This is a genomic window from Undibacterium sp. Jales W-56, assembly GCF_025548535.1.
GTDB lineage: Bacteria > Pseudomonadota > Gammaproteobacteria > Burkholderiales > Burkholderiaceae_D > Undibacterium.
The window spans coordinates 57,672-173,014 of record NZ_JAJLQW010000007.1 but is presented as its reverse complement, the minus strand read 5'-3'; the positions used below and the strand labels follow the sequence as shown (position 1 = coordinate 173,014).

106 protein-coding genes (2 of these 106 cut by a window edge) are annotated in these 115,343 nt (G+C 51.7%); 68 read left to right on the top strand and 38 right to left on the bottom strand.

Going from position 1 to position 115,343, the window contains the following annotated elements; genetic code table 11:
- Both LPB67_RS17720 and LPB67_RS17715 read right to left on the bottom strand, forming a co-directional pair.
- Window positions 1-1,481: the 5' portion of a retron Ec67 family RNA-directed DNA polymerase/endonuclease gene (locus tag LPB67_RS17720; RefSeq protein WP_262838634.1), read on the bottom strand. 367 nt of this gene lie to the left of the window's left edge; the window shows 1,481 of its 1,848 coding nt (coding positions 1-1,481); it begins with the start codon at window positions 1,479-1,481; its stop codon lies off the left edge, out of view.
- Window positions 1,482-1,713: 232 nt separating this feature from the next.
- On the bottom strand, window positions 1,714-3,510 hold the full coding sequence (locus LPB67_RS17715; RefSeq protein WP_262838686.1) for a glutamine--tRNA ligase/YqeY domain fusion protein: 1,797 nt from the start codon (window positions 3,508-3,510) through the stop codon (window positions 1,714-1,716).
- 295 nt (window positions 3,511-3,805) lie between these two features.
- Between LPB67_RS17715 and LPB67_RS17710 the strand changes: the two genes are divergently transcribed.
- Window positions 3,806-4,918 carry a DUF2157 domain-containing protein gene (locus tag LPB67_RS17710; RefSeq protein ID WP_262838633.1) on the top strand — a complete coding sequence of 371 codons (1,113 nt, stop codon included), beginning with the start codon at window positions 3,806-3,808 and terminating at the stop codon, window positions 4,916-4,918.
- 60 nt (window positions 4,919-4,978) lie between these two features.
- Window positions 4,979-5,758: a DUF1223 domain-containing protein gene (locus LPB67_RS17705; protein WP_262838632.1), complete on the top strand. Its 780-nt coding sequence runs from the start codon at window positions 4,979-4,981 to the stop codon at window positions 5,756-5,758.
- A gap of 53 nt (window positions 5,759-5,811) precedes the next feature.
- Here LPB67_RS17705 and LPB67_RS17700 read toward each other — a convergent pair whose 3' ends face one another.
- The 4 genes from LPB67_RS17700 to LPB67_RS17685 all read right to left on the bottom strand — a co-directional run bounded on the left by LPB67_RS17700 (window position 5,812) and on the right by LPB67_RS17685 (window position 9,088).
- On the bottom strand, window positions 5,812-6,339 hold the full coding sequence (locus tag LPB67_RS17700) for a hypothetical protein (RefSeq protein WP_262838631.1): 528 nt from the start codon (window positions 6,337-6,339) through the stop codon (window positions 5,812-5,814).
- A gap of 284 nt (window positions 6,340-6,623) precedes the next feature.
- Window positions 6,624-7,109: a GNAT family N-acetyltransferase gene (locus tag LPB67_RS17695; RefSeq protein WP_262838630.1), complete on the bottom strand. Its 486-nt coding sequence runs from the start codon at window positions 7,107-7,109 to the stop codon at window positions 6,624-6,626.
- 17 nt (window positions 7,110-7,126) lie between these two features.
- Window positions 7,127-7,981, bottom strand: coding sequence for a LytR/AlgR family response regulator transcription factor (locus tag LPB67_RS17690; RefSeq protein ID WP_262838629.1), 855 nt, complete (start codon window positions 7,979-7,981; stop codon window positions 7,127-7,129).
- A gap of 18 nt (window positions 7,982-7,999) precedes the next feature.
- Window positions 8,000-9,088 carry a sensor histidine kinase gene (locus LPB67_RS17685; protein ID WP_262838628.1) on the bottom strand — a complete coding sequence of 363 codons (1,089 nt, stop codon included), beginning with the start codon at window positions 9,086-9,088 and terminating at the stop codon, window positions 8,000-8,002.
- A gap of 344 nt (window positions 9,089-9,432) precedes the next feature.
- On the opposite strand from LPB67_RS17685, the gene LPB67_RS17680 reads away from it, so the two are divergent.
- Window positions 9,433-11,265: a M2 family metallopeptidase gene (locus LPB67_RS17680; RefSeq protein WP_262838626.1), complete on the top strand. Its 1,833-nt coding sequence runs from the start codon at window positions 9,433-9,435 to the stop codon at window positions 11,263-11,265.
- A 292-nt stretch (window positions 11,266-11,557) separates the two neighbouring features.
- Here LPB67_RS17680 and LPB67_RS17675 read toward each other — a convergent pair whose 3' ends face one another.
- Window positions 11,558-12,115: a glycine zipper 2TM domain-containing protein gene (locus tag LPB67_RS17675; RefSeq protein WP_262838625.1), complete on the bottom strand. Its 558-nt coding sequence runs from the start codon at window positions 12,113-12,115 to the stop codon at window positions 11,558-11,560.
- Window positions 12,116-12,211: 96 nt separating this feature from the next.
- Window positions 12,212-13,468 carry a CaiB/BaiF CoA transferase family protein gene (locus LPB67_RS17670; RefSeq protein ID WP_262838624.1) on the bottom strand — a complete coding sequence of 419 codons (1,257 nt, stop codon included), beginning with the start codon at window positions 13,466-13,468 and terminating at the stop codon, window positions 12,212-12,214.
- A 54-nt stretch (window positions 13,469-13,522) separates the two neighbouring features.
- On the opposite strand from LPB67_RS17670, the gene ugpQ reads away from it, so the two are divergent.
- From ugpQ to LPB67_RS17630, 8 genes are all read left to right on the top strand, one after another.
- Window positions 13,523-14,254 carry a glycerophosphodiester phosphodiesterase gene (gene ugpQ / locus LPB67_RS17665; protein WP_262838623.1) on the top strand — a complete coding sequence of 244 codons (732 nt, stop codon included), beginning with the start codon at window positions 13,523-13,525 and terminating at the stop codon, window positions 14,252-14,254.
- Between the two features lie 228 nt (window positions 14,255-14,482).
- The gene (alaS, locus tag LPB67_RS17660) at window positions 14,483-17,095 is read left to right on the top strand and encodes an alanine--tRNA ligase (protein WP_262838622.1); all 2,613 of its coding nucleotides are present in this window, start codon (window positions 14,483-14,485) and stop codon (window positions 17,093-17,095) included.
- Entirely contained in the window at window positions 17,092-17,610 is a 519-nt protein-coding gene (locus tag LPB67_RS17655) for a GNAT family N-acetyltransferase (protein ID WP_262838621.1), read from the top strand. Before alaS ends, LPB67_RS17655 begins: the two co-directional genes overlap by 4 nt.
- Window positions 17,610-18,128: an NUDIX domain-containing protein gene (locus LPB67_RS17650; RefSeq protein ID WP_262838620.1), complete on the top strand. Its 519-nt coding sequence runs from the start codon at window positions 17,610-17,612 to the stop codon at window positions 18,126-18,128. Before LPB67_RS17655 ends, LPB67_RS17650 begins: the two co-directional genes overlap by 1 nt.
- Window positions 18,129-18,306: 178 nt before the next feature.
- Window positions 18,307-18,534 carry a sulfurtransferase TusA family protein gene (locus tag LPB67_RS17645; RefSeq protein WP_262838619.1) on the top strand — a complete coding sequence of 76 codons (228 nt, stop codon included), beginning with the start codon at window positions 18,307-18,309 and terminating at the stop codon, window positions 18,532-18,534.
- Between the two features lie 310 nt (window positions 18,535-18,844).
- Entirely contained in the window at window positions 18,845-19,597 is a 753-nt protein-coding gene (locus LPB67_RS17640) for an electron transfer flavoprotein subunit beta/FixA family protein (RefSeq protein ID WP_262838618.1), read from the top strand.
- Window positions 19,598-19,662: 65 nt separating this feature from the next.
- Window positions 19,663-20,592 carry an electron transfer flavoprotein subunit alpha/FixB family protein gene (locus tag LPB67_RS17635; protein ID WP_262838617.1) on the top strand — a complete coding sequence of 310 codons (930 nt, stop codon included), beginning with the start codon at window positions 19,663-19,665 and terminating at the stop codon, window positions 20,590-20,592.
- A 157-nt stretch (window positions 20,593-20,749) separates the two neighbouring features.
- Window positions 20,750-22,540: an acyl-CoA dehydrogenase gene (locus LPB67_RS17630; protein WP_262838616.1), complete on the top strand. Its 1,791-nt coding sequence runs from the start codon at window positions 20,750-20,752 to the stop codon at window positions 22,538-22,540.
- Between the two features lie 72 nt (window positions 22,541-22,612).
- On the opposite strand, the gene LPB67_RS17625 is transcribed toward LPB67_RS17630, so the two are convergent.
- A complete protein-coding gene (locus tag LPB67_RS17625) occupies window positions 22,613-23,029 on the bottom strand; it encodes an NINE protein (RefSeq protein ID WP_262838615.1) in 417 nt (138 codons plus the stop codon).
- A gap of 197 nt (window positions 23,030-23,226) precedes the next feature.
- Here LPB67_RS17625 and rpsP point away from each other — a divergent pair, with 197 nt between their 5' ends.
- The 6 genes from rpsP (at window position 23,227) to LPB67_RS17595 (ending at window position 27,208) form a co-directional block, all read left to right on the top strand.
- Window positions 23,227-23,478, top strand: coding sequence for a 30S ribosomal protein S16 (rpsP, locus tag LPB67_RS17620; protein ID WP_262838614.1), 252 nt, complete (start codon window positions 23,227-23,229; stop codon window positions 23,476-23,478).
- Window positions 23,479-23,502: 24 nt separating this feature from the next.
- The gene (rimM, locus tag LPB67_RS17615) at window positions 23,503-24,057 is read left to right on the top strand and encodes a ribosome maturation factor RimM (protein WP_262838612.1); all 555 of its coding nucleotides are present in this window, start codon (window positions 23,503-23,505) and stop codon (window positions 24,055-24,057) included.
- Between the two features lie 47 nt (window positions 24,058-24,104).
- Complete coding sequence (trmD, locus tag LPB67_RS17610) at window positions 24,105-24,854, top strand: tRNA (guanosine(37)-N1)-methyltransferase TrmD (protein ID WP_262838611.1); 750 nt, start codon at window positions 24,105-24,107, stop codon at window positions 24,852-24,854.
- Window positions 24,855-24,970: 116 nt separating this feature from the next.
- Window positions 24,971-25,354, top strand: a complete 384-nt coding sequence (gene rplS, locus LPB67_RS17605; RefSeq protein ID WP_262838610.1) for a 50S ribosomal protein L19 — start codon at window positions 24,971-24,973, stop codon at window positions 25,352-25,354.
- A 121-nt stretch (window positions 25,355-25,475) separates the two neighbouring features.
- Complete coding sequence (locus tag LPB67_RS17600) at window positions 25,476-26,141, top strand: CoA pyrophosphatase (RefSeq protein WP_262838609.1); 666 nt, start codon at window positions 25,476-25,478, stop codon at window positions 26,139-26,141.
- Window positions 26,142-26,257: 116 nt separating this feature from the next.
- Window positions 26,258-27,208 carry a CobD/CbiB family protein gene (locus LPB67_RS17595; RefSeq protein WP_262838608.1) on the top strand — a complete coding sequence of 317 codons (951 nt, stop codon included), beginning with the start codon at window positions 26,258-26,260 and terminating at the stop codon, window positions 27,206-27,208.
- A gap of 42 nt (window positions 27,209-27,250) precedes the next feature.
- On the opposite strand, the gene LPB67_RS17590 is transcribed toward LPB67_RS17595, so the two are convergent.
- Window positions 27,251-27,550: a hypothetical protein gene (locus tag LPB67_RS17590; RefSeq protein WP_262838606.1), complete on the bottom strand. Its 300-nt coding sequence runs from the start codon at window positions 27,548-27,550 to the stop codon at window positions 27,251-27,253.
- A gap of 157 nt (window positions 27,551-27,707) precedes the next feature.
- Here LPB67_RS17590 and LPB67_RS17585 point away from each other — a divergent pair, with 157 nt between their 5' ends.
- The gene (locus LPB67_RS17585) at window positions 27,708-28,046 is read left to right on the top strand and encodes a DUF3579 domain-containing protein (RefSeq protein ID WP_262838605.1); all 339 of its coding nucleotides are present in this window, start codon (window positions 27,708-27,710) and stop codon (window positions 28,044-28,046) included.
- A gap of 468 nt (window positions 28,047-28,514) precedes the next feature.
- On the top strand, window positions 28,515-29,213 hold the full coding sequence (locus tag LPB67_RS17580; RefSeq protein WP_262838603.1) for a hypothetical protein: 699 nt from the start codon (window positions 28,515-28,517) through the stop codon (window positions 29,211-29,213).
- Window positions 29,214-29,364: 151 nt separating this feature from the next.
- Here the strand turns inward: LPB67_RS17580 and LPB67_RS17575 are convergent, their stop codons facing one another.
- Window positions 29,365-30,276, bottom strand: a complete 912-nt coding sequence (locus tag LPB67_RS17575; RefSeq protein ID WP_262838602.1) for a LysR family transcriptional regulator — start codon at window positions 30,274-30,276, stop codon at window positions 29,365-29,367.
- Window positions 30,277-30,369: 93 nt separating this feature from the next.
- Between LPB67_RS17575 and LPB67_RS17570 the strand changes: the two genes are divergently transcribed.
- From LPB67_RS17570 to LPB67_RS17550, 5 genes are all read left to right on the top strand, one after another.
- Window positions 30,370-31,104, top strand: a complete 735-nt coding sequence (locus LPB67_RS17570) for a histidine phosphatase family protein (RefSeq protein ID WP_262838601.1) — start codon at window positions 30,370-30,372, stop codon at window positions 31,102-31,104.
- 10 nt (window positions 31,105-31,114) lie between these two features.
- Window positions 31,115-31,888, top strand: coding sequence for an SDR family oxidoreductase (locus tag LPB67_RS17565; RefSeq protein WP_262838600.1), 774 nt, complete (start codon window positions 31,115-31,117; stop codon window positions 31,886-31,888).
- Window positions 31,889-31,934: 46 nt separating this feature from the next.
- Window positions 31,935-33,164, top strand: coding sequence for an acyl-CoA dehydrogenase family protein (locus LPB67_RS17560; RefSeq protein ID WP_262838599.1), 1,230 nt, complete (start codon window positions 31,935-31,937; stop codon window positions 33,162-33,164).
- 105 nt (window positions 33,165-33,269) lie between these two features.
- Window positions 33,270-34,034, top strand: a complete 765-nt coding sequence (locus LPB67_RS17555; protein WP_262838598.1) for an SDR family oxidoreductase — start codon at window positions 33,270-33,272, stop codon at window positions 34,032-34,034.
- Between the two features lie 150 nt (window positions 34,035-34,184).
- Window positions 34,185-35,882 (top strand): long-chain-fatty-acid--CoA ligase, encoded by a 1,698-nt coding sequence (locus tag LPB67_RS17550; RefSeq protein ID WP_262838597.1) that lies wholly within the window; start codon window positions 34,185-34,187, stop codon window positions 35,880-35,882.
- A 472-nt stretch (window positions 35,883-36,354) separates the two neighbouring features.
- Here the strand turns inward: LPB67_RS17550 and LPB67_RS17545 are convergent, their stop codons facing one another.
- The 4 genes from LPB67_RS17545 to LPB67_RS17530 form a co-directional block, all read right to left on the bottom strand.
- Complete coding sequence (locus LPB67_RS17545; RefSeq protein WP_262838596.1) at window positions 36,355-36,864, bottom strand: GAF domain-containing protein; 510 nt, start codon at window positions 36,862-36,864, stop codon at window positions 36,355-36,357.
- Between the two features lie 346 nt (window positions 36,865-37,210).
- The gene (gene sppA, locus LPB67_RS17540) at window positions 37,211-39,067 is read right to left on the bottom strand and encodes a signal peptide peptidase SppA (RefSeq protein WP_262838595.1); all 1,857 of its coding nucleotides are present in this window, start codon (window positions 39,065-39,067) and stop codon (window positions 37,211-37,213) included.
- 134 nt (window positions 39,068-39,201) lie between these two features.
- Window positions 39,202-40,215, bottom strand: coding sequence for a S1/P1 nuclease (locus LPB67_RS17535; protein WP_262838594.1), 1,014 nt, complete (start codon window positions 40,213-40,215; stop codon window positions 39,202-39,204).
- A 232-nt stretch (window positions 40,216-40,447) separates the two neighbouring features.
- On the bottom strand, window positions 40,448-41,161 hold the full coding sequence (locus tag LPB67_RS17530; RefSeq protein WP_262838593.1) for a PEP-CTERM/exosortase system-associated acyltransferase: 714 nt from the start codon (window positions 41,159-41,161) through the stop codon (window positions 40,448-40,450).
- 433 nt (window positions 41,162-41,594) lie between these two features.
- Between LPB67_RS17530 and LPB67_RS17525 the strand changes: the two genes are divergently transcribed.
- Entirely contained in the window at window positions 41,595-42,011 is a 417-nt protein-coding gene (locus LPB67_RS17525; protein WP_262838592.1) for a hypothetical protein, read from the top strand.
- 216 nt (window positions 42,012-42,227) lie between these two features.
- Window positions 42,228-43,859, top strand: a complete 1,632-nt coding sequence (locus LPB67_RS17520) for a peptide chain release factor 3 (protein ID WP_262838685.1) — start codon at window positions 42,228-42,230, stop codon at window positions 43,857-43,859.
- 77 nt (window positions 43,860-43,936) lie between these two features.
- Here LPB67_RS17520 and LPB67_RS17515 read toward each other — a convergent pair whose 3' ends face one another.
- Window positions 43,937-44,665 (bottom strand): YoaK family protein, encoded by a 729-nt coding sequence (locus LPB67_RS17515; protein ID WP_262838591.1) that lies wholly within the window; start codon window positions 44,663-44,665, stop codon window positions 43,937-43,939.
- Between the two features lie 122 nt (window positions 44,666-44,787).
- On the opposite strand from LPB67_RS17515, the gene LPB67_RS17510 reads away from it, so the two are divergent.
- Window positions 44,788-45,678: a pirin family protein gene (locus tag LPB67_RS17510; RefSeq protein ID WP_262838590.1), complete on the top strand. Its 891-nt coding sequence runs from the start codon at window positions 44,788-44,790 to the stop codon at window positions 45,676-45,678.
- A 171-nt stretch (window positions 45,679-45,849) separates the two neighbouring features.
- Complete coding sequence (locus LPB67_RS17505; RefSeq protein ID WP_262838589.1) at window positions 45,850-46,536, top strand: glutathione S-transferase family protein; 687 nt, start codon at window positions 45,850-45,852, stop codon at window positions 46,534-46,536.
- 239 nt (window positions 46,537-46,775) lie between these two features.
- Here the strand turns inward: LPB67_RS17505 and LPB67_RS17500 are convergent, their stop codons facing one another.
- Window positions 46,776-49,445 (bottom strand): TonB-dependent receptor, encoded by a 2,670-nt coding sequence (locus LPB67_RS17500; RefSeq protein WP_262838588.1) that lies wholly within the window; start codon window positions 49,443-49,445, stop codon window positions 46,776-46,778.
- Between the two features lie 1,359 nt (window positions 49,446-50,804).
- Between LPB67_RS17500 and LPB67_RS17495 the strand changes: the two genes are divergently transcribed.
- The 9 genes from LPB67_RS17495 (at window position 50,805) to LPB67_RS17455 (ending at window position 60,613) form a co-directional block, all read left to right on the top strand.
- On the top strand, window positions 50,805-51,710 hold the full coding sequence (locus tag LPB67_RS17495) for a BadF/BadG/BcrA/BcrD ATPase family protein (RefSeq protein ID WP_262838587.1): 906 nt from the start codon (window positions 50,805-50,807) through the stop codon (window positions 51,708-51,710).
- A 10-nt stretch (window positions 51,711-51,720) separates the two neighbouring features.
- Entirely contained in the window at window positions 51,721-52,455 is a 735-nt protein-coding gene (locus tag LPB67_RS17490) for a GntR family transcriptional regulator (RefSeq protein ID WP_262838585.1), read from the top strand.
- Window positions 52,452-53,564: an N-acetylglucosamine-6-phosphate deacetylase gene (gene nagA, locus LPB67_RS17485; RefSeq protein WP_262838584.1), complete on the top strand. Its 1,113-nt coding sequence runs from the start codon at window positions 52,452-52,454 to the stop codon at window positions 53,562-53,564. The genes LPB67_RS17490 and nagA overlap by 4 nt, the downstream gene beginning before the upstream one ends.
- Window positions 53,557-54,567, top strand: a complete 1,011-nt coding sequence (locus LPB67_RS17480) for an SIS domain-containing protein (RefSeq protein ID WP_262838684.1) — start codon at window positions 53,557-53,559, stop codon at window positions 54,565-54,567. Before nagA ends, LPB67_RS17480 begins: the two co-directional genes overlap by 8 nt.
- Window positions 54,568-54,892: 325 nt before the next feature.
- On the top strand, window positions 54,893-56,158 hold the full coding sequence (locus LPB67_RS17475; RefSeq protein WP_262838583.1) for an ABC transporter substrate-binding protein: 1,266 nt from the start codon (window positions 54,893-54,895) through the stop codon (window positions 56,156-56,158).
- Window positions 56,159-56,160: 2 nt separating this feature from the next.
- Complete coding sequence (locus LPB67_RS17470) at window positions 56,161-57,030, top strand: carbohydrate ABC transporter permease (protein ID WP_262838582.1); 870 nt, start codon at window positions 56,161-56,163, stop codon at window positions 57,028-57,030.
- Complete coding sequence (locus tag LPB67_RS17465; RefSeq protein WP_262838581.1) at window positions 57,027-57,857, top strand: carbohydrate ABC transporter permease; 831 nt, start codon at window positions 57,027-57,029, stop codon at window positions 57,855-57,857. The genes LPB67_RS17470 and LPB67_RS17465 overlap by 4 nt, the downstream gene beginning before the upstream one ends.
- The gene (locus LPB67_RS17460) at window positions 57,854-59,404 is read left to right on the top strand and encodes a glycoside hydrolase family 3 protein (RefSeq protein WP_262838580.1); all 1,551 of its coding nucleotides are present in this window, start codon (window positions 57,854-57,856) and stop codon (window positions 59,402-59,404) included. Before LPB67_RS17465 ends, LPB67_RS17460 begins: the two co-directional genes overlap by 4 nt.
- An 81-nt stretch (window positions 59,405-59,485) precedes the next feature.
- Window positions 59,486-60,613 carry an ABC transporter ATP-binding protein gene (locus tag LPB67_RS17455; RefSeq protein ID WP_262838579.1) on the top strand — a complete coding sequence of 376 codons (1,128 nt, stop codon included), beginning with the start codon at window positions 59,486-59,488 and terminating at the stop codon, window positions 60,611-60,613.
- 90 nt (window positions 60,614-60,703) lie between these two features.
- On the opposite strand, the gene LPB67_RS17450 is transcribed toward LPB67_RS17455, so the two are convergent.
- The 5 genes from LPB67_RS17450 to xseA all read right to left on the bottom strand — a co-directional run bounded on the left by LPB67_RS17450 (window position 60,704) and on the right by xseA (window position 65,931).
- Entirely contained in the window at window positions 60,704-61,984 is a 1,281-nt protein-coding gene (locus tag LPB67_RS17450) for an MFS transporter (RefSeq protein ID WP_262838578.1), read from the bottom strand.
- Between the two features lie 154 nt (window positions 61,985-62,138).
- Window positions 62,139-62,516 (bottom strand): hypothetical protein, encoded by a 378-nt coding sequence (locus LPB67_RS17445; RefSeq protein WP_262838577.1) that lies wholly within the window; start codon window positions 62,514-62,516, stop codon window positions 62,139-62,141.
- A gap of 248 nt (window positions 62,517-62,764) precedes the next feature.
- Window positions 62,765-63,640, bottom strand: coding sequence for a DMT family transporter (locus LPB67_RS17440; protein WP_262838576.1), 876 nt, complete (start codon window positions 63,638-63,640; stop codon window positions 62,765-62,767).
- 201 nt (window positions 63,641-63,841) lie between these two features.
- Window positions 63,842-64,420, bottom strand: coding sequence for a superoxide dismutase [Fe] (sodB, locus tag LPB67_RS17435; protein ID WP_262838575.1), 579 nt, complete (start codon window positions 64,418-64,420; stop codon window positions 63,842-63,844).
- 149 nt (window positions 64,421-64,569) lie between these two features.
- Window positions 64,570-65,931, bottom strand: a complete 1,362-nt coding sequence (gene xseA / locus LPB67_RS17430) for an exodeoxyribonuclease VII large subunit (RefSeq protein WP_262838574.1) — start codon at window positions 65,929-65,931, stop codon at window positions 64,570-64,572.
- A gap of 1,176 nt (window positions 65,932-67,107) precedes the next feature.
- Between xseA and LPB67_RS17425 the strand changes: the two genes are divergently transcribed.
- The 15 genes from LPB67_RS17425 (at window position 67,108) to LPB67_RS17355 (ending at window position 81,934) form a co-directional block, all read left to right on the top strand.
- On the top strand, window positions 67,108-67,713 hold the full coding sequence (locus LPB67_RS17425; RefSeq protein ID WP_262838573.1) for a MotA/TolQ/ExbB proton channel family protein: 606 nt from the start codon (window positions 67,108-67,110) through the stop codon (window positions 67,711-67,713).
- Complete coding sequence (locus tag LPB67_RS17420) at window positions 67,713-68,162, top strand: ExbD/TolR family protein (protein WP_262838572.1); 450 nt, start codon at window positions 67,713-67,715, stop codon at window positions 68,160-68,162. The genes LPB67_RS17425 and LPB67_RS17420 overlap by 1 nt, the downstream gene beginning before the upstream one ends.
- Before the next feature lie 168 nt (window positions 68,163-68,330).
- The gene (gene lpxK / locus LPB67_RS17415; protein ID WP_262838571.1) at window positions 68,331-69,356 is read left to right on the top strand and encodes a tetraacyldisaccharide 4'-kinase; all 1,026 of its coding nucleotides are present in this window, start codon (window positions 68,331-68,333) and stop codon (window positions 69,354-69,356) included.
- Entirely contained in the window at window positions 69,337-69,507 is a 171-nt protein-coding gene (locus LPB67_RS17410) for a Trm112 family protein (protein WP_262838570.1), read from the top strand. The genes lpxK and LPB67_RS17410 overlap by 20 nt, the downstream gene beginning before the upstream one ends.
- A 23-nt stretch (window positions 69,508-69,530) precedes the next feature.
- Window positions 69,531-70,277: a 3-deoxy-manno-octulosonate cytidylyltransferase gene (kdsB, locus tag LPB67_RS17405; RefSeq protein ID WP_262838569.1), complete on the top strand. Its 747-nt coding sequence runs from the start codon at window positions 69,531-69,533 to the stop codon at window positions 70,275-70,277.
- 263 nt (window positions 70,278-70,540) lie between these two features.
- Window positions 70,541-71,197, top strand: a complete 657-nt coding sequence (adk, locus tag LPB67_RS17400) for an adenylate kinase (protein ID WP_262838568.1) — start codon at window positions 70,541-70,543, stop codon at window positions 71,195-71,197.
- Window positions 71,198-71,439: 242 nt separating this feature from the next.
- Window positions 71,440-73,674, top strand: coding sequence for a sodium-translocating pyrophosphatase (locus tag LPB67_RS17395; RefSeq protein ID WP_262838567.1), 2,235 nt, complete (start codon window positions 71,440-71,442; stop codon window positions 73,672-73,674).
- Between the two features lie 237 nt (window positions 73,675-73,911).
- Entirely contained in the window at window positions 73,912-74,670 is a 759-nt protein-coding gene (locus LPB67_RS17390; RefSeq protein WP_262838566.1) for a 3-hydroxyacyl-CoA dehydrogenase, read from the top strand.
- A gap of 383 nt (window positions 74,671-75,053) precedes the next feature.
- Window positions 75,054-76,244 carry a patatin-like phospholipase family protein gene (locus tag LPB67_RS17385; RefSeq protein WP_262838565.1) on the top strand — a complete coding sequence of 397 codons (1,191 nt, stop codon included), beginning with the start codon at window positions 75,054-75,056 and terminating at the stop codon, window positions 76,242-76,244.
- Window positions 76,245-76,402: 158 nt separating this feature from the next.
- A complete protein-coding gene (locus LPB67_RS17380) occupies window positions 76,403-76,735 on the top strand; it encodes a ribonuclease (RefSeq protein WP_262838564.1) in 333 nt (110 codons plus the stop codon).
- Between the two features lie 5 nt (window positions 76,736-76,740).
- Window positions 76,741-77,199 (top strand): barstar family protein, encoded by a 459-nt coding sequence (locus tag LPB67_RS17375; RefSeq protein ID WP_410482760.1) that lies wholly within the window; start codon window positions 76,741-76,743, stop codon window positions 77,197-77,199.
- A 145-nt stretch (window positions 77,200-77,344) separates the two neighbouring features.
- On the top strand, window positions 77,345-77,953 hold the full coding sequence (gene purN, locus LPB67_RS17370) for a phosphoribosylglycinamide formyltransferase (protein WP_262838562.1): 609 nt from the start codon (window positions 77,345-77,347) through the stop codon (window positions 77,951-77,953).
- Between the two features lie 84 nt (window positions 77,954-78,037).
- The gene (locus LPB67_RS17365; protein ID WP_262838561.1) at window positions 78,038-79,294 is read left to right on the top strand and encodes an RsmB/NOP family class I SAM-dependent RNA methyltransferase; all 1,257 of its coding nucleotides are present in this window, start codon (window positions 78,038-78,040) and stop codon (window positions 79,292-79,294) included.
- 29 nt (window positions 79,295-79,323) lie between these two features.
- Window positions 79,324-80,631, top strand: a complete 1,308-nt coding sequence (locus LPB67_RS17360) for a mechanosensitive ion channel family protein (RefSeq protein WP_262838560.1) — start codon at window positions 79,324-79,326, stop codon at window positions 80,629-80,631.
- Between the two features lie 100 nt (window positions 80,632-80,731).
- Window positions 80,732-81,934, top strand: coding sequence for a fatty acid desaturase (locus tag LPB67_RS17355; protein WP_262838559.1), 1,203 nt, complete (start codon window positions 80,732-80,734; stop codon window positions 81,932-81,934).
- A 152-nt stretch (window positions 81,935-82,086) separates the two neighbouring features.
- Here the strand turns inward: LPB67_RS17355 and rpmG are convergent, their stop codons facing one another.
- The 3 genes from rpmG to radC form a co-directional block, all read right to left on the bottom strand.
- Complete coding sequence (gene rpmG, locus LPB67_RS17350; RefSeq protein ID WP_110257750.1) at window positions 82,087-82,254, bottom strand: 50S ribosomal protein L33; 168 nt, start codon at window positions 82,252-82,254, stop codon at window positions 82,087-82,089.
- 26 nt (window positions 82,255-82,280) lie between these two features.
- Window positions 82,281-82,517 (bottom strand): 50S ribosomal protein L28, encoded by a 237-nt coding sequence (gene rpmB / locus LPB67_RS17345; protein ID WP_186947587.1) that lies wholly within the window; start codon window positions 82,515-82,517, stop codon window positions 82,281-82,283.
- 160 nt (window positions 82,518-82,677) lie between these two features.
- Window positions 82,678-83,352: a RadC family protein gene (radC, locus tag LPB67_RS17340; protein ID WP_262838558.1), complete on the bottom strand. Its 675-nt coding sequence runs from the start codon at window positions 83,350-83,352 to the stop codon at window positions 82,678-82,680.
- 85 nt (window positions 83,353-83,437) lie between these two features.
- Here radC and LPB67_RS17335 point away from each other — a divergent pair, with 85 nt between their 5' ends.
- From LPB67_RS17335 to LPB67_RS17310, 6 genes are all read left to right on the top strand, one after another.
- Entirely contained in the window at window positions 83,438-83,893 is a 456-nt protein-coding gene (locus tag LPB67_RS17335) for a peptidylprolyl isomerase (protein ID WP_262838557.1), read from the top strand.
- Entirely contained in the window at window positions 83,893-84,831 is a 939-nt protein-coding gene (gene ispH / locus LPB67_RS17330; RefSeq protein ID WP_262838556.1) for a 4-hydroxy-3-methylbut-2-enyl diphosphate reductase, read from the top strand. The genes LPB67_RS17335 and ispH overlap by 1 nt, the downstream gene beginning before the upstream one ends.
- A gap of 528 nt (window positions 84,832-85,359) precedes the next feature.
- Window positions 85,360-86,289, top strand: a complete 930-nt coding sequence (locus tag LPB67_RS17325; RefSeq protein ID WP_262838555.1) for a branched-chain amino acid ABC transporter permease — start codon at window positions 85,360-85,362, stop codon at window positions 86,287-86,289.
- Window positions 86,290-86,300: 11 nt separating this feature from the next.
- Window positions 86,301-87,497 (top strand): ABC transporter permease subunit, encoded by a 1,197-nt coding sequence (locus LPB67_RS17320; protein ID WP_262838554.1) that lies wholly within the window; start codon window positions 86,301-86,303, stop codon window positions 87,495-87,497.
- A gap of 11 nt (window positions 87,498-87,508) precedes the next feature.
- Window positions 87,509-88,279, top strand: coding sequence for an ABC transporter ATP-binding protein (locus tag LPB67_RS17315; protein WP_262838553.1), 771 nt, complete (start codon window positions 87,509-87,511; stop codon window positions 88,277-88,279).
- A complete protein-coding gene (locus LPB67_RS17310) occupies window positions 88,279-89,001 on the top strand; it encodes an ABC transporter ATP-binding protein (RefSeq protein WP_262838552.1) in 723 nt (240 codons plus the stop codon). Before LPB67_RS17315 ends, LPB67_RS17310 begins: the two co-directional genes overlap by 1 nt.
- 79 nt (window positions 89,002-89,080) lie before the next feature.
- Here LPB67_RS17310 and LPB67_RS17305 read toward each other — a convergent pair whose 3' ends face one another.
- Entirely contained in the window at window positions 89,081-89,644 is a 564-nt protein-coding gene (locus LPB67_RS17305; protein WP_262838551.1) for a phasin family protein, read from the bottom strand.
- A gap of 506 nt (window positions 89,645-90,150) precedes the next feature.
- Here LPB67_RS17305 and LPB67_RS17300 point away from each other — a divergent pair.
- The 3 genes from LPB67_RS17300 to pbpG all read left to right on the top strand — a co-directional run bounded on the left by LPB67_RS17300 (window position 90,151) and on the right by pbpG (window position 92,789).
- Entirely contained in the window at window positions 90,151-90,591 is a 441-nt protein-coding gene (locus LPB67_RS17300) for an acyl-CoA thioesterase (protein ID WP_262838550.1), read from the top strand.
- On the top strand, window positions 90,588-91,283 hold the full coding sequence (locus tag LPB67_RS17295) for a nitroreductase (RefSeq protein ID WP_262838549.1): 696 nt from the start codon (window positions 90,588-90,590) through the stop codon (window positions 91,281-91,283). Before LPB67_RS17300 ends, LPB67_RS17295 begins: the two co-directional genes overlap by 4 nt.
- Window positions 91,284-91,781: 498 nt before the next feature.
- Complete coding sequence (gene pbpG, locus LPB67_RS17290; protein ID WP_262838548.1) at window positions 91,782-92,789, top strand: D-alanyl-D-alanine endopeptidase; 1,008 nt, start codon at window positions 91,782-91,784, stop codon at window positions 92,787-92,789.
- Between the two features lie 62 nt (window positions 92,790-92,851).
- Here pbpG and glnE read toward each other — a convergent pair whose 3' ends face one another.
- Window positions 92,852-95,584, bottom strand: a complete 2,733-nt coding sequence (glnE, locus tag LPB67_RS17285; RefSeq protein ID WP_262838547.1) for a bifunctional [glutamate--ammonia ligase]-adenylyl-L-tyrosine phosphorylase/[glutamate--ammonia-ligase] adenylyltransferase — start codon at window positions 95,582-95,584, stop codon at window positions 92,852-92,854.
- A 361-nt stretch (window positions 95,585-95,945) separates the two neighbouring features.
- Between glnE and LPB67_RS17280 the strand changes: the two genes are divergently transcribed.
- The 3 genes from LPB67_RS17280 (at window position 95,946) to tldD (ending at window position 102,630) form a co-directional block, all read left to right on the top strand.
- Window positions 95,946-100,220 (top strand): YhdP family protein, encoded by a 4,275-nt coding sequence (locus LPB67_RS17280; RefSeq protein ID WP_262838546.1) that lies wholly within the window; start codon window positions 95,946-95,948, stop codon window positions 100,218-100,220.
- A 39-nt stretch (window positions 100,221-100,259) separates the two neighbouring features.
- On the top strand, window positions 100,260-101,057 hold the full coding sequence (locus LPB67_RS17275) for a carbon-nitrogen hydrolase family protein (RefSeq protein ID WP_262838545.1): 798 nt from the start codon (window positions 100,260-100,262) through the stop codon (window positions 101,055-101,057).
- Window positions 101,058-101,169: 112 nt separating this feature from the next.
- Window positions 101,170-102,630 (top strand): metalloprotease TldD, encoded by a 1,461-nt coding sequence (gene tldD / locus LPB67_RS17270; RefSeq protein ID WP_262838544.1) that lies wholly within the window; start codon window positions 101,170-101,172, stop codon window positions 102,628-102,630.
- Window positions 102,631-102,799: 169 nt separating this feature from the next.
- On the opposite strand, the gene LPB67_RS17265 is transcribed toward tldD, so the two are convergent.
- The gene (locus tag LPB67_RS17265) at window positions 102,800-103,024 is read right to left on the bottom strand and encodes a hypothetical protein (protein ID WP_262838543.1); all 225 of its coding nucleotides are present in this window, start codon (window positions 103,022-103,024) and stop codon (window positions 102,800-102,802) included.
- A 14-nt stretch (window positions 103,025-103,038) separates the two neighbouring features.
- Here LPB67_RS17265 and aroG point away from each other — a divergent pair, with 14 nt between their 5' ends.
- Window positions 103,039-104,100 (top strand): 3-deoxy-7-phosphoheptulonate synthase AroG, encoded by a 1,062-nt coding sequence (aroG, locus tag LPB67_RS17260; RefSeq protein WP_262838542.1) that lies wholly within the window; start codon window positions 103,039-103,041, stop codon window positions 104,098-104,100.
- Window positions 104,101-104,160: 60 nt separating this feature from the next.
- Here aroG and LPB67_RS17255 read toward each other — a convergent pair whose 3' ends face one another.
- On the bottom strand, window positions 104,161-104,805 hold the full coding sequence (locus tag LPB67_RS17255) for a TIGR02281 family clan AA aspartic protease (protein ID WP_262838541.1): 645 nt from the start codon (window positions 104,803-104,805) through the stop codon (window positions 104,161-104,163).
- 85 nt (window positions 104,806-104,890) lie between these two features.
- Complete coding sequence (locus tag LPB67_RS17250; RefSeq protein WP_262838540.1) at window positions 104,891-105,376, bottom strand: YajQ family cyclic di-GMP-binding protein; 486 nt, start codon at window positions 105,374-105,376, stop codon at window positions 104,891-104,893.
- 85 nt (window positions 105,377-105,461) lie between these two features.
- Between LPB67_RS17250 and murB the strand changes: the two genes are divergently transcribed.
- Both murB and LPB67_RS17240 read left to right on the top strand, forming a co-directional pair.
- Window positions 105,462-106,490: a UDP-N-acetylmuramate dehydrogenase gene (murB, locus tag LPB67_RS17245; protein WP_262838539.1), complete on the top strand. Its 1,029-nt coding sequence runs from the start codon at window positions 105,462-105,464 to the stop codon at window positions 106,488-106,490.
- 99 nt (window positions 106,491-106,589) lie between these two features.
- Window positions 106,590-107,057, top strand: coding sequence for a hypothetical protein (locus LPB67_RS17240; RefSeq protein WP_262838538.1), 468 nt, complete (start codon window positions 106,590-106,592; stop codon window positions 107,055-107,057).
- 124 nt (window positions 107,058-107,181) lie between these two features.
- Here the strand turns inward: LPB67_RS17240 and LPB67_RS17235 are convergent, their stop codons facing one another.
- The 8 genes from LPB67_RS17235 to LPB67_RS17200 form a co-directional block, all read right to left on the bottom strand.
- Window positions 107,182-107,496, bottom strand: a complete 315-nt coding sequence (locus tag LPB67_RS17235) for a pyrimidine/purine nucleoside phosphorylase (protein WP_262838537.1) — start codon at window positions 107,494-107,496, stop codon at window positions 107,182-107,184.
- A gap of 64 nt (window positions 107,497-107,560) precedes the next feature.
- Window positions 107,561-108,793 carry an argininosuccinate synthase gene (locus LPB67_RS17230; RefSeq protein WP_262838536.1) on the bottom strand — a complete coding sequence of 411 codons (1,233 nt, stop codon included), beginning with the start codon at window positions 108,791-108,793 and terminating at the stop codon, window positions 107,561-107,563.
- Window positions 108,794-108,830: 37 nt separating this feature from the next.
- On the bottom strand, window positions 108,831-109,754 hold the full coding sequence (gene argF / locus LPB67_RS17225; RefSeq protein WP_262838535.1) for an ornithine carbamoyltransferase: 924 nt from the start codon (window positions 109,752-109,754) through the stop codon (window positions 108,831-108,833).
- A 468-nt stretch (window positions 109,755-110,222) separates the two neighbouring features.
- The gene (locus LPB67_RS17220) at window positions 110,223-110,744 is read right to left on the bottom strand and encodes a GNAT family N-acetyltransferase (protein WP_262838534.1); all 522 of its coding nucleotides are present in this window, start codon (window positions 110,742-110,744) and stop codon (window positions 110,223-110,225) included.
- 25 nt (window positions 110,745-110,769) lie between these two features.
- The gene (phnE, locus tag LPB67_RS17215; RefSeq protein WP_262838533.1) at window positions 110,770-111,582 is read right to left on the bottom strand and encodes a phosphonate ABC transporter, permease protein PhnE; all 813 of its coding nucleotides are present in this window, start codon (window positions 111,580-111,582) and stop codon (window positions 110,770-110,772) included.
- Complete coding sequence (locus LPB67_RS17210) at window positions 111,579-112,394, bottom strand: PhnE/PtxC family ABC transporter permease (RefSeq protein ID WP_262838683.1); 816 nt, start codon at window positions 112,392-112,394, stop codon at window positions 111,579-111,581. Before LPB67_RS17210 ends, phnE begins: the two co-directional genes overlap by 4 nt.
- 37 nt (window positions 112,395-112,431) lie before the next feature.
- Complete coding sequence (locus tag LPB67_RS17205) at window positions 112,432-113,274, bottom strand: phosphonate ABC transporter ATP-binding protein (RefSeq protein ID WP_262838532.1); 843 nt, start codon at window positions 113,272-113,274, stop codon at window positions 112,432-112,434.
- A 16-nt stretch (window positions 113,275-113,290) separates the two neighbouring features.
- Complete coding sequence (locus LPB67_RS17200; RefSeq protein WP_262838531.1) at window positions 113,291-114,157, bottom strand: putative selenate ABC transporter substrate-binding protein; 867 nt, start codon at window positions 114,155-114,157, stop codon at window positions 113,291-113,293.
- 181 nt (window positions 114,158-114,338) lie between these two features.
- Here LPB67_RS17200 and LPB67_RS17195 point away from each other — a divergent pair, with 181 nt between their 5' ends.
- Window positions 114,339-115,343, top strand: partial view of an esterase/lipase family protein gene (locus tag LPB67_RS17195; protein ID WP_262838530.1) — the 5' portion only. 453 nt of this gene lie beyond the right edge of the window; the window shows 1,005 of its 1,458 coding nt (coding positions 1-1,005); it begins with the start codon at window positions 114,339-114,341; its stop codon lies beyond the right edge, outside the window.

The window sequence follows — 115,343 nt, the reverse complement described above, 5'->3', positions numbered from 1 at the left end:
AGTTCTTTTGGCCCATCATCATTATCAACAACGATAATCACAGGGTGTTGATTAGTCAGAGCTTTATACCGATCAAAATTATGTGAATAATTTTTTATAAAATCCTTTAGATAGTCAGCCCCACCATGTAACTCCAAAAGAAATTTGGTTCGTGCTGAATAGTTGAGAAACTGCACAGATAATTCATATGGAGTCTTTGCCGTTTTGGTTTTTGCTAGTTTTGGATAGTACCCAGAAAGTATGTTAATTGCTGATTTTAAATAAAGGTTATCGGTTTTACCTTCAGTTAGAATTGTCGGCTTGTCTGCAGAATAAAAAAGGCGATAAAAAATAAATTCACTATAGGTTTTTTCGCGCCCACTAAATAAATGTTTTTTCTGTTTATTTTTATTTTGGTGAGCAAGTGCATCTCGTTTCCATTGGTAGTTTGGGTCTAAGGGTGGTTTTTGACGTAATCTATTGTAATGATCTAGCTGATCGATAAAATTTAATTGTCCTGCAAGCCGATTAACATTGCCTATACTCACTTTACCGTTAGAATTTACTGTAAATGAGCCGTTCTTGAATAAGCTGTTGCATTGAGCTCTTACAGTGCGCCAATATTCTCTTTTAGTATTTGGTTTATTATTTACGATTAATCCGGTAACGTCTTGTCTGGAATCTTTAAATTGAATTCTGGTTTTTTTGTGATTAATAGAAAAGCCTGATCTTGAAATTTCGGAGCGTAATTTTTTCCCGACGACATAATTTCCACTATCTTCACGCATGATTTTTGTTGGGAATATTTTTTCACGTGATGAAAATGTAATATCGTCAGCATACCGACTATATGTGCAGGAATGAATTTCTGCCAAAGATGCAAGTCGAATGTCCAATGTATGAGTTATCAAATTCGTGATAACCGGTGAACAAGGGCTACCTTGTGGAAGTTCGTTGTTGTAGCAAGCAATCTGGGCAATAACAGTTGAGATTTTTGGGTCTAATTTGAAATTTTCATTTTTAATAAAAAACCCTCGAACTCTACCAAAATTGAAGCTACCGAAAAAATTTTCTAAATCGATGTTTAAGACGTTTTTTTTCCCCAAATGCATCAACGCATTGGTGATAATTGACCTACGTCTCTCAAAGCCATGCGATAGGCTAGGCTGCTTACTCCGAGCGCCGCCACACCTTACTTTGAGTATTTTTGAGTATTTGACAGATTGTTTAGAAAATTCCGATTTTGGATATTTTTCTTGATTAATCTCATCTAGGCAATCGAGCAATAAATTTGAAAGCGCAGATTGGATTGTTTTTAACTTCCCAGTAGGCGCATTTATTATTCTTTCACCGCCGCTTTTCTTTGGGATCTTGAATTGAATATATTGCTTTTCTGGCTTAGTTACATATAGGGCATATGTAAGAATCGAAGGTTTAACTCCAAGCAAATTCGCAAGTTCAGGTTTGGTAGAAATTTGTCTCAAGGTCTGCAGTTTTCTCATCAAACCTCACTTATTTTGGTGGTGGTTTATGGGCACTCTTACGCATTGTCAAGAGAATATAGAGACATGTTTCCATGTTCTATAAAGGGCAATCCTTGCGGACATTTTTTTCACAGATTGCGAAGCGCAATCAAAAATCTGCCCATAAACCAATAAGAATAATAGCATATAGGCCGCTAGGTAAATGCAAGTGCATAGGGTGGACGTAACCGCCCAATAATACTAGGCTTAATTAAAAACTACTCCCCCAACTATCCTTCAAAGTAGTAACCCGATTAAACACCGGTTTACCCTTCACAGAATCCACGCGATCTGCCACAAAATACCCATGACGTTCAAACTGCAAACGCGTGTCTGGCGCAACGTCTTTCATACCCGGTTCTACATAAGCTTTGACGATTTCTAATGCGTTTGGATTCAGCAGAGCCATGAAGTCTTTGCCACCGGCGTCTGGGTTCGCGTCGGTGAATAAGCGGTCGTACAGGCGCACTTCGGCTTCCAGGGCATCGGCGGCGTTGACCCAGTGGATGTTGCCTTTTACCTTGTAATTGGCGCTGCCTTCGGTGCCGGATTTGCTGTCGGCGAAGTAGTTGCAGTGGACGGCAATCACGTTACCATTTTCATCTTTATCGCAGCCTGTGCATTCAACGACGTAGCCGTAGCGCAGGCGTACCTTGTTGCCAGGGAACAGGCGGAAGTAGCCTTTGACGGGTTCTTCCATGAAGTCTTCCTGTTCTATCCACAGTTCTTTGCCGATGGTGAATTCGCGGTTGCCGCGTTCCGGCTGGTGCGGGTGCACTGGTGCGCTGCAGGTGATCATCTGACTCATGCCATCGAGCGTCGGGAAATTGTCGATGATGAGTTTCAGCGGGCGCAGCACCGCGGTGGCGCGTGCTGCTTTCGGGTCGAGGTCTTCGCGCAGGCAACCTTCTAGCGTGCTGTAGTCGATCCAGCCGTCAGAGCGCGTGACGCCTATGCGTTCGCAGAAAAGCTGGATGGATTCCGGCGTGTAGCCACGACGACGGATGCCGACGATGGTGGGCATGCGCGGGTCGTCCCAACCGCTGACGATGTTTTGTTCTACCAGTTGGCGCAGTTTGCGTTTGCTGGTGACGACATAGGTCAGATTGAGACGCGCGAATTCGTATTGGCGCGGTACTGGTTGTTTGAAGAAACCACCTTCGGTGGCGCGGGCGATGATCCAGTCGTAGAACGGACGGTGATCCTGAAACTCTAAGGTGCAGATCGAGTGCGTGATGTTTTCTATCGCGTCTTCCAGTGGATGTGCGTAGTCGTACATCGGGTAGATGCACCATTTGTCGCCGGTACGGTGATGATGTGCGTGACGGATGCGGTAGATCGCCGGGTCGCGCATATTCATGTTCGGCGATGCCATGTCGATCTTGGCGCGCAGGATGTGCTCGCCGCCCTGGAATTCGCCGGCTTTCATGCGGCGGAATAAATCCAGCGATTCGGCTGCTGTGCGGTCGCGGAAAGGCGAATTCACGCCGGGTTTGGAGAAGTCGCCGCGATTGGCGGCCATGTCGTCGGCCGACTGGCTGTCCACGTAGGCGTGGCCGGCGTTGATCAGGTATTCGGCAATCGCGTAGAAAGTGTCGAAATAATCACTGGCGTAGTAGAGATGGCTACGGGGTTGGCTACCATCACCTTGTTCAGGGCTATCGTTCCAATCGAAGCCCAGCCATTTGACGCTGTCGATGATGGTGTCGACATATTCCTGATCTTCCTTTTCCGGATTGGTGTCGTCAAAGCGCAGATGGCAACGACCGGCGTAATCGCGTGCCAGACCGAAGTTCAGGCAGATCGATTTGGCGTGGCCGATGTGCAGGTAGCCGTTAGGCTCGGGCGGGAAGCGGGTGATGACATTGGGCATGCCGTCGCGGGTGTAGATGCCGGCGGCGAGGTCGTGATCGATGATGCCGCGCAGGAAATTCGATACTGGGGCAGGGGTGTTGGCAGTTGCTTCAGATTTGGTATCGGTTTTTTTAGTATTTGCGTCGTTGCTCATGGTGCCAATCATTTCAATAAATAATGTGATGACAAGCATTTTACCGCAGCGCACCTCGATACCGCAGTGCTGACCAGCATAAATCTCGCATTGCTGGACGCGGGTGACTGCTGCCGGGTTGGCGCAAAAGATGTCGCGCAGAAACAGGTGCACAGAGTTTTCTTATTTTTAGATCAATATTCTCGACCTGAAGTATCGGCTCGCGATACTTCTTTAGTACTTTCCATCTCGCGTCCAAAAAAGATTTTAATAAGCTCTGCAGTAAAAAAAATGACGAGACTGGAGGGGCAAACAAATGGGTAAATTATGTAAGCGTGAAGCCTTGATGGAGGCGGCGGACTTGGGCTTGTTGCACTATGGGCAGGTGGATCCATTGCTGCAATTTTTGGAAGCGCGGGCGCGCAAAGCTGGTTACCGAAGCGGACACGGCGGCATGACGGGGCGCAACGCGCCGACGCGATTTAGCGGCACGACGGTCTTGTATTACCTGGGCGGCATGCTGGCGATTGCGGCGTGTTCCTTATTCAGTACCCTGGCGGTCGAGAAGTGGGGCATGCCTGTGCTGCTGGATCTGAGCCTGGTGTACCTGTTGTTTGCGGTGGCGCTGGCGAGCTGGCTGGATAAGCGCGGCTTGGGCGCGCCGGCGGGGATCTTTGCGACGCTGGCGATTGCGCTGGTGCCGCTGGCGATATTCGCGCTCCAGCATGTGCTGGGCTGGTGGGCCGATAGCGCGACGACCGGGCATTATCGCGATTTCCATCGCTGGATAGACTGGCATTGGTTGACGATGGAACTGGCGACTTTGCTGGCCGGTGCGCTGATGCTGTGGCGTTTTCAATATAGCTTTCTGGTGATGCCGATCTCGGTGACCTTGTTTTACATGGGCATGGACGTGGTGCCTGCGATCCTAATGCAAGGCGATGCGGGCCTGATCAGCGGCAACTGGCATCTGCGCCAGCAGATTTCCCTGGTGTTTGGTCTGGGCATGCTGGTGCTGGCGCTGATTGTGGATTTGCGCTCGCGTCGCGGTATCGATTACGCATTCTGGCTGTATCTGTTTGGCTTGCTGACCTTCTGGGGCGCCTTGTCGTCGATGGGCGATGGCGCCTTGTCCGGCAAGTTGATGTATCTGGCGATCAATACGGGCTTGATCTTCATCGGTGCGATCCTGGCGCGCAGAGTGTTTGCAGTGTTTGGTGGGATCGGTCTGGCAATGGTGCTGGGCGATTTGTCCTGGCATTTGTTCAAAGACAGTTTTGTCTTCGTGGCCTTGCTGACGGTGCTGGGTTTCGCGCTGATCGCGGCGGGATTGTGGTGGAGCAAGCATGAGGCGCATATCACGGCGAAGCTGTCGGCGATATTGCCGGAATCCTTACAATCAAGATTGATGCTGCGCGGTATCGCATAAGATTTTGTAAGGAAATCGACCTGTTCTGCGACTATGATGAATTAGCGTAGAGGAGGTCGTATGCATCGCATCGTTTCCGCGTTGGCGGTTTATCTGGGGGCAAGCATGGCCGTAGGTGCCAGCTTGCCAGCGACAGCGCAGACGTGCAGCAAGAGCAGTCCCATGCACACAGTCGCTCTGCTGGAGCTGTACACCTCAGAAGGCTGCGATAGCTGTCCGGCTGCCGACAAGTTCGTCAGCAATATCTATAAATCCACTGGCCTGAGCGCCGATCAATTATTGCCTCTTTCGCTGCATGTCGATTATTGGGATTACATCGGCTGGAAAGATATATTCGCCAAACCTTTATTCACGCAGCGCCAGCGCTGGCTGGCGGAGCTGGCCTCATCGCGCAGTGTGTATACGCCGGAGATGTTCGTCGCCGGGCAGGAATTGCGCAACTGGCGTGGCGGTGTGACCGAGGCGGTGAAGCGTATCAATCAGGTTCCGGCACGCGCCGATATCCGTCTCAGTCTCGATGGCTTGAACGAGCGGCAATTGACCGTGCATCTCGATAGCAAGACCGCGCATGCCGGGAAATTGTATTTTGCACTGGTCGAAAATAATCTGGTGTCGCAGGTGCAGGCAGGCGAAAACCGTGGCGTCACCTTGCAGCATGATTATGTGGTGCGTGAGTGGGGGGAGCCGGTTCGCATGAGTAGCGGCGGCATCAGTGTGACGCGACAGCTCAACATTCCGCCGCATGCGGTGCGCAAGAATCTGGCGGTTGCCGCGTTTGTGCAATCCGATAAAGGCGAGGTCTTGCAGGCTTTGTCGCTGCCGTTTTGCGCCAGTCTGTAATGTACTTGCCGCCATGCTGAAAACAGCGATGACGGCAAGCAGATTGTCAGCGATTAATGAAAAGCACCGCGCGTTGCCAGCAATCGTTGATTGACGAAGACTTGCCAGTCGATACTACCGTAACTCGCCATCAAATCGTGACCAGCGGTTCGCCAGCGCGGCGTATCGATTTCTACCCCTATCGCTGACAGGTACGGCGGCTCGACCACCACAAACTGGGTGCCGTAAGGCAGCAAGAATCGGTCTGCACGCACCTGCACAAAGGCGCGCGCGACTTCGTATTCGACAAACCAGGCGTTCATAAACACACTGCATAATTTATCGTCATACCAGAACTGCCCCATGTCGTCGCCGCTCTTCGCTTCGCCTTGCAGAACGATGCGTGCATGCTCCCAGCTACGAAAACCCACTTCGATCGCAACCAGGTTCAGGCAGAGTTGCAGGCTGTATGAAGCGGGCACGGGACGGCGCGCACGCTTCGATAGTTGTTGCACTCTGAGCATGGCTGCGGGGGTTTGCTTTTCTAATGCATTCAGCAAAATGCGGGCGCGGGTTTTGAGTTCGTCGCTGGCTTGTTTCATGCTGGTTCTCCCGTAATGCCTGAGAACGGTACAAGAGATGGATTGCTCTGAAGAGCGCTTAATGAATTGCGGGGAAGATTTTGCATGTGCTTGTTCCTTTTCGTGTATCGGCTGCCCGCTGCGCCATACGAATTGGTCAATCACATCCAGAAACGGAAGGAGTAAATAAGGGTGAGAGCCTCTTGTGCGGGAGGGCGTCCCTTAACGCCCAGCTATGCTGTTTTTTAAATTTGCAGCACACCGGATTATACAAGCAAAAGACCTAGTATTCCAATTTGATTGAATTACATGGTGCTCGCAGGACGCAGCATTTCTACATGCGGGATATCGTCTTCGAGATACACATCCGATACGGTGACGAAGCCGAAGCTGCCATAAAATTTTTCCAGATAGGCTTGCGCACCGATCCTTACCGGCTGTTGCGGATAATATTTTTCGAGATGCGCCAATCCTTGTGTGATCAGCTCTTTGCCTGCGCCGCTACCGCGAAAATCCTTGCTTGTGATGACGCGACCCAAAGATACTTCCGGAAAAGTCACGCCCGGCGGAACGATCCGCAGATAGGCTGCGACGGCATTTTTTTCGTCGCGCTTACCCCAGCCAACCAGGTGCAGGGAAATTTTGTCGACACCATCCATATCCAGAAAAACACAGTTTTGTTCGACCACGAAGACCTCGCTGCGCGCCGCGAAAATATCGTAGAGCTGGATTGCGGTCAGTGACTCGAGCGCGGCGCATTGCCATTGCAGTTCGGTAGTTTGGATGCTCATAGAACGAAGTCTGATTTTTACATTTGCTTGAAAAGATGCGCATACACGCGGCTAACCTGCAGCTTATCATTATTGCCGCGCAGTTTGAGTGTCAGCTTGCCTGCGCCATCTCTGGTCGCAGTGTGGATGTACTGTGTATTGACGACGGTGCTGCGGTGGATTTGCCAAAATTGATTGCTGTCCAGTTGTGGCAACAATTCCCGCAGACTGACGCGGATCAAGGACGAGTGTTCGGCTGTCACGACATTGATGTATTTGTCGGTGGCTTCGAAATACAACACGTCGCCAATCGGTATCATGCGGATTTGATTGCCGACTGCCGCGCGTATCAGCGTGAGTTTTTCAGTGGCGTTATTGCTGGCGGTACTGAGGTTGCTGTTACCGGCACTGCCAGGATGTCCGAGGTTCCCAACGCTCCCAACGCCGGGTATCAGATTGCGTAATTGCGCGACTACACGCTCCAGCTCGCCTGAGCGTTCCTGTCCATTGTCGAGGCGGGCTTGCAGGCGGGTGACGGTCTTGCTGAGGCGTTCTTCGCTGACTGGCTTCAGCACATAATCGGACGCGGCATGTTCGAAGGCATCGACGGCAAATTCATCGTAGGCCGTGACATAGACAATCAGCGGAAACGGTTTGCTGTCGGGCCATTCTTCGGCCAATTCTTGTGCAGCTTCGAGCCCTGTTTTGCCCGGCATTTTAATATCGAGAAAGAGGATGTCCGGCAATTGAGCGAGCGCTTCCTGTACGGCGAATACGCCGTTATCCACGACGCTGCAAATTTGCAGGTCGGGCCATAATTTTTCCAGATGTCTGAGCAGGGTCAGCGACAGGATCGGTTCATCTTCTGCAACAAGGGCGCGGAGTTGTGTCATGGTCGTAGTGTCAGTTTGTCAGTTCAGTGGAATAGTGAGATGGGCGACCACGCCTTCTGGCTGGTTGGCGCTCAGGTTGAGTCTGGCAGCCGTGCCGTACAGGGCGCGCAAGCGCTCGCGTACATTGGCGTTGCCGACGTGGCTGGCGCTGTCACCGGCTGGCGGCATTTCCCGGTAATCAAACGGTAATCCCATGCCGGTATCGCTGACTTTGACATGCAATACCGTGTCTTCCAGCGAGGCGGTAACCTGGATGTGACCGCCGGCCATCTTTGGTTCTATGCCGTGCTTGATCGCATTTTCGACCAGCGGCTGCAATAGCATGGGAGCGATTTCTATGCCTTGTAATTCTGGCGGCAAGACGATGTCGTAGCTCAGACGCTTCCCCATGCGTATCGCCAGCAATTCAAGATAGGCATGCATCAATCTGAACTCTTGCTGCAGCGTTGTTTTGTCGTTGCGGGAAGAGTTGAGGCTGGCCCGCAAATACAGTATCAGTTGTTCCAGCATGTATTGCGCCCGGTGCGGATCGATGGCGATCAAGCCTTGTAAATTGGCCAGCGTATTGAATAGCATATGCGGCTCGATTTGCGCCTGCAGCAGTTGTAATTGCGCTTGCATTGCCTGCCGCTCTATGGCGGCGTTGCGGGCTTTTTCTCGCTCCGCCTCGGCCCTTAGTTCGGCGAGCTTGTTTTGATTCCAGAAAAAGAAACAAAAAGCCAGGCTGAGAAAAATACACATGACCACCATTGCGCGCTCGCCCCGATTCGATGCCGCCACCTGAACAGAGACTGCCTGAGGAAAAATAAGTGTGCCGACATAGTGGCCGAAGTAATAGCCGATCGGCGCTGCTGTGACGCAAATTAACGCGAAGCCGATCAGATTGGGTTTCTTGAAGCGCCAGATCAACCAGCGACTGCTATCCACCAATAGCGTGATGCTGGTGCCGATGAACATGGAAAATACCCAGTTGATCTGGAACGATCCGCCTGAGCCATCGATATAGGTTAAATACAAGGCGATGACAGTATTAAGGGCAGTCAGCACCAGTACAGTGCGTGCCAAAATAAGTTTTCGATTATCGCGCGGGAAAAACAATGGAAACATGGTGGACAGATAGTAGGTTATACACATGCCTGCTCAATTTTTCTTGAGCACGCGCATCATATTGCGCGTCTTGGCTGGATACGCATCATCCCTCAATACCCTGAGACCGGCTACGGTAAAGCGATGAATCCCCACATTTTTGCCGTAAATGGCCGTGGTTTTGTCGCGAAATTACGTAAATGGTATAAAAGCAACGCAGAGCAACAAGGTTAAATAGATTGCTGATATATTAGGCGGCCTTTGATTTCAAACTGATCAAACCGATATTTCACACTGATTTTCCTCCGTAAACTTACATTCCGGTTCAGCCATTATCCATGGTGAAGAACTCGATAAAGGACTTTATGCGTTATTTCAAACAGGTCGCACCCGCATTCATGATCATGTCGCTGGCGCTTGCTTATCCAGCGAGTGGCTTTGCACAAACGACGACAAGCGCCAAAAAAACCGCGACGGTGCCGACGGTGGCCGAAGCCGAACAATTTTTACGCGACGCTGAGCTGCGTTTGCAACAGCTCTCGGTGATTGCGCAGCGTGCCGCGTGGGTGTATGAAACGCATATCACGGAAGATACGGAGGCAATGTCTGCGCAAGCGAGTGAGCAGGCCCTGACCGTCGGCAGCGAGATTGCCATTCAGGCGCGCCGCTATAACGGCCTGGCCTTGTCGGCGGATAGCAAGCGCAAGCTGAAGTTATTGCAATTGAATTTAAGTTTTAAAGATGCGGCGGATCGCGAGGCTTATACCCGTTTGGGGACCTCCTTGGCCGGTGAATACGGCAAGGCGAAATATTGTAAAAAACCAGGTGACGCAAGCACTTGCCTCGACCTAGGGCAGATGGAAGAGATCATGGCGCAGAGCCATGATCCGGCGGTGCTGAAAGATGTCTGGATGGGCTGGCATCAGCAGGCAAGCAAGTATAAAGACAGTTATGTGAATTATGTCGCGGTGTCGAACAAGGGCGCGCGCGAAATGGGTTTTGCCGATACCGGCGCTTTGTGGCGCTCGCAGTACGATATGTCGGCAGATGCATTCGAGGCCGATACCGAGCGTCTGTGGCAGCAGGTAAAACCCCTGTACGACGCGCTGCATCTATATGTCCGGCTGAAATTACGTCAGACCTATGGGCCGGACGTGGTACCTTTGACCGGCCCTGTCCCTGCGCATCTGTTCGGTAATATGTGGAGCCAGTCCTGGGAAAATTTATATCCGCTGGTGAAGCCGCAAGGCCAGGCTTCGTCGCTGGATGTCGGTGCGGTATTGAAACAAAAAAATATCGATGCCAAGGGCATGACGCAATACGCAGAAGGCTTTTATACCTCGCTGGGTATGGAGAAGTTGCCGCCGTCTTTTTGGCAAAGATCGATGCTGACCAAGCCGCGTGATCGTGAAGTGGTTTGTCACGCGTCAGCCTGGGATCTGGATAATCTGACCGATGTACGTGTCAAGATGTGCATCAACCAGACCACCGAAGACTTCATCACGATTCATCATGAACTGGGGCATATTTACTATGACCTTGCTTATCGCAAGCAGCCGCATATTTTTAAAGCCGGCGCCAATGATGGCTTCCATGAGGCGATTGGCGATACCGTGGCTTTATCGGTGACGCCAGAGTATCTGAAAAAAATCGGTTTGCTCAGCGAAGTGCCTGATGCCTCGCAGGACATCGGCGTCCTGCTGAATCGCGCGCTTGAAAAAGTGGCTTTCTTGCCGTTTGGCTATCTGGTCGATCAGTGGCGCTGGAAAGTCTATTCCGGCAAAGTTGCGCCTGCGGATTACGACAAAGTCTGGTGGGAATTGCGTGAAAAATATCAGGGCATCAAACGTCCGGCGCCGATGGAAGCGAATGGTTTCGATGCCGGGGCTAAGTACCATGTGCCCGCCGATACGCCGTATGCCCGATATTTCATTGCGCACATTTTACAGTTCCAGTTGCATCGCGGCTTATGTAAGGAAGCGGGCTATGTCGGTCCCTTGAATCGCTGCTCGATTTTTGAAGATAAAAAAGCCGGTGCGAAATATCAGGCGATGCTGGCGATGGGTGCCAGCCGTCCTTGGAACGAGGCATTGAAGGCAGTATCCGGCGAAGACAAGATGGATGCCTCCGCGATCCTCGATTATTTCGCGCCGCTGAAAGTCTGGCTGGATGCGCAAAATAAGCAATTAGCGCAATGAGATAAACAGGACTTACGCAAAAGCCAAAATCTCTCACTACAGAGATATGGAGACATGGAGAAAAAGCAAGAGAGGAAGTGGTTCCATGGTGTTTTGATATTCAAATGAACCCGCAAGCTGGGTGCGCCTGTTGGCACGAAATGTCTCTGAAAGCCGCGTCCAGCCTGCGGTTTCAATCTGAATCGTGGTAAGCCGCTTGTCGTTTTGGGTAAGCCCTGATAAAGCAACGATTGTCAAAAGAAAAAAGCTGAATCGCGCATGCGGTTCAGCTTTTTTAATGGTAAGTGCAGATTTATTGGACGATATTTAACTGTCCGTTTTGATGTATCACTTTAATGCGGTCGCCGATGCGGTAGTACGAACCTGGTTCGATTAACAGCGCGCGTTGTTCGCCGTTCGGCATGCGTAAGGTGATTTCGGTTTTCACTCTTTGCGGCGCATTATTTCGTTCCACTTCATTACCTACAATGCCGCCGGCAATCGCACCGCCCAGAGTCGCCAGATCACGCCCGTCACCTTTGCCGACCTGGTGTCCGAGCACGCCGCCGAGTACCGCGCCGACCAGGGCGCCGGCACCAGCCTGGTTGTTATTCGCCTGTCCGACTTCGCGCATGGCGACGATGGTTGCGACCTCAACATAAGCGGGCGCCTGGTATCCTTGTGAATACTGCGGATAGGACGGCTGCGCATATTGATTGGGATAAGTCTGATTCTGCACCGGGTAAGGCGTCTGATAATTTGAAGGATAAGGTGAATTGGAAGAGCCTTGGTATCCTTGATAACCCTGCGTGGCGCAAGCCGTTAGCTGGCTTGCGATCAGGACAGACATCAGAATAGCTAATTTACGCATGACAAACTCCAGAACATTGATGATATGTCCTTAACGCGGGGCGCGGCCTTACTGTTGACCTTGGTTGGCACGACAAAGTAAATAATCGTTAATTCGTCACACTGGCTTCGCGCCGATGACGCCGCTTTGTCTTAGCTGCGCAATCTTGTCGTCGTCATAATGCAGCAGATCATGCAAGACCTGATCGGTATGCTGCCCCAATAAGGGCGGCGCAAGCGGGTAGACTGCCGGCGTCGCTGACATCTTCATCGGGCTGCCGACGAGCTTGACCTTGCCTGCGCTCGGATGTGGTAAATCCATTTGCATATGGCGGGCAATGACTTGCGGATTCTCGAATACTTCATCGAGGGAATTAATCGGGCCGCACGGTACGCCTGCTGTTTCTAAAGCGTCTATCCATTCTTGTTTGGTTTTTTGTTGCACCATTGCGGCCAGCAGCGGAACCAGCGCCTCACGATTCCGTACTCGTAAAGGATTGCTGATAAAGCGGCTGTCATCGGCCAGATCCTGGCGGTCGCCGGCCTGGACGAATTTGCGGTATTGCCCGTCGTTGCCCGCCGCGACGATGATGTGGCCGTCAGAGGTGGCAAAGGTCTGGTAAGGCACGATGTTCGGATGCGCATTGCCCCAGCGTTGCGGCGCATTGCCGCTGGCCAGATAATTCGTATTCATATTGGCGAGCATCGCCACTTGCACATCGAGCAGCGCCATGTCGATGTATTGACCTTCGCCGGTACGGTCGCGATGCGTCAAGGCAGCCATGACAGCGATGGTCGAATACATGCCTGTCATCAGGTCGGCAATCGCCACCCCGGCTTTTTGCGGGCCGCCGCCGGGCAGGTCGTCGCGCTCGCCGGTGAGCGACATAAAGCCGCCCATGCCTTGCACGATAAAGTCGTAACCGGCGCGATGGGAGTAGGGCCCGGTTTGACCAAAACCGGTGATCGAGCAATACACCAGATCGGGTTTGAGTAACTTCAGGTTGTCGTAATCAAGGCCATATTTTTTAAGCTGGCCGACTTTGTAATTTTCCAGCACGACATCCGATTGCAGAGCCAGCTCGCGAATGATCTGTTGTCCTTGCGCCGTCGCAATATCGACGGTGATGGCTTGCTTGCCGCGATTGGCGGCGAGATAGTAAGCGGCTTCTGTGGTGTTGTTGCCGTCTTCATCGCGCAGATAAGGCGGCCCCCAGGTGCGGGTGTCGTCGCCTGATCCGGGTTTCTCGACTTTGATCACTTCGGCACCAAGGTCTGCCAGATTCTGCGCGCACCAGGGGCCTGCCAGTACGCGTGTCAGATCGAGCACGCGGATGTGACCCAGTGCGGTCTTGTTTTTTTCTGTGGTCTGCATATATCCTTAGGTTTTCTACTTATGTGAATTGGAAGCTCAGCATGGATATCAATTATGTGGCCTTATCCTAAAGTAATCGCTCACCGGGGCGGCGGTACTTTGGCGCCGGAAAATACCATGGCTGCGCTGCAGTGCGGCCTCAGTCATGGCTTCCGCGCGGTTGAATTCGATGTCATGTTATCAAAGGATGGAATCCCTGTGCTGATGCATGATCCTTTATTTGGCAGAACCGTGGCTGGCGAAGGCAATGTTGCCGGCACGATGGCGCAGGACTTGATGCGGATGGACGCCGGTAGCTGGTTTTCCAAAGACTTTGCCGGAGAGCCGGTTCCCAGCTATCAGCAAGTGCTGGAGTTTTGTCTTAAGCATGGCATCTGGATGAATGTTGAAATCAAGCCGGTCCCGGGTTTTGAAGACGCGACAGGTCGGGCCGTTGCGCTGATGACCCGGCAAATCAACGCGGGCGAACAGGTTTTATTGTCGTCCTTTTCTTTCGATGCCTTGATGCGCGCTAAAGAATGCGCCCCCGAAATTGCCCGCGGATTTTTGACCGATCAGCTCGAGAGCGATTGGCTGCAGCGTTTGCAAGCCTTGTCGGCAATCGCTTTGCATACCAATCACCATTATTTAAATGCGGATCTGACCGGGCAAGTCAAGGACGCGGGCTATGGCGTGTTTTGCTATACCGTGAATACGCCTGCGCGTGCGCGTGAGATAGTTGAGTGGGGTGTGGATGCGTTTTGTACAGACAGGATAGATTTGATTACGCATGACTTTATTGCCTAGGGCCTGTTGCGGCTTCCAGCGCGGCTGACAGCGTTACTGTAAAGCCAGTGCAAGTGCGCCGCAGATTAAGCACAGCGTTTTACCGTAGCCATCCACTGCCGGGCGGGTTTTGTTTTATCCACGGTCCTAGCTTTGTCGAAATGAGTTTTGACGAGAAAATGCGCGAAGTTATCACGTATAATCAAGAGCTAACCCTTAAAACCGCATCAATCTGCCCTAAAAATTACTATGAACTCGTCTGAAATCCGCGATAAATTCCTCAGCTTTTTCGAATCCAAAGGCCATACACGAGTCCGTTCGTCCAGCCTGATTCCCGGTAACGACCCTACCTTGTTGTTCACTAACTCCGGCATGGTGCAATTCAAAGATGTGTTCCTCGGCCAGGATAAACGCAATTACACCCGCGCGACCACAGCGCAACGCAGCGTGCGCGCCGGCGGCAAACATAACGATCTGGAAAACGTCGGCTACACGGCGCGTCACCACACTTTCTTTGAAATGCTGGGCAACTTCTCTTTCGGCGATTACTTCAAAAAAGATGCGATTCACTATGCCTGGGAATTGTTGACAGTGGTCTACGGTCTGCCGAAAGACAAGCTGACGGTCACGGTTTATCAGGAGGACGACGAAGCCTACGCTATCTGGAAAAACGACATCGGCGTACCGGCCGAACGCATCATCCGCATTGGCGACAACAAAGGCGCGCGCTATGCATCGGATAATTTCTGGCAAATGGCGGACACCGGCCCTTGCGGTCCTTGTTCCGAAATTTTTTATGATCACGGCCCGGACATCTGGGGCGGTCCGCCAGGGTCGCCGGATGAAAACGGCGATCGTTTTATCGAAATCTGGAATCTGGTGTTCATGCAATTCAACAAGGATGAACAAGGCGTCTTGCATCCTTTGCCGAAACCTTGCGTCGATACCGGCATGGGTCTGGAACGTATTGCGGCGGTGTTACAGCATGTGCATTCGAACTACGAGATCGACATCTTCCAACACCTGATCAAGGCGGCTGCGCGTGAAACCGGATGTACTGATCTGAATCACAATTCCTTAAAAGTGATTGCAGACCACATCCGTTGCGCAAGCTTCTTGATCGTGGACGGCATCATCCCTGGCAATGAAGGTCGCGGCTATGTCTTGCGACGCATCACCCGCCGTGCGCTGCGTCACGGGCACAAGCTGGGCCAACCGCAACCATTCTTCTACAAGCTGGTCGCCGATCTCGTGAAAGAAATGGGCGTGGCTTATCCTGAATTGGCCGAGGCTGGCGAGCGCGTTGCACAAGTCTTGAAGCAGGAAGAAGAGCGTTTTGGCGAAACGCTGGAACACGGCATGAAAATTTTGGAAGCAGCGCTTGCCAAAGACAGCAAAAATCTGGATGGCGCGACCGCTTTCACTTTGTACGACACCTATGGTTTCCCATTGGATCTGACGGCCGATATTTGCCGCGAGCGCAATGTCGTCTTGGACGAGGCTGGCTTCGATGCCGCCATGGCGCATCAGAAGCAAACCGCACGTGCCGCCGGCAAATTCAAAATGGCTGCGGCAATCGAGTACAGCGGCGACAAAACTAGGTTTGTCGGCTACGAACAGCTGAGCCACGATAGTAAAGTCATCGCCTTGTACGTTGACGGCAGCGCCGTCTCCAAATTGCAAGCCGGGCAAGCGGGTATCGTGGTGCTGGATGTGACGCCGTTCTATGCGGAATCCGGCGGCCAGTGCGGTGACTCCGGTGTCTTGAAATCCAGCGCCGGCGCACTGTTTGAGGTGGTTGATACGCAAAAAATCCAGGCCGATGTATTCGGCCATCACGGCACGCTGACCGCGGGCTCATTAGAAGTCGGACAGAGCTTGCAGGCGCAGGTGGCAACCGCAGTACGCACGCAAACTGTCCGCAATCATTCGGCCACGCATTTGATGCACAAAGCTTTGCGTGAAGTGCTGGGTGCGCATGTGTCGCAAAAAGGCTCTTTGGTTGACGCGGAAAAAACCCGTTTCGACTTCAGCCACAATGCGCCGATGACCGATGCAGAAATCCTGCAGGTTGAAACGATTGTCAATCGCGAAATCCTGTCCAACGTTGCTGCGCAAGCGCAAGTGATGTCGTATGACGATGCCATCAAGCATGGCGCGATGGCGCTGTTCGGTGAAAAATATGGCGATGAAGTGCGCGTATTGGACATCGGCACCTCGCGTGAATTGTGCGGCGGCACCCATGTGTCGCGCACCGGCGACATCGGGTTATTCAAGATTGTGTCCGAGGGTGGCGTGGCTGCCGGGATTCGCCGTGTAGAGGCTGTCACCGGCGAAGTGGCTCTGGACCTGGTGCAAACCTTGAATCAGCGCCTGAATGACATCGCTGCAGCGTTAAAAACGCAACCAGAAAAATTGACACAACGCATAGCGCAATGGCAAGATCACGTTAAATCTGTTGAAAAAGAGTTAACGGCATTGAAATCCAAGCTAGCCGCGAATCAGGGTGACGCCTTGCTGGAACAGGTGGTCGATGTCAATGGCGTCAAAGTCTTGGCGGCAGTGATGGAAGGAGCGGACGCGACAGCGTTACGCGAAACCCTGATCAAGCTGAAAGACAAAATGAAAACGGCAGCAATCGTTTTAGCCGCCGTGAATGATGGCAAGGTCAGTTTAGTCGCTGGCGTGACCGAGGATTCAACCGCTAAACTCAAGGCGGGAGAACTGGTTAATTTCGTCGCGCAACAGGTTGGCGGTAAAGGCGGCGGTCGCCCTGATATTGCTCAGGCCGGCGGCACCGATGCCAGCGGCTTGGTGAAGGCGCTGGCTGATGTACCTAACTGGATTAGAGAACGCCTATGATTTTTATACGCCGTGCCGAACCAGCAGATGCTGCGCAGATCCAAAGGGTGTATGCAAGTACCAATGCTTTTTCAAATACTTTGCAGTTACCGCACCCGACCGTGGAAATGTGGCAGCAGCGATTAACGCAATTGAATCCTGACGACACCTTTTTAATCGCGGTGTACGACGGTGTGGTGGTAGGTACGGCAGGTCTGCATGTCGAGAAAAAATTACGTCGCCGTCATGTTGCCAGTCTTGGCATGGCGGTCGCAGATTCATTCACAGGGCGCGGCGTCGGCACCGCCTTGCTGGCTGAATTGTTGAGTCTGGCAGACAACTGGCTCAATGTGCTGCGCATCGAGTTGATTGTCTATTCCGATAATGCCGCGGCAGTTCATTTGTATAATAAATTCGGTTTTGAGATCGAAGGCACAATGCATGCGCATTCCTTGCGCAATGGCGTCTTCGTTGACGCTTATTCGATGGCGCGTTTTCATCCCAAGCAGCCACAAATTCCCCGCACTGGTCGCTAATGGAAATAAAATTTTGTCCCGTATGCGCGGCATCGCTGACGCATCGCGCTGATGAGCAGGAAGCTTCAAAATTCCGTTTGGCATGTCCCGAAGGACATTGGACGCACTGGGATAATCCGCTTCCGGTACTGGCCGCTCTGGTCGAAGTCGAGGGCCAAATTCTGCTGGCTCGTAACGCTGCCTGGCCAGAAAAAACTTTTGCGCTGATCACCGGTTTTATGGAGCGCGGCGAGACGCCGGAACAAGGCATCGCCCGCGAACTGAAAGAAGAAACCAATCTCGATGCGGACCAGGTGAGTTTAATCGGCGTATATGAATTCATTAAAAAGAATGAAGTCATCCTCGCCTACCATGTCAAAGCCTCTGGCAATATTCAATTGTCCCCCGAGCTGCTGGAGTATCGCTTGATCAGTCCTGAAAAACTACGCCCATGGCGTGCCGGAACTGGTTACGCGATGGCGGACTGGATGCGGTCCCAAGGATTGGAGCCTGTATTTGCCGATTGGGCAAGCGGCTGAGTGATCAATCAACAACAGATATTCACTAAAATTGTGCAAACAATTGTCAACAAATGTGGAATATGAGATCTGCTTGTTGCGTTGCACCATCTTGATTAAATTTCCGGTAGAATTGGTGCAGATGTTTTAGTACGTATTTTGCTGTACCAATTGTTTATTCCCGCTACTGGAAAAAATCATGCAATACAATAAAGAACTGGATGCACGTGGACTGAATTGTCCGCTTCCAATTTTAAAGACCAAAAAAGCATTGGCAGATATGATCACCGGTGAAGTATTGCATGTGATTGCCACAGATCCAGGCTCAGTCAGAGACTTCAAAGCCTTCTCCAAGCAAACCGGGAATGAATTGCTGTCCCATCTGGAGCATAGCAAAGAGTACGAATATTTTATTAAGCGCAAATAAAGCGCGTCAACAATCTGTCAGCGTGAATCTGCTGACCCTTGAAATGCATAAAAAAGCTCACTTGCCGTGAGCTTTTTTTATGGAAATTCGATTCTATGTCTTTGCATGCAGCTTGTTTAGGGGTTCTGCTCTACTGTGTTTCTGGATTGAAAAGAACGATCGTGCTAAATTGTGCGATCTGGAGCATTTTAGTCTTATAATTGATGAAGTTTACGTATACGTCAATTTGCTGCACTTGCAACATCCGTTTCGTCAGAATTAATCCGTTTCACCATCTCTGTTCAAAAATTAGCTCAGTAAAGGCAGAACTATGAAAGTCCTGGTACCAGTCAAACGTGTAGTCGACTACAACGTCAAAGTACGCGTCAAATCCGATGGCACTGGCGTGGATATCGCCAACGTCAAAATGTCGATGAATCCTTTCGACGAAATCGCCGTAGAAGAGGCCATGCGCTTGAAAGAAGCGGGCGTAGTGACTGAAGTGATCGCAGTTTCTTGCGGTGTCGCACAATGTCAGGAGACTTTGCGCACGGCGATGGCGATCGGTGCAGACCGCGGTATCCTGGTGGAAAGCGACGCCGAATTGCAGCCGCTGGCCGTAGCTAAATTGCTGAAAGCCCTGGCAGATAAAGAGCAACCGCAATTGATCATCCTGGGCAAGCAGGCGATTGATGACGACTGCAATCAGACCGGTCAGATGCTGGCTGCCTTGCTGGGTTGGCCGCAAGCGACATTCGCCTCCAAAGTCGTGGTCGCTGACGGCAAAGCCACCGTGACGCGCGAAGTCGATGGCGGTCTGGAAACCTTGTCCCTGACTTTGCCTGCGATTATAACGACCGATTTGCGTTTGAACGAGCCGCGCTACGTTACTTTGCCCAACATCATGAAGGCGAAGAAAAAACAATTAGATAACCTTAAACCGGCGGACCTGGGCGTTGACGTGACATCACGCGTAAAGACGTTGAAAGTGGTTGAACCGGCTAAACGTTCCGCTGGCATCAAAGTACCTGACGTAGCGACCCTGGTTGCTAAGCTGAGGAACGAAGCCAAGGTCATCAGCTAATTTCATTCATCCTTAAGAATAATCTTTGGGCCAGATGATCTGGTTCAATCTATGTGGAAAACATCATGACTACACTCGTCATCGCTGAACACGACAATGCTTCCTTGAAAGGGAGCACCTTGAACACTGTCACCGCCGCTATTCAATGCGGTGGTGACGTGCATATCCTGGTCGCCGGACATAACGCAGCAGCGGCTGCGCAAGCGGCCGCCCAGATCGCAGGAGTCACTAAGGTATTGCACGCCGATGCGGCGCATTTTGCCGATGGACTGGCTGAAAACCTTGCTGAGCAGGCACTGGCAATCGCTTCCGCTTACAGCCACATCCTGGCGCCTGCGACAGCCTACGGTAAAAACATCTTGCCACGCGTCGCTGCCAAGCTCGACGTATCGCAAATTTCTGAAATTACCAAAGTGGATGCGCCGGATACGTTTGAGCGTCCGATTTACGCCGGTAACGCCATCGCCACGGTGCAATCCAGCGACGCCGTCAAGGTGATCACGGTGCGCAGTACCGGTTTTGATGCGGCTGCTACGGGTGGTTCTGCGGTGGTAGAGAGTATTCCAGCAGTTGCCGATTCCGGTAAGTCTGCCTTCATCTCGCGTGAAGTTGCCAAGTCGGATCGCCCAGAATTGACAGCGGCTAAAGTCATCGTTTCCGGTGGTCGCGGTATGGGTTCTGGCGACGCATTTAAGGTACTGGAGCCGCTGGCCGATCGCCTCGGCGCCGCGATGGGCGCGTCCCGTGCCGCGGTGGATGCCGGCTTTGTGCCGAATGACTGGCAAGTCGGCCAGACCGGCAAGATCGTTGCACCGCAGTTGTATATCGCGGTCGGTATTTCCGGTGCGATCCAGCATTTGGCCGGTATGAAGGATTCAAAAACCATCGTGGCAATTAACAAGGATCCGGAAGCACCCATTTTCTCCGTGGCGGACTATGGCATCGTTGGCGATCTGTTTGAAATCGTTCCGCAACTGGTTGCAGAGTTAGGCTAATCAATGCGATCACGGCAAACCGGGTTTGCCGTGTGCAGTCTTGGAATATCAACAGGACAGAACAGGGCAGGGTAAGCAGGTTAGTCGTGAAGCTGACAGGGCCATTGCTCTGGTTCTGACAGATCCTGCCCATCCTGTCCTTTTTCATGGAGTAAATATGAGCTACGTAGCGCCATTAAAAGATATGCTGTTCGTGATGAACGAATTGGCGGGTCTTGCTGAAGTGAACGCCTTGCCAGGTTGCGAAGATGCGACACCAGAAACGGTCGAAGCGGTACTGGAAGAAAATGCAAAGTTTACCGGTGAAGTGGTTGCTCCTTTAAATTGGCCGGGAGATCAGGCGCCAAGCTATTGGAAAGAGGGCGAGGTTTTTACTACCAAAGGCTTTAAAGAAGCTTTTAAGATGTTTGGTGAGGCTGGCTGGCAGGGCGTGCAGCATCCGGCTGCCTTCGGCGGCCAGGGTTTGCCAAAGCTGGTGGCGACCCCGTGTATTGAAATGCTGAACTCTGCGAGCGTTTCTTTTGCCTTGTGTCCACTGCTGACGGACGGTGCAATTGAGGCGTTGCTGACCGCCGGTAGCGATGAGCAGAAAGCGATCTATCTCGAAAACCTGATTGCCGGAAAATGGACTGGCACCATGAATTTGACCGAGCCGCAAGCCGGTTCTGATCTGGCAATGGTGCGTTCACGTGCAGTCCCGCAAGGCGATGGTACTTATAAAGTTTTTGGCACGAAAATCTTCATCACCTATGGTGAACATGACATGGCCGAAAATATCGTTCACCTGGTGCTGGCGCGTACGCCAGATGCACCTGAAGGAGTGAAAGGTATTTCGCTATTCATCGTCCCTAAATTCCTGGTGAATGCGGATGGATCCTTGGGTGCGCGCAATGATGCATACTGCGTGTCGATTGAGCACAAGCTGGGTATCAAGGCCAGTCCGACCGCAGTGCTGCAATTCGGCGATCACGGCGGCGCTATCGGCACTTTGGTTGGCGAAGAAAATCGCGGCCTCGAATACATGTTCATCATGATGAACGCCGCCCGTTTCGGTGTCGGCATGCAAGGTATCGGCATCGCCGAGCGTGCCTATCAAAAAGCCGTGAGCTACGCCAAAGACCGCGTCCAATCGCGCGATTTATCCGGCTCCGCCGGTCCTGTAAGCATCATCCATCATCCTGACGTACGCCGCATGCTGATGTCGATGCGGGCGCAGACGGAAGGCGCGCGCGCCCTGGCCTACGTCGCTGCGGCTGCCAGCGATGCAGCCCATCATCATGCCGATGAGGCTGTGCGGAAAACCAATCAGGCTTGCTACGAATATCTGGTGCCTATCGTTAAAGGATGGTCTACCGAGATGTCTCTGGATGTTGCCTCAACCGGTGTTCAAGTACATGGCGGCATGGGATTCATTGAGGAAACAGGCGCAGCCCAGCACTATCGTGATGCCAGGATCTTGACGATTTATGAAGGCACTACCGCAATTCAGGCGAATGATCTGGTTGGTCGAAAAACTGCCCGCGACGGCGGCGCTACAGCCAGGGCTTTGATTGCGCAGGTTCGTCAAACTGCATCTGAATTGGCGGTAGTTCAATCTGAGGATTTGCAGGCGATTCAGCGTCAGTTGGTGGCGGGTGCAGATGCGATGGAAGAGGTGGTTGCTTTTGTTGCTGCCAACTTTAAATCGGATATCAAAGCCGTGTTTTCAGGCAGCGTTCCTTATCTGAAACTGGCCGGTATCGTACTTGGCGGTTGGCAAATGGCGCGCGCTGCCTTGATTTCCCAGCAAAAGCTGCAGGCCGGCGAGGGCGATCTTGGTTTTTATAAAGCGAAAATTGCCACTGCGCGCTTCTTCGCCGATCACCTGCTTTCAGCAGCGCCGGGTTTGCGTGCCTCTATCGTAGCCGGCAGTGCCGGGGTAATGGCTTTGACGGAAGATCAGTTCTGACAACAGTAAGCGCGATCGATAAAAAAGCGGCTGAAGCCGCTTTTTTATCGGGTATTGCTTTGGTATTGCCAATCAGCCAAACGAGCCGCCGGTGTACAGCAGATCGAAAGCGCGTGCAATCGTAGCAATGAGAGCGAAGGCGCCAACGCCAAGGCTCAGCACCAAAATCAGCGCCAATGGCCAGGATGATTCGCTAGCCTGTCCGGATTGTGCATTGTATTTAAGATCCCATTTTTCATCTGCGGTGAGGCCGAGAACTAATGCTTCCAGCATGGCAATCAAGAATGACAAGATGAATGGACCTGCCGTAACCAGCAAGGGTAGTCCGAAAAAAAAATGGCCCAAGAGCCAGGATAGCGGCAGTGTCGAGAAATGCAGCCAGCCCCAAATGTCTTGTTTTCCTGTTAAGTAGAAGCGATGCAGGCCTGCACTGCCCAGTGTCGCGGCAAGCAGTGTGGCAAGGGTTTTGTTTTTGTGTGTTGTTTTCATAGTTATTCTGCAAAGTAATGCGTGATTCTAGAGTAAGACGATGTTCCTTGCAGGCTTATTCATCGGTAATAAGCCGAGGCGATGCCTAAGTATCGTCGGTAAAACACGACTGAATCTTGGATAGTGCTTGCGGTTTTGGCTAGAAGCAGGCTATAATTTGCGGCTTTTTCCGCGTTTAGACATTTTTTGGAAATATTATGGTCGTTATTCGTTTAGCTCGTGGTGGCGCAAAAAAGCGCCCTTTCTACAATATCGTTGCAACAGATTCACGCAATCGTCGTGATGGCCGTTTCATCGAGCGTATCGGTTTTTACAACCCGATCGCAAATGGTAATGCTGAGACAGTACGTGTTGCAGCAGACCGTCTGGCTTACTGGCAAGGCGTAGGTGCACAATTGTCACCAGCTGTTGCTCGTCTGGTAGCGCAATCTGGCAAAGCTGCAGCGTAATCGCTGCGTGATTGTCAGTAAGTGATGTCAGTTGGAGTGCCTGTTCCTGAAGATTTAGTCCTGGTGGGCTACGTCTCGGGAGCATATGGCATTCATGGTTGGGTGAGAGTGCATCCTTACTCTAATGATGCCGACGCGTTGCTCAACGCCAAAAGCTGGTGGTTGGAGAATGCAAAATTATGGCCTGAATTGCATGACGTCGATCGCATGGAGTCGAAGATTCACGGCGAGGATGTTGTTGCAAGACTGGTCGGTGTGGCTGACAGAAATGCAGCAGAGGCACTTAAAGGTACGATAGTCAAGATTCCGCGCAGTCATTTCCCCGCCTTACCGGATGGGGAGTTTTACTGGGTGGATTTGATCGGCTCGTCGGTACACAATTTGCAAGGCGAAAGCTTGGGGCAGGTCAGGGATTTAATGGACAATGGCGCCCATCCGATTTTGCGGGTGGCAGCGGCAGATGTTCCGGAAGCTGATTTGGCTAAGCATGAACGTTTGATTCCTTTCGTAGACAGCTTTGTCAAAGAAGTTGATCTGAAGAGTGCCAGAATCGTTGTCGACTGGGGCTTGGATTATTAGGCGTAAAGCAATGAGAAATGGTTTGCTGAGATCGAAAGGCATGCGATATGCAGTTTGATGTCATCACACTGTTTCCCGAAATGTTTGCTGCGCTGACGCAGTCTGGTGTAACTCGGCGGGCATTCGAACAAGGCAAGTGCGCCATCTCTTTGTGGAATCCTCGTGATTTCACGACGGATAAGCACCGCACTGTGGATGATCGGCCTTACGGCGGCGGCCCCGGCATGGTGATGCTGGCAAAGCCCTTGCAATCAGCAATCGATGCGGCAAAACAGCGTCAAACGCAGCTTGATAATGGCTTCGTGCCGAGAGTGATTTATTTATCGCCGCAGGGGCGTCCTTTGACGCATCAGCGGGTAATGGAATTGTCGCAGCTGTCAGGCATTGTTTTGCTTTGCGGTCGTTATGAAGCGGTTGATCAACGTCTGCTCGATCAGTACGTGGATGAAGAAATCAGCCTAGGCGACTTCGTGTTGTCTGGCGGAGAAATTCCCGCAATGGCTTTGATGGATTCAGTCATCAGGCAACTGCCAGGGGTGTTGCATGACGGTGACTCTGCAGTGCAAGATAGTTTCGTCAACGGTTTGCTGGATTGTCCGCATTACACAAGGCCGGACGTATTCGAAGAAATTCCAGTTCCTGCCGTTTTAATGGGAGGAAATCACGCTGACATTGAAAAATGGCGTCGTGAAAAATCTTTAGAAGCCAGTATGCACAAACGCCCTGATCTGATCGCGCAAGCGCGTGAAGCAGGCTTGTTAAGCAAGGCCGATGAAAAGTTTTTGAGTAGTTTGTAGTGCCGCCATTTCCTCGGATCTGGCATTAAGTGTGGGTCTTAGACCTGCTTGTTTAACCCCATCCTCTACTGAGCATAGCAGTCACAGCGTCAGCAAGATGGTATCAGGAGTAAAAAATGGATCTGATCCAGAAATTAGAGGCAGAAGAAATTGCGCGCCTCGGCAAAAATATCCCTGTATTCGCTCCTGGCGATACAGTCGTTGTTAACGTCAACGTAGTTGAAGGCACACGCAAACGTGCCCAGGCTTACGAAGGTGTTGTCATCTCCCGTCGTAACCGTGGCTTGAATTCCAACTTCATCGTTCGTAAAATTTCATCCGGTGAAGGCGTTGAGCGTACATTCCAATTGTATTCTCCGCTGATCGCTTCGATCGAAGTTAAGCGTCGCGGCGATGTACGTCGCGCTAAGTTGTACTACTTGCGTGAGCGTTCAGGTAAATCTGCTCGTATTAAAGAGAAATTGCCTACCCGCAAGACAGCAACTGCAAAAGCAGAGTAATATTGCCTGTCATGCGTGCAAAGAAAGGGATGCTTCGGCGTCCCTTTTTTGCATTTAGCATTCGAATAGATTGCAGTTATGTAGCAAAAATCGGGCAGTGGTTTGATCAAAGGAAGTTGTTGTGAAATTAAAGTTTAATCCTGAAGAATTGCCTATCCAATCGATTGCGGGTGAGGATGCCATACCGGAGTCGCATTTGTCTGCTGCCTGGTTGAAACAACGTTTTGCACAGCCAGGTCTCTGGACGCCAGAAACTACCGACGAACATTTGCTAGCGACGATCGAGACATTTAAACCCGCCTCGGTGTTGATGCCGCTCGTGATGCGGGAGGCCGGCCTGACGCTGCTGCTGACACACCGTGCGGTGCATTTGAATGATCATGCCGGACAGGTCAGCTTTCCCGGCGGGCGCTTCGAGGATAGCGACGGCACCGCCATTGAGACGGCCTTGCGCGAAACGGAAGAGGAAGTCGGTTTGCACCGGCGGCACGTGGATATTCTGGGCGTGTTGCCTGAATATAAGACGAGTACCGGTTATCAGGTCACGCCAGTAGTGTCATTGGTGCAGCCGCCGTTTGATCTGAAAATAGATCCGTTTGAGGTCGCCTCTTTATTCGAAGTGCCTTTGTCATTTTTAATGAACGGCCAGCATCATCAGCGCCGGGTGATCAATTTGCCCGACGGAAAAGGACAGAGAACGTTTTATGCCATGCCGTATCAGCAGCATTTTATCTGGGGCGCCACTGCCGGTATGTTACGTAATCTATTTCATTTTTTGAGGGCATGATGCAGCGGTCGTTTGCCCGGCCCTTATTCTGGACTTCATAAACCGGGTAAATCAGTTTACACTTGCCGCATTCATAAATTCATTTCAAGCTGGAAACGATTTAAACTTATCCCACCATGACATTCATTTCCATACTTTGTGCGCTCTTAATCGAACAGTTGAAACCTTTACGGGTCGATAATCCGATTTACCTGCAGGTACAAAATTTGGCAGAAAAAATAGAGTCCTGGTGCAATGCCGGTCAAGCTCAGCATGGCCGTCTCGGCTGGTGGATACTGGTGAGCGCATTGACTATACCCACGGCCTTGATCTACTGGCTATGCCTGCGGATTAATCCGTTTGCGGCACTCGCATGGAATGTCCTGATCGTTTACCTGACCCTGGGGTTCCGCCGCTATAGCCATTACTTTACCTCTATCCAGCTCGCCCTGAGTTCGGGCGATGAGGCTGCCGCCAGAGCGCATCTGGCTGAGTGGACGCATCTTGATACCTCGGGTCTGGATATATCCGAGATTTCCAGAATCGCAGTCGAGCGTTCCCTGATCGCGACTCATCGCAATGTATTCGGTGTGTTTTTCTGGTTCCTGATGCCGGTCGGTCCAGCCTGTGCCGTGATGTATCGGGTTGCCGAATATCTGTCACGCGCCTGGAATGAACCGGAACACATGAAAAATGAAGAGTTCGGGCAATATGCGACGAAAATTTTTTACTGGATCGACTGGATACCCGCCCATCTGACCGCAATTGCGTTTGCTGTTGTCGGTAATTTCGAGGATGCCGTTTACTCATGGCGTAACTACGCAGATCGCTGGTCTGATGAGCTGGTAGGAATTATTTTGTCAGCAGGCGGCGGTGCAATCGGCGTACGTCTGGGCGAACCTGAAACAAAAGCCATGGTGCTCAATGCCGAGGCGAGTGCGGTGGATGTCGATAGCCTGGATATCGAAAGCCAGCCTGGTGCGGAAGCATCTCCCCGCTCATTGCAAAGCGCGGTCGGCTTGGTCTGGCGTGCATTGTTGCTGTGGATGCTGCTACTGCTTCTCCTGTCTTTTGCTGTGTGGCTGTAAGAAATTAAGACTTACGCAAAACGACAGTCTGCTTACTGCGATTCAGATTGAAACCGCAGGCTGGATGCGGTTTTCAGCGGCTTTCAGCGCCAACAGGCGCACCCGGCTTGCGGGTTCATTTGAATGTCGAAACGCCATGAAGTAGTTCCTCTCTTGCCTTTTCTTTGTGTCTCCGCGCTTCTTTGGCAGAGGTTTGGGTTTTTGCTGTACGAAGACTTGTGGCGCTGGTTGCCACCGCAATTCCGCCCAACTCGCATGTTGAACGCTGATTCGCGAGTCTGTGATTTCCTTATCGATGCCCTTTACTAAGCCCTCAAATACTCTATAGTAAGTGGGTAGCATTGCTCTTCCTGCATCAAAACGGTTTTATCTGTGATCCGCTTTTGAATCAAGTCTTCTATAAGATATAATACTGAGGTTATTTGAAAGCTTGGCGCAAGGTTTACCGACCTACAATGGATGCCAGGTTGTCTTCTTAGGTTCAGAGCAAGCCGATCACATGGCCGATTCCATTAAAAACAGTTCAACACCGATACGCGAATTTTTCATCCAGGGAATTACCAGCGATGGAAAACAGTTTCGCCCCAGCGACTGGGCTGAGCGCCTGTGCGGTGCGATGTCCTGTTTTAGTCCAGACGGCGGGCGACATTCACATCTTCAATACTCGCGCTATGTGCGCCCGATTCTTTTAAACGGGGTACGTTCTGTCGTGGTGAACGAAGCTATCCGAGATATCGAGCCACTTGCATATCATTTTGTGGTGAATTTTGCCAAAGATAATGATTTACAGATCATCGATGCCTGCTTATTACCAGATGAGCCGAAAGCCAACAAGTAAGTTCTAATCTCCATGCATTTTCCTATAACGAGAATGCACAACCGGCCTGATTTCCTCACTTATTTTTTCTTGCCATTACATCGTGTTGGTGGATAGCCGCGTATTCACATCAATTTGCCAAGAAGTAACTGACTTTCCGATCCTCACACTTTCCCAGTCGATAGTGTGACATTACCCTCGTATCCTCTCATCATGCTTGCAAGTATGAATGCAATGCTGTCGCTTCAGTTGCTGCTAGTTTGCCCAAAGGATTTTGTTGCAAGAGGCATATTTTTTTAGTAATTTTTATACAATTGATATTGGTAATATTGTTTCTATTGTAATTAATAGTTACAATCTATTTTCTATGTATAAAAATATAACTAGATAAAATGTGCGGGTTTCTTGCAACTGGATATTGGCAACTTCATGCCCGTATTATTTAGCTTTGGCAAGGATTTCATAAGGTCGTTTTATGATTGGAGATATATGCTAAATCGCGTAATAAAAACTTTAAAAATAGTCATTTCGGCTACTTTGTTACTGAGTGCAGGATTTGCTGGCGCCACTCCACCAGAAAATGGATGGTGGTGGAACCCGGCTGAAGGTGGCCGCGGTTTTGCGATTGAAGTGCAAAACGGGTCCATGTTTATGGCAGGTTTTATGTATGACAACACCGGTGCACCAGTCTGGTACGTCTCGGGTCCAGCGCCCATGACTTCTGACATTTTGTATCAGGGGAAATGGATATCATATAGCAGTGGTCAGACCTTAAATGGTCAATATAAAAGCGCTGTGGTGACAAATGATGCAGTTGGTTCGGTGGTGATTAACTTCACCAGCACCACCACCGCTACTTTGCAATTGCCCAATGGCACAGTAATGCCGCTGGTGCGCTTTGGTTTTACGCCACAACAGCCTGGCACTATATCTGCGACATGCACCTCAGCGAACATTAATCTCGACAAATACAATCGTATTACCGTTGGTATGACAATGGCACAAGTTAACCAGACGCTTGGGTGCACTTATTTACCAGGTTCAACCAAGCGCACCGCTACATACGCGCTTAACACCTGGATGGCGTATGACAATGGCGTCAGGGGTATTTTGATTTACTTTGATACGACGAATTCTGTCGTGACTGCACCAGCAGGGAATCTGTTTAAAACCGCATCCGGATTTTAATTCCAGAGTCGTGAGATTTTCATAAATTTGTTATGTGCTACGTCACCATAGCGGGTACCGATCTACCGTTTGTACTTTGTGGTGTGTCGGCATCAGCTTTTGATGCTTTTGCTTTATGAAGGCAATCTATGGCTAAAGCAGAAAAAGTTTGTTAATACTTTCCCGACACAGATTGAATCAACAGCTCACGCAGCCAGCGATTGGCGGGATCATGCTCGACATTTTGATGCCAGTATAAATACACATCCCAGGATGGCATCGGCAAGGGAAAAGGCAGAATCTGATTGCCGAACTGCTCGTTTGCAATGCGTGCATAGCGCTCCGGCATTGTCAGCAACAAATCAGTCTGGCTGATCACGCGGCAGGCCGCAAAATAATGCTGGCAACGCAGCCGTATGCGTCTTTGCAGGCCGAGGCGGCTCAATTCAAAATCTTCCAAACCCATGCCTTTGCGCCTTGAGCTGGCGAGCACATGTTCTGCTTGCAGATAAGTGTCCAGATCCAGTCGGCCTTTTTTGATCGCTGGATGCGCTTTGCGGGCGACTACGACGGTGGTGTCCTGCACGATTTGTTGCCTGCGGATGTCATTCGGTAGCGGCAGCAGCATATCAATCGCCAGATCGATACTTCCTGCAGCGAGTTCGCTGACCAGTTCACGCCGCTCGACCTGAATGGCGGCAAGACTGATCCGTGGTGCCTGTTCAGTCATGCTTTTGAGTAAAGGCGGCAACACCGTTGATTCCAATACATCTCGCAAGGCCAGGTTGAATTGCTTATTCGCCAGAGTCGGGTCGAATTTGCCGGCATCTGCCAAGGTGACTTCCAGGCCGCGTAGCGCTTGCCGCACCGGTTCTATGATGCTGCGCGCCAGCGGTGTTGACACCATCGCATGTCCTTGCCGTATGAACAGGGGGTCCTCAAAGATCACGCGCAGACGATTCAACGCATGGCTGATTGCTGGTTGCGTCAGAAAAAGTTTTTGGCTGGCACGGGTCACGCTGCCTTCGGTATAGATCGCCTCGAACACCGTGAACAGATTCAGATCGACTTTTGATATATGCATGAAATTGATTTAACTTGATAATAACTATTCATTTGATCAATTATATCCTGAGCACTACACTGAATTCATTCTGTACATCTAAGGGCAGTTGCAATGGCGCAAATTTATCTGGTAAGGCATGGGCAGGCTTCCTTCGGCAATCAGAATTATGATCAACTATCTGAATTGGGCGTCGAGCAGGCGCAGCATCTGGGACGCTGGTGGGCGGCACGCGATCTGATCGTGTCGCGGGTAGTCACAGGCAAATTGCAGCGCCATGTGCAAACCGCTCGCGCGGCAATCGCGACGCTACAGGGCGTCGAAGAGGATAAGCTCAATGTCGCCGACTGGCAATGCGATCCGGACTTCAATGAATACAATCATCATGAAGTGCTGGCCAGGCATGTGCCTGTCTTTGACGATCCGGCTGAAGTAAAACGGTTCTTGCTGACTACGCCGAATGGCAAGCAAGCGTTTCAAGCCATTTTTGCGCAGGCGATTACGCGCTGGATGTCCGGGCAGTTCGACCATGAATATTCAGAAACCTGGCAGGCATTTCGCCAGCGCTGTGTGGCTGCCCTGGAGCGTCAGATCCAGCATCCGGAAGCGGCAAAAAATATCGTGATCTTCACCTCAGGCGGCACGATCTCGGCGTTGTGCCAGCATGTGCTGGGCTTCCCCGATGCCAAGTTCTCGGAATTGAACTGGTCGCTGGTAAACAGCGCCGTCACCCGCTTTCACCTGCAGCCGCCCGCTGATGGCAAGTCCGCCAGGCTGGCGCTGGCCTACCTGAATAATTTTTCTCATCTTGAGCAACTGAATCTTCCCAAACACATTACCTACGTATAGGAGTTGGCGCATGACGAATTCGTTTGATGTATTTGACTTGAGCGGCAAAGTCGCACTGGTCACCGGTGCCAGTCGCGGCATCGGTGAAGAAGTGGCAAAGACCCTGGCAGCGCACGGTGCCACCGTGATCGTTTCCAGCCGTAAGGCAGAAGCCTGCGAAGCCGTAGTCGCAGCGATCAAAGCCGCTGGCGGTAAAGCTGAAGCGCGCGCTTGCCACATCGGCGAGATGGCGCAGATCGATGCCTTGTTTGCCGACATCGCCGCGACGCACGGACGCCTCGACATTCTGGTCAACAATGCCGCAACCAATCCGCACTTCGGCCATATCACGGAGACCGATCTCGGGGCTTTTCAAAAAACCGTCGATGTGAATATCCGCGGTTACTTCTTCATGTCTTCCGCAGGCGTGAAATTGATGGCGAAAAATGGCGGCGGCAGCATCATCAATGTCGCCTCCGTGAACGGCGTAATCCCCGGCGCGATGCAAGGCATCTATTCGATCACCAAAGCCGCGGTGATCGCGATGACCAAATCCTTCGCGCTCGAATGCGCATCCATGGGTGTGCGCGTGAACGCCTTGCTGCCCGGAGCGACCGATACCAAGTTCGCTTCCGCGCTCTTTCACAATCCGGCGATTCTGGAAAAAGCCCTGAACCGCATCCCGATGAAACGGATTGCCGAGCCAAGCGAAATGGCCGGTACCGTCCTGTATCTGGCTTCAGCAGCAGCCAGCTACACCACCGGCGCCTGCATCAATGTCGATGGCGGCTATCTGCTCAGTTAATTTAAATTCCTCCAAACACCCTCGAATTTTTTACCCAGGATTCAACATGGATTTTCAATACAGCCCCAAAGTCAAAGCCCTGCAAGCGCGTTTAATCGCTTTCATGGATCAGCATATTTATCCGAACGAAGCGACCTTCTATGGCGAGATCGAAGCCAATCGCAAAGCCGGCAATCCCTGGATTCCGACCAGGATTGTGGAGCAGCTTAAAGTCAAGGCGCGGGAAGCGGATTTGTGGAATTTATTCTTGCCCGAATCGCGCCACGGTGCCGGCCTGAGCAATCTCGAATATGCGCCGCTGTGCGAAATCATGGGGCGCTCCGTGTGGTCCGCAGAAGTCTTCAACTGCGCGGCGCCGGACACCGGCAACATGGAAGTTTTTGCGCGTTACGGCACGCCCGAGCATCAGGAGAAATGGCTGAAGCCTTTGCTGAACGGCGAAATCCGTTCTTGCTTCGCGATGACGGAGCCTGCGGTTGCCTCCTCGGATGCCACCAATATCGAAGCATCGATCGTACGCGACGGTGATGAGTATGTCATCAACGGTCGCAAATGGTGGTCGTCCGGCGCCAATGATCCGCGCTGCAAGGTATTCATCTTCATGGGCAAGAGCGATCCGGATAATGCCGACCGCCACAAGCAGCAATCGATGATCATCGTACCGCGTGATACCAAGGGCGTCACGATTCTGCGCGCCTTGCCGGTCTTCGGTTATGACGATGCGCCGCACGGTCATGGCGAGGTCTTATTTGACAATGTCAGGGTACCGGTATCGAATATCTTGCTCGGCGAAGGACGCGGTTTTGAAATCGCCCAGGGTCGTCTTGGCCCTGGCCGTATCCATCATTGCATGCGCCTAATCGGCCTGGCCGAGCGCGCATTGGAAGATATGTGCAAACGCTCATTGCAACGCGTCGCTTTCGGCAAGCCAGTGGCAGAGCAGGGCGTCACGCTGGAGCGCATCGCGAACAGCCGCATCCTGATTGATCAGGCGCGCTTCCTGGTCTTGAACGCTGCGCAGATGATGGACACGGTGGGCAATAAAGCCGCCGCCAAAGAAATCGCGATGATCAAAGTTGCCGCACCGAATATGGCCTGCACCGTGATCGACTGGGCGATTCAGGCGCACGGCGGCGGCGGCGTCTCAAACGATTTCGGCGTTGCCTATGCGTATGCGCAGGCACGTACCTTGCGTCTGGCCGACGGTCCGGATGAAGTGCATCGCAATCAGATCGGCAAGATGGAATTGAAAAAGCATAAGGCCAGCGCACACTAGCAACAGCGCGCAATCTTAACCCCAGCCGCTTTCAACATCGTGTTGAAGGCGGCTGGGAATTTTCGCATAATAGATGGCACACATTAATTCGATAAGGACTGCCAAATGACAGACATGACGTTCAAAGAAAAATCCGTACTAGTCACGGGTGCCGCCAGCGGTATCGGGCGCGCCGCCGCACTGGCATTTGCCAAGGCTGGCGCACGCCTGACGATTGCCGACATTGACGTAGCCGGTGCGGAAGAGACACAGGCGATGATCGCGCAAGCCGGCGGCACGGTGCGTTTTGTGAAGACCGATATCGCCAAAGCCGCCGAGGTCGAGGCATTGATCGCTGGGATCGTCGATGCATATGGGCGGCTCGATTGCGCCTTCAATAACGCCGGCATAGAGATCGAGCATTTGCCGCTGGCGGGATCGGATGAGGCGACCTTCGACAAAATCATGAACGTGAATGTCAAAGGCGTCTGGCTGTGCATGAAATATGAGATTGCCCAGATGCTGAAACAAGGCGCTGGCAATATCGTGAATACGGCATCGGTTGCCGGTCTGATCGGCGCGCCTTTGCAGCCCATTTATGCGGCGAGCAAACACGCGGTGGTGGGACTGACAAAAACGGCTGCCGCCGAATATGGTCGTGCCGGTATCCGCGTCAATTCGGTCTGCCCCGGCGTGATCCGCACGCCGATGCTGACACATGCGCTGGAGCGCGAGCCGCGCCGCGAAAAAACCATCAAGAGCATTCATCCTATCGGGCGCATCGGCGAAGCCGAAGAAATCGCGAATGCCGCACTGTGGCTGTGTTCTGATTTATCATCGTTTGTGACGGGACATCAGCTGGCGGTCGATGGCGGTTTAACTGCGATATAGGCTTTCTGGGTATATGAGGTTTTATGGGGAGTATGCTTAAAAATCGGCATATTCCGCATTGTTTGATTGCGTTCTTAAAAAATACATGTGGGAGTATGGTAATTCGCTAGCCACAGTTCATTGGATTTCCAACCGAGTGAGAGAGACAAGATGAGTGATTTCCCCTGGATACAATCTTACCCTGCCGGCGTACGTTGGGATGCGGAGCTGCCCATCATGCCGGTGCCGCAATTGCTTGATGAAGCCTGCGCCAAATGGCCGGACCACATCGCGCTGGAATTCATGGGCAAGAAAACCAGCTATCGCGAATTGCATGCCTTGGTCAATCAGGCGACCAAGGGATTTCAGCAAATCGGCGTCAAACCCGGCGTGCATGTCGGTTTGTTTTTGCCGAACACGCCGCATTATGTGATCAGTTTTTTTGCGATCCTGAAAGCCGGCGGCACCGTCGTCAACTACTCGCCACTCGACGCCGAAAAAGTTCTCGAACATAAAATCGCCGATAGCGAAACCGATATGCTGGTCACGCTGGATATGGTGATGCTGTACCCGCAGATGGCGAAGCTGCTCGGGCATACGCGCCTGAAAAAACTCATCATCGGCAACATCGCCGAGATGTCGCCGTACCCCGATGCGGTGCGTGCCAATCTCGAAAAAGCCCAGCAATTATGCGCTATTCCAGCAGATGAATTGCACCTGCCATTCGCCCGGTTATTGGCGAACGACGGTCAGTTCACGGCGATCGCCGCGACCGATCCCAAAGAGACGGTCGCAGTATTGCAATATACCGGCGGCACTACCGGCTTGCCAAAAGGCGCCATGCTCACGCATGGCAATTTGACGACGGCAGTCAGTCAGATCATGGAGACCCTGAATGTCGATCCGCCGGTATTGACCGAGGGTGCAGAACGCTTGCTGGCGGTGCTGCCTTTGTTCCACATCTATGCGCTGACGGTGGATATGCTGTTCGGCATACGGCTTGGAGCCGAGATCGTTTTGCATACGCGCTTTGATGTCGATGCGGTAGTAAAGGATTTATCGGCGAAGAAGATCACGGTGTTCCCGGGCGTGCCGACCATGTACACCGCGATCATCCATTATCCCGACATCAAAAATCACGATCTGAGCTCGCTGAAATTCTGTAATTCCGGCGGAGCGCCGCTGCCCGCCGAAGTGCTGCAACAATTCCAGAGCATCACCGGCTGTACTTTGCTGGAAGGCTGGGGCATGACCGAGACCTCGCCGACCGGCACCTTCACCTCCATCAAGAGTCCGCGCAAGCCGGGATCGTGCGGATTGCCGACGCCGGGGATTCGCTTCAAATTTGCCAGCGTTGACGACGCCCGCAAATACGTCGCGTTCGGTGAGCGCGGAGAAATCTGCGTGGCAGGAGCGAATATCATGAAAGGCTATTGGAACAAGCCGGAAGCCAATGCGGAATCCTTCACTGCCGATGGATTTTTCCGCACCGGCGATGTCGGTTACATGGACGCCGAAGGCTTTGTCTACATCGTCGATCGTACCAAGGACATGATTCTATGCGGCGGCTACAACGTCTATCCGCGCAATATCGAAGAGGCGATATATGAGCATCCAGCGGTGGCCGAAGTCAGCGTGATCGGTATCCCCGATGCCTATCGCGGTCAGTCGCCGAAAGCTTTTATCAAACTCAAGGCCGGCGCCGCAGGCTTTAGCCTGGAAGAGTTAAAAGAGTTCTTGAAAGACAAACTGGGCAAGCATGAGATGCTGCAGGCCATGGAGATTCGCGCCGATTTGCCGAAAACGCCGGTCGGTAAATTATCCAAAAAAGAATTGTATGAGGAAGAGGCGAGAAAGAGCCGTGCCTGATCTAGGCTAAGGGGATTAAGCGTAAAAAAGCACTAATAGATTTTGGTATAAGATGGGATGACAAATTCAGGACGTTTATTTTTGCCATGACTTACACAAAAATCAAAACCCCTCACCACCGAGACACCGAGGCACAGAGAAAAGCAAGAGGAACTGGCTCTATGGCGCGTTGATATGAAAGGGAATTTCTAAAAACTCTTTAATCAAGATGCAGCGCTATGCGCAAAACCCAGCGATACGTCAGTATGGCGAGGTTTTGTAACGACGCGATGCGCTCGAGTATGGGGTTTTAGAAGTTCCCTCAAATGAACCCGCAAGCTGGGTGCGCCTGTTGGCGCGAAATGTCTCTGGAAGCCGCATCCAGCATGCGGTTTCAATCTGAATTGTGGTAGGCGGCTTGTCGTTTCGTAAATCCAATTTGCTCAGCGGCGGGTATATTCTGGACGTCAGCGCAGACAGATCGCCGTGCTGTTTATTTAAAATCCGTCGCAGCGACAAAGGCCGCTACCATCGCTTCCAGACCGGTCTGGTCTGTTTCATTGAATCGATTCAGGCTCGGACTATCGATATCAAATACCCCAAAAAGCTCGCCATCTTTTATCACAGGAATCACGATTTCGGCATTCGATGCCGAGTCGCAGGCGATGTGGCCCGGAAACGCATGCACGTCAGGTACCAGGATAGTACGGCGTTGGGTCGCAGAAGCGCCGCACACACCTTTACTGAATGGAATGCGCGCGCAAGCGACTTTGCCCTGAAACGGACCGACTAATAATTCTTGCTGAGCGCCATCGGTGCCGGCTCTGGCAGGTTTCACCAGATAAAAGCCAGCCCAATTCAGATCGGCAATCGTGTCATACACCAGCGCAGAGAATTGCGCGGCATTCGCAGTCAGATCGGTTTCGCCTTCGAGAATACTGGCGACTTGACGAGTGAGCAGGGCGTAATCGGGTTGTGTGCTGGCAGCGGGAGGAGTGAACATAAGCGATCTGTAAATCATGGATGTTAAGACTGGGCATTATATCGTTGTGTTCGCCAGCATGTTTAAACCCGGATTTTCCATTAGACCGCTATCGCTTCGTTGAAACGCAAGTGGCATGCGGCACTCGAAGGAATAATACCATCGCGATTTGCGTGCTGGCGCTACAGCAGCAATTGCGCATTTGCCGTAGTTCTAAGGAAAATCCGCTTAAACGCAGAGTGAGAGGAATTTGTTGGTGCTCCCTGCGTTTTTGCGGCGAACGGGATTCGCGGTTTTGCGTCAGTCTCTTTGAATAAAAAAAGCGAACCGCGCGGCTCGCTTTTTTCTTTCATTTAACAAACCATCCTCATGGAACACTGCACAGGCAATGCGTCATCACGGCATAGCCTTTACCTTCCTTGTTCAGATCGCCTAACCAGCTGAGTTCTTGGGCGATCTGCGTTGCCGCTGCCGGCGGCAGGCCAGTCGGTACCAGGGCGACTTTGAACTGGTCGCTCAATACCTGCGCGAACGATGCGCCGAACATGTTGAAGATGCGATCGAATTTGGATGGTTCACGTTCGATATAGCTGATGCGGAAATCCTTGCCGAGTTTGGCGCGGGCGGCTGCCGATTTGATCGCATCGCCGTAACTGCCTACGGTATCGATCAGGCCGCGCTCTTTGGCTTGTTGACCGGTCCAGACGCGACCTTGGGCAACCGCATCGATTTTGTCCGGCGTGGTCTTGCGCGCCTTGGCCGCCTTGGTCGTGAAGTCATCGTAAATATGATTGATGCTGGCCTGGATGACTTCGCCGAATTTCGGGTTCAGTGGACGCAGCGGATTGAAGCCGTCGCCCAGCCAGGTCGTGGTAGTGCCGCCGGTATGGACGCCGATTTTATCAAGCGCTTTTTCAGCCGTCGGCAAGATCGCAAACACGCCAATCGAGCCCGTCACGGTAGTTGCATCGGCAATCACTTCATCTGCCGACATCGAGATCCAGTAGCCGCCGGACGCCGCGACATTGCCCATAGAAACGACCACGGGTTTGCCTGCATTGCGGGTGAGTTCCAGTTCTCGACGGATCAGTTCAGAGCCAAAGGCGCTGCCGCCAGGCGAATCGACGCGCAGGACAATCGCTTTGATCTGCTCGTCTTCCCGCGCCTTGCGGATCAGGTTCGCGGTGGACAAGCCACCGATAGAACCGGCTGGTGCCATACCCTCGCTGATTTCACCCGATGCCACCACCACGCCAACGGCATCGCCCAGGAATTTTGGAATCTGGCGCGCCAGATAATCGTCAAAACCGACTTGCTTGAAGCTCTTGCTCTGATCGTCCTTGACACCTTTGCCTATCATCAGTTGACGCAATTCATCGCGGGTTTTCAGGCCATCGACCAGCTTGATATTCAGCGCCATCTTGGCAACGTCGCCGTTGGTTGCCTGCAGCAGTTCCGGCAATTGATTGATCCCTTGCATGATGCTGCCAGCAGGCAGTTTGCGGGCTTTTTCTACGTCGCCGGTATAGGTTGCCCACATCGCGTTATACAGGAAACTTTCGGCTTCCGTCGCCGCTGCCGATGGCTCGTTGGCGATATACGGTTCGGCGAAACTCTTATAGGTGCCGACCTTTAACAGATTGACGGTGATGCCGATTTTGTCGAGCGCATCGCGGTAGTAATTGCGATAGCGGCCAAAGCCGGTCAGCATGATATTACCCATAGGATGCAGATAGACTTCATTTGCATGCGACGCCAGATAGTATTGGCGCTGATCGTAGCTGGAACCCCAGGCGACGACCGTCTTGCCATTGGCTTTGAAGCGCTCAATCGCGGCGGCGACTTCACGCAGCATAGGCAAACCTGCACCTTGCATCTCGTCGAGCAGCAAGACGGCGCTGGTGATCTTCGGGTCTTTGCCCGCAGCATCAAGCACGGTCAGGATGTCGCGCAGTTGGGTCGATTTCTTGGCGGTGCCTTGCGCTTCCGCCAGTACATTGTCGCGCAGGTTGCCGGCATTCTGCTCAACCAACGTCCCCTTCAGATCCAGCAGCAGGGCAGTCTTGTCGTCGATCTTTTTGGCTGATCCGCTGAATATGCCGATCGCAATCGCGATCAACAACGCCAACAGAAGCAGATTGAGAATCAGCCGACGGCCGAAATCCAGCGTCCTCCAGACAAAAACGATGCTGTTTTTGATCCAGCGAAAAGGTGAGAAAGACATGGGCGCTCCTGAAAGGTAATGATAAATAATAGTTGTAAATAGTTATAAATAATTACAAACGGTATTGATAAATAAAGTGAAGAAAAAAAACCTGTCCGGCAGCCTAAGGGCTCGCTGGACATTGATTGCAGTGATTAGTCTGGCCAGATCGTTTGCAGCAATTGTGCCAGATGGGCACCGGCCTTGGTCAGAGAATCTTCTTTGACTTGCGCCATGGTTCTTTCATACGCTAAGGGCAAGGCGATCGACCAGTTATTCCCTTTGACGTTAGGGGTGCGCTCACTGAATTGCGCGCCTGCAAAAACGATACGTGCATTACGTATCGACTCATCTGCCCACAGCGTAACCCACTGTTCTGGCGGCAGCGTATCTTTGACGATCGCCCTGGCTTTTTTCGTCAAAAATTCATTCATCTTGCCGCGCTTGAAGTTTTGCGGCAGGTCATCCCACAAAGAATGCAGATTACCGCATGGACATTGCAAGGCATTGCCGCCTATTGTCGTCGTCGTTTTATCCAGGCCCTGCTCATCGGGATTGATGATTTTGCCGTTCGCGTCAAGAAAAATCGATCCGACGTGCAGCGGCTGGTGGAGGTCACCGACATAGTGGGTCAGCAGCATCAAGGCTTCGCGCTGGTCCTTGATATTAAATGGCGCCGGCGCTGTTTTGCCGCGCAGTACGGCAATGCTGGCTTGTATTGCATTCACGATGTCGTGATCACTGGTGCCCGCGTAACCGGTTTTGTAATGATCGTGCTGCAGGCTGATATCGGTGTAGTGATATTGCTTATGGCAGGTCTCTTCATCGGCAGCGGGATTGCAGGCCGTATTATTCCGGCGCACGAAATCGGCTAAGGCTTGAATATCCTCAGGGTTTTCAAACGGCTGACACTCTGCAAAGCGCCCCGTCACGGTATAGGCAAATTCTTTTTCCGGACTGATGCCTTTGGCGCAGTCGGCCCAGACCGAGATTTGCTCCAGCGTGCGGCTACCTAACAAGCTTTTGACTTTGCTGCCGGCTTTGCTGCCGGCCAGCATGTTATCGGCGATGGCGCCGACGGTCTGGTGGCCATCGGCACCCCAGGCAAACGCGAATTGAGGGAGCAGGGCGATACTGACTAAAACGCCAGCAAGAATTTTTTTTGTCATGCGAAATCCAGTGAAATGGAACGGAATTTTGATATCTCTTTACCAATGGAAAGATTAAACCATCTTTTGGGGCAGACTGCCATGCTTGTTTTAGAATGAACGTCTCTCCCGCTTGACAGATTGTAGTCCGGCCAGATTGATTCGACCCTTAATACACTCCGATTGTTCCACCTGCTATATCGGGTGATGGCGGGTTTTGCGATAGATCCGTTATGTATACATGGCCGCATTCTCAGGCGTAGTCTTTTGGCGGCCACATCGTTTCTTCATGAAATCCAATCTGCGGGTCGGTCATATATTTGGCAAACTGCAAGAAGAAGTCGTAATTTTTTTCCGATAACTGTTTTTCAATTTCGGCTAATGAGGCGATGCACGGAATCACCTGGCCGTAATAATCCGTCGCCGGTCCGACCTGCCTGAAATTAAAGTGATGATATTGGAGCAGGCGCATCAGGCTTGGCTCCATCGCCGCCAGCCAGTATTTGATGCCGCGCTGTTTTGAATGCGAAAACATTACTTTAAACAATTCCATCAATAAATCGGAAATGCCAAAATCCGTAAAGTCACTACGCGCCGCCCCGATATTTGGCGAGGTCGCTTGTTTGAGCGGGCGTATCATTGTCCTTTTCTTTTTGCTGATTAACAGCCGCGAGATTTCGGCGTATTCGAGCGAGCTTGCATCTTTCGGCAATTGCGCGACTGTGCAATGATCAAACATAGGAAAATGCATCGTCGTTGAACGCACCAGACGCAAGGAGCCGACGATATTCTCACCATTGGCGAATGCGCCCAGATGGATAGCGGATTCGTCATACTGATCCTGCTCTAAACCTTCCGGATAATCCTTGGCGTCCAGGAACATTTTTTCAAGACAGTAAACCTGGTAGCGCAGAGAAAATATCTTGTGCAATTCATCCTGGTTTTTGACTCTTTTTACATAGAACATCAGCAGCCCTGTTTAGACTTAGCCGACGATCAGAATCACTTTAAGTTGATTCAATTGATCGACCAAAGACGAAGTATTTACGGTCTCGTCGGTAAGATTGTTTCGATTATTTCCTTAAGCGTTGAAGCAAAAAGATCTGCTCTTCTGCTTCCATCAGAAACTTAAGATTGTTTAACAAATATGTGACCTTGATTGACATTGTTGAAGGAAAAAAGATACTAGTATTCTTACAAGGCAGAGGCGTTTATCCAGTTTTTTATAGAACTATGCCGGTCGTTTTTATCCGGCAGTTTGCTCGTTGAAATGCTTTTTCTCTTACGGAATAAGTCTCCGAATCGCATGAACTTGCAGGTTGAATTGTTTTGTAATCGTGAATACGTCAATAGTAGTACGCATTTCTAAAAATATGTTATTAGCTTTACAAGGTTGAGATATGCGATCCCACGGAAGTTTCGAAATTTATACGGACGGCCAGGTTTTGGTCTCGGAAGTGACTGGTCCGTGGAATACGGAACTAGTTGTTGACTGGCTAGGTGCGGTGTTGCCAATGATCCAGGAGTTGGCGTTCCAGGGACCTTGGGGGACCGTGGCAATTATAAAAAATTCGTTACTGTGTCCTAAAGAAGCCTTGCAACTGCTTACTGACAGGGCACGCATTGCGGTTGATCAATACCGCATGGTGGGTAGCGTGTATGTTGCTGCGCCGGACGTCGATGGGCGCCATTTTATTGAACCTGTTTATGCCAAGTTTTATCAAGGCATCTGTCCTATACAATTTTTTGACCGTTATCCTGATGCGCTCGCCTGGGTCAGGCAGGAATGTAGGGATTATGCAAAATCACATGCCTGATGCCGATGTCAGCGGTGTGCATCGGCATCGATATTGCTGCTAACAGCGTTGACTGAATCCCTTGTGATAAAAGCCACGCAATTTTCAAACCCGATCACACTATTGTCATAGCATCAGTCTATTCGACACAAACCCCAAACCCCGTTAAACTAGCCAGCTTTGCTTAATTTGGCCATTACCGTGTCTGACCTCACTCCTTCTACCGAATCTGAAGCAATTCAATCCGACGCTCCTGTTAGTGCCGTCTCCAGCGATTTGATCAAGCGCGAAGTCGCGCGCCGCCGCACTTTCGGCATCATTTCCCATCCGGATGCGGGTAAGACCACGCTGACTGAAAAATTGCTGATGTTCTCCGGTGCGATCCAGTTGGCGGGTACAGTCAAAGCGCGCAAGAGCGGCCGTCATGCAACCTCGGACTGGATGGAAATTGAAAAGCAGCGCGGTATTTCGGTTGCATCCTCCGTCATGCAGTTTGAATACCGCGATCACGTGGTGAATTTGCTTGACACGCCGGGTCACCAGGATTTTTCAGAAGATACTTATCGCGTCTTGACGGCGGTCGACTCGGCCCTGATGGTGATCGACGCCGCCAAGGGCGTGGAAGAGCAGACGCTCAAGCTGCTGAATGTCTGCCGCATGCGCAATACGCCTATCATCACCTTCGTCAACAAGATGGACCGCGAAACCCGCGATCCGCTCGAGTTGCTCGATGAGCTGGAATCGGTGCTGAAGATCCAATGTGCGCCGGTCACCTGGCCTATCGGCATGGGCAAGACTTTCCGCGGCGTGTATCACATCCTGCGCGACGAAATCCTGTTGTTTACTCCCGGCAGCGAACGCGCCGACCAGGAATTCGAAGTCATCAAAGGCATCGACAATCCGCGTTTGGCGCAGATGTTCCCGCTGGAAATCGAGCAATTGAAAATGGAAGTGGAACTGGTGCATGGGGCATCCCATCCATTCAGTCTGGAAGACTTTTTGGCTGGTGTGCAGACGCCGGTGTTCTTCGGTTCCGCCATCAATAACTTCGGTGTGCGCGAGATTTTGAACGCCTTGCTCGATTGGGCGCCAGCGCCGCGTGAACGTGATGCCAGCGTGCGTTCAGTTGCCCCGACCGAAGTGCCGTTCTCCGGTTTTATTTTTAAAATCCAGGCGAACATGGATCCGGCACATCGCGACCGCATTGCCTTCCTGCGCGTCTGCTCAGGCCGCTTTGAGCGCGGCATGAAGCTTAAGCATTTACGCCTGAGTCGCGACATCAAGGTATCGTCGGTGGTGACCTTCATGGCATCCTCGCGCGAGCAAGTCGAAGAAGCGTATGCCGGCGATATTATCGGTTTGCCGAACCACGGCAATATGCAAATCGGCGACAGTTTTTCGGAAGGTGAATTGCTGCAATTTACCGGTATTCCTTACTTTGCTCCGGACTTCTTCCGCACCGCGCGTATTTTGAATCCGCTGAAGATCAAGCAATTGCAAAAAGGCCTGCAGCAGTTGGGTGAAGAGGGTGCGGTACAGGTGTTCAAGCCGGTGGTCAGCAGTGACCTGGTGTTGGGGGCGGTCGGCGTGTTGCAGTTTGAAGTCGTCGCAAGCCGCTTGAAAAATGAATACGGTGTCGATGCAGTATTCGAAGGCACCAGCATCAGCAGTGCACGCTGGATTACCTGCGACGATAAAAAAATGCTGGCAGATTTTGAACGATCCAGCGCGGGCGGCAATATCGCTTTTGATGCCGCCGGCAATATGGCTTACCTGGCGACTTCCGGTGTGAATTTGAAGCTGACGCAGGAGCGCTGGCCTGGCGTCGTGTTCCATGCGACCCGCGAACATGCCGCCAAATTAGATTGATCAGCTTCCGGTGTTAAAAAATGCGTCTCATCATTGACCTGATGAGGCGCATTTTTTATGCCTGTTCGAATCTGTATCTATTTGAAGCGTGGTGCAACCGACAGCGCGACCAGAGCAAGGGCCAAAGGCAGAGTAGAAATAAACCCCAGGTACTTAAAGCCCGCCGCTCCCAATAAGCCGCCGCAGAAAAATGCGCCTACCAGCATCGAATGCAACCGGAGCTTGTAGCGATTGGCGGCGACTTCTCCATGATGCGGATGGGCGTTATCGCGGTTCCAATACATCATTTTTCCGAGCTCTATACCGACATCGGTCACCAGGCCGGTCACATGCGTGGTTCTGATTTCGGCATTCGAAATTTTAGTAATCAGCGCATTTTGCAAGCCCATCACATAGCAAAGCAAGACGGCGGTGACTGAGACCGTGATCACTTCATGCTGGCGCAGACTGGTGCCGACCAGGCCGAACACGATCAGCAAACTCGCTTCCAGCAGTAATACGGGAGTGTAAATATAATGCGGTGTATTGCGCTTGGCATAGTTCACCATGAGTGCGGTACTGGCAGCGCCGAGAACAAATGCGCCCAGCATCAGGACTGCCGCAAAAGCCGGGATCAGTCGTCCTAAGATCAAGTCGTCGGCTGCCGATGACACGATACCTGTCATATGCGAGGTGTATTGCCCTACCGCCAGAAAGCCGCCCGCATTCAGCGCACCTGCGATACAGGCTAAGGCCATACCCAAGTGCAAATTTGCTTGAGCTGTGCGTTTGGGTGAGGTAAGTTGAGCAAGGTAGTGAATTGGCATGACAGGCTTTATGCAACGCAACGTTACGTAACGACTTAGTGTAGCGCGCTGACAGAAACTCTTGCAAGCTACTACCTTGGATTAATTATCAAAAACGATCATTCAGAGACAAAGGAAGTGCAATGACTAGCATACGTAAATTGATCCGGGGTCAGGCTCGCGATATCGGCTTTCCCATCAGACGCCTGTTGCCGGATGCGGAAGTCCGCCGGATCGGTCCCTTCGTCTTTTTCGATCACATGGGACCGGCTGTGTTTGAAGCAGGAACCCAGGCCGGCGATGTGCGGCCGCATCCGCACATCGGTCTGGCGACAGTCACCTATTTATTCTCCGGTGCGATGATGCACAGAGACAGTTTAGGCAATGTGCAGCGCATCGTTCCCGGGGATATTAACTGGATGACGGCAGGGCGCGGGATTGTGCATTCCGAGCGCATGCCAGAGGATATCCGGGAGCAGCAAATCGCGGTACAAGGTTTGCAGATGTGGGTGGCTTTACCTGAGCGTGATGAAGAGATCGCCCCCAATTTCCAGCATTATGCTGCCGAGCAACTGCCGAGAGCGATGTTTCCGGGTGTGCAATTGCATGTGCTGGCAGGACAGGCTTTTGGACAAAATTCGCCGGTTGTTTGCCACAGTCCGACCCTGTATGTCGCCGCCTGGCTTGAGGCGGGTGCATCGCTGGAAATCTCGAGTGAAACGGCCAACTATCCAGAACGCGGTCTATACGTTGTTAGCGGCAGCGTTACGGTGAATGAGCAAGTGGTTGACGCGGGCACGCTGATTGTCCTTGAGGAGCGAAACAGCGTCTCTGTCACTGCCAATGTGAGTGCCGTCTTGATGCTGTTAGGTGGCGCCGCTCTGGAGTCCTCTCCCAGACTCTGGTGGAATTTTGTGTCCAGTTCTAAAGAACGGATCGAAGCTGCCAAACTCGCCTGGGCCAGTCAGGATAAAAATGTTTTCCCGCCAGTCCCAGGAGAGTCTGAGCGGATACCCTTACCTGATCGTCAGTGAGTGAGCAAGAACGCGCAAACAGGTTTCAGCGTATCCTACTGCAGGAGTGGCGGGCGCTGTAATGCATTCCTGAAGAAAATACAGCGATCTGCTTTACTCAGGCAAAGCAGATTTTGTATCAAAATTTAGTCTTAGCGTATGAAGTTAACACCTACCTATGAAAGAAGACCGATGATCAAATTTTTTTATCACCCATCTCCTAATCCTGCCAAAGTCGCCTTGTTTTTAGAAGAAAGCGGTTTACCGTATGAACTTGTACCGGTTGATACCCGCAAGGGCGAGCAGCACTTACCGGCTTTTCTGGCTATCAACCCAAATGGTAAAACACCCGCCTTAACCGACGGCGATGCAACTGTTTTTGACAGTAATGCGATCTTGCTTTATCTCGCCGAAAAGACCGGAAAATTCCTGCCAGCCAATACCCCCGAGCTACGCGCACAGATGTATTCGTGGCTGATGTTCGTAGCCACCGGCATCGGCCCTTACTCGGGACAGGCAGTGCACTTCAAGCATTTTGCCCCGGAGCCTAAAGAGTATGCCGTCAATCGCTATGACTTTGAAGCATGGCGTCACTGGAGCATCATGGATGCCCATCTGGCAAATCGTGCTTACGTGGTAGGCGATCAATACAGCATCGTCGATATGGCAGTTTGGGGATGGGCGCGTGCGGTACCGTTTATTTTGGGAGCCGACGCTTGGGACAAATTGCCCAATGTTAAACGCCTGCTAGATGAAATTAATGCCAGACCGGCGGCGCAGCGAGCAGAAGCGCTGAAGACGCGTCATGCGTTCAAGGCGGAGATGGATGATGAGGCACGTAAAGCCATGTTTCCACAAAATGCGCGATTAGGCGGTTAAGCGCCTCCTCATTTGGCATATCGTAACCTGTCCGGTTCGCCGAATAAGTTAGCGATACCGGGTAAGCAGGATTACGGCTTTAGCTCTACTGTTCCAGGGCATAAAGAAAAAAGACGATCTTACTCAGTAAGATCGTCTTTTTTGTTGTGTTGCAATTGATGCTCAAGACCAGGGCTTATCTTCATCCGAACCGGCGGTATCGGACTCCAGATTAAATATCTGCCCGCGCTTATGAGCAATTACATCTTGGCGTGCAGCGACAGATAAATCTGGCGGCCATTTTTGTACAGCGATGCTGGCAAATCGGCTGCACCTGGTGTTTTCCAGACGGAGCTGACCAGAGGATTGTTCAAATCCTTGCCATCCAGTGTGATGCTGAATGTGTCATTGATCTGATATGCCAACGATGCCGACAAAGTACCGATTTCATTCTGGAATGCGGCACTGTTGCGGCTAGTGCCATTCAAGAATCCAGAGCGGTAGCTATACGTAATACGTGCGCTGAACTTGTCGTTTTCATAGAAAGCGCCTAGGTTGTAAGCGTTTTTCGATGTGCCGATCAGGGTGCAATCAGGTGCGACCAGAGCGCCGCATTTAGAGCCAGGTGCCTGACCTGTTTCTTTCCCCAAGGTGTAAGTGTAGTTGGCGTTGACGCCAAATCCACCTGCCAGAGATTGCACATAGGCCAGCTCCAGGCCTTTGACTTCCGCCTGAGTATTGATTGGCGTGCTCATCGCATACACAGTATTTTTCTTTTGGATCTGATTGTAGAACGTACCGGAGCTGGCGCCGTAGGTAACATAGCCATCCAGTGCGGAGAAGAAGGCATCGGCAGACAGCATGGATTTCGGTGCGAAGTACCATTCAACGCCCAGATCCACCGTGTTGGCACGGATCGGTTTCAGATTCGGGTTGCCGCCGTTACCAGTACCTTGCACGTCACGCAAGTCGAGACCAGCCATTTGCCCGAGTTCTGGACGAGCCATGGTGCGGCTGACGCCAAAACGGGCAACTAGATCCTTCGTCACATCGAGACGGAAGTTGGCACTTGGCAAAAAGTCGGTGTAGCTGTTCTTGTAGGTTCTTGGTTCAAAACTACCGGAAGCACCGATCTCATTACGCGTCACTTCTTCCGAAGTGCGAACTACGCGCACACCGAAATTGCCTGAGAAGCCTTCGCTGCCGAAATCAGCCATCGCATAAGCCGATTGTGTCGGCTCTTTGATGCTGAATTCATTTTGTAGCAGATGGCCGGTATAGCTGGTGTATTTCGCCAGCCAGGCATTAACTGCCCCTTGGGAGAAAGTCCAGTAGCCAGCGCCATTCGCACCCAGGTCGGAGAAAATACTCGGGAATGCCGTCAGGCCGGACATCGGCAGATTCGCCGCATCGCTCAGTCCAGGTAATGCATTATTGCCGATGGAGCTCAGATCACGTTTGTGATTCGCAGCGCGCAGACCAAATTTAACAGTAGGGATGCTGGCCAGATTGGTTTTATATATACCGTCCAGTTGTGCGTAATCTTCTTTATCGTTGGCGGTAACGTGAGAACCGTAAGTGTACGGTGCGCCTGGTGTGCCTGGTGCGCCGTTATTGAAGCCGCCGATAGAGAATTTATCCGCGCCCGGAGTGACATAAGTCACAGCCTTATCCGAACCGTTCACAGTATAGCTGCCGCCTGTCCATGGCATCCAGATGCCCATGGCGCCACTGACGGTATTGCCCAGCCCTTTGGTGCTACCGATTTTGCCGTTTAGGGTCAGGTTGTCATTCACACGGAATGATCCATCCAGGTTCAGGAAATCCGATTGGCTCTCGGCAACAGGACGGGAAAAAATCTCTTGTACCGCGCTGGAATAGCCGGCGCAAGGCACACAGCCGGCCGGATTGGCAACGGTCAGGTTGCTCACGACGCCTTGATTGACAGAGCCGCTAATTGCACCTGCCGGATAACCGTTCGTGCCCCAGGACGGTGCCAGGAAGCGGCCAAGCGATTGCATGAAATTGTGATTCACGTTCGGCGCATCCAGATGGGAGTGGAACGCCGTCAGGTCCAATGAAAAATCTTTGGATGGCTTGAATTGCAAATCAATCAAACCGCCTTCACGGGTACGCACTTGTTCAAACCAGGCAGTGCCGCCGAGGTAGCTGGTCACAGCACCGGCCGCACCAGGTACCGCATTCGCAATCGGTGTGCCGGCATCGACTTTGTCCCACCAGATTTGATTCTCTTGACCGGCACGGCTCAAGGTGCGTTTTTCATGGAATGCCTGAACCAGTACGCCCATGGTCGAGGTATCGTTTTTCCAGGCGACCAGACCATTGATTTGCGGATCGGACTTGCCGGAGTTGGAGGAATTGACCAGACCAATGCTGGCTTGTGCATTGAACGATTTTTTGAAATCGAGCGGCTTGCGCGTTTCGATATCGACCACACCTTCAGCGCCGCCTTCGAGCAGACTCGCTTGCGAACCTTTGTGTACGGTGACGCGACCGATTAATTCGGAGGGGAAGAGCGAGAAGCTGACGCTGCGTCCGCCGCCGACGATATTGTCGGCAAACCAGTCGCCGCTTGATACCGAGTGCCCGTTCAATGTCGTGAGCGTCAAACCAAACGGTGTGCCGCGTAAAGCAACGCGATCGTTTTCGCCGAAACTGCCTTCGCCGCCACCGGCAGCTGCGACGCTCACGCCCGGGATGCGCTGTAATGAATCCGCGACGTTTTTGTCCGGCATCTTACCGATATCTTCTGCCGTAATGACTTCTACATAGGTATCCGCATTACGCTTTTGGTTTAATGATTGCTGCAATGAAGCGCGAATACCGGTCACCACAATTTCTTGCGTACCGGCTTCTGTCTTTGTCGCCTCTTGTGCCTGTGCTTGCATAGCAACGCTCATGACTAACATCGTCACTGCTGAGGCGATGGGCGTCAAATTGCTCTTTATTGGATTCAAACTACTTTTCATAACTCCCCCTTAGATTTACACCATTTAGATAGGCATCAGGCCGTGATAAAAACGCATTTTTTCCACTTTCTCGCTTGAGTGCAGCATGCAGTGGTTCTCTCCAATACAACCCTCTACAGAACATTTTTGCTCCAAGCCTGGTAGTGCTCGTTGCAGCCATATCGGATGAATGAACTTTAGTGGTACCAAAAGCGGCTGTCAATCGGTATCTAAGTGGTATTATTGAATTAATTTTTTAATCAAGTGGAAGAATTGAAAATTTAATCTAAGTCTTTGTATTAATTGATTTATATAATTATTTTTCGCTTTCTGATTAGCAACTGGACTGATGCATTTCTTCCACAAGCTGGTATTAATAGGATGAATTAATGTAACTTGATTTAAGGTCTCCACAGTCATTTTTTCGTTTTTTCTTAGGCTCTATTTTGTGCAAAGAAATGAGCATTTTTAAAAATAGGAGCAATTCATTTTGGTGATTTTATTTGGCTTAATTGATCTGTTGAATTCCTTGATAGCTATATCTGGTGCGGATCTCGGTGATTTTTCTTGTATTGCTGTTATTTGGATTTTTGCTGTCTATGCCCCTATTTCCAGATCTTTATCCAGAGCATTTGCCGCTTGGTTTCATTTCCGTTCATCATGCTGTGGTCGATTTTTGTGAGTGGAGAGGGAGACCAGTCGTATAATTTTTTTAAATGGGCATCAATAATTTTTTTTAAAATCAATCACTTGTGAGTTTTTTCTGTTGTAATTGTTTAATGCCATTTAAATATGTGTAAATACCACATAGATACCGCTTGACAGCCACTTTCAGGAACTCTAAAGTGATTTCGTTTTCTGACCTGGACATGTCTGGCTACCTGCACCTCGGACCCTTTGGGGAAATTCGCGCTTCTTTTCATCGTCAATCGGCCGTTGGCGTGGCGTTTGATCTGGTTGTGTGTCGGACGAGATGGTCTAAATTTCAAAAACTGAATTGCCTGAATTGCTAATAATCAAGTGCCTATGGTCGGCAATGAGCTGCTTCTGTAGCGATGTTGGTGATAGCTGACTTTTAGATGAGTGGAGCGGTGGCTTGCAGGTAGTTTGTTGGGGGGGGTAAAGCGCTTTGCAAGAGAAATAGTGATTAGCCAGGACAAAAGATTTTTAAATACCACTTAAATACCTATTGACATCCACTATGGATGGACCTACGATGATGCTTGTGCTTGATTTTCTTCTGAAAATGACACTCGGAGTTAGATTTTTCAGAGGGAAGATAGTCAAAATTGAATAGCATGACAGATTACGGAAACGAACGTGAGTAAACAATACCAATACCTGATCGGCGTCGATGGCGGTGGAACTGGGACGCGCGTGCGTCTGGTGTGTCAGGGGTTAAATCAGGCTCATCGCGCTGGGGGCGTGTCCGCAGTAGGCGCCGCCGGCCCTTCCGGCCTGATGCATGGGGCCGCAGCGGCATGGGATTCGATACTCACAGCGACCGCGCAAGCGTTCGCAGAAGCAGGTCTGAGTATGCCAGCCCTGAATGAGATCGCGGCGGGTTGCGGTCTGGCAGGCGTCAATAATCGCGCATGGGCAGCTGAGTTTGTCGCCGCCAATCCTGGCTTTGGGGTGCTGGCGATAGAGACCGATGCCGGTACGACTTTATTGGGTGCGCATCAGGGTAAAGCTGGTGTAATTATCGCGCTTGGTACCGGCAGCGTGGGCGAGGTGATGCTGGCCGATGGCACACGGCGCGAAGTCGGCGGCTGGGGCTTCCCGTCCAGCGATGAGGCCAGCGGTGCCTGGTTGGGTTTGCGCGCGATCAATCATGCACAGCATGTGCTGGATGGGCGCAGTCCTGCTGACGCTTTGTCGGCGGCGCTGATTGCGCATTGTGGCGGCGATAAAGATGCCGTATTCGGCTGGCTGGCACAAGCGAATCAAACGCGTTACGCCCAACTCGCGCCGATGGTAGTCGCCCAAGCTGGTACGGTTGCCAGTGCCAGCACGATCATGCTGGCGGCGGGGCGCGAGGTCGCCAAGATGGCGCTGGCACTCGATCCCTCCGGTACTTTGCCGATTGCTTTGTGCGGCGGTTTGGCAGAACCGATGGCCGAATTTTTGCCGCCCGAATTAAATTCCCGTATCGTCAAGCCGCATGCAGATTCTGCTGCCGGCGCTTTGATACTGATACAGCACCGATTGTTGAGCATTTCATAGAAAGAACATTATGCAGGCGCAATTAAGCGATTTCAAACCGGATAGCAATAGCTCCACGCCTTTGTATCTGCAACTGGCGAACAAGCTCGCCACCGGCATCCATGGCGGTATCTGGCAACCCGACGAGGCGCTGCCTTCGGAGCGCCTGTTATCTGAAGCGCTCGATATTTCACGCGTCACCGCACGCAAAGCGATCGACATGTTATGCGAGCGTGGACTGCTGACCCGCAAGCATGGCTCGGGCACTTACATTACGCCGAAACTGGAGCAGCCTTTATCGCGCCTGACCAACTTCAGTGAAGAGCTGCGGCAGCGCGGTTTTGTGCCGGGTTCACAATGGATTTCGCGTGAGACCGGTATCGCCGCGCCGGAAGAAATTTTGTCGCTGGGCTTGTCGCCGAATACCGTGGTGTCGCGTTTAAAGCGTCTGCGCACGGCCGACAATGTTGTGATGGCGATTGAGAGCACGACGATCCCGGCGATTTATTTGCCGAATCCTAAACTGGTGACTGACAGCTTGTACGGTTATCTCGAATCCAATAACGTCACGCCGACTCGCGCCTTGCAGCACATCCGCGCCGTCAATGCGAGCCCTGAGCAAGCGAAACTGGCCGGGATTAAACAAGGTGCGGCGATGCTGTATATCACGCGCGTCGGCTACCTGCCGACCGGTGCCGCGGTAGAGTTGACGCATTCGTATTGCCGCAGCGATTACTATGATTTTGTTGCGGAGTTGTTCAGATGAGCGGAACTTTGCAAGGCAATATCCTGACATCAGCAGGTTGGGTCAATGGCGCCATCGATTTTGCTGAACGCGTGAGCGCCATTCATGGCGCACCAACTGATCCGGCGCACAATGCGCACGCGTACATCTTGCCCGGCTTCGTCGATTTGCATGTGCACGGCGCTGGCGGCAAAGACACCATGGAAGCGGGCGATGCCGTCGAAGTGATTGCGCGCATGCATGCGCGGCACGGCACCACCAGTTTGCTGGCAACCACGATGACCGCGCCGATGGCCGATCTGGAAGCCGCATTGCAAGCTTTAAAGCCGGTCTGCGAAACCAGAAGCAAGGGCGCGGCGCGGGTGCTCGGCGTCCATCTCGAAGGGCCGTATATCAATCCCGGCAAGCTCGGCGCACAACCCGATTTTGCCAGAATCGCTTCGCTGGAACAGGTCAGGCACTTGTGCGACATCGCACCGATCAAGCTGATCACGGTCGCACCGGAAATGGAAGGCCATCTGCAACTGGTGCGTGCACTGACCGAGATGGGCATGGTGGTGCAACTCGGTCATACCTTGGGTACCTATGAAGAGGGCGTCGCCGCTTTAGAAAATGGCGCCAAAGGTTTCACGCATTTATACAACGCCATGTCGCGGCTCGATCATCGTGCGCCGGGCATGGTCGGCGCTGCACTCGCACATGCGCAATTCTCTGAAATTATTCCCGACCTGCTGCATGTGCATCCCGGTGCGATCAAGGCCGCGATGCGGGCGATCCCGCATCTGTATTGCGTGACGGATTCGACAGCGGCATCCGGCATGCCGGATGGTCAATATATGCTGGGCCGTCAGGTCGTGCACAAATGCCTGGGCGGTGTGCGTCTGGCCGACGGCACGCTGGCCGGCAGCACGCTGACCATGGATCAAGCCTTGCGCAATCTGGTCAGCATCGGCCTCGATATCGCAGATGCGTCCAAGCGCGTCTCCACTTATGCCGCCGATTATCTCGGCTTATCTGATCGTGGCCGTTTGCAGGCGGATAGTTACGCCGATATGGTGGTGCTCGATCGCAAACTGAACCTGATCGCTGTGTATGTAGAAGGAGAAAAGATTGACCTCGCAAATGCTTAAAGAAGCCTGTTCGGCTGCCGAGTTTGTAGCGCACCAATTGACGCAGGACCGGGAACGCTACGTCGCGCTGGGCAAACACCTCAGGGATAACCCGCCCTCATCGGTATTGACGGTGGCGCGCGGCAGCTCGGATCATGCGGCAAATTATGCGGCCTACCTGGTCATGTCGCGCCTGGGGCGCATCGTCGCCTCCTTGCCGATGTCGCTGGTAACGCTGAACAAATCGCCTTTACATGCACGCGATGCGCTGGCGATTGCGATTTCGCAATCCGGCCAGAGCCCGGATGTGATTGAGCCCATCCGTTATTTCCGCGCAGGCGGTGCGTCAACTGTCGCGCTGGTGAATGATGCTGGGTCGCCCTTGGCGCAAAGCGCCGAATGGACTTTGCCCTTGCATGCTGGCCCGGAACTCAGTGTCGCCGCGACCAAAAGTTTTATTACCTCGCTGGTCGCCGGCGCGCGCGTGGCAGGCAATTGGCAAAACGATGCCGACTTCCTGAGTGCGATTGAAAGCTTGCCGGAAGCCCTGGATGCGGCAACCCATTGCGACTGGTCGAATGCCCTGGAGGTATTGACGCCAGCCTTGCGCATCATGACCGTCGGACGCGGCATCAGCTTCCCGGTGGCGCTGGAATCGGCATTGAAGTTTAAAGAGACCTCGGTGATCCAGGCCGAGGCATTCAGCGGCGCAGAGATCAAACATGGCCCGATGGCGCTGATCGACGACGGTTATCCTTTGCTGATTTTTGCAACCCGTGGCCCGGCCCAGACTGGTTTGATCAAACTCGCCGAAGAGATGCGTGGTCGCGGTGCGAATGTGTTGCTGGCGGCACCGCTGGATGTCAGGGAACGTAATCTGACCTTGCCAACCGCAGCGACGCCAGACCTGGATCCGATTGTGGCGATCCAGGCGTTTTATGTGATGGCCGCGCACTTGTCGATTGCACGCGGACTGGACCCGGATAAGCCGCGGCATTTAAGCAAGGTAACCAAGACGAATTGAAATCAAGAAGAGGTGAAATGAGCTTGCACCTGTTCAATTGATTTAAAAAAACTTGACTGTGTTTTGAGCTTCCTCTCCCGCGCGCGGGAGAGGGGGTAAAAGCGATGCAACGTATCTGGTAATTGAAAGCCTGGTGCTTTTTTTAAAACGCGATAATCATATACTCCAGTCTAGTATATTTTTATGACGCAATATTAATATGCGGATTTGACTGATTTTCTATAAAAAATAGGGGAGTATTGCTTAATTGGGCAAAATTCGATCTTTGGTGAGACTCTCAGGCCAGCCTTTATTGGCCGCCATCTCAGCCGCAGTATCACTCGCCATGTCAATCTCTCTGGCACTGCCGAGCTGCGCGCACGGCAGTGCCAGCGCCACTGAAAAAATCGAATTCTGGACCATGAGCTTAAAGCCCAAGTTCATTCCCTATTTTCAAACGCTGGTCAAAAAATACGAAACACAACATCCCGGCGTGAAAGTTGAATGGATTGATTTCCCCTGGGATATTTTGCAACTCAAACTCATCACCTCGATTGCCGCAGGCACGCCGCCGTCGCTGGTCAATCTGAGTGTGCCCTGGGCCGAAGAATTTGCGCGGGATGGCCTGATCGAAGCAGTCGATGATTTGATTCCCAACCAAGCCGTCTATACCAAAGGCGCACTCGATGACCTGAGGTTTCGCGGCAAGCTGTATGGCTTCCCGCATTACAGCAACGTCAATGTGATTGCCTTTAACCGTAAAATCCTCGCTGCGGCAGGCATTGCGCACGCGCCGAAAAACATGGACGAACTGCTCGCCTATGCGCGTCAGATCGCGGCCAAGACCGGCAAGGCAGGCTATGCGCCTGCGCTTGGCAAGATCGACGGTTTTTTGATGCAGCAAGGTTTGCCATTGATCCAAGACGGCAAGGCCGTTTTCAATTCGCCCGCGCATGTGGCATTGATCAAAAAGCTTGCTGATACTTATCAGGCGAACGGTTTTTTAAAGGATAAATTATTCGCCGAAGATAATTTCCCCGCAGTCGTCGATGCCTACCTGGGTGGCCGCCTGGGTATGATGGTCAGCGCGCCGACCGCCTTAAAACGGATTCAGGCCGACTCTGCCGGAATCTACGCGGATACGGGGATTTTCCCTGCACCGCTTGGTCCAACCGGCATCGCCGACGGCGGCTGGATGTTTAATTTTGCAGTACCGAAAGGCGTCAATCCCAAATCCTTGCCGGCCATTGCCGAGTTCGCACAATTTCTGACCAATGATGAGAACCAGTTAGAGTTCGCCAAACTTGCCAAGGTCATGCCGACCACCGTGAAGGCGCTGGCTAATCCTTACTTTGCACAGATCCCCGATCATGCCGGCGCGGCGGAAATCGCGCAGACCGTCGCTGCTGGTTCGATGCAATATTCACGCAGCCTGTATGTCGATGGCATCACCGATTACGATGAGCTGCGGCGCTTTCTGGTGCAGGCGGTGGAGGCGGGGATGACCGGTAAAAAAGACATCCGGCGGGCACTCGATGAAGCGGTTGCGATCTGGAATAAAAAACTGGCTGCTGACGCCACTATCCAGACAATGATTAAGGCGAAAAACTGAACATGCGCGCCTTCCGACCACAGAATGTGCTTGCCTATGCCTTCCTCGCACCGGCTTTATTATTGCTTGCCTTGTTTTCATTCTGGCCGGTGTTGTACGGTTCGTATCTGAGCTTGACGGATTTCAGTCTGGTGCGGGCCACGCATTGGGTCGGCCTGGACAATTACCGCTATATCGTCGGTAATGCGATGTTCGTCAACGGCCTGAAAAACTCGCTCTTGTTTTTGCTGATCGTCCCCTTTATCCAGATCGGCGCGATCGTACTGGCGACGCTGGTGAATACCCAATTGCCAGCGATCCGCTGGTTTCGCGCAGCGTATTACGTGCCGGTGGTGACGACGGTGGCAGTGGTCGGGATCATGTGGGGCTTCATGTTTCATGATCAGGGCGCATTGAATTATGTGCTGTTGAAACTGCATGCCATCAACCGACCGCTCGGTTGGTTGTCGGACGATAGTCTGGCGATTTTTTCCATCATGTTCGTCTCGCTGTGGCGCGGACTGGGCTGGTATATGGTGATGTACCTGGCGGCGCTGCAATCGATCCCTGCCGAGATGCAGGAGGCGGCGCTGCTCGATGGCGCCAACCTGTGGCAACGCTTCTGGAGGATCACTGTGCCGATGTTATTTCCGACCATCATGGTCTGCACCATCATGTCGGTATTGGCGGCGCTGAAGGCCTATCAGGAAGTCGATGTCCTGACTCAGGGCGGGCCGATGAATTCGACTTTCACGGCGCTTTACTACGCTTACGATCAAGGGCTGAAACATCTGAAATTGCCACGCGGCCTGGCGGCGAGTTTTGTGATGTCGCTGTCGTGCATCGCGATTGCCCTGGTTTGCCTGCGTTACCTTAGGCCGAGGCATAGATGATCGCGCATTCTGTTCAGCGTAATTTTAAAATTGCCTTGCAATATGCGGTGCTGATTGCATTGGCAGTGCTATGCGTATTTCCGTTCTGGTGGACGCTGGTAGTGGCGGTTTCCACCGAGGGTAATATTTTTGAATTCCCGCCCAGCTTTATGCCGCAGGCGGTGTCGCTGGATAATTTTATCGAAGTGTTTCGCGTGATCCCGATGATCGCGTTTTACAAGAATTCTCTGTTGATTACGACGTCCACCGTGTGCTGGAAATTGCTGCTGTGTTCGCTGGCTGCCTACCCCTTGTCGCGCATGCGCTTCAGCGGCAGCAAGCTGGTGTTTGGCCTGATACTGGCGACCATGATCTTGCCGTCGGAAGTGAATTTTCTGGTGAACTTCATTACCCTGACCAAGATAGGATTGGTCAATACCTACACCGGCGTGATCTTGCCGAATGTGGTGACCGCAGTATCGATTCTGTTGCTGAAACAAGCCTTCGATGAAGTGCCGCAAGACTTGATCGATGCGGCACGCGTCGATGGCGCGCCGGAGTGGATTATTTTTTGGAAAATCGTTCTGCCCCTGATCTCGCCTTGGTTGGCGACGGTCGGGATTTTGACCGCGGTCGAAGCCTGGAATGATTACATCTGGCCGTCGATAGTGATCAGCAAGCCCGACGATTTTCCTTTGTCGGCAGGCGTACTGTATTTGCGCGGCACTTACGGCAGCAGCACGCGGGTGATTGCCGCCGGCACTATTTTGACGATCGCGCCGATACTCGTCGCATTTTTATTTACCCAGCGCTTTTTTATGCGCGGCATGGATGGAGCAGTGAAATGACTTTAGAAGTGAAGCAAGCGAATGCAAACTCAATTACCAACCCAGTTGCCAATTCAACTGCAAACTTAAGCGCAAAAGAAATTGCCGGACAACTGATCATGATACGCATGCCGGGTACCTCGCTGGATGCAGAGATGGCGCAATTTTTACGCGACCATCATATCCGCGCGGTGTGCCTGTTCCGCCAGAACATGGTCGACGCGCAGCAGCTCTCCAAATTGACCGCCGATCTGCGTGAGGTGATGGGACCGGGTGCCTTGATCGGGATTGATCAGGAAGGCGGAGCGGTGGTGCGCGCTACCTGGGTACCGCAACCACCCGCCGCGATGTCGCTGGGTGCCAGCGACGATCCAGAGCTATGTCGTGCCGTCGGTGCCGCGGTGGCGCGTGGCATCAGGTCCCTGGGCTTTAACTGGAATTTCGCACCGGTGCTTGACCTCAACAACAACGTCGATAATCCGGTGATCTCAGAGCGCTCGTTTGGCTCTGATCCGCACAAGGCCAGCCGCCTGGCGATGGCGTGGATGGAAGGCAGCTTGTCCGAGGGCGTGGCCTGCTGCGTCAAACATTTCCCCGGACATGGCGATACCAACGTTGATTCGCATCGTGATCTGCCGACGGTGGATAAGTCGCGTGCAGAACTCGATGCACTCGAATTTGCGCCTTTCCGTATCGCTAAAAACGATGCGCCAGCCATGATGACCGCGCACATCGTGTATCCCGCGCTGGATGCCGATTATCCCGCCACCATGTCGAAAAAAATCCTGACCGGCATCTTGCGCGACGAATGGCATTACCAGGGCGTGGTCATCACCGACGGCATGGACATGCATGCGATTGCCGGACGCTACGGCGCAGGCAAAGCCGCCGTCATCGCACTCGATGCCGGTGCCGACCTGGTGATGGCATTGGGCACCAGAGAAACCCAGACCGAGACTCTGGCAGCGTTGACAGAGGCAATACAAAACGGACAAATCGATCCGGCGGGATTGCAACAGCGCCTGGCACGCATCGCCAAACTCACGCAACATTATCCCTGCCAGCGAACCGTCTATCAAACCGAAGCGCAAGACCTGCGCTTGATGGCAGACGGCTGGAAGCGCGGATTGACGCCTTACCGCCATCCTGAAGCGCCAGCGCCGGGCAGTAAAGTGCGGCTGGTCATCAGCGCCAACGTGGTCAGCGACGGCGTCTCCGAAGCCGGTATCCGATCCGAAAAAGTCAGCGCGATGCTGAGCGAGATTTACGATGTCGATACCGTGCAATTCGATAACGCCCATCATTTTGACTGGGGTGCTTTGCCGGATGACGGTCGCTTCACGATACTTGCCTCGACCATTCGCTTGCGGTACAGCGAAAAAATTCGCCAGGAGTGGAAGCCAGATTTGCACCTGGTGTTATGGAATCCGTTTCAGTCATTGGATATACAAGCCCCGGCGCTGATCACGTATGGCTTTGCCGCGCCGGCAGTAGAGGCGGTGGCAGCGTGGTTCCGCGGCGATATTGTAGCGAGCGGCAAATTGCCGGTTGCAGGTTTTGATGCCTGAGGCATTTGCGGTAACCGGAGCGGTGCGCATGGCGCACCCTACGTGATCAGTTCGTAAAATCTAAAAAGTACCGGAACAAAAATGGCTCAAGTCCGACTACGCAACATCACCAAACACTACAGCGATACCAAAGTCATTCACGGTATCGATCTCGATGTCCAGGACGGCGAATTCATGGTCTTCGTCGGCCCCTCGGGCTGCGGTAAATCAACGCTGTTGCGCATGATCGCAGGATTGGAAGACATCACCGATGGCGAGCTGCTCATCGCGGGACAACGAGCTAACGACATCCCGCCAGCCAAACGCGGCCTCGCGATGGTGTTCCAGTCCTACGCCTTATATCCGCACATGTCGGTCTACGACAATATGGCATTCAGCCTGAAGATGGCAGGACAAAAAAAGCAGCAGGTCGATGAAGCTGTGCAACAGGCGGCGCAGATACTCCAGATCAGCCATCTGCTGCTACGCAAGCCAAAAGATCTGTCCGGCGGTCAGCGCCAGCGGGTCGCCATCGGTCGCGCGATTGTGCGTCAGCCAAAATTGTTTTTATTCGATGAGCCGCTCTCCAATCTCGATGCCAGCCTGCGCGTACAAATGCGGATTGAACTCAGCCGCCTGCATCAGGAGTTAAAAACCACGATGATCTATGTAACCCATGATCAGGTCGAGGCGATGACATTGGGGCAGCGTATTGTCGTATTCAATGCAGGAAAAATAGAGCAACTCGGCACGCCATTGGAATTGTACGAACGCCCGGCGAACCTGTTTGTCGCGGGATTCTTAGGCGCGCCGAAGATGAATTTCCTGAGCGCCGAAGTGATGGCACTCACTGACGGTCGGGCGCAATTGCGTTTAATCGATGGCAGCAACCTGACGCTGCCTGTGCAGGAAGCGCAAATCCAGGCCGGCGATACGCTCACACTGGGGATACGCGCGGAGCAACTGAGCTTGCCGCTGGAGAAACATCAGTCAGCGGCAACGCACATACTGAACCTCAACGTGGATTTCGTTGAGCATCTGGGCGATGCCTCGGTGATCTATGGACGCCTGGAGAACGACCAACAAAGTCTTGCGATGAAACTCAGTTCGGAGGTCTGCGCCACCTTGCCTGCGCTAAAACCAGGTAGCCGGATCGCTGTGATGATGCCCTTATCCCGTTGCCATCTGTTTGATGCATCCGGGCAGGCTTGCCGACGCTGGACAAGCTGAGGCAAGCTCGATACGTTCTGAATAAAACCGCTCGCACCTTTGTTGATGCTGGAGTGAATGGCTTTGTTAAAGTAATCGGCGACACTGCGATTAAGCCGTTTCAATAACTTTTTCCTCATCCTTGATGTTCAAGAAACGCGACAAGAGCAAGACCGGCAAGGCTGAAATCAAAGCCCAGACAAAGAAATGCTTATAGCCCAGCGCAACCTGAATATCGCCGCTGATCATCTTGAATAAGACAAAACCCAATTGCATCACGCCGGTGCCGAGGGCATAGTGGGCAGTCTGGTATTTGCCGACCGCGACCACTTGCATGATGAACAGAATCACGCCGACAAAACCGAATCCGTAACCGAACATTTCTACGCTGAGTGCCGTGGCGACAATGGCCAGATTACCGGGCAGGCTGGTGCTCAGGAAAACGAAAACCAGATTCGGTAAATTCATCGCGACGATCAGGACGGGCAGGGCGCGGCGCAAGCCCAGCCATGAAGTGAAATAGCCACCGAGCACGCTGCCTGCCAAAAATGCGATCGTGCCCGCAGTGCCGTACACAATCCCGACTTCATCGGTACTCAGGCCGAGGCCGCCGAGTTCCTTGGCATCACGCAAAAACAAAGGGCCGATGGTCTGCACTTGACCTTCACCGGCGCGAAACAAGATGATAAAAATAATCGCAATCCAGATGCCCGGCTTTTTAAAGAAATCGACGATCACATCTTTGAGCGTCAGGAAAACCCCGCTCATCGACTTTTCCATCGGCAGGTTTTTTGTGCCGGGCAAGGCCCAACTGTGATACAGCCCCAAGGTGATCATCATCACGCCGAGAATGCCGAAGATAATCATCCAGGCATGCGCTGCGTCCATTTGTTTTTCCAGATAGCCCGCCAGGATGACCAGGCCGCCAAGAGAGATAAATTTAGCCGCGTTGAAGAAAGCCCCTTGCCAGCCCGCGTAGGCCGCCTGCTGCTTATTGCTGAGACTCGCGATGTATAGGCCATCGGCAGCGATATCATGGGTGGCCGAGGCGATCGCCACCACGCCGAGCAAGGCAACGCTGATCGCAAAATACAGGGGCAATTGCAATGACAGCGCGACTAGGCCGAGACTGGCACCGCCGATTAACTGAAAAATGACCACGATCATTTTTTTACTGCTGGCGGCTTCCAGAAATGGACTCCACAAGGATTTAAATACCCACGCCAGGCCAATCAGACCAGTCCAATGCGCGATCTGATCATTGGGTACGCCCAGGCTCTTGTACATCAATCCTGCAATCAGGGCGACTGCATAGAATGGCAAGCCTTCGGCCAGGTACAGGGTCGGCACCCAGGTCATAGGGTGGCGGCGAGTGGTCTGTTCAGTTGTCATCGTGATGGTCCCTCAGGGTTTGCGGCTGGCTGCCAGTCTGGTTCTGCTCGTTGCTGCACGGAGTCGGTGGCAGAATGCAATCCAATTTGTCTCAGCGCACAACATACAAGGTGGTAAAAATCAGGTCAACTGGTTTTATTTAAATAATGCCACTTTAACTCCACTGACATGAGCGATAGATTGAATTCATTGTATTTTCGTTTAAATTCTTGCTAAATCTATTTAATTCTTTTAAATGGAATTTTCCACAATGCGGCAAACTGTTGCAGCTTTGCTGAAAAATCAGATGTTTTGACAACTGGTATGGTGTGATTTTTTTTGCTGAAAAATGAAGCAAAGAAGGCGGAGGAGAATGTGATTTGAAAATTCTTGCTATGGATTTTGATTGTCTCAGGATGCTGCGAATCAAGGCATCGGTAAAAACTGGTATCTGCTGATTTAACTTATTCTTTGTGATCACTTGCGCAAAACCACAAGCTGCTTGCCACCATCCAGATTGAATCCGCAGGCTGGATGCGGCTTTCAGAGACATTGTGTGCCAACAGGCGCACCCGGCTTGCGGGTTCGTTTTAATCCATACGCTGTAGAGTCCTTCCTCTTGCCTTTTCTCTGTGTCTCTGTGTTTCTGTGGTGAGAGGTTTTGGGTTTTGCGTAAGTTATATCAATGAAGTTTCGAGGTGATCACAATGGATTGAGGATGCGGCGGCCCGGCAGGCGCATCCCCGTCAGCTTTGGTTCGTGGTGCAGGATAGGTGGTGTGCGACCTTGAGCGGCAAACGCTCAGGTTTTCGCAGGCTTGACCACTAAGGCCACGCCGAGCAAGGCGATTACCATGCCGATTGCAGCGGTCATGGTAAAACGCTCGCCAAACATCAGCCAGGCCATCACTGCAGTGACTGGCGGTACCAGATACATGTAGCTGGTGACCTTGGTCGCTTCGCCGTGGCGTATCAGGATAAACAATACTGAAATGCCGACGCCGGACAGGACGAAGACCGACCATGCCATGGCGCCAAAAAATTGCGGCGTCCATTGTATGGTTTGCGTTTCCAGCATCAGGGCGAAAGGTAATGTCAACAGCAATGAGGCGGCAAACTGGATTACCTGACCGGTGCGTACATCAAACGATGGGCAGGTTTTCTTTTGGTAGAGCGTGCCTATGGTCATCGATAGCAAGGCCATCACGGCAAGCGCAATGCTGGCGCCGGACAAGCCAACCATTGAGATTTTATTTGCGACCACCAGGCCTACGCCGAGGAGGCCGAAGCCTAGGCCCAGCCATTGTTTGCCCTGGGTTTTTTCACCGATCGCAGGCCCGAGTATCGCGGTCAGAATAGGTTGGGTATTGACGATCAATGCTGCCAGACCCGCTGGCATGCCCAGTTTTACCGCACACCAGACGCCGCCAAGATAACCGGCTTGCATCAGCACGCCAGCTACCGCGATATGCGGCCATGCCTGGCGTGCCGGCCAAGGGGCGCGCATGCCTACGGCGAGCGCACCCATGAACAATATGACGCCAAGGTAGCGCAGGCACAGAAAGCTCAATGGCTCGGCATAAGGCAAGCCGTATTTGGCAACGACATAGCCAGAGGCCCAGATGAAAATAAAAACCACGGGAGCGAAGCGAAGCAGGGGGGATTTGTGTGAAGTCATTGAACAGGGTACAAGCCGGCAGAAGGCAAAACACCGGCATAGCTAATCGAAAGAACCTAGCGTATTTTTACATGAAACGCCTCTGTAAAGGGCGACATAACAGATGAAAAAAACCTGCGCTTATGGAGGATAAGCACAGGTTTTTTTCATGCTGCTGCATGGTGCTGATCTGCCCGCTGGCAGAGCAACACCGGATCAGAATCAGGCCAGGTTCGCCGCTGCAAAATCCCAGTTGACCAAGGCCCAGAATGCTTCCAGATATTTTGGACGTGCATTGCGGTAGTCGATGTAATAAGCGTGTTCCCACAGATCGCAAGTGATCAATGGCTTGTCGGTTGTGGTCAAAGGCGTGGCCGCATTCGATGTGTTGACAATGTCTAATGTGCCGTCAGCTTTTTTCACCAGCCAGGTCCAGGAAGAACCGAAGTTGCCGATGCAGGATTTGGTGAAGGCTTCTTTGAATGCGTCGAAAGAACCCCATTTTGCATTGATCGCATCAGCCAGTGCGCCGGTCGGTGCGCCGCCGCCGTTTGGCTTCAAGCCGTTCCAGTAGAAGGTGTGGTTCCAGATCTGGGCGGAATTATTGAACACGCCGCCGGAGGATTTTTTAACGATCTCTTCCAGGGAAGCGTTTTCAAATTCTGTCCCTTTGATCAGGTTGTTCAGGTTGGTCACATAGGTCTGGTGGTGTTTGCCATAGTGATATTCCAAAGTTTCTTTGGAGATATGCGGGGCTAAAGCGTCCAGTGCATAGGGCAATGCCGGTAGGGTATGTTCCATTGTGCTTCCTTTGTTGTTCGTGGTTCGGGGAAAACCTTCATTGTAATAGCTTAATGCCATGCTTGCAGCTATCCGGTGATTTTCGAATGCGATTAAATTTCTTCAGAACGGCAAAATTTTTAAATAGCCGGCATTTTGCCGTCGCCAGCTTAGTCCAGGTCCGCTTGCACGCTACTGATGCCGATTTCCGCAGTGCCGTCAGCCAGCCGGACCGAGACCAGGCTATGTGGTTGCAAGTCTTTATTTGAACGTATCAGCTTGCCTTTGCGGTCGCTGAGTATCGCATAGCCGCGTTCCAGGGTTCTTTGCGGATTCAGCATTTCTAACTGGGCGCTGAGATTACCCAGTCTGCCTCGTTGCGCGTCTGTTTGTCGCTGGAAGGCGGACGCAAACCGGCGTTGCTGTTCTTGCAGATGAATACGTTCGGTATCGAGGTCGGGACGCTGCGCCTGGAGCCGGGTTCGCATATTCAGCAGACGGGAATGCGCTTGCTGGCGCGGCATGGCACTGGCGTAACGCAGGCTTTGTGCGGCACGTTCCAGGTTCTGGCGCTTTGCCTTGATGGCGTTGACAGGGCTGACTAAACGGCGTGTCAGCCAGTCGAGGGTTTGATTGTGTGCAGCCAATTGGCGCTGCATGGCGCGCTCTGCATGCCGGCGATATTGGGTGAGCTTGTCCAGCCAGTCGGCGCGTGGCGTGGCCGCCAATTCTGCTGCGGCAGTCGGCGTTGCGGCGCGTATATCGGCGACAAAATCGGCAATCGTGAAGTCGGTTTCATGACCCACACCGCTGATTACGGGCATGGTGCAATGTATGATGGTCCGGGCGACGATTTCTTCGTTGAATGCCCACAGATCTTCAATGCTGCCGCCGCCGCGGCAGACCAACAGCACATCGCATTCTGCACGCGCCGACGCGGTCGCAATCGCCTGCGCGATCTTATTCGCGGCACCTTCGCCCTGCACCGGCGTCGGATACAGAATGACCTGAATATGCGGCGCCCGTCTTTGCAGCGCGCTCAGGATATCGCGCAAGGCCGCTGCCTGCGGGCTGCTGACGATGCCGATGGTTTTGACAAAATTCGGAATCGGACGCTTGCGTGCCGGATCGAACAGGCCTTCCTGATCCAACCTGGCTTTCAATTGCAGGAATGCCTCATACAAATTACCCATGCCGGCACGGCGTATGGCTTCGACGTTGATCTGATAATCGCCTCGCGGCGCATACAGGCTGACCAGCGCGCGGACTTCCACCTTGTCACCTTCACGTGGCATGAAGTCGGCGTATTGGGCGCGCCCGCGGAACATCACGGCACGCACTTGAGCGCCCGCATCCTTTAAAGTGAAATACCAATGTCCAGATGCGGCGCGGGTAAAATTCGATATTTCACCGGAAACCCACGTCAGCGGGATGTTTCGTTCCAATAACTGAGCCACTGCCTGGTTCAGCGCCGAGACTGTGATCACGGACAGCATCGTTACTGGGCTTGAAGAATGAAATTCAAAGGTCATAAAGCGTTTAAAGCTAAAAGCTGTCCACAGAAAGAAGAGGTGGCCCTCAGAATGTCATTAAGTGTTGCGCATGTCAAAAGCAATCTAGAATATTCTTCCAAGTTATTGATTTTTAATGAATTAGTATTTTTCTACATTTTTTTGAAAAAAAGAAAAATCCTTAATAATCAAGGACTTTAGCGATAAGTCTTCATCTTGTTCACAAAGTTATCCACAGTATGAGTGGATAAAGCCCGGTACTTTAATGAATTATGGCAATCGTTTGCCTTGCCTAAATTATTTGCACTAAGCCAATATTTAATTAAAACAAAGACTTAGCGATAATCACTATGCTTGTACACAATCTTGTCCACAATTTATGTGCAAAAGTAAGCGTTGTTTGTGGATAAGCCTCCCAGGGCGGCGCGTTTAGCTGTCGATTTCGCCAGAATGGATGTTTTTATGCGCTTTGCCTAATTTGCGGGCATCCAAAATAAAATCAATTAAATCAACCGCTTAATCTTATCTGCAAGTCTTCTTCACAGTCTTATCCACAAAAAATGTGCAGAAATGCTGACTTATCCACATTAAACCGGCTCATGCTCAGGCCGGGTAAAAATTTTCCAAAAAATTGGGTATAAATTGGTACAGGCGAGGACAAAGTATGGGTTCCCGGCGGAAAAACGAATTTTGCTCTTTATTTGGGCATCAGCATAATCGCTTTTAAATCAGCAACTTAAGTTCTTGTGCCTGCCTTGTGCACAATGTTGTCCACATAAACTGTGCAGAACTTTTGATGACTGGCCTGCATATTGCGATGAAAATGAAGTTATACGCGCTGCCTAATTCTGTAGCATTGATATTAAATCGAGTGGAATCAAAAGCTTAGCTAGTTCACCTCTACTTATCCACAATCTTGCACACAGAATTTGTGCAAAACTCAGTGAAAATGCTGACCTGCTCAAACAGAAAAAACTAATTGCAGATTTTCATCTTGTGTACTTGCCCACACGCACGCAACGCGCTACATTGCGGGGTTGAATCTCATTTGCTCTCAGGGCTTATGTAAAACTACTCTCGGTATTGTGCTGCCAGCCTGTTGTGTTCAGTTTTAAGCTTGGCGCAGGTGTTGTTTGCTGGGATGATTTTGCGTAATGCCTGATAATCTTCGCACTACCCAGGACTAAGGAGTCACTTTTGTTTGCCATTATCCAAGCGGCTGGTTGGCCTATTTATCTTTTGCTGGTTGCATCGATCATTGCGCTGGCATTAATCATTGAACGCAGTCTGTCGCTGCGTCGTCAGCGCATCCTGCCGCGCACTTTGCTTGATGAAGTGATCCGGGTGTATCACGCAGGCAAAATCAAGCAGGAAGTGATTGACCAGTTGGCGAATAACTCGCCTTTGGGTACCGTGCTTGCGGCTGGTTTGCGTAACGTGAATGCGCCGCGTGAGGTCATGAAAGAATCGATAGAGGAGGCGGGTCGTGGTGTCGCGCATGAGCTGGAGCGGTTTCTGACTACGCTGGGTACGATTGCGTCGCTGGCACCGTTGATGGGTCTGTTCGGTACGGTGGTCGGCATGATTGAGATTTTCGGTTCGCAAAACGCCTCCGGTGCGAATCCGGTGCAACTCGCCCATGGTATTTCGGTAGCCTTGTACAACACGGGTTTTGGCTTGCTGATCGCGATGCCGGCCTTGATTTTTTACCGCCATTTCCGTGCTCTGGTCGATAGCCTGGTGGTCGATATGGAACAGCAGGCGGTGAAGTTTGTTGATACTGTCCACAACGCGAGAAAATAATGAATTTTCGTAAAGGACAGGGACGTGAAGACCCTGAGATCAATCTGATCCCTTTCATCGACGTGTTGTTGGTGATTCTGATTTTCTTGATGGTGACGACGACCTACAGCCGTTTTACGGAGCTGCAAATCACACTGCCGACGGCAGATGCTGAAAAGGCGCAGGATAAACCGAATCAGATCGACATCGGCATTGATGCGCAAGGTCGCTACAAGATCAATAATCAGCCGGTGTCGTTTCTCGATACGGCGACTCTGGCGCAGGACCTGAAGCAAGCCGCCAGTGCTTTGGACGCAGGCAAAGACGGAGCGCAACGCGATCCTGTCGTGATTATCAATGCGGATCGCGCAGCCACCCATCAGTCTGTGATTGATGTCCTGGAAGCGGCGCGCATTGCGGGCCTGGCGAAAGTGACTTTTGCGGCCCAAGCTTCAGGCAAGTCGAAATAATTGCGGTCGCAATTTTGTCGTAAATACACAATAAATCGGGAGTATCTCCATTTGATGGCCTGTTCCGCATATTCTATGTGCGTAATAGGCCATTTAATATTGATACTCAGGTGAGTATGTCGGGAGTTTCTGTTGCAGTCAATACGTTCAAGATGGGAAGCGGGTCTGATGCGCGTTTGGATGCGGCGCGGTGTCTGGGCATGTTTGTTTTGGCCGGTCGCTCAACTATTTCAGTTTTTGCTTGGATTTCGCCTCGGCCTGATTTTGCTTGGCTATCAATCGCAGACGCGCGTCGCCGTGCCGGTGATTGTGGTCGGGAATATTTTTGTCGGCGGCACCGGCAAAACCCCGCTGGTGATTTATCTGGTACAGCAATTGCGTGCGGCAGGCTGGACGCCGGGCGTGATTTCGCGCGGTTATGCGGCTGAGGCCGCTGCCGTGACGCTGGTTACTGCCGATGCGCTGGCGCAAGTCGTCGGTGACGAACCGCTGTTGATACATACGCGAACCAACGCTCCGGTAGTCGTCGGACGTCAGCGGGTGGCCGCGGCGCAGATGTTGCTACTCGCGCATCCTGAAGTCAATGTGATTATTTCTGACGACGGTCTGCAGCATTATGCCTTGGCGCGCGACGTGGAAATCGTTTTATTCGACCAGCGCGGTGTCGGTAATGGCTGGCTGTTACCTGCCGGGCCTTTGCGCGAGCCAGTGCAGCGGCGTCGCGATTTTACCGTGGTCAATCTGCCTGCCGATGCGCCGCTGCCTGCGCTCGGTGTTCCGGCGGATGCACCAGTCCTACGCATGCAATTACTGGCGGGCGCGGTTTATCAATTGTGCGATCCGCAAAAAACGCAAACACTGCAACACCTTGCCAGCACTGCGCTGGAAATCACCGCAGTCGCCGGAATCGGCAATCCGCAGCGGTTTTTTACCATGCTGGCTGCGGCAGGGGTGCAATGCAAGGGCTTGCCCATGCCGGATCACTATGCGTTTCATGCCACAAGTTTTGCGCAAATTACCTCGGACATTATCCTGATGACCGAAAAGGATGCAGTAAAATGTCGTCAACTAGCGGCATTGCGACAAGATGCACGTATCTGGGTGGTGCCGGTCGATGCGCAACTGGATCCCCATTTCGCACAACAAATAATTGAATTGATTTCGGAGAAACAACATGGACGCACGCTTGCTTGATGTCTTGGTCTGCCCTTTGTGCAAAAGCCCTCTGGTGTACGACAAAGCGGCGCAAGAATTGATTTGCAATGCCGATAAACTGGCGTTCCCGATTCGCGATGATATTCCCATCATGTGGGTAGATCAGGCCCGTCAGTTACCAGCGGCTTAATTTTCGGAATCTAAGATCTGTCTATGAGTTTTACCGTCATTATTCCAGCCCGCCTGGCATCGAGTCGCTTGCCAAATAAGCCCTTAGCCGACCTCGGCGGCAAACCGATGGTGGTGCGCACTGCCGAGCGTGCCTTATTGTCTGGCGCGGCGCAAATCATGGTGGCAACAGATCATGCGGATATTCTGGCAGCTTGCCGTGAGCATGGCATTCCGGCATGCATGACGCGTGCCGATCATCCCTCCGGTACCGACCGGATTGCCGAGGTTTCGGCTTTAATGGATTTGCCGAGAGATGCGGTGGTGGTGAATGTGCAGGGGGATGAGCCACTGATTGATCCGGCCCTGATTGCCGCGACAGCCGCTTTGGTGAGTGCACAGGTGCCGATGGCGACTGCCGCGCATCCGCTACATGATGTGCAGGAGGTGTTTAATCCGAATGTCGTGAAAGTCGTGTTGGATAAATTTGGACGGGCTTTGACCTTTTCACGCGCCACGATTCCCTGGCATAGAGATGGCTTCGCCCTGAGTCGCGATACCCTGCCAGCAGCTTATGCGCCTTTGCGACATATCGGTTTGTACGCGTATCGCAATGATTTTTTATTGTCTTACCCGACGCTGGACGTCTCGCCGCTGGAGCAGATCGAAGCCCTCGAGCAATTACGGGTGTTGTGGAATGGACATGCGATTGCGGTGTACGTTACAGACAGCAGTCCGGCGCCTGGCGTAGATACGCCGGAAGACTTGATCAGGGTCAGGACATTCTATTAATGCAATACGCAGCACAGCGAAATTCACATGAAAATACTTGATCAGGCACATGATTTCATGGCAAAGCATCAATAATATAAAAAATTGTGGTAAGTTTCGTGAAAAGATACTGTGATATTACTAGTGCCTCATTTGTATAAAAATAATAAGCACCAAGAACAAAATCACGGCTTCGCAGAAAAATATGGCATCGCAGCCTCAGGCTGTCATGCGCAAGAATATAAACAATTCACCTTATTCAAACTCGTCTTTTAGGAAATAACATGCGTCTTATTTTGTTGGGAGCGCCTGGTGCTGGCAAAGGCACACAGGCTAATTACATCAAAGAAAAATTCAATATTCCGCAAATCTCCACCGGTGACATGCTCAGGGCCGCAGTCAAAGCCGGTACGCCGCTGGGGCTGGCTGCCAAGGCAGTGATGGATGCAGGCGGTCTGGTATCCGACGATATCATCATCGGTCTGGTCAAAGATCGTTTGCAGCAAGCCGATTGCGCGAACGGGTATTTGTTCGACGGTTTTCCACGTACGACTCCGCAAGCCGATGCCATGAAAGATGCTGGCGTTGCTATTGATTATGTATTGGAAATCGACGTTCCTGATGCTGCAATCATCGATCGCATGAGCGGTCGGCGGGTTCACCCTGGCTCAGGTCGGGTATATCACATCAAATACAACCCGCCCAAGGTCGAAGGTAAAGACGACGTAACGGGAGAAGAACTGATCCAGCGTGAAGATGATAAAGAGGAAACCGTCAAAAAGCGCCTGAATGTGTATCACGAACAGACCGAAGTGCTGGTCGGTTACTACGGCGACTGGGCTAAATCCGGCAAGCCGGGGGCGCCGAAGTATCGCAAGATCGCTGGTGTAGGGCCGGTGGAAGCCATCAGAGACAGTGCCTTCGCCGCACTCTCGGAATAAACTAAAAGCGGACCCGCCGGTCCGCTTTTTTCTTGCCTGCCCTGGCAAATGCTTCTCCAGAAAATGAAGGGCAACGGTTAAGTTGTGCAGTACGCAGTGTTCATCGCTATAGGTCACAGGATTGATGATCTGAGAAATGAAAAGTCGTGGTTGTTTTACTTGGTCGCCGTTTTTATATGGTCACAAAAGGCAAATTTGCATTACCCATGCAAAGGATGCTGATAACAATTGGAGGAGTCAACATGGCAGCAGGACTATGGTTTGTGATTGCATGTGGAGTTATCGCCGTGCTCTACGGTCTAGTATCGCGAAGCTGGATTTTAAAACAGGATGCAGGTAACGCCCGTATGCAAGAAATTGCAGCGGCCATACAACAAGGTGCGGCGGCTTACCTGGCCAGGCAATACAGAACGATTGCGATTGTCGGTCTGGTTCTATTCGTTGCGATTGCTGTGTTACTTGGACTGACTACGGCGATGGGCTTCATGGTCGGTGCGGTGCTATCCGGTGCTTGCGGTTTTATCGGGATGAACGTCTCGGTACGCGCCAACGTCAGGACTGCCCAGGCAGCGACCAAGGGCATCAACGAAGCACTCGATGTCGCCTTCAAGGGCGGTGCGATTACAGGCATGCTGGTGGTTGGCCTGGGCCTGCTGGGCGTGACGATTTTTTACTGGATCCTGATGCTGTCTGCGCCGCATGGTTTAGGCTATACCGTGAACCAGCATGATGTGATCCAGCCCTTGATCGGTCTGGCGTTCGGCGCTTCACTGATCTCGATTTTCGCCCGTCTTGGCGGCGGCATTTTTACCAAGGGTGCGGACGTCGGTGCCGATCTGGTGGGCAAGGTGGAAGCCGGCATCCCCGAGGATGATCCGCGCAATCCGGCAGTGATTGCCGATAATGTTGGCGATAACGTCGGTGATTGCGCCGGTATGGCAGCCGATTTGTTTGAAACTTACGTCGTGACTCTGATTGCGACGATGTTGCTGGGCGCACTGGTCATCACGAATGCGACGACGCAGGCGATCGTGTATCCGCTGATGCTGGGTGCCGTCTCGATACTGGCGTCCATCGTCGGTTGCACTATGGTCAAAGCAAAGCCAGGCAAAAAAATCATGTCGGCTTTGTACACGGGACTCTGGTGGGCCGCCGGCCTCTCACTGGTCGGTTTCGCGATTGTCACCTGGGCGGTGATGCCAGAAGATATGCGCATGCCCATGATGGGATCGACGGTCGTCGGTATCGTGCTCACCGGTTTGATGGTCTACATCACTGAATACTATACCGGCACGGATTTCAAGCCGGTACAGCATGTGGCACAGGCATCGACTACCGGTCACGGCACCAATATCATTGCGGGTCTTGGCGTATCGATGAAATCAACCGCCTATCCGGTGCTGGCAGTATGCGCCGCGATTCTGGTGTCGTATTGGCTGGCGGGGCTGTACGGGATTGCGATTGCCGCGACTTCGATGTTGTCGATGGCTGGAATTATCGTGGCCCTGGATGCGTACGGCCCGATTACCGATAACGCGGGCGGTATTGCCGAAATGTCTGAAATGCCCGCCTCGGTGCGTGCCATTACCGATCCTTTGGATGCGGTGGGCAATACCACCAAGGCCGTGACCAAAGGCTATGCAATTGGCTCTGCCGGGCTTGCCGCCCTGGTGTTATTTGCCGACTATACCCATGCGCTCGATTCCGTCGGCAAGAGCACCTCGTTCGATCTGTCGAATCCGCAAGTGATCGTCGGCTTGTTCATTGGCGGCTTGATTCCTTATCTGTTCGGTGCGATGGCGATGGAGGCGGTAGGGCGCGCCGCCGGTGCCGTGGTGGTAGAAGTCCGCCGTCAGTTCAAGGAAATCAAAGGCATCATGGATGGCGGCGGCAAACCTGAATACGATAAAGCGGTCGATATGCTGACTACCTCGGCGATCAAGGAAATGATTTTGCCTTCCTTGTTGCCGGTGATCGTGCCTGTTCTGGTGGGACTGCTGCTGGGACCGGCTGCGCTTGGCGGCTTACTGATGGGAACCATCGTGACCGGCTTATTCGTTGCCATTTCGATGACCACTGGCGGCGGTGCCTGGGACAATGCAAAGAAATATATTGAAGACGGTCATCACGGCGGCAAAGGGTCTGAGGCGCATAAGGCGGCAGTGACCGGTGACACGGTCGGCGATCCTTACAAAGATACCGCCGGTCCGGCAATTAATCCCCTGATCAAGATTATCAATATCGTGGCCTTGTTACTGGTGCCCTTATTGCCTGGAACTGGCGCCGGCACTGCGATGAGCCAAGCGCCAGTGATGCCGGCAGCCATATCGGCAAGCACCAGTTCCGCTATTGCACCAGTCGCTGCGCCAGTGGCCGCATCGCCAGCGACTGCTGCATCAGCGGTTACGCCAATGACCGCAACTGCATCAGCCAGCGAGCCAGTTGCTGCGTCGGGATCGGCGGCGCCGGCAAAATAAATGTGATCCTGCAATGAGAGAGAGGCGGCGCAAAGTCGCCTTTTTCTATTTTGAGTCGCCAAATTTCGGTACAATAGGCACATAGTGACGTTTACGTAAACGTAAGTTTGAGCTGGAGTTTAAATTTAAGCATCACATCGATTAGCCTTACGCAGTTTGCCAGGTTAATGCGGGCTGCACATATCAACGGTATTAATCATCAACAGCATCAATCGAAAAGACAAGGGAAGAGACCAAATGGATATTCAAAACAGTGTTTTTATCATCACCGGCGGCGCCTCCGGCTTAGGTGCAGCGACTGCCCGCATGTTGGCGGCGCATGGCGGCAAAGTCGTTCTGGCTGACGTACAAGTCGAAGCGGGTGAAAAACTCGCGGCAGAACTGAACGGCAAATTCGTTAAATGCGACGTTACTTCTGAAGCCGATGGCCTGGCAGTCGTCGCTGCGGCGACGGCGATGGGCACGCTGCGCGGTCTGGTGAATTGCGCGGGCGTCGCTCCTGCCATCAAAACAGTCGGTAAAGACGGTCCGCATCCGCTCGATGTATTCCAACGCGTCGTGAATATCAATCTGGTCGGTACTTTCAATATGTGCCGCCTGGCCGCAGATGCCATGGGTAAAACCGAGGCAACTGCGCAGGCTGAGCGCGGTGTGATAATCAATACAGCGTCGGTCGCTGCTTATGATGGACAGATCGGGCAGGCAGCTTATGCCTCGTCTAAAGCGGCGGTGGTCGGTTTGACCTTGCCGATGGCACGCGACTTGTCGCGTAGCGGCATCCGCGTCATGACAATTGCGCCAGGTATTTTTGAGACACCGATGTTGCTCGGTATGCCGCAAGAAGTGCAAGATGCGCTGGGTAAAATGGTCCCTTTCCCATCGCGTCTCGGTAAGCCCGACGAATACGCGCATCTCGCTAAATCCATCATCGAAAATGTGATGCTAAATGGCGAAACGATCCGCCTCGATGGCGCGATTCGTATGCAACCCAAATAAGCCTGTTGTTATTTGTCTGATCGTGGCGGAATACCTTGCGTGCGACATGACTTTTTGACAGGCAGCTAATACACTAAGGCAAGCTTCCCGCTTGCCTTTTTTTATTAGGTCTTACGCAAAAACCAAAACCTTTCACCACAGAGACACGGAGACACAGAGAAAAAGCAAGAGAGGAAAGGCACCATGGTGTTTGATATTCAAATGAACCCGCAAGCTGCGCGCGCCTGTTGGCGCGAAATGTCGCTAAAAGCTGCATCCAGCTTGCGGGTTCAATGTACGCTGTTTAAGCAGAGTGTCGTTTTGCGTAAGTCCTGTTTATGCCTGGCACAGGGACAAAAATGCTGGAGATAAAATGTCCACCAGATTTTATTGAAAAGAAACTCATGCATAGTAATGCCACTACAGGATTGATTTTGACGGGCGGCGGTGCCCGCGCTGCCTATCAGGTTGGCGTACTCAAAGCGATTTCCGATATTTTGCTGGAAGCAGGCTGGGCGCCGGAGCGTAATCCTTTCGGCATTATTTGCGGCACTTCCGCCGGCGCAATTAATGCCACCGCACTGGCCTGTCGCGCCGACCATTTCCGCGAGTCTGTGACCAGCATTGTGCAAGTCTGGGAGAATTTTCAGGCGGCCCAGGTGTATCGGGCGGATTCGCTGGGCGTCATACGCTCAGGCGCGCGCTGGCTATCGTTGATGTCATTTGGATGGCTGTTAAATAAATGGCGTAAATCTCCACCTAACTCCCTGCTGGACAATTCACCGCTTGAAGATTTGCTGAATCGCCTGCTGGATCTGGCGCGATTGGATCAGGCTTTGGCCAGCGGCGTGTTGCGCGCATTGGCGGTCACCGCATCGTCTTATACAGCGGGGCGGCATTTAACTTTTTATCAGACTCTTGCCGATATCGAACCTTGGGTCAGAAGCCAACGCTTGGCGCAAAGAGATTTCATCGGAGTACAGCATTTACTGGCGTCTTCGGCGATTCCATTTATTTTTCCTTCTGTTGCGCTGAACTGGGGCGGGCAACTGGAATATTGCGGTGACGGCTCTATGCGCCAACTGGCGCCGATTTCGCCAGCCATCCATTTGGGGGCGGAAAAAGTGTTGATCGTGGGCGCTGGCAGGCTCTCAGAGCCGCCGCGGGAGTCGAACGAGGTCGCCCAATATCCGAGCCTGGCGCAGATTGCGGGTCATGCACTGTCGAGTATTTTCCTGGATAGTCTGGCAGTCGATATTGAGCGTCTTATGCGCGTCAATAAAACATTGTCGATGTTACCGCCAGAGGCATTAAAAAAGACGCCCTTGAAGCCAGTCGATTTGCTGGTCATTGCGCCGTCCCAGCGACTTGATGAAATTGCCAGCCGTCATATAGGTAGCTTACCGTTGCCGGTCAGAACGATGTTGAGCGGTATAGGCGCGACTGAGGTTCGTGGAGCTGCTCTGGCATCTTACTTATTGTTTGAGTCGAGCTACACCAGGGAATTGATTAAGCTAGGTAAAAAAGACACTTGGGCCAGACAAGCGGATGTCTTGAAATTTTTTTCAGACAGCCCGGATAAGCTGAGCGGATAGTTGTTATTCTGGCGAGTATTTCGTTATCTTTTATTTAATAAAGGTTGATTCGTCTTACACAAAACGTTAATCTATGACACTGAATCAATATGTTGCCTGACAAAATGTTAATATACTCCAAAGCAACATTTCTAAAAAAATACGTCATTCTACTGACGATGCTGTTTTTGTCGTCGGTCGTTTTTGCTAAAGATTCGTATGGATTACAAAGCGTCGCCTTATCGGATTTACCGAAAGAAGCGCAGGTAACGCTGGTCTTGATTAAACAAGGCGGCCCGTTTCCTTATGATAAAGACGGCGTGGTCTTCGGTAATTATGAAGCGAGATTGCCTAAGCAAAAACGCGGTTACTACCATGAATTCACCGTTCCAACACCCAGAACGAGAAGTCGCGGTGCGCGCCGCATGATCGCGGGTGGCGACCCCAAGACTTCGGGAGAATACTATTACACCGACGACCATTACGAGAGTTTTAAGCGAGTACGAGAATAATTCCTTTGAAGATGGATTTTAGCAAGCCAGAACCTATGACAATAATCTCACCAGCAGAGGGAGAAATGAGTTTGCTCAAAACAGTAGCGCCGAATGTTGTGCAATCCATTCGTGCTTTTCGGGTGCCTGATTTGCAGAAAGAAGCGGCTAGCCTTGGGCAGCATTTTTTGTATGCATATTGTTTAGAAGCCAGTACCAAGCAGCAGGTTTTGGGCAAAATTGCGACATCCTTTGGTTTTCCCAAGCATTTCGGTAAAAATTTTGATGCCTTATCAGATTGCCTGACGGACCTGATCTATAAATCCGGCTCGCAACCCGGTTTCGTGGTCGTGCTGGAGCAATTGCCCAACACCCCGAAGTTTGATAAGGAAGCCAGAGAGACGCTGCTTGATGTGTTCAGGGATGCGGCTGATTTTTGGGCCGATAGAAAAGTCGCTTTCAGGGTTTTTTACTCATTCGAATGAGCGTCTTGGCCCGTTAATTGGCTCGCAGACACAGAGTGCCGACATCCCCAGTCGGCATTTGTTTTTTGCCAATAGCGAATGCGCAAGTTATTTTTAGCGATGGAATTATTTGAGGCTTGAGGCCGTACAGCGGTACAATGCCGCCATGAAAAAGATTGTCATTTTAATTTCCGGGCGCGGCAGCAACATGCAAGCGATCGTCCAGGCAGCTAAAACAGAGCAATGGCCAGCGCAGATTGCTGCAGTCATCAGTAACCGGGCAGATGCAGCCGGACTTGAGTATGCCGCGAGCATGGGAATCCCCGCTATCGTTGTTCCGAGCAAAAATTTCGCGTCGCGCGACGCGTTTGATGCAGAATTGCAAACGGTCATTGATCAATTTTCTCCCGATCTGCTTGTGCTGGCGGGATTTATGCGTATTTTAACGGCACCATTTGTTGAGCACTACATGGGACGTATGATGAATATTCATCCATCCTTATTGCCGAGCTTTGTTGGCCTGGCGACACATCAACAGGCGCTGGATGCCGGTGTCAAGATTCATGGTGTTACCGTGCATTTCGTCACTCCGCAACTCGATCATGGCCCGATTATCGATCAGGCTGCGATACCCGTGCTGGATGGCGATACTGTGGACAGTCTTTCCTATCGTGCTCTTGAGCAGGAGCACATCATTTACCCCAGAGCGGTGAAATGGTTTATCGACGATAAACTGACCATTGTTGATCAGCGCGTTCGCGTAAAGCTAGGCTGATTTGCTCGCATTGCCGTCTGCTCCAACTCGTTTTGCGATGAGCCGCGTGCTGCAATCAACTAAAGAATTGAAAAAGGAAACCCCATGAGATTACCTCCGGCCATTGTTGGCCATACAGAAGAAGTGCTACGAGAAATTTTACGCTTTACCGGCCCCGCAGACGTGACATTGTCTCGTTATTTCCGTGAGCATCCACGTCTGGGATCGCGAGAGCGCGGCGTGATTGCCGAGGGTATTTACGGCCTTCTGCGTAACAAAAGTGTGTACACCAGTTTCTCTGAGTCCGGTAGTGGTCCGGCGATGCGTCGCCTGACTCTATTGGGCTTGGCTGATGCAGTCGGTGTCGATTCCTTGGGTGGTTTGAGTGAAGAAGAGATTGAATGGCTGCAGCGAGTCATGTTGATTGACCGTAGCCATTTGCCTGCGCTACTTAAATCCAATTTGCCCAACTGGCTATGGGAAAAATTCCTGGGTAAATTCGGTGAATCTGAGGCGCTGGCTTTGGCCGATGCGTTAAACACACCGGCTTCTCTGGACTTGCGCGTCAATACGCTCAAGGGTAACCGCGATGAAGTTATTGCTGCTTTGGCGCAAGCGCCGATTATTGCGGAGCCTACGCCTTACTCTGGGTTGGGATTGCGTATCAAGAAGAAGCCGACTATCCAAAATCTGCCCTTGTTCAAGGATGGTACGATAGAAGTGCAGGATGAGGGTAGCCAGATTCTCGCGCAATTACTCGGTGCCAAACGCGGTGAAATGGTCGCCGATTTCTGTGCCGGTGCTGGCGGCAAGACGTTGGCTCTCGGGGCAAGCATGCGTAATACCGGACGTCTGTATGCATTCGATATCTCTGAAAAGCGACTGGCAAAATTGAAGCCACGCTTGGCCAGAAGCGGTTTGTCGAACGTTCATCCGGTCGTGATTGCACATGAAAAAGACGCCAAAATTAAACGTCTGGCAGGCAAATTAGATCGCGTTCTGGTCGATGCGCCATGCAGCGGCTTGGGAACTTTGCGCCGTAACCCCGACGTGAAATGGCGCCAGACGCAAGTCGGTGTCGCAGAATTGAACGTGAAGCAAGCGTCGATACTCGATAGCGCTGCGAGACTGGTCAAAGCCGGTGGCCGCCTAGTCTATGCGACATGCAGTGTTCTCGATGAAGAGAATGAGGCGATCGTTCAGGCTTTTATCGCCGCGCATCCCGACTTCAGCTTGTTGCCGGTTTCTCAGGTTCTGGCCGAGCAAAAAATCGACCTGGAAATGGGCGATTACTTAAAACTCATGCCGCATATACACCAGACGGATGGTTTCTTTGCTGCGGTGTTGGAACGTAACAAATAATTGACGCCGTTTTTTTATTCAGCATTTAAATGAATACGCCCTTGCTCGCTAGTTTGCTGTCCGACTTGTCGGACGATCTGCACGATCCCAACTTCCTATGGCAAGTGGGGACGGTATTGTTATGTTTTGCTTTGGCGTGGTATCTGTCAGGATTTTTGCGGAAAAGCTTTTCCGGCTCCGAAAGCTCCTCGGGCATGATGAAAATAGGGGTGGAAAGTTTTTACCGGGTCTTATTTCCAAGTTTGTCCCTGATCTGCCTGTTAATCGGCAAAGGTATTTTAGGTCGCTGGCAGCATACCCATTTGCTGAGCCTGCTGTTCCCCATCATAGGCTCGCTGGCTTTAATCCGGTTTGGCTTTTATGTCGTCCGCAGAACCTTTGTCAAGGAAGGCAAGATAGGTGCTTTCCTGGCGATTTTTGAAAAATTATTTGCCGGCTTGGTCTGGTTGGGAGTGGTATTGCACTTTACGGGTTTGTCGCAGGAACTGTTCACTACCCTGGATGAGACTGTATTGCCGATCGGGCATAACAAAGTTTCTGTGCTGTCGATCTTGCAGGCATTGATTTCTGTGGCGGTTACTTTGATTGTGGCGTTGTGGGCGAGTGCCGCACTAGAAGCGCGCCTAATGTTATTGCCCACCATGCATACCTCATTGAAAGTGGTGCTGTCGCGCCTTGGCCGTGCGGTACTCATTTTGCTGGCGATATTGATCAGCCTGACTATCGTCGGCATTGATTTGACGGTTTTGTCTGTATTTGGCGGTGCATTAGGTGTTGGTCTTGGTTTTGGCCTGCAAAAAATCACCAGTAGTTATGTATCCGGCTTCATTATTTTGCTGGACCGTAGTTTATCTATAGGCGATATGATCGCGGTTGATAAATTCAATGGTCGCGTGACGCAAATTAACACGCGCTATACAGTGTTAAAAGGACTGGATGGCGGTGAAGCCGTAATACCGAATGAAATGCTGGTATCGAATCCGGTACAGAATTTTTCTTTAAGCGATAACTCCGTGGCGCTGGGTACCGATATCACCGTCGGCTATCAGACCGATCTGGAAGCTTTATTGCCGATACTTGCGCAAACGGTCGCAGAGGTGCCACGCGTCTCAAAAGAAGCCCCGCCTTCCGCTTATTTGATGAAATTTGGTAGCGATGGCCTGGAGTTGCGTGTCGGTTTCTGGATCTCCGATCCGGAAAATGGGCGTTCTAATGTTTTGTCGGAAGTGAATCGTGCCTTGTGGAAAATATTACAAGAACGCAAAATAGAAGTGCCCTATGCTCGGCGGGTCGTGACCTTAATCAATGCGCCAGAGAAAGTTTCAGAGCAGGCCTGAAAAACAGCGTACAATACGACAAATTTTAGAAAATTTTTGACACTTTGCTTTCGTCGACATAAGCCACGATAGTGTCATTAACAATGGAGTACATGTCATTTTGAGCACTTTTATCGATACCGCAATTGATTTTTTTTCTAACGGCATTACTCGTGCCACTGGTTGGCAAGTATTCATTTTTACGATGGTCGTCACCCACATCACGATTGCCAGCGTCACCATTTTTTTGCATCGTTGCCAGGCGCATCGTGCCTTGGAGCTGCATACCATCCCTAGTCATTTCTTCCGGTTCTGGCTCTGGCTTACCACTGGACAAGTGACCAAAGAATGGGCTGCGATTCACCGTAAACATCACGCCAAGTGTGAAACTGAAGAAGATCCGCATAGCCCGGTAACGCGCGGCATTAAAAAAGTATTCTGGCAAGGTGCCGAACTCTATCGCGCCGAATCCAAAAATCTGGAGACCATGCAAAAGTATGGTCATGGCACACCGGATGACTGGATTGAGCGTAATTTGTACACCAAGTTTAGCTGGCAGGGCGTGGCATTGATGTTGATCATTGATATCATCCTGTTCGGTGCAATCGGTATTACGGTGTGGGCTGTTCAAATGCTGTGGATCCCGGTGACAGCGGCCGGTATTATCAATGGCATCGGTCATTACTGGGGTTATCGCAATTACGATTGCGTTGATGCGTCCCGCAATATCGTACCTTTTGGTATTTTGATTGGCGGTGAAGAGCTGCACAATAATCACCACACTTTCGGTACTTCCGCTAAGTTATCGTCGAAATGGTATGAATTTGATATTGGTTGGCTATACATCCGCACGATGGAAATCGTCGGTTTGGCTACGGTCAAGAAGGTAGCTCCAGAACCAAAATTCGCTGAAATCAAATCCGTGATCGATATGGATACTTTGCAAGCGGTGATCACAAACCGCTACGATGTGATGGCGAAGTACACAAAATCCTTGCGTCGTGCCTGGAGAGATGAAGTTGCGCATTTGCGTGAAAAGGCGCAATTCGAAGCCGGATTCCTTAAGTCCGCAAAAACTTTATTGCAGCGTGAGCCGACTAAATTGGAAGCGCCGCAAAAGGAACAATTATCGGAACTGTTGGCTCATAGCAGCGCTTTGAAAACTATGCATGACATGCGTGTTGAGCTTGGTTTGATCTGGGAGCGTTCTACAGTGAGCCGCGAGCAATTAGTGCATCAATTGCAAGACTGGTGCGTACGTGCTGAGGCTTCAGGAATTCAGACCCTGCACGACTTTTCACGTAGATTACGTAGCTACGCCTAATTTATTCTGCTAGCTTGATATGTAAATGGCGCCTAAGGGCGCCATTTTTATGGTGAAGAGATTCCGTTCGTTTTCAATTGAATAGAATACTGAGGAAGCATAAGGCGAAAAAAAACCTGCAATTTGCAGGTTTTTTTTTAAGATAACTAAGATTATTTAATCTTAGTTTCTTTGTAGATTACATGCTTACGTGCCTTGGGATCAAACTTCATGATCTCCATTTTTTCAGGCATTGTGCGCTTGTTTTTGGATGTGGTATAGAAATGACCTGTACCAGCAGTCGATTCCAGTTTGATTTTGTCGCGACCAGATTTAGCCATGATATTTTCCTAACAGTGATTTTCGCTTAAACTTTTTCGCCGCGAGCACGCAGGTCAGTCAAAACCGCATCGATGCCGATTTTGTCAATGACGCGCAGACCAGCATTAGACAAACGCAGGGAAACCCAGCGATTTTCTGATTCTACGAAAAAGCGACGATTTTGCAGGTTAGGCAAAAAGCGACGTTTAGTTTTGTTGTTCGCATGGGATACGTTGTTGCCAACCATTGGCCCCTTCCCAGTTACTTGGCAAACACGTGCCATGTTTAACTCCTTAAATGTTTCCGAATTTGGAAAAAATACGAGTATAGCGAAAATTCTACTAAATATCAACGACTTGCGAAAAACAATTGTGTCTTTTGTTTTTATTTAATTTAACAATTTAAAATTGCCAGTGATTTTCTAGGATTTAAACATGCCGGCTTTAGATTTGCCCATGTTCGGCGAAGGAATAGACCTTGGGGTTGGCAACAATGAAGTGATCCAATATTCTGACATCAATTAATGCCAGAGTTTGTTTTAGCGTCTTGGTTAGCGTAATGTCCGCATCGCTGGGTTCTGCATTACCGGAGGGATGGTTGTGCGCAAGAATGATACTTGCTGCATTGTGTTGTAAGGCAGCTTTTACTACCTCTCTTGGGTACACGCTGGCATGACTGAGACTGCCTCTGAACAGTTCAGATGACGTAATCAGTTGGTTTTTGATATCGAGAAATAGCACGGCGAATGATTCGTAGGGTTTGCTGCCTATCATCAGTTGCAAATAGTTTTTGACCGCTTGTGGCGATGACAATAGTGGAGTGCTTTGCAATTCTTCAGAGATAGCCCGTTTTGCCAATTCCAGCACGGCATGTAATTGCGCATATTTAGCATTGCCCAGGCCGTGCATGGCTGAAAAATCTTTGATATCCGCAGCAAACAAGCCAGTCAGCGAGCCAAAATGACCTAACATATCGCGACCCAAATCCACGGCGCTTTTGCCGCTTACCCCGACACGCAAAAACACCGCTAACAATTCTGCGTCAGACAAAGCCTGGGCGCCGAATTTAATGAGTCGTTCACGCGGTCGTTGATCTTCTGGCCAGTCGGTAATCGCCATTAAAAGTCCTTCATAAAATGAGAGAATAATCAGTAGTTCGTCTAGCTGACATACAATAGAGGCTTGATCGGATTTCACTTCAATTATGTCAAGCCATGCTATCCCCGTCGTCACCCCAGACGCTTATCTGACCTTGCATTATCGCCTTGCCACCCTGGACGGTGAGGATATTATCAGCACTTTTAAGGAAAGTCCGGCGACTTTGCAAATGGGAAATGGTCAGCTAGCCCCAGAATTGGAGAGAGCGTTGCTGAATCTTGAAGAGGGCTCCCACACCACGCAAGAGCTAGCGCCTGAACAGGCATTTGGTCCGCGCAATCCGGATTTGATCCAGCGTGTTTCTCGTGCGACCTTGAAGGAGAATTCTGCTTTTGGTGAGCAATACGTGATCGGCGATCTGGTCGAGTTTGCCGCCCCATCGGGCGGTCGTTTTGCCGGGATACTCAGAGCAATTGATGGCGAAGGCGCCTTGTTTGACTTTAATCATCCCTTGGCAGGCCAGACGGTGTTGTTCGAGACGAAAATTATTGGTATTTTATGATGACGGATAAAGAAATCGTATTAGCGCAGCCACGCGGGTTTTGCGCAGGCGTTGACCGGGCCATTGAGATTGTGGAGCGCGCATTGCAGCAGTTTGGCGCGCCGATCTACGTGCGCCATGAGATTGTGCACAATGCTTATGTCGTCAATGATCTTCGCCAGAAAGGTGCTATTTTTATTGAGGAATTAGCGGATGTACCGGCAGGGAATACGGTGATTTTTTCTGCTCACGGAGTTTCCCAATCCGTTCGCAAAGAGGCCGAGGCGCGAGGCTTGACGGTATTTGATGCAACCTGTCCCCTGGTCACTAAAGTCCATATTGAAGTTACCAAAATGCGCAAAGAAGGGCGCGAAATCATTATGATCGGCCATCAAGGACATCCGGAAGTCGAGGGAACCATGGGGCAGACTGAAGGCGGCATACATCTGGTAGAAACCGTTGCAGATGTCGCGACGCTGAATGTTGCCAATCCTGATTTGCTTGCATATGTTTCACAGACCACGCTGTCAGTGGACGACACCATTGAGATCATCGCCGCACTCAAAAATAAATTTCCCCAAATTAGTGAGCCAAAAAAGGGCGATATTTGTTATGCCACAACGAATCGCCAGGAGGCGGTTAAATTTATGGCGCCCCAAGTTGATTTGGTCATCGTGGTCGGTAGCGCGAATAGCTCGAACTCCAATCGTCTTCGTGAAGTTGCTGAAAAAAAGGGCGCGGCATCTTATATGGTGGATAACGCAACTCAGATCCAAGCCAGCTGGCTGGAAAATTGCCGTCGTATCGGTGTTACTGCCGGTGCATCGGCACCTGAGGTTTTGGTACAACAAGTCATAGAGCGCTTAAAACAATTGGGTGCTCAAAGTGTACGCACCTTGGATGGCGCCGAAGAGAATGTGACTTTCCCTATGCCAAAGGGGCTTGCGGGAGCAAAGTAAAATGCGCTCCGAGCAAGTGCAATACGAACTTGTACAAATAATAATTTGCCACATACTATTTATTCAGTATTTTATTTCGCGAATTCATCGCTAACATTGCGGAACTTTGATTGACTACGACACATTTTTATACTGTGCAGGATCAGGTCGGTATAGTAGTATAGGTTCGGGCTTAATATGTTGTTGGTGTTTTTGTTCATCCCTTCGAGTCAATCTCTGTATAATCCCGCCGGATTCCATGTTCTGCAGCGCGAATAAGCAGACGTGGAATTGGGTACATAAAAATATTACAAACGCTTTTTGCCAAAAGTTGTTGAGGAGAGTTTTGCTATGCGTTATTCCACTATTTCCATTGCTCCGAATTTCATGAAGCGTCTTTTCGGATAACTGACGCTTAAATTGAGCGGCACTCAAGAATTACTGGGTGCCGTTTTTGTTATCAGGAATGATTTTTGCTGAGTAATCTATCAATGAGATGCTCAGGTATCTTGGCGAAAATTCCGATCCGTTCATAAAGAGAGAAGCAATATGGATACATTTATCCAACAAATAATAAATGGCCTGGTATTAGGGTCGATGTATGCCTTGGTCGCGCTGGGATACACCATGGTTTATGGTGTCCTGAATCTGATCAACTTCGCCCATGGCGATGTACTCATGGTCGGCGCAATGGCGGGGCTAAGTATTTTAAAACTACTCGGTGTTATTGCACCGGATTTGCCCGGCATCGTTCAATTGCTGATCGCAATTATTGGCGCCATCCCTGTCTGCATCATTGTGAACGTTGTGATTGAGCGCGTCGCTTATCGCCGGTTGCGTAACGCACCGCGTCTGGCGCCCTTGATTACAGCAATCGGTATTTCGCAATTGGTGCAGGTGTTCGCCATGATTATCTGGGGCCGCAGTCCGATTTCCTTTCCAAGCGTGATGCCATCAACCCCAATTCCGATTGGCGGTGCTGTGATCTCACAAACCCAAGTTTTATTGCTGGTACTGGCGACTCTCGCGATGGTCGGCCTGGTCCTGTTGGTAGAAAAAACCAAGATGGGCAGAGCCATGCGTGCAACCGCTGAGAACCCACGCGTGGCGGGTCTGATGGGCGTTGATTCTAACAAAGTGATTGTTGCGACCTTCGCGATCGGTGCATCGCTGGCCGCAATTGCGGGGGTGATGTGGGCTGCTAACTATTCATCGGCGCAATTTGCGATGGGTTTCCTGCCTGGCCTGAAAGCCTTCTCTGCTGCGGTTCTGGGTGGTATCGGTAATATTTACGGTGCGATGGTCGGCGGCATTATTCTTGGCCTAATCGAGAGTCTGGGTGCTGGTTATATTGGCGAGCTCACTGGTGGCCTGCTTGGCAGTCAGTACCAGGATATCTTCGCGTTTGTTGTATTGATTATCGTGTTGACTCTGCGCCCATCCGGCATCATGGGTGAACGTGTTGCTGACCGTGCATAAGGAGAGCATGAATGTCGAATTTTTTTGATATAAAAGCGAATCCAAGCAAGGCCTACACGAGCTTTGCTGTGTTGGGTATCGTCTTGGTATTGTTCCCGTTTGTTGCCGCCAATTTTGGTAATTCATGGGTCCGCATTATTGACTTCGCCTTGCTATACATTATGTTGGCCTTGGGTTTGAACATCGTTGTCGGTTTCGCTGGTTTGCTGGATCTAGGCTACATCGCATTCTATGCGGTTGGCGCGTATATGGCGGCCTTGCTGGCATCGCCACAGTTTGCGGTCGTGTTGGAATCCTTTGTCAATACTTACCCAGCCGTTGGCCATTTTCTGGTGTGGGTGTTTGGTCCCGAGATCGCGCAAACCGGATTGCATTTGTCCGTCTGGATTATCGTCCCTCTGGCGGCTGCCCTGGCTGGTTTCTTCGGTGCGTTGTTAGGTGCGCCAACCCTGAAGTTGCGCGGTGATTACCTTGCCATTGTGACCCTGGGTTTTGGTGAAATTATTCGTATTTTTATGAATAATATGAATTCGCCAGTGAATTTCACCAATGGCCCTCAAGGGATCAACATGATCGACCCGATCCGGATTTTCGGCGTCTCATTAGCCGGTGAAGCCGGCTCTAACGCCACGGTGCATTTTGGTTTCTTCAGCTTACCTTCCGTGAATGCCTATTACTTCCTGTTTTTGGCATTGTGTATCGGAATTATTTTTGTTTCTTTGCGTTTACAAGATTCCCGTCTGGGACGTGCCTGGGTTGCGATTCGTGAAGATGAAATAGCGGCTAAGGCGATGGGGATTAATACCCGCAATATCAAGCTGCTGGCATTTTCGATGGGTGCATCTTTTGGCGGTGTTTCCGGTGCGATGTTCGCATCATTTCAGGGCTTTGTTTCCCCTGAGTCATTCTCGTTGGTTGAGTCTATTGTGGTGTTGGCGATGGTGGTGTTGGGTGGGATTGGCCATATCCCTGGAGTTATCCTGGGATCGATATTGCTTGCCGCCTTACCTGAAGTGTTGCGTCATAGCGTAGAGCCGGTACAGAATCTCCTGTTTGGAAAAATCCTGATTGAAGCTGAAGTATTGCGTCAATTGTTATACGGCCTGGCGATGGTATTGATTATGTTGAACAGACCCGCCGGTTTGTGGCCGTCGCCCAAACATGAAGACAGAATAACCAGCAGCAACGATACGCCAGCTGCGGCTTAAGGAATAGCGACATGACTGAAAAAACTATATTAAAAATCGAAGGGGCAAATAAGCGCTTCGGTGGTTTGCAAGCTTTGTCGAATGTAGGGATCAATATCAAGCAGGGCCAGATTTACGGTTTGATTGGTCCTAACGGTGCGGGTAAAACGACATTCTTTAACGTCATCACGGGACTGTATCAGCCGGACACAGGGTCGTTTGAATTGGATGGCAAGCCTTATTCGCCGTCCGCACCACATGAAGTGGCAAAAGCAGGGATCGCCCGGACCTTCCAGAATATCCGTTTGTTCGGCGAAATGACTGCCCTCGAAAACGTCATGGTAGGCCGGCATATCCGTACTCACCAGGGTGTCTTGGGCGCAGTATTTCGAGGTGGCGCCGCACGCAAAGAGGAGGCAGAAACCAAAGCTCGCGCTCAAGAATTGCTTGACTTCGTTGGGATCGGCAAATTTGCCGATCGCACTTCCAAATATTTATCTTATGGCGATCAACGCCGCCTGGAAATTGCACGCGCCCTTGCGACGGATCCAAAATTGCTGGCGCTCGATGAGCCAGCTGCCGGTATGAACGCGACTGAGAAACTGGCATTGCGTGAATTGCTGGTTAAAATCAAAGCCGAAGGTAAGACGATTTTGTTGATTGAACATGACGTCAAACTGATGATGGGTTTATGCGACAGAATCACGGTATTGGATTACGGTAAGCCGATTGCGGAAGGGGTACCTGCGGACATACAGAAAAATCCAGCAGTGATTGAAGCGTATTTGGGAGGTTCTCACTAATGGTTGATAACGTATTGAAGATTAGTAACCTCAAGGTTGCTTACGGCGGCATTAAAGCGGTCAAAGGCATTGATTTAGAAGTCAATAAAGGTGAATTGATTACCCTGATCGGTGCCAATGGCGCCGGTAAAACGACCACCCTGAAAGCAATTACAGGGACTTTGCCAAGTTGCAAAGTCGAAGGTGAAATTCTGTATGACGGCAAGTCGATCCGCGGCATTAACTCATTTGAATTAGTGAACAACCATCTGGCAATGGTGCCGGAAGGGCGGGGCGTTTTCACGCGTATGACGATTCTTGAAAACCTGATGATGGGCGCTTTTACCCGTAATGATAAAGCGGGCATCAGCCAGGATATCGAGAAATGGTTCGCCGTTTTTCCACGCCTTAAAGAGCGCGCAGCGCAGTTGGCAGGGACTTTATCCGGTGGCGAACAGCAAATGCTGGCGATGGCACGCGCCCTGATGAGCCATCCAAAATTATTGCTGCTCGATGAGCCGTCCATGGGCCTGTCGCCGATTATGGTCGAAAAGATTTTTGAAGTCGTGCGGAATGTTTCTGCGCAAGGCGTGACTATTTTGCTGGTTGAGCAAAATGCCAAATTGGCTTTGCAAGCGGCGCATCGTGGTTACGTCATGGATTCTGGTGCGATCACGATGACGGGTAACGGCAAGGATATGTTGAACGATCCTAAAGTTCAGGCCGCCTATCTCGGCGAATAAGTTGCATCGATGTAAAAAAGCCTCGATATTTATTTATCGAGGCTTTTTTATTTGCTCCTGAAGAAGCTAGCTTAACAACTTATTTTTTTGAACGAGCCGTCGCTTTTTCAGTTGCTGTAGAAATTTGAGTCACTGCGTTATTCAGGTTTGCTTCCAATGCTTCTACTGCTTGCTTGCTCGATTTGGTGAATTGATCGTAGCTTGCGTTGGCATTATTGATTGCAGTCTTGACAAAGGCGACGACATTTTCTGTGCCGGCAGGTGCGTTTTTGGAGACTTCGTCGAACAATGCCAATACTTTACGGTTGGTTTCGGCGATTTGTGTTTCGGCTGCACGGGTAAATTCAGCTTGTGTGCTGGAAGCGATGTTCGACAGGTGACGACCGTAAGCCAATGCTTTTTCAGCATTTGGTTGCGCCTGCGCTGCGGACAGGCTGAAAAATTCTTGTGGATCTTTTGCCGACAACAATTGTTTTGCTGCTGCGGTAGATTCTTCCATTGAAGTTTTGGCAACTGTCAGATTCAATTCTACAAATTTCTCTACGCCTTCAAATGCTTTGCCAGTCAACGCAGTGATCAGTGCGAGTTGCGCATCGAAGTTTGCTTTAGTAGCGGCGGAAAACTGTTCAGGTACGGAAAACATAGATTTCTCCTAAAAGGGATGAGTCAATTTGATGAGGTATCAGACTTTATTGCGATAAATAAATTGCATTAATACCGCATTTTGTGCGTTGCAATATCATGCATTCTATTGATTAATCGAGCAAAGTCAAGAAAAATTGTGCAATGCAATAAAAATGTCTTTTTTAAAACAAAGATAATTACCAATAATTCGTTTGATACTTGCCCGCAAAAAATTATTGTTAATCATTTATGATTATCTGCAGGAATTATGACTGGTTCATGAAACGGGCATTTAAAAACGCTGGTTTTGTCAAAACGATTTATGCCAATCGTTTGCATTGATGATGAGTAGATTATTTAGTCTTTAAGGGAAGCGATGAAATTTTTTAAATAGAATGAATGTCTTGCTGTGTAATAAACTTGGCTTGATTAATTACGGGTAAATTTTGGTAATGCCTGCTTTTCAGGTGTGCGTGGAGAGCCTGCAGTTAATTAAAATCATCCGATTTATTTTTTGAGGAAAAAATGTCCATAGAAGCGAAAAGAAGAGGGCAGTTTCAACATTTTCATACGATACAGACGCGCTGGATGGATAACGATGCCTATGGGCATGTAAATAATGTGGTCTATTACAGTTGGTTTGACACGGTGGTAAATCAGTTTTTGATCGTTAATCAAGCACTGGATATTGAAAAAAGCCGGGAAATCGGCCTCGTGATCGAGACTCAGTGCAATTATCTGGCATCAGTCGCTTTTCCCGATGTGATTTGCGCCGGAGTCACGGTCAGCAAGCTTGGTAATTCCAGTGTCCGTTATGAGATCGGGATTTTTAAGAATGACGAAGACGCGGCGGCGGCCCAGGGACATTTTGTGCATGTGTATGTCGACAGGGAAACACGTCGGCCAGTGCAAATTCCAGAAAAAATTCGCAAACTGTTATCCACTTTAGAGGTATCCGTACGATGATTCAGTCCCCTACCCAGCAGTGCGTCGATGAGGTGATGACATCGCGTCGCTCAACCCGTGCCTTTTTGCCCACGGCAGTCGCGCGTGAGGATATCTGCCAGATCATAGAAGTGGCGGCGCGTGCGCCATCGGGCAGCAATACGCAACCGTGGAAAGTATATGTTTTAACCGGTAATAAATTGACCCAGTTATCTTCTGCCATTTTGGCGGCACATAACGATAGCGAGCAGATGCAGGCGCATAAAGAAGAATATAACTATTACCCGGTGCAATGGATTTCCCCCTATCTCGAACGTCGGCGCAAAGTCGGTTGGGATTTGTACGCTTTGCTTGGATTAGGGCGTGAAAACAAAACGGGCATACATGCGCAACATGGTCGTAACTATGCTTTTTTTGACGCACCGGTCGGTCTGATTTTTACGATTGACCGTGTAATGGAGCAGGGGTCCTGGCTGGATTACGGGATGTTCTTGCAAAACATCATGCTCGCAGCGCGTGCCAGAGGACTGGACACCTGCCCGCAAGCCGCATTTACCCAGTATCACAAAATCATCAGCGAGGCGCTGAGCTTGCCCGACAATGAAATGCTGGTCTGCGGTATGTCATTGGGTTATGCGGATCGCAGCAAGATCGAGAACACCTTGCTCACTGAGCGTGATGACATAGGAAAATTCACGCAGTTTCTTGATTAATCAACGTTCCTTTCGTAGGCTTGCCAGCGCTTCGTTTGGAGCAAAATTCTCTAGAAGTGCTGCCTGATCATTGGTTCTTGCGCAACATAATTGATCAATAGGGCTAACGCAAAACAACAAGCTGCTTACCGCAATTTAAATTGAAACCGCAGACTGGATGCCGCTTTCAGCGGCATTTCGTGCCAACAGGCGCACCCGGCTTGCGGGTTCATTTGAATACCAAAACGCGATGAAGCCAGCACCTCTCTTGTCTTTCTCTGTATCTGGGGGTTTCTGTGACGAGAGGTTTTGGTTTTTGCGTAAACCCTGAGCAAAAAACTGGCATGATCACCAGACGGCTTTGGGGCGTCGCCGTCTTTGGGCTGTATTACATGATTGTTTCGATTTAGTGACACTAGACTTTTGTTCAAGTAAGTAGCATAAGTCTTTAATTCGCTTGCGAATTTTTCCAATTTTGCTACACTGCATTAAATTTTTTCATTTGCCTGGGAGCGATTGATGGTGAAATTTGCCCGTCAAGCACTAATAATTATTGCCGCGATGCTGCCAGCATCCATCGTGTTTGCTGAAGCCACGCATCACAAAAAGCATGTCGTTCATAAAAAAGTCATGACCAAAGTTGCGGCGGGCAAATTCGTGAAGCGCACGATGATTGTTAACGGCAAACGCAAAGTCATTACCGAACGCGTTGCAGTTGCGCACATCGCTCCGGAAAAACCAACAGCGGGCGATATTGCCGGGCTTAAACACTCGGACGATCCTTTGACGCTGCAGTCGAATGTGGCGTTTGTCGTCGATCAGGCCAGTTCTAAAGTGTTGTTTGATAAAAATTCGAACGTGTCTTTACCGATTGCCTCGATTACCAAGCTGATGACCAGCCTGGTAGTGGTCGAGGCAAATCAGGATATGAATGAAGAAATCGAGATCACCAACGATGATCTGGATAAAGAAAAAGGTACCGGGTCACGCCTGAAAGTCGGCGCGAAATTATCGCGGGCTGATCTGCTGCATATTGCGCTGATGAGTTCTGAGAACCGTGCTGCATCGGCCCTGGGGCGCAATTATGTTGGCGGCTTACCGGCTTTTGTCGCGGCGATGAATGCCAAGGCCAGGCAACTCGGTATGGCCGAAACGCATTATGTTGATTCCTCGGGTTTATCGAGCCAAAACGTGGCCAGTGCCCAGGACCTGGTGAAGCTGATCAATGCAGCTTACCAGCATCCCTTGATCCGCCAATACTCTACCGATTCCAGTTACGTCGTTGCACCTGGTGGCCGTCCTCTGCAATATTTGACAACCAATAAATTAGTGGTGAATCCCAGCTGGGATATCGGCTTGCAAAAGACCGGTTATATTTCTGAGGCAGGACGTTGCCTGGTGATGCAGGCGATGATACAAGGCCGTGCAATCGTCATGGTATTCCTGGATTCCAAAGGCAAATATTCCCGTCTGGCCGATGCCGGCCGTATCCGTAAATGGTTGGAAACGGTCAAGCCGCAAGCCTGATTTAATGGTCTGAACACCTAGTGAAAAAGCCAGTCGATTTCTACTTCGACTGGCTTTTTGTTTTATCCCAGCAATGTATTCCAAAGTGATTGCGTGCTCTGGATTTCATTGGCGATTTGGGCGCGTTCGACACGCGCTTTCTCTATGCCTTGCAAGCGTTGATTGTGCTGCAGTTTGCGAAACAAGCGGTAAGCATCAGCATTCTCGGCCGCCAGTGCAGCATCAATTAAGCCCAGTTCTGCACATAATTTCAGCAGCGCGATATTGCCGATATTCGCGGTCAATTGCGGATAAGCGTGCGCGTGTTGCAGGACTAAAAACTGCACGATGAATTCAATATCGATCATCCCTCCAGCATCCTGTTTCAGGTCGAACAAATCCGTCCGGTTGGGATGGGCATCGCGCATTTTTTTACGCATGCTGACGACTTCCTGTTTTAACTTGCCGGTATCGCGCGCTTGCCTTAAGACCTGATTCCTGATCCGGTCAAACATCGGTGCGATACGCTGATCGCCCGCGCAAAAGCGCGCGCGCGTCAGCGCCTGATGTTCCCATAACCACGCTGACTGTTCCTGGTAGCGGGCAAAGGCATGCACGGACGACACCAGCAAGCCGCTGGCGCCGTCAGGCCGTAAGGCGATGTCGATATCAAACAAAATACCTGCGGGCGTATGCGCGGTCATCCAGGTGATGAAGCGTTGCGCCAGTTTGGCATAATTCGCCGGCGCGTCCTGATCGTCATCGTCGTATAGAAAAATCACATCGAGATCGGATGCATAGCCTAGTTCTTTGCCGCCTAATTTGCCGTAGGCGATGACGGCAAATTGCGGTTGCTCGCGATGGCGGCTGGCGATGGTTTGCCATGCCGCCTGAATGGTCGCCGCGACCACCAGATCGGCCAGTTGGGACAGTTCGTCGGCCAGATGTTCAACCGTGACCTGCCCCTCCAGATCTTGCGCAAGCAAGCGGAATTGCAGCGCGTGATGCATCTCTCTCAGGGTTTCTAACTGACGTTCAGTATCGCCGGTATGCTGGTCGAGGTGGTGCTGCAATTCTGCATTGAAGCTGCGCCAGTCCGGGTCTTGTCTTAATGCGGTTTCATCCAGCAATTCATCGAGCAGAATCGGGTGGCGGGTTAAAAATTTTGCCGCCCAGTCACTCGCCCCCATCATCCTGACGACCCGTTCCAGGGTATGCGGATATTCGGTCAGCAGCGCGAGATACGCCGTTCTGCGGGCAATCGCTTCGATAAAATCGAGTAAGCGGTTCAGCGTCGCCAGATGACCGTGTGCTTGTTTGGCGATTTGCGGAAGCGCGCTGTTGACAATCGCCACCAGCTTAATGCGGCTGATTTCGCTCAGCGATTGCAGGCGCGGCGCTTGCCATGTGCTCAACAGGCGTTGTACGGCTTCGCCCACATCCTGGAAATGCAATGCGCTTAAATGCGCTTCCAGCATCTCGGCACTATCCGCATCTGCCAGCGTTGCGGCCAAGGCGTGATCGTCGGTATGCTTTTGTGAAGTTTTTTTCTCTTTGAAAATGGCATCGAATTGTTCGGCGACAAATTGCCGATGCGGCATCAGTTGGCCGAGCAGTTCTTCGACAGAGGCGCAGCCCATCATATGCGCAATGACCGCCTGATCTTCTTGTTTGACTGGAAAGGTATGGGTTTGCGCGTCATCCAGATATTGCAGGCGATGTTCGAGATCGCGTAAGAAGCGATATGAGCTTAGTAACTGATCGACGATCGCCGCTTCCAGAATATTTTTTTCCGCCAGCGTGAGCAAGGTTGTCCTGGTCGAGCGATCACGTAAACTGGCTTCGCGACCGCCGCGTATCAACTGGAAAACCTGACTCAAAAATTCGATTTCGCGGATGCCGCCGCGACCGAGCTTGACGTTATTGCTGCGCTCAGGGTGACGGGTTTCCTGGCGGATGACTTCGGCGCGAATTTGTCCGTGCATGGAGCGCAGCGAATCGATCACGCCGTAGTCGAGATAGCGGCGATATACGAAAGGCCGGACGATGTTATCCAGGGCTGCAATATCGTCGGGTCTGCCGGTAAGCGCCCTGGCTTTGACCCAGGCATAGCGCTCCCACTCGCGACCCTGGATCAGGAAATAATCCTCGATCATCGCAAAGCTGGCGACTAAGGGGCCGGAGTTGCCGTTCGGACGCAAGGCCATATCGACCCGGAAGCTAAAACCGTCCTCTGTGACTTCCGAAATCGCTGCAATCAATCTTTTGCCCAAACGGCTGAAGAATTCATGATTCGAGAGACTGCGTTGTTCTGCGCTGTCGGTGCGGGTGTCGCCATCTTCGGCGTAGCAAAAGATCAGATCAATGTCGGAGGAGACATTTAATTCATAGCCACCGAGCTTGCCCATCCCCAGCACGATCAATTCTTGCGGCGCGCCGGATTCTTCGCCTGTCGGTGTGCCATACATGGCAATTGCCTCCTGCATCAAGGCGGCGCTGTGTTGCTGCACTACGAAATCCGCAAAATGGCTAATCGTGCTGACAACTTCGTCCATGTTGGCGGCGCCGTTTAAGTCTCTGGCGATCAGGGTCGCCACGACTAAATTGCGCAAGCGGCGCATGGCTTTGTTAAGCGTCGCGCCTGCCTGTATTTCTTTTTGTAAAATCTCAACAAAAATCTGCGGGCTCAAGGATAATCTGCTGTGTTCTTCGAGTAAGCTGACGCGAGCGGGATCGGCCTGTAGCCAACGCTTGACGAAGCGTGAGAGTTGCGCGGTGCTGATGAGGTCGGACGGATTTGCCAGTGCAGGAGTCATGGAATGCTTAATGAAAGGGCGGAGTGGTCGTACATGGATTTTAAAGGCAAACAGGCAAACATAACGCGGTAAGCCGGATAAGTTTGAGTGGGGGCCTGCTCAGATTCATTCGCAATCCCGATTTGAAGGTTGACAGGCCCTGAAGCATCACCATGCGCCGGATGCGTCTGTAACAATCCAGTGGCAGTCTGTTTTGTCTATGAATATAGAGCATACTCCAGGGCAGTAAATTGTATTGTCTAGGTAGAATATGCGGATCAGGCCTATTTTTAGAAAATATTGGGGGAGTATATTGTTTTTCGCGTTTTTTCAGAGAGTGCTGTCGCGCTATTTTTCTGTTGCAAGAGAGCGTTAAGCGATTGTGTCAGTGATCAATAACACGCCGGTGCCACCAGTTCAAGACCAGGTCTCTGCATCGATACCTGACGCTATTCCGGCTAGCGATATCCGTGAGGTTAGCAATTTGGGCAGGCTGCGTGCACTGATGGCAGGCTGCCGCTCTGCGACCGCGGTCTGTGGCCGGGGCGTGCGCGTCTTGCTGAAATTGCTGGCGCTTTGTTATTTCCTGTTCTGCGCTTTATTTCTGGCGTTGCGTTATGGCGTGCTGCCGAACGTAGCGCACTATAAAGCCGATATCGAAAAATTCGCCAGCCAGTCAATCGGACGTCCGGTTGAGATCACGAATTTGCAGGCAAGCTGGTCTCGCCTCAATCCCGTACTGGTTTTGCAAGATGTGGTGGTCCGTGACCAAAAAGGCCAGCCGGCCTTGACCTTGCCTGATGTCTCGGCCACGGTTTCCTGGTGGTCCTTGCTGTTGCTGGAACTGCGGCTGGATAAACTCGATATCGCGCATCCCTCCCTGACGGTGCAAAAACTCGCTGACGGTAAGTTGCTGGTCGGCGGATTTTTTATCGATCCTGCCCAAGCCGGCGATGGCAAAGGTCTGGATTGGATCCTGGCACAGCGGGACATCGTGATTCGTGACGGCAGCCTGCGCTGGATCGACCAATATCGCAATGCGCCTGAATTGAATCTGGCCTCAATCAACTTTGTGCTCAACAATCAATGGCGTCATCATAAGTTCGCGCTGAAGGCGACGCCACCGGCGGATCTGGCTGCGCCTGTCGATATTCGCGGTGATTTTCAACATGCCGTTTTCAACCGCAGAACGACCGAGTTAAGCAGCTGGAGCGGCGATCTGTACGCCGATCTCGCGCAATCGGATCTCAGCCTGCTCAAGGCGTATGTCGATTTACCCGCCGACGTGAAGAAGGCGCATGGCACCGTTCGCGCATGGCTGCATTTGGATAAAGGCCGGGTTGCCGAGCTGACCGCCGATATCAAATTGACCGATGTCTTAGGGACTTTCCGCAAAGATTTGCCGGTACTCGATATGGCGCAGGTCAGTGGCAGATTGATTGCCAGTGAGCGCGCTGCCTTCGGTCGTCAGTATTTGCGGGGTTTGTTTGGGCAGGCCGGTCATAAAATTTCGCTGATCGATTTTTCGATGCAGACGCGTGACGGCCAGGTTTTGCCGGCAACCACGATCAGCGAGAGCTATGTTCCGGCGCAAAAAGGACAGCCGGAAAAAGTGGAGTTATTCGCCAAGCAGCTGGACCTGCATACGCTGGCGAATTTCGCTGAGCATCTGCCCTTGCCGCCGGACCAGCGCCGTATGCTGGCGGACTTTGGCCCGAGAGGCCAGCTCAAAGAATTTACTGCGAAATGGCAGGGTAGTTATCCTGAGATTGTGTCGTATAGCCTGAAAGGACAATTCCTGAATTTATCGCTGCAGGCGCAACCCGCACAGCTGGCGCTGGCCAAGACCAGCACTGCGCCCGCCCGAGCTGCCGTGCCTGCCATTCCCGGATTTGAGAATTTGTCCGGCACGGTAGATGCAAGCGATAAGGGCGGCAGTTTTATGCTCGATTCCAAAGACTTGTCGCTGCAATTGTCCAGTTATTTTGTCGATCCGGTCATGCCGTTTAAAAAATTGCAAATGCTGGCGCGCTGGCAATTTGAAGCGGACGACAAGCTGGCTTTACAGATCAGCAAAATGGCATTTGAACAGGATAAGCTGGTCGCGTCAATCTCCGGTAAGTACACGATGTCAATGCGGCCGGGCAAGGCGCAGGGACAGGACGCGCAGCCTGGCGAGGTCGATATCGTTGGCAAACTCACGGGCTTCGATCTCAAACAGATCGACCGTTTTATCCCGGTCAATGCGCCGGAAGATTTGCGCCGTTGGCTGATCGGCGCTTTGCTCGATGGCCGTGCCGACGATGTCAGTTTGCGTATTCAGGGGGATCTCGCGCAGTTCCCATTTGCTGCGCATGAGGGCAAGTCGAATCCTAAGGGCGAGTTTTGGGTCAAGGGCGCGATTGTTGACGGTAAGCTGGATTTTTCTCCGGGGTATTTAGCCGAGGATGGTAAGGCGCCGCTGTGGCCGGTGATTGATAGCATCAAAGGCAGTTTCGTATTTGATCGCGCTCGTATGGAGATTCGTGGGGATACCGCAAAAACTTTAGGCGCGGATTTAAGCAAGGTCAAAGCGATCATTCCCGATCTGGTCAATCACAATAGTGTCTTGACGATAGATGGTACCGCCAGCGGCAACCTGCAAACCATGTTGCAGTATGTGAATGCGAGTCCTGTCGATGGCTGGCTCGGCCATTTCCTGAAAGACAGTAAAGCCAGCGCGAATGCCCAATTGGGCTTGAAGCTGCAATTACCCTTGCAGCATATCGTCGAATCCAAAGTCCAGGGCCTATTGCAGTTTGCCGGCAATGACCTGCAGTTGCAGGGCGGGATTCCAGCGGTCAGTGCAGTGAATGGCAAACTCGAATTCACTGAAAAAGGCGTGAGCCTGAATACGCTGAAAGGCACTTTGCTCGGCGGCGCGGTGCAGGCAACCGGCGGCTCGCAAAAGGATGGCAGCATCAGGATCCGGCTGGATGGTGTGGCGACCGCCGATGGCTTGCGTAAAAATTTCCCGGCACTGGCGAGTGAACGTTTGAGCGATAAGCTGCTGGGTGCGGCACGTTACAGCGCCAGTATCAATGTCAAAAAACGCCAGTTAGAATTGCAAATTGATTCCAGCTTGCAAGGCCTGGCATTGAATTTCCCGGCACCTCTGCGCAAGACTGCCAATGACAGTTTACCCCTCCATTTTGAATTGGTTCCGCAAGTAGCGGCGGACGCCAATCAGTTGCGTGACGAGATTAAAGTGAATCTGGGTACGGCAATCAATGCACGTTACCAGAGACAAAAATCGACGGAATCAAACGCCAGTTGGCAAGTGCTGCGTGGCGGTATTGGCGTGAATGCACCGGCACCAGAGCCGGATAGCGGCTTGAATGCGAATATCGATTTCAAGGCTGTGAATGTCGACGAGTGGCGTCGCCTGGTGGCGACTGCTAACAACGCTGCCGCCAATGCCGGCGCCGGTTTGGGCGCGAATTCAGCGACCAGTGCCGGCGATCTGGATATTGCCGCTTACATCGAGCCGAATGTGCTCGCGGCCCGCACCGCTGAACTGACCGTGATGGGAAAGAAATTGGATAATGTTGTGGTCGGCGCTTCTCATCAAAAAGGTTTATGGCAAGCCAATATCGATTCGAATCAGGCCTCCGGGTATCTGAGCTGGAGCGATTCCGGCATTGCGGGGCAGGGTCTGGGCAATGTGTCTGCACGTTTGAGTAAGCTGATCATCCCGCAGTCCGCTGCTTCCGATGTGTCGGATTTGCTCGAGGGTAAAAATAGCGATACGCAGATTCCCAGTCTGGATATCGCAGCAGATAATTTTGAATTGTTTAATAAAAAATTCGGCCGTTTAGAGATGATGGCGAGTAACGCGATGACTGCGACCGGACGCGAGTGGCGCATCCATAAAGTCTCGTTAAAAAACGAAGATGCAGAACTCAAAGGTAGCGGTAAGTGGAGTAACCGTAGCGGTGCCAGCGTCACCGATCTGAACTATGTATTGGAAATTAATAGCGCCGGTAAATTGCTCGATAGAGTCGGATTTGCAAATGTGATGCGCGGCGGGCGCGGCAAGTTGCAGGGCGAGGTCACCTGGAACGGATTGCCGTTTTCGATGGATGTGCCAAGTATGTCGGGACAAATTCAGCTGGAGCTGGCAGCGGGACAGTTTTTGAAAGTCGACCCGGGGGCGGCAAAACTGTTGGGCGTACTGAGCATGCAGTCGCTGCCCAGGCGTCTGACACTCGATTTCCGTGATGTATTTTCAGATGGTTTTGCATTTGATTCGATCACAGGAACAGCGCAAATTCAAAAAGGCATTGCGAAGACAGAGAACCTCAAAATGCGTAGCGTGAATGCGACGGTATTAATGGACGGGACCGCAGATATCGTGAATGAATCCCAGCATCTGCATGTTGCGGTGATCCCTGAGATCAACGCCGGCACTGCTTCTGTCGTCTATGGCCTGGCGGTGAATCCGGTGATCGGGTTGGGCACCTTTCTCGCGCAATTGTTTTTGCGTGAGCCATTGGCACGCGCTTTTACCTACGAGTATATGATTACAGGCGAATGGAAAGAACCGACTGTTACCAAGATTGATCATAAAGATGTGGAAATCCCACCGCCTAAAAAAGACTCAGGCGCGACAAAATAATCGGGGGATGGGCAGACTATATATTTTGAGGATAGCGTAATGAATATCGCCGCGATACAAATGGTCTCTACACCGGTGCCGCAAGAGAATATGGCAACTGCGGAACGCTTGCTGCAACAAGCCGCCAGCGGCGGAGCCAAACTCATTCTGCTGCCCGAGTATTGGCCGGTGATGGGATTGCATGAACTGGACAAGCTGCAACTCGCGGAGAAGCCGGGACAAGGGCCGATTCAAGATTTTCTGGCGACGCAAGCGCAACGCCTGGGTGTCTGGATCATCGGCGGTACGATTCCACTCTTGTCTGCGCAACCTGACAAAGTCTTGAACACCACCCTGGTGTTTAATCCCCAGGGCGAGTCAGTCGCACGCTATGACAAGATTCATTTATTTGGCTTTACCAAAGGTGAGGAATCCTACGAGGAGTCCCGCACTATTACACCCGGTCAGCAGGTGGTGACATTTGATGCCGGTTTTGCCAAAGTCGGCCTGTCGGTGTGTTACGACTTGCGTTTTCCCGAGCTGTACCGGGCGATGGGGGAATGCAGTTTATTGGTCGTACCTGCGGCATTTACCCACACCACAGGCCAGGCCCATTGGGAAATCCTGTTGCGCGCCAGAGCGATTGAAAATCAATGCTACGTCCTGGCCTCGGCGCAAGGCGGCACACATATCAATGGCCGTCGCACCTGGGGGCACAGTATGCTCATCGACCCTTGGGGTAAGATCATCGATATGCTGGATGAAGGTGAGGGCATCGTTAGCGGCGCGCTTGACCAGTTGAATATAGATGCAGTGAGAGCAAGCCTGCCCGCATTAAAACACCGCAAATTAATATAGAAATTGAAGTCGTCAGCCTTACTGAAATTATCCTAAAAGACGGTGATGCGTGTAGACCCCGGACTTGCTCTACAATTCGTACATCCATCACTTATTGCATTGTTAGAAGAATATGATCCCATTTGACTCAAATCTGCGCCATTTAGCCATTGCCCGCGACATTTTGCTGACCCCGTTTGGACTCGATGAAGCCAAATTGGGCAAGGTGCTCGGCTCCATGTTTACGCATAAGCTGGATTATGCCGATCTGTACTTCCAGTTCACCAAAAGCGAAGGCTGGAGTCTGGAAGAGGGTATCGTCAAGACCGGTAGTTTTTCTATCGATCAGGGTGTCGGCGTGCGTGCGATCTCCGGCGATAAAACAGCGTTTTCGTACTCAGATGATATTTCAGAAAAAGCCTTGCAAGAAGCTGTTCATGCCACCCGCACGATAGCCAGACAAGGTGCCGGAAAAATCAAGGTGGCATCCAGCATGTCGGGTGCAGCTAGCCGTGCTTTATATCTGCAAAACGATCCTTTAGCATCGCTGGATGCGACGCAAAAAGTAAGTCTGTTAGAGCGGCTGGAAAAAATCGCCAGAGCCAAGGATCCGCGTGTGGTGCAGGTGATGGCTAGTCTGGCCGGTGAATATGATGTCGTGCTGGTCGCCCGTAGTGACGGTGTGGTTGCCGCCGATATCCGTCCTCTGGTGCGCATCTCGCTGACTGTGATTGTCGAGCAGAATGGCCGGCGCGAAATGGCATCGAGTGGCGGTGGCGGCCGTTACGACTACGCTTATTTTTCCGACGCCCTGTTAGAGCAATATGCCGATGAGGCGGTGAAATCCGCTTTGGTGAATCTGGATGCGCGCCCCGCACCTGCCGGTCCCATGACCGTGGTGCTTGGGCCTGGATGGCCAGGTATCTTGCTGCATGAAGCGATAGGGCACGGCCTGGAAGGCGATTTTAACCGCAAAGGTTCAAGCACTTTTGCGGGACGGATTGGCGACAGGGTTGCAGCAAAAGGCGTGACCGTCGTCGATGACGGCACCATACAAGATCGTCGCGGCTCATTGAATATGGACGACGAAGGCAACCCCACGCAATGCACAACCTTGATTGAAGACGGTATCTTGAAAGGCTATATGCAGGATACGATGAATGCGCGTCTGATGAAGATGCCTGTCACCGGCAATGCACGGCGCGAATCATTTGCCCATTTGCCGATGCCAAGGATGACGAATACGTATATGCTGGCCGGCGATAAGGATCCCGCCGAGATTCTGGCTTCAGTCAAAAATGGCCTGTATGCGGTGAATTTTGGCGGCGGTCAGGTCGATATTACGAATGGTAAATTTGTGTTCTCGGCCAGCGAAGCGTACATGATAGAAAACGGCAAAATTACCTACCCGGTGAAGGGCGCAACCTTGATCGGTAACGGTCCCGAAGTCTTAAATCACGTATCAATGATAGGTCATGATTTACGGCTTGATTCAGGTGTCGGCGTTTGCGGTAAAGAAGGACAAAGTTTGCCGGTCGGCGTTGGACAGCCTACCTTGCGTATCGATGGCCTGACTGTAGGCGGCACGGCTTGATTGTCAGACTAGCTAACTGGCTAAGTAGACGAGTCGCCAGCGCTCTGGAGGAAATAAGCGACATTCTTGCGCTTTAGGCTTGCTAAACGCTATTTTTTGATGCACTATAGGTTTTGCCTAAGATGCAAGCTACGGATAACATCTCTACCTATTGATTAATTATCGCGAATCAAAGCCACGAATTTGAACCACCAATAATATGAAATTTACTCGTTTCTTTTTCTTTTTTTACTTTAGCTATTCCCAGCCAACGGCGGTGGAAAAACGGTAAGCGCACGGAAAAAGAGCCCAACCAGATTTCTAAAAAACCGCCAGTGATGGCGGTTTTTTTTTGACCAGTCCAAGTATTTTTGAACCTTGATGACCCTCTTACCAACACTTTATTTTTGAACATTGAACGGAGAGACTATGTTACGCACTGATGATCTACGCATTCGGGAAATGAAAGAATTGATCCCGCCTTCACACCTGATCCGTGAGTTCGCCTGTTCTGAAAAAGCCGCCGATACTGCAGCCCATGCGCGCACCGCCTTGCATCGCATTTTGCATGCGCAGGACGACAGAGTGATGGTGGTAATCGGACCTTGCTCGATCCATGACACCAAAGCTGCCATGGAATACGCACACAAGCTTGCCAAAGAACGTCAGCGTTTCATTGGCGAATTGGAAATTGTGATGCGCGTGTATTTTGAAAAACCGCGCACCACCGTCGGCTGGAAAGGGTTGATCAACGATCCGTATATGGACAATAGTTTCCGCATCAATGATGGTCTGCGTATCGCTCGTGAACTGCTGCTGAATATCAATGAACTTGGCTTGCCGGCAGGAACGGAATATCTCGACGTCATCAGTCCGCAATACATTGCCGACCTGATTAGCTGGGGGGCGATTGGCGCACGTACTACCGAATCTCAGGTGCACCGTGAACTGGCATCCGGCCTGTCTTGCCCGGTCGGCTTCAAGAACGGCACAGATGGCAATGTGAAGATTGCAGTTGATGCGATTAAAGCGGCATCGCAGCCCCATCATTTTTTATCCGTGACCAAGGGCGGACATTCGGCGATTGTGTCGACCAATGGGAATGAAGACTGCCACATCATTTTGCGCGGCGGTAAAACGCCTAACTATGACGCCGTGAGTGTGGATGCTGCCTGCAAAGACATTGCCAGCAACGGATTGGCATCGCGCTTGATGATCGATGCCTCGCATGCGAATAGTTCCAAGAACCCAGCCAACCAGATTCCGGTGTGTGCCGATATCGCCAGCCAGATTGCTGCGGGCGACACCCGGATTGTTGGCGTGATGGTGGAATCCCATCTGGTCGCCGGCCGTCAGGATCTGGTGCCAGGTAAAGAGTTGGTGTACGGTCAGTCGGTGACCGATGGATGTATCGCCTGGGACGACAGCGTCAAGGTATTGGAAGGCTTGGCGGAGGCGGTCAAGCTGCGCCGTTTGAAATTGCGCGAGTAATGTGAAAAATGCCTGGCGAATTCAATCATTCGTCAGGCATTTTCATGATTCGTACCGAATTTAATAGCGCTTGGTTAAAGTCAGGCGCTCCCCATCCCGCACCATTTCTACGCGTTTTAAAAATGACATGCCGAGTAAAGTGAACGGGAGTCCGCTTTCATTCACCGATGCATCGACTTGCTGTAATTCGATATCGCCAATTTTGACGGTATCCAGGCGCACCCGGTATACATTTACCACGCCGTTCGCCGTGCTGGAGCGGCCTAATTGACCGGCCTTGTAATTGATGCCCAGCTTGTTTGCATCTGCCGCCGGGATCGAGATCAAACTGGCGCCCGTATCGACCAGCATATTCAGGCTGCTGCCGCCATTGATCTGCGCTTTAGTAAAAAAATGACCTTGTGCATCGGCTTGCAATACCACCGTATTGCCGCTGCTAGGCGCTGCGCGATGCACATACTGACCAATCGTTAAAACCTGGCGTTTGCCATGAACGTCAATCGTGGCCGTTTCATTATCGGCGGCCACCAATTTCATGCCATCACCAATGTTGCTGCCAACCGAATAGGTTTTGGGTGCATTGCCATCAATAACCAGCACGGCCTTGCCGGGAAACAGGCCTACCACACCGATATCGGGTGCCGATGCTGCCTGCACCTTGCCGCTCAGGATCAAAACGCAGAGCAGGAGTGATGAAATTTTCATGGACTATGGCCTGGTGAGGTTTGTGTTCGGTAGGTTGCTGTAAATGATAAGTCGATTCAACACTATCTGTTCAGCATATCTGAAATCAATCTCTGAAGTTATTGAATTCCAGCGGCAAATCCTTGATCTCTTTTCGCAGCATGGCCATCGCTGCCTGCAGGTCATCGCGCTTGGCACCGGTGACGCGGACTGCATCGCCCTGGATGCTCGCCTGGACTTTCATCTTGCTGTCTTTGATCGCCTTGACGATTTTTTTAGCATCTTCGGTTTCGATGCCGTTTTTGATCTTGATGACTTGTTTGACCTTGTCGCCACCGATTTTGTCGATTTTGCCGAGATCCATGAAACGTACGTCCACATTGCGTTTGCCCATGGTCATCGTGAGTTCCAGGCGAACCTGATCGAGATGGAATTCCGAATCGCCGTAGATGGTCAGTTCGCGGTCTTTTTGCTCGACTTTGGCGCTGCTGCCTTTAAGATCGAAGCGATTGGTCACAACCTTATTGGTTTGATCCACTGCATTTTTAACATCCACCATATTGGCTTCTGAGACGGTATCAAATGAGGGCATGGTAATCCTTAGTGAAAAAGTGAGTGGTCATCATTTTAGCAAATGCGCGCCCGCACCATGAGGCAAAGGCTATAATTCTGCGCTTATGACGAACAAATTTTCCCTTTTTTACGATTATCCGCTGCAAAAGCTGAATACCTTCGGGATTGCGGCGCAGGCCAAGTATTTTGTGCAGATTAACCGGCCAGAGCAATTGGCTGCATTGCGCGCTGATCCATTCTTGTCATCGTTGCCGCGCTTGATATTAGGCGGCGGCAGCAATCTGGTGTTATCTGATCAGGTGGATGCGCTGGTAGTGCAGATGCATTGTCTGGGTAAGCGTGTGATCGGTGAGGACGACAGTCATGTACTGGTGCAAGCCGAAGCGGGCGAGGGCTGGCACGAGTTGGTGTTGTGGACGTTGGCGCAGGGCTATGGCGGCTTAGAAAATTTGTCCCTGATCCCTGGTACCGTTGGCGCCGCCCCGATACAAAATATCGGTGCCTATGGTGTCGAAATGCAAGACTTGTTTCATAGTCTGAGTGCCTTCGATTGCACGACGGGCGAGACCATCGTCATGGATAAAGCGGCTTGCCAGTTCGCCTATCGCGACAGCATTTTTAAGCATGCTTATAAAGATCGCATGGTGATTTTGAATGTCACTTTTGCCTTACCTAAACAATGGCAGGCACGCCTGAATTATGCCGAGGTCGCGCGCTATCTGGCGACCGGGGGAATTGATGCGCCATGCGCACGGGATATCAGCGATGCGATCATTGCGATCCGTCAATCCAAATTACCAGATCCGCAACTGATCGGTAATGCCGGCAGTTTTTTTAAAAATCCTATCGTCAGTACCAGCGTACGCGACCGCTTGATGGCGGAATTCCCTGGCCTGGTCAGTTACTCCCAACCGGGTGGCGACTACAAGCTGGCTGCGGGCTGGCTGATCGAGCAATCCGGCTGGAAAGGCAAAGCCCTAGGGCGCGTTGGTGCTTATCAAAAGCAGGCGCTGGTACTGGTCAATCTTGGCGGTGCGACAGGTGCCGAGGTGCGACATCTGGCGCAAGAAATACAGTCAACGGTAAAGAAAAAATTCGATGTCGAGTTAGAGATTGAGCCAGTGTTTTTTTAAACGATACATCTCCTTACATTTAAATTCTAATTATTGTCATCGCTACGGGGCGCGGAAGCGTTTACTGAGGATTAAGAACATACAAAAAGGATGATCATCATGAAGAAAATTCTAATTACTTTGCTGGTATCCATAGCGGCAAGCTCAGCATTTGCGACAGATGTTGGCGTCTCGGTAACGCTGGGGGATCCTGGCTTCTACGGACGAATTGACCTCGGCAATATCCAGAGACCGCAAGTCATTTACACCAATCCGATTGTGATCAATCGCCCGTTATATGGTTACGTCGATGAACAACCACTCTATTTACGCGTTCCACCGGGTCATGCCAGACATTGGCGCGAGCACTGTGAATATTACGATGCTTGCGGCAGGCCAGTCTATTTTGTTCAGGAGAACTGGTACAACCAGGTATATGTGCCTCAGGTAAGGGGTTATCGTAGCGAATGGAATGGCGACCACGGTAATCACGGAAGAGGTCGGGATGATAACCATGGAAGACGTGACCGGGATGACGACCAAGGTGAAAATCATGGCCACGGTCGCGGACATAATAATGAAGATTAAGTTATTCGAACGATCTGACGGTACCGGTTGGTAACATTAACTGATATTCAATAGGATTAACCAAGGGACGCTGAAAGCGTCCCTTGGTTTTTTTGAATTGATATGTCGAAAAGATCCAGTTTACTTAGACAAAGTGACAGACATAATCCAGGGTTTCTATCGTCTCAATATCAAACGTAGAATTGCCAGGCACATTGAATTGCTGGCCCGCGCCATATTCACTCCACTGCGTTTCTCCGGCTAAGCGAATGCGGCATTTGCCGGCGTTTATTTCCATCAATTCTGGTGCGCCGGTATTGAATGCCAGGCTGGAGGGAAAAATCACGCCTATGGTTTTCTTGCTGCCGTCGGCAAACAAGATGGTGTGGGAAACGCATTTGCCGTCGAAGTAGAGATTGGCTTTTTTGATGACGCTGACCTGATCGAATTGTGTACTCATAATGGAGCCTCAAAAAAAGCCCGCCATATTCGATATGCGGGCCAGGGTACAAGGGTTTACAAACTTATTGGCCGCGTTTGGCACGGGCATTGGCGGCAATGCGCATGCGTAAGGCATTCAGCTTGATGAAACCGCCGGCATCGGCCTGGTTGTAGGCGCCGCCGTCTTCGTCGAAGGTGGCGATGTTCATGTCGAACAGCGAATCGGTTTTGGAGTCGCGCGAGACGGTGATCACGTTGCCTTTGTACAGCTTCAGGCGCACCCAGCCGTTCACAGTGCTTTGCGTATGGTCGATCAGTGTTTGCAGCGCAATACGTTCCGGTGCCCACCAGTAGCCGTTATAAATCAGGCTGGCATAGCGTGGCATTAAATCGTCTTTCAGATGCGCGACTTCGCGATCCAGTGTGATCGATTCAATCGCGCGGTGGGCGCGCAGCATGATGGTGCCGCCCGGGGTCTCATAGCAGCCGCGTGACTTCATGCCGACGTAGCGATTTTCAACCAGGTCCAGGCGACCGATGCCGTGCTTGCCGCCGAGGCGATTAAGCTCAGTCAGTACCGTCGCCGGTGACATGCGCACGCCGTTCAATGCCACGATATCGCCGCGTTCAAATTCGATGTCCAGATACTCCGCTGCATCGGGTGCTGCTTCCGGGCTGACCGTCCAGCGCCACATGGATTCTTCGGCTTCGGCACTGGGGTTTTCCAGATGACGGCCTTCAAAACTGATGTGCAGCAGGTTCGCATCCATGGAGTAGGGCGCGCCGCCATTTTTGTGTTTCTGGTCGATGGCGATGCCTGCGTCTTCGGCATATTTCATCAGTTTTTCACGCGACAGCAAATCCCACTCACGCCATGGTGCAATCACTTTTACACCTGGCATCAATGCATAGGCACCGAGTTCAAAGCGAACCTGGTCGTTACCTTTACCCGTTGCACCGTGCGAGATTGCATCGGCCCCGGTTTCTTTGGCGATTTCGATCAGGCGCTTGGCGATCAATGGGCGCGCGATGGACGTCCCTAGCAGATATTCGCCTTCATACACGGTGTTGGCGCGGAACATCGGGAAGACGAAATCGCGCACGAATTCTTCGCGCACATCATCGATAAAAATGTTTTCCGGTTTGATGCCGAATTTGATCGCTTTGGCGCGCGCCGGCTCCAGCTCTTCACCCTGACCGAGGTCGGCCGTGAAGGTCACGATTTCGCATTGATAATTGTCTTGCAGCCATTTCAGGATGACCGAGGTATCCAGACCACCGGAGTAGGCCAATACTACTTTTTTGATGTCGCTCATGATGTGCTTTCTTTGTACTGAAGGTATTGAATAGGGTTTATGCGGTTTCGGCGACGTTGCCAACGACGAGGTATTCCAATAAGGCTTTTTGGATATGCAGTCGATTTTCCGCCTCATCCCAGACCACAGATTGCGGGCCATCGATGACACCGGCAGAGACTTCTTCGCCGCGATGCGCAGGCAGGCAATGCATGAACAGGGCATCAGGTTTGGCGCGCGCCATCTTTGCTTCATCGACGATCCAGCCATCGAAGGCTTGCAGGCGTGCCTGATTCTCTTCTTCGTAACCCATGCTGGTCCAGACGTCGGTGTTGACCAGATCAACCTCGACGCAGGCGTCGGATGGATTGTCGAATAAAGTGAAATGCGTATTCCCCGGTGCGACCAGTGACATATCGATGTCATAGCCTTTTGGGGTTGAGATGTTCAGATGGAAGTCAAAAATCTGGGCCGCCTGCAACCAGGAGTACAGCATATTATTTGCGTCCCCTATCCAGGCCACCGTTTTACCTGTGATTGAACCGCGATGCTCGACGTAGGTAAAGACGTCGGCAAATACCTGGCAGGGATGATGTTGATTGGTCAGGCCATTGATCACAGGCACGCGGGAATTGGCTGCGAAGCGTTCTATCATTTCTTGTTCAAACGTACGGATCATGATGATGTCGCACATGCGGGACATGACCTGGCCGGCGTCTTCGACCGGTTCGCCACGGCCGAGCTGGCTGTCGCGGGTATTCAGATAGATCGCGGCGCCGCCGAGCTGATGCATGCCAGCTTCGAACGACAGGCGGGTACGTGTGGAGTTTTTTTCAAACACCATGACCAGGGTGCGGTCGAGCAGGGGATGATAAGTTTCGTAAGTCTTGAACTTGCGCTTGATGATGCGGGCACGCTCCATCACATAATTGAATTCGGCAAGTGTGAAGTCAGAGAACTGCAGGAAATGTTTGATAGCCATAAATAGACTCGGCAGCCAGAGGAAATTTTGCTGACGCTTGTTATAACTGGCTAATTATAAAGGATTTAGCCCTTGCGACCGTAGATATTCTGGAATTGCCTATCCTGCTCATCATGGATGAGCCTATTCTTCGTCGCTGGCAGACTGTGTTCGACTATCGCCAAGACAATCAGGAAACATCCGCTGAATTTCCTTTGTGAAACTGTGTCGATGAGTAATGTAATCAGGGCTTACGCAAAAACTAAAACCTCTCGGTACCGGGACAACGAGACGCAGAGAAAAGCACAGAAAAAAGCAAGAGTAACCGGCTCCATCTCGTGTTGATGCCAAAACGAACCCGCAAGCTGGGTGCGCCTGTTGGCGCGAAATGCCTCTGAAAGCCGCATCCAGTATGCGGGTTCAATCTGAATTCTGGTGGGCAGCTTGCCGTTTTGCGTAGGTCCTGGCAATTTTAAATTTCGTCCAGCATTAATTGATAGCGGTTCGCAGAACCATGACATGATTTTTGTGCTTGACGCCATCCAGAACAAAATCAGTATCGCCTTCGTGCCGGTATCCGAGCTTTTGGTAGAACTGGATCGCATTCATGTTTTTGGCATTCACCATTAGCCATACCGACGGAGTGCCACAGTATTTTTGTGCGGCGAGCCGGGATGATGCCAGCAAGGCTTTGCCTATCCCTTGACCGGTAAAATATTCCTGCACATACAGTTTTTCGACTTCTACCTGGACATCGGTAAACATATTGCCCCATCCTATCATCGCGTAGCCGACCAGATGGTCGCCGATCTCCGCAACCATCAAATCCTTGCTGGTATCCGCAATCAACTGTTGATAGCGATGCTCGGTAAATTCGCTCAACACATAATTAGCACCCGATGTAGATATGCCGGTGGTCGCATAGGTATGCAACCACACCTGGATGCCCAGTGCGGCAATGGGTGCGGCATCATTGGCTGTGGCGGGTCTGATCGAAAAATGCTGCGGCATAAAAGAAAAAAGTTGATTGAATCGATTAACGGACTAGCCAGCGTCTGAGGGCAAAACTCAGCGCATCCACCATGGCTACCAATAGCAGCATGGCGATGATCACGGTGGCGGCGGTTTGCATCTGGAACAGAGACAAGTGATATTTCAGCATTTGCCCGAGCCCGCCGGCGCCGACCACACCTAAGATGGCAGCAGCGCGGATATTGTTTTCCCATCGGTACAAAGTGTAGGACAGCATCTGCGGCAGCGCCTGCGGCAGCGTCGCATATAAAAAACTGCTGAGAATGCCGGCGCCGTTTATCCTCAAGGTGGCGGCAGCATGATGCGGTGCGTTTTCTAAGGCTTCTGCAAATAGTCTGCCCAGCACGCCGGCGGTGTGCGCCGCCAGTGCGATCGTGCCGGCGAACGGCCCTAAACCTGCGGCAATCAACATGATCGATGCCCAGACCAATTCCGGGATTGCACGTGCGACATTCAGAAGCAAGCGGGTAAAGCGCATCGCCATGATGCCAAAACGTCCGCTGGCGGGAAGCGCCAGACAGAGTCCCGCAGCGGCTGCGAGGAAGGTGCCTAAGGCGGACATGGCCAGCGTCTCAAATGCGGCAAAAAAAGTTTTCTTCAATAACGATGGGGATAAATCCGGAGGCGCAAAGCCTTGCAAAAACTCCCGCGATGTCTTGATCGCGGCATCTGAAAATAGCGCTGACCAGTTTATTTTTAAACTATAAAAACTGCTGATGATCAGGATCGCCGATAGACATACGATAACGGCGAGCGACCAACTGAGACGCTTCGGCGGCAGCGGTAAAGCGGCTCTGGTGGTGTGAGCGGGGCTCATTCCAGGCGCTCCCTGAATAATTTACTGACAGCGTCAGCGATGGCAACCAGTAAGACAAACACGATTAACATGGTTGAGACTTCAGCGCCGGAGAGCATTTTCATCGATTCATCCATGCTTTGCCCCAGACCGCCAGCGCCGACAAAGCCCATCACGACCGAGCCGCGTATCGCGCATTCCCAGCGATACACCGTATACGACATCAGCTCTGCCGCCGCATTGGGTAAGGCGCCATAGAAGAAAGCAGAGAGCCGACTGGCGCCATTTTGTAGCAAGGTATCGCTGGCATGGGCGTCGCCAGCTTCCAGAATTTCTGCATACACTTTACCCAGCATGCCGCAATACGTCAGGGCGATGGCGCATACGCCTGCGGTGGGGCCGAGGCCCACTATACGCACAAACAATAATGCCCAGACCAATTCCGGTACGCTGCGCAATAAGACCAGCAACCAGCGCACCATGTGCCGTATCACCGTCGCCAGCAGGCGCATACGCCCTGTGCCTATGCGCGAAATGGATAAATGTCCGGTCACGATCAGCGTCATCGGGATCGCGCAGACCAATGCCAGCGTCATGCCGGCGGTCGCCATTGCGACGGTTTGCCAGCTTGCAGCAAGAACCATCGATAGAAACTCGGCACTATGCGCAGGCGGGAAAAATCCCGACAAAAAACGCCCGGTGGCACTGAGACTTTGCGCATCAGCCAGCAGCCAGGGTTTAAATTCCGTTGCCACCAGAATCGGCCAGCACAGCAGCAAGCCGAGCAAAGCAAACGTCAGGCGACTGCGCCATGCCGGATCATGTGCTGGCATGTTGGCATAGCTGCCGGGTTGCGCTCTCATCATGCGGTTAAAAGCAACGTGGATCGTCGGCGACCACGGACTTGCCTGAAAGCGCGGTGTCTGCGGGGCTGGCAACAGGATGCGCTGCGGTTCGCGCATTGCGGTGGTCGCTGGCGTACAGCGCAGCGAGCATGTCGTCGGTGACCTGCTCGCTATCGAATACGACTTTGCCATCGCGCAAACCGATAATGCGCTTGAAATGCGCGCGGGCCAGTTCAACCTGATGCAAGCTGCAAATCAGCGTCGCATTGCGTTCGCTGGCTTCTTGCTGCAGGCTTTTCAACGTCTGGATTGCCAGGGTCGGATCAAGCGCGGACAGCGGCTCATCGACCAGCAGCAGGCTGGCATCCGATAGCAACAAGCGGGCCAGCCCGCAGCGCTGGCGTTCGCCGCCCGACAGACGGTCGACACGTTCATATAATTTATGCTGTAAGTGAAAACGGGCCAGCGCGTCGAAGGCGATTTCCGGTTGCAGCGGCTTGATCAAATTGCGTAAGGCGCGCCATACGGACCATGACGGCAAACGTCCCGCCAGCACGGCGGTAACGACGCGTTGCCTTGGCGGCAGCGGCGGCGTTTGCGGCGCCAGAAACAGGCGACGGCGCAGCAGATGCCTGGCCCGTTCAGACAAGGCCCAAGGCTGCCGGTCAAATAAAATATAGTTGCCTTGTGCCGGTCGATACGCACATGCCAGCGTATGCAACAGCGTGGTCTTGCCGGCACCGGATGGACCGATCAGGGCGATCTGTTCGCCCGTATTGATGCTCAAGGTCAGATCGCTTAAGGCCGCAACATGCGGGGTCGCTGACGCCGGATGACGAACTGATACCTCTTGTAGTTGCAACATCATGAGGGCGCAGGCAGCCTTATTTCAGCAAGCCGGCATTGTGCGCCGCCGCCTCAATCGCCTTGTAATTATCAGCCTTGGTCGGGATAAACCGGCTGGTGCGTTGCAGGTCGAGAATCTCTTTATCTTCTGCTTTGCCGGCATCCAGCGAGAGGAAGGTATCCGTGATTTTTTTGCGCAATTCTGCCGGCATATCGGCGCGTACGGTCCAGTTGTAGTCGTAGTAGCCGGGTGTGGTATAGAACACCCTAACTTGCTTGGCATCCACCTTGTTTTGCGCCAGCAGTTTTTCCCAGACGGAGATATTCAAGGCACCTGCATCGACTTTGCCGCCAGCGACCGCCGCGACGGTGGCATCGTGCGCGCCAGAGAAGGCGATACGCTTTAAGTCGGTGTCGGGATTGATTTTGGCAGCGAGTAAATACGAACGCGGCATCAGATGGCCGGATGTCGATGATTCTGACCCAAAAGCGAAGGTTTTACCTTTGAGGTCATCGAGCTTGTTGATGTCCGCCTTGGTGGTGATAAAAACCGATTTGAATTTCTCATCTTCTTCGCGCTGTACCAAGGGAATAACCTGATCCTTGCTGCGCACCTTGGCCTGGATAAAAGTGAAGCCGCCGAACCACACCATGTCGAGTTTGTGATTGACCAGACCTTCGACTGAGGCAGCGTAATCGGTGACCGGCGTGAACTCGACTTTCATGCCCAATTTCTTTTCCAGGTAAGCGCCCAGGGGCTTGAATTTGCGCTGCAACTCCGTCGGCGCCTCATCCGGGATCGCAGAGACCCGCAATACCTGCTGAGCAAGACCGAGGCTGGAGATGGACAATAAGCCGGCAGCAGCCAAGACCTGAAATAAGCGGCGAGCAGGGGAGAAACGCATGGCGGGATTCCTAGAATGGAAAGAAAGTGCGTATTTTGACTGGAAAGCGCATGAATGCAAAGACAAATACTAGTGCGCCATTCTCAATGAGTTAAAAGATTTTCAATAAAAATTAAACAAAAGACATGTGAATTGACTATCATGTCTAATTTGTTTACTTCATTAAATCAGGAGGCCAACCATGCCCGCAAACCTTACCGATCCTGCGCAGCGGCAGGTGCTCATTATTCATGGCTGGAGTGATACTTCCAAGTCTTTCCATACCCTGGCGGATTTTCTCGGAAAAAATAACTATCAGGCCAAGCAACTCTGGTTAGGCGACTATATATCTATGGACGATGATGTGCGTGTCGCGGATGTCGGCAAACGCATGGCAGAAGTGATCGATGAGTTGATGCAGAGCGGTGAGCTGGCTGCCAGTTTTGATGTGATCGTCCACAGTACCGGCGGCCTGGTGGCACGCGAGTGGCTGACCACGCATTACAGGGGACGTGCTGAACTATGCCCGATGAAGCGCTTGATTATGCTGGCGCCGGCGAACTACGGCTCCAAGCTCGCCGCAACCGGCAAGAGCTTTTTGGGCCGGGTTGTGAAGGGCTATAACAATTGGTTCCAGACCGGCAAATCGATGTTAAACGATCTGGAGCTGGCCTCGCCGTATCAATGGGAACTGGCGCAGCGGGATATTCTGGTCGGTCCGGGCGCACTGGATTCCGCCAATCCTGTGCAGTTCTACGGCGATGACAGGGTCTGGCCGTTTGTGATTGTCGGTACGCATCCTTATACGAGTTTGCTGCGTCAGATTGTCAACGAGAACGGCGCCGATGGCACGGTCAGGGCCTGTGCGGCGAATCTGAATGCGCAGGGGGTGACGATTGATTTTCGGGAATCCGATCCCTTGAATGCGATAAGCAACTGGCCGAGCCGTTTGCAGAACGACATTCCACTTGCGGTCTTAGCTACCCGTACCCACAGCTCCATCATCGACCCGGACCGTGCCGAAGCCTCTAATCAGGAAGATATCGCGGAAACGCCCGAGCAAAAAGCACAATTGGGTACATTGATCTTGCAGGCTTTGGCGTGCGATAGTTTTGCGACTTATAAAACCCTGCAAACGCAATGGCATGACCTGAGCGAAGCAACGGCGGCTCTGAGTAAGACCACCAGTGAGGAGCCGGAATTTTTT

Excerpts from the sequence above, each read along its gene's own strand:
- LPB67_RS17715 (WP_262838686.1), bottom strand. The coding sequence starts at position 3,510 with ATGAGCAACGACGCAAATACTAAAAAAACCGATACCAAATCTGAAGCA.
- LPB67_RS17710 (WP_262838633.1), top strand. The coding sequence starts at position 3,806 with ATGGGTAAATTATGTAAGCGTGAAGCCTTGATGGAGGCGGCGGACTTG.
- LPB67_RS17705 (WP_262838632.1), top strand. The coding sequence starts at position 4,979 with ATGCATCGCATCGTTTCCGCGTTGGCGGTTTATCTGGGGGCAAGCATG.
- LPB67_RS17700 (WP_262838631.1), bottom strand. The coding sequence starts at position 6,339 with ATGAAACAAGCCAGCGACGAACTCAAAACCCGCGCCCGCATTTTGCTG.
- LPB67_RS17695 (WP_262838630.1), bottom strand. The coding sequence starts at position 7,109 with ATGAGCATCCAAACTACCGAACTGCAATGGCAATGCGCCGCGCTCGAG.
- LPB67_RS17690 (WP_262838629.1), bottom strand. The coding sequence starts at position 7,981 with ATGACACAACTCCGCGCCCTTGTTGCAGAAGATGAACCGATCCTGTCG.
- LPB67_RS17685 (WP_262838628.1), bottom strand. The coding sequence starts at position 9,088 with ATGTTTCCATTGTTTTTCCCGCGCGATAATCGAAAACTTATTTTGGCA.
- LPB67_RS17680 (WP_262838626.1), top strand. The coding sequence starts at position 9,433 with ATGCGTTATTTCAAACAGGTCGCACCCGCATTCATGATCATGTCGCTG.
- LPB67_RS17675 (WP_262838625.1), bottom strand. The coding sequence starts at position 12,115 with ATGCGTAAATTAGCTATTCTGATGTCTGTCCTGATCGCAAGCCAGCTA.
- LPB67_RS17670 (WP_262838624.1), bottom strand. The coding sequence starts at position 13,468 with ATGCAGACCACAGAAAAAAACAAGACCGCACTGGGTCACATCCGCGTG.
- ugpQ (WP_262838623.1), top strand. The coding sequence starts at position 13,523 with ATGTGGCCTTATCCTAAAGTAATCGCTCACCGGGGCGGCGGTACTTTG.
- alaS (WP_262838622.1), top strand. The coding sequence starts at position 14,483 with ATGAACTCGTCTGAAATCCGCGATAAATTCCTCAGCTTTTTCGAATCC.
- LPB67_RS17655 (WP_262838621.1), top strand. The coding sequence starts at position 17,092 with ATGATTTTTATACGCCGTGCCGAACCAGCAGATGCTGCGCAGATCCAA.
- LPB67_RS17650 (WP_262838620.1), top strand. The coding sequence starts at position 17,610 with ATGGAAATAAAATTTTGTCCCGTATGCGCGGCATCGCTGACGCATCGC.
- LPB67_RS17645 (WP_262838619.1), top strand. The coding sequence starts at position 18,307 with ATGCAATACAATAAAGAACTGGATGCACGTGGACTGAATTGTCCGCTT.
- LPB67_RS17640 (WP_262838618.1), top strand. The coding sequence starts at position 18,845 with ATGAAAGTCCTGGTACCAGTCAAACGTGTAGTCGACTACAACGTCAAA.
- LPB67_RS17635 (WP_262838617.1), top strand. The coding sequence starts at position 19,663 with ATGACTACACTCGTCATCGCTGAACACGACAATGCTTCCTTGAAAGGG.
- LPB67_RS17630 (WP_262838616.1), top strand. The coding sequence starts at position 20,750 with ATGAGCTACGTAGCGCCATTAAAAGATATGCTGTTCGTGATGAACGAA.
- LPB67_RS17625 (WP_262838615.1), bottom strand. The coding sequence starts at position 23,029 with ATGAAAACAACACACAAAAACAAAACCCTTGCCACACTGCTTGCCGCG.
- rpsP (WP_262838614.1), top strand. The coding sequence starts at position 23,227 with ATGGTCGTTATTCGTTTAGCTCGTGGTGGCGCAAAAAAGCGCCCTTTC.
- rimM (WP_262838612.1), top strand. The coding sequence starts at position 23,503 with ATGTCAGTTGGAGTGCCTGTTCCTGAAGATTTAGTCCTGGTGGGCTAC.
- trmD (WP_262838611.1), top strand. The coding sequence starts at position 24,105 with ATGCAGTTTGATGTCATCACACTGTTTCCCGAAATGTTTGCTGCGCTG.
- rplS (WP_262838610.1), top strand. The coding sequence starts at position 24,971 with ATGGATCTGATCCAGAAATTAGAGGCAGAAGAAATTGCGCGCCTCGGC.
- LPB67_RS17595 (WP_262838608.1), top strand. The coding sequence starts at position 26,258 with ATGACATTCATTTCCATACTTTGTGCGCTCTTAATCGAACAGTTGAAA.
- LPB67_RS17590 (WP_262838606.1), bottom strand. The coding sequence starts at position 27,550 with ATGCTACCCACTTACTATAGAGTATTTGAGGGCTTAGTAAAGGGCATC.
- LPB67_RS17585 (WP_262838605.1), top strand. The coding sequence starts at position 27,708 with ATGGCCGATTCCATTAAAAACAGTTCAACACCGATACGCGAATTTTTC.
- LPB67_RS17580 (WP_262838603.1), top strand. The coding sequence starts at position 28,515 with ATGCTAAATCGCGTAATAAAAACTTTAAAAATAGTCATTTCGGCTACT.
- LPB67_RS17575 (WP_262838602.1), bottom strand. The coding sequence starts at position 30,276 with ATGCATATATCAAAAGTCGATCTGAATCTGTTCACGGTGTTCGAGGCG.
- LPB67_RS17570 (WP_262838601.1), top strand. The coding sequence starts at position 30,370 with ATGGCGCAAATTTATCTGGTAAGGCATGGGCAGGCTTCCTTCGGCAAT.
- LPB67_RS17565 (WP_262838600.1), top strand. The coding sequence starts at position 31,115 with ATGACGAATTCGTTTGATGTATTTGACTTGAGCGGCAAAGTCGCACTG.
- LPB67_RS17560 (WP_262838599.1), top strand. The coding sequence starts at position 31,935 with ATGGATTTTCAATACAGCCCCAAAGTCAAAGCCCTGCAAGCGCGTTTA.
- LPB67_RS17555 (WP_262838598.1), top strand. The coding sequence starts at position 33,270 with ATGACAGACATGACGTTCAAAGAAAAATCCGTACTAGTCACGGGTGCC.
- LPB67_RS17550 (WP_262838597.1), top strand. The coding sequence starts at position 34,185 with ATGAGTGATTTCCCCTGGATACAATCTTACCCTGCCGGCGTACGTTGG.
- LPB67_RS17545 (WP_262838596.1), bottom strand. The coding sequence starts at position 36,864 with ATGTTCACTCCTCCCGCTGCCAGCACACAACCCGATTACGCCCTGCTC.
- sppA (WP_262838595.1), bottom strand. The coding sequence starts at position 39,067 with ATGTCTTTCTCACCTTTTCGCTGGATCAAAAACAGCATCGTTTTTGTC.
- LPB67_RS17535 (WP_262838594.1), bottom strand. The coding sequence starts at position 40,215 with ATGACAAAAAAAATTCTTGCTGGCGTTTTAGTCAGTATCGCCCTGCTC.
- LPB67_RS17530 (WP_262838593.1), bottom strand. The coding sequence starts at position 41,161 with ATGTTCTATGTAAAAAGAGTCAAAAACCAGGATGAATTGCACAAGATA.
- LPB67_RS17525 (WP_262838592.1), top strand. The coding sequence starts at position 41,595 with ATGCGATCCCACGGAAGTTTCGAAATTTATACGGACGGCCAGGTTTTG.
- LPB67_RS17515 (WP_262838591.1), bottom strand. The coding sequence starts at position 44,665 with ATGCCAATTCACTACCTTGCTCAACTTACCTCACCCAAACGCACAGCT.
- LPB67_RS17510 (WP_262838590.1), top strand. The coding sequence starts at position 44,788 with ATGACTAGCATACGTAAATTGATCCGGGGTCAGGCTCGCGATATCGGC.
- LPB67_RS17505 (WP_262838589.1), top strand. The coding sequence starts at position 45,850 with ATGATCAAATTTTTTTATCACCCATCTCCTAATCCTGCCAAAGTCGCC.
- LPB67_RS17500 (WP_262838588.1), bottom strand. The coding sequence starts at position 49,445 with ATGTTAGTCATGAGCGTTGCTATGCAAGCACAGGCACAAGAGGCGACA.
- LPB67_RS17490 (WP_262838585.1), top strand. The coding sequence starts at position 51,721 with ATGCAGGCGCAATTAAGCGATTTCAAACCGGATAGCAATAGCTCCACG.
- nagA (WP_262838584.1), top strand. The coding sequence starts at position 52,452 with ATGAGCGGAACTTTGCAAGGCAATATCCTGACATCAGCAGGTTGGGTC.
- LPB67_RS17480 (WP_262838684.1), top strand. The coding sequence starts at position 53,557 with ATGCTTAAAGAAGCCTGTTCGGCTGCCGAGTTTGTAGCGCACCAATTG.
- LPB67_RS17475 (WP_262838583.1), top strand. The coding sequence starts at position 54,893 with ATGTCAATCTCTCTGGCACTGCCGAGCTGCGCGCACGGCAGTGCCAGC.
- LPB67_RS17470 (WP_262838582.1), top strand. The coding sequence starts at position 56,161 with ATGCGCGCCTTCCGACCACAGAATGTGCTTGCCTATGCCTTCCTCGCA.
- LPB67_RS17465 (WP_262838581.1), top strand. The coding sequence starts at position 57,027 with ATGATCGCGCATTCTGTTCAGCGTAATTTTAAAATTGCCTTGCAATAT.
- LPB67_RS17460 (WP_262838580.1), top strand. The coding sequence starts at position 57,854 with ATGACTTTAGAAGTGAAGCAAGCGAATGCAAACTCAATTACCAACCCA.
- LPB67_RS17455 (WP_262838579.1), top strand. The coding sequence starts at position 59,486 with ATGGCTCAAGTCCGACTACGCAACATCACCAAACACTACAGCGATACC.
- LPB67_RS17450 (WP_262838578.1), bottom strand. The coding sequence starts at position 61,984 with ATGACAACTGAACAGACCACTCGCCGCCACCCTATGACCTGGGTGCCG.
- LPB67_RS17445 (WP_262838577.1), bottom strand. The coding sequence starts at position 62,516 with ATGTCTCTGAAAGCCGCATCCAGCCTGCGGATTCAATCTGGATGGTGG.
- LPB67_RS17440 (WP_262838576.1), bottom strand. The coding sequence starts at position 63,640 with ATGACTTCACACAAATCCCCCCTGCTTCGCTTCGCTCCCGTGGTTTTT.
- sodB (WP_262838575.1), bottom strand. The coding sequence starts at position 64,420 with ATGGAACATACCCTACCGGCATTGCCCTATGCACTGGACGCTTTAGCC.
- xseA (WP_262838574.1), bottom strand. The coding sequence starts at position 65,931 with ATGACCTTTGAATTTCATTCTTCAAGCCCAGTAACGATGCTGTCCGTG.
- LPB67_RS17420 (WP_262838572.1), top strand. The coding sequence starts at position 67,713 with ATGAATTTTCGTAAAGGACAGGGACGTGAAGACCCTGAGATCAATCTG.
- lpxK (WP_262838571.1), top strand. The coding sequence starts at position 68,331 with ATGCGCGTTTGGATGCGGCGCGGTGTCTGGGCATGTTTGTTTTGGCCG.
- LPB67_RS17410 (WP_262838570.1), top strand. The coding sequence starts at position 69,337 with ATGGACGCACGCTTGCTTGATGTCTTGGTCTGCCCTTTGTGCAAAAGC.
- kdsB (WP_262838569.1), top strand. The coding sequence starts at position 69,531 with ATGAGTTTTACCGTCATTATTCCAGCCCGCCTGGCATCGAGTCGCTTG.
- adk (WP_262838568.1), top strand. The coding sequence starts at position 70,541 with ATGCGTCTTATTTTGTTGGGAGCGCCTGGTGCTGGCAAAGGCACACAG.
- LPB67_RS17395 (WP_262838567.1), top strand. The coding sequence starts at position 71,440 with ATGGCAGCAGGACTATGGTTTGTGATTGCATGTGGAGTTATCGCCGTG.
- LPB67_RS17390 (WP_262838566.1), top strand. The coding sequence starts at position 73,912 with ATGGATATTCAAAACAGTGTTTTTATCATCACCGGCGGCGCCTCCGGC.
- LPB67_RS17385 (WP_262838565.1), top strand. The coding sequence starts at position 75,054 with ATGCATAGTAATGCCACTACAGGATTGATTTTGACGGGCGGCGGTGCC.
- LPB67_RS17380 (WP_262838564.1), top strand. The coding sequence starts at position 76,403 with ATGCTGTTTTTGTCGTCGGTCGTTTTTGCTAAAGATTCGTATGGATTA.
- purN (WP_262838562.1), top strand. The coding sequence starts at position 77,345 with ATGAAAAAGATTGTCATTTTAATTTCCGGGCGCGGCAGCAACATGCAA.
- LPB67_RS17365 (WP_262838561.1), top strand. The coding sequence starts at position 78,038 with ATGAGATTACCTCCGGCCATTGTTGGCCATACAGAAGAAGTGCTACGA.
- LPB67_RS17360 (WP_262838560.1), top strand. The coding sequence starts at position 79,324 with ATGAATACGCCCTTGCTCGCTAGTTTGCTGTCCGACTTGTCGGACGAT.
- rpmG (WP_110257750.1), bottom strand. The coding sequence starts at position 82,254 with ATGGCTAAATCTGGTCGCGACAAAATCAAACTGGAATCGACTGCTGGT.
- rpmB (WP_186947587.1), bottom strand. The coding sequence starts at position 82,517 with ATGGCACGTGTTTGCCAAGTAACTGGGAAGGGGCCAATGGTTGGCAAC.
- radC (WP_262838558.1), bottom strand. The coding sequence starts at position 83,352 with ATGGCGATTACCGACTGGCCAGAAGATCAACGACCGCGTGAACGACTC.
- LPB67_RS17335 (WP_262838557.1), top strand. The coding sequence starts at position 83,438 with ATGTCAAGCCATGCTATCCCCGTCGTCACCCCAGACGCTTATCTGACC.
- ispH (WP_262838556.1), top strand. The coding sequence starts at position 83,893 with ATGACGGATAAAGAAATCGTATTAGCGCAGCCACGCGGGTTTTGCGCA.
- LPB67_RS17325 (WP_262838555.1), top strand. The coding sequence starts at position 85,360 with ATGGATACATTTATCCAACAAATAATAAATGGCCTGGTATTAGGGTCG.
- LPB67_RS17320 (WP_262838554.1), top strand. The coding sequence starts at position 86,301 with ATGTCGAATTTTTTTGATATAAAAGCGAATCCAAGCAAGGCCTACACG.
- LPB67_RS17315 (WP_262838553.1), top strand. The coding sequence starts at position 87,509 with ATGACTGAAAAAACTATATTAAAAATCGAAGGGGCAAATAAGCGCTTC.
- LPB67_RS17310 (WP_262838552.1), top strand. The coding sequence starts at position 88,279 with ATGGTTGATAACGTATTGAAGATTAGTAACCTCAAGGTTGCTTACGGC.
- LPB67_RS17305 (WP_262838551.1), bottom strand. The coding sequence starts at position 89,644 with ATGTTTTCCGTACCTGAACAGTTTTCCGCCGCTACTAAAGCAAACTTC.
- LPB67_RS17300 (WP_262838550.1), top strand. The coding sequence starts at position 90,151 with ATGTCCATAGAAGCGAAAAGAAGAGGGCAGTTTCAACATTTTCATACG.
- LPB67_RS17295 (WP_262838549.1), top strand. The coding sequence starts at position 90,588 with ATGATTCAGTCCCCTACCCAGCAGTGCGTCGATGAGGTGATGACATCG.
- pbpG (WP_262838548.1), top strand. The coding sequence starts at position 91,782 with ATGGTGAAATTTGCCCGTCAAGCACTAATAATTATTGCCGCGATGCTG.
- glnE (WP_262838547.1), bottom strand. The coding sequence starts at position 95,584 with ATGACTCCTGCACTGGCAAATCCGTCCGACCTCATCAGCACCGCGCAA.
- LPB67_RS17275 (WP_262838545.1), top strand. The coding sequence starts at position 100,260 with ATGAATATCGCCGCGATACAAATGGTCTCTACACCGGTGCCGCAAGAG.
- tldD (WP_262838544.1), top strand. The coding sequence starts at position 101,170 with ATGATCCCATTTGACTCAAATCTGCGCCATTTAGCCATTGCCCGCGAC.
- LPB67_RS17265 (WP_262838543.1), bottom strand. The coding sequence starts at position 103,024 with ATGTTCAAAAATAAAGTGTTGGTAAGAGGGTCATCAAGGTTCAAAAAT.
- aroG (WP_262838542.1), top strand. The coding sequence starts at position 103,039 with ATGTTACGCACTGATGATCTACGCATTCGGGAAATGAAAGAATTGATC.
- LPB67_RS17255 (WP_262838541.1), bottom strand. The coding sequence starts at position 104,805 with ATGAAAATTTCATCACTCCTGCTCTGCGTTTTGATCCTGAGCGGCAAG.
- LPB67_RS17250 (WP_262838540.1), bottom strand. The coding sequence starts at position 105,376 with ATGCCCTCATTTGATACCGTCTCAGAAGCCAATATGGTGGATGTTAAA.
- murB (WP_262838539.1), top strand. The coding sequence starts at position 105,462 with ATGACGAACAAATTTTCCCTTTTTTACGATTATCCGCTGCAAAAGCTG.
- LPB67_RS17240 (WP_262838538.1), top strand. The coding sequence starts at position 106,590 with ATGAAGAAAATTCTAATTACTTTGCTGGTATCCATAGCGGCAAGCTCA.
- LPB67_RS17235 (WP_262838537.1), bottom strand. The coding sequence starts at position 107,496 with ATGAGTACACAATTCGATCAGGTCAGCGTCATCAAAAAAGCCAATCTC.
- LPB67_RS17230 (WP_262838536.1), bottom strand. The coding sequence starts at position 108,793 with ATGAGCGACATCAAAAAAGTAGTATTGGCCTACTCCGGTGGTCTGGAT.
- argF (WP_262838535.1), bottom strand. The coding sequence starts at position 109,754 with ATGGCTATCAAACATTTCCTGCAGTTCTCTGACTTCACACTTGCCGAA.
- LPB67_RS17220 (WP_262838534.1), bottom strand. The coding sequence starts at position 110,744 with ATGCCGCAGCATTTTTCGATCAGACCCGCCACAGCCAATGATGCCGCA.
- phnE (WP_262838533.1), bottom strand. The coding sequence starts at position 111,582 with ATGAGCCCCGCTCACACCACCAGAGCCGCTTTACCGCTGCCGCCGAAG.
- LPB67_RS17210 (WP_262838683.1), bottom strand. The coding sequence starts at position 112,394 with ATGCCAGCACATGATCCGGCATGGCGCAGTCGCCTGACGTTTGCTTTG.
- LPB67_RS17205 (WP_262838532.1), bottom strand. The coding sequence starts at position 113,274 with ATGATGTTGCAACTACAAGAGGTATCAGTTCGTCATCCGGCGTCAGCG.
- LPB67_RS17200 (WP_262838531.1), bottom strand. The coding sequence starts at position 114,157 with ATGCGTTTCTCCCCTGCTCGCCGCTTATTTCAGGTCTTGGCTGCTGCC.